Here is a 112446-nt window from a genome sequence, read left to right on the forward strand (position 1 = left end):
AACTTCATCCGCGCACCACGGCCATAGCCGAGCCGCCGCCGCGCCAGGTGGTCCGCCACCATCTCCGTGGTGATCGGCACGCCGGCGGGAAGACCCTCCAGCGTCGCGACAAGTGCGGGACCGTGGGACTCCCCCGCGGTCAGCCAACGCAGCCTGCTCAACGGTGCTCCTCAGTGCTCGCGCCCGGTACTGCCCGGCGTGCGCGTCGTGGCGCACGGCGACGGCGTCACCGGGTGCGCGACCCCGGCACGCCACCTCCGATCCTCCCACGTCCCGGGGCGCCGGACAGCCTCCGGTCCAGCACGCGGACGCCCGCGGAAGCGTCAGCGGCCGGCGAGCGCCTTCTCCCCGGCCTGCCGCATGGCGTCCAGCGGGCCCGGGACCTGCCCGGTCATCTGCTCGAACTGGAGCACGGCCTGGTGGACCAGCAGGTCGAGGCCGCCGACCACGGCGCCGCCGAACATGGACCAGCGGGCCGCCAGTTCGGTGGGCCAGGGGTCGTAGAGCACGTCGAAGAGGGTGGCCGGGCGTTCGGGTACGGCGGCGGCGAGCGCGTCGGTCGTCCCGGCGGGCGTGGTGGCGATCACCAGCGGGGCGCTCAGCGCCTCGGCGGCGTCGGCCCAGTCCGCGGTGCGCACCTCCACGCCGAGCCGCTCCCCCCACTGCCGCATCTCGGCGGCGCGGGCCTCGCTGCGGACGTAGGCGACGACCTCCCCGGTGCAGATCCGGGCCAGCGCGGCGAGCGCGGAGGAGGCGGTGGCACCGGCGCCCAGGACGGCGGCGGAGCCGACCTCCTCGATGCCGTGCTCGCGCAGGGCGGCCACCATGCCCGGGATGTCGGTGTTGTCGCCGCGCCGGCGTCCGTCCTCGGTGAGGATCAGCGTGTTGACCGCGTCGACCGCGGCCGCGGTGTCGCTGACCTCGTCCAGCAGCGGGATGACGGCCCGCTTCAGCGGCATGGTCAGCGACAGCCCGGCCCACTCGGGCCCGAGCCGGTCCAGGAAGCCGGGCAGCGCGGCCTCGTCGACGTCGAAGCTGTCGTACGACCAGCCGGTGAGCCCGGCCGCCTCGTACGCCGCCCGGTGCAGCACCGGGGAGAGGGAGTGGGCGATCGGAGAGCCGAGCACGGCGGCACGACGGCCGTCAGTTGCCCGTGTTGGCATTGAACTTGTCCTTGAGCTCGAGGAATTCCGCGTACGTCTTGGCGAACTCGGTGTTGCTCATACCGTCGGTCGCCACGAAGTAGACCCAGCCGTCGTGCGTCGGGTTCAGCATCGCCTTCAGCGCGTCCTCGCCGGGGTTGCCGATCGGGCCGGGCGGAAGCCCCGGGTGCTTGTACGTGTTGTACGGGCTCGGGTTGCTGTTGATCTCCTCCTCGGAGATGTGGATGTTGCTCTTGCCGAGGAGGTAGTTGTAGGTCGAGTCGAACTGGAGCTTGCGGTTGGTCTCGGTGTTGTCGGGCTTGAGGCGGTTGTAGACCACCTCGGCCATCTTGCGGAAGTCGTCGTGGGTCTTGCCCTCGGCCTGGACCAGGCTCGCGACCGTGACGAGCTGGTAGGCGCTGTCGAGGTCGAATTCCCTGGCCTTCTCGTTCAGGCCGTAGGCGGCGTACTTCTGCTTGGCCTGGCTGACCATCTGCTGGAGGATGACCTCCGGCTTCATGCCCTTGGCGGCCGGATAGGTGCCCGGGAAGAGGAAGCCCTCCAGCGGGTCCTTGAGATCGGCGTGGTTCTGCGCCCACGCCGGCAGTCCGAAGTCCTTGTACTTCTGCTCGGCGGCCTTCTTCGTCGTGCCCGAGGACAGTTCCAGCTTCTTGTCGATGGCCGCGTAGACGCCCGAGTTGCGCTCGCCGGGGGTGACGATGACGTTGTTCTGGCTGCGCGGGTCCAGCATCAGCTTGACGGCGCTGCCGGCGGACATCTCCTTCTTCAGGAGGTAGGCGCCGGCCTGGATGCCGTCGGCGCCCGGGGTGTTGGTCTGGGCGTGGACGAACGCCTCGGCGCTCTTGACCACCCCGGCCTCCTTCAGGCGGCGGCCGATCTCCCAGCCGCCCGCGCCCTTGGGGATCTCGACGGTGACCGTCTCGCCGGTGCCGTCGCCCGCGTAGTCCGGGGCCGTGCCGAAACGATTTTGGTAGAACTGGTACCCGAAATACCCGACTCCGCCGAGGCCGCCGCCGAACACGAGGACGACGACCATGCAGGCGCAGCCGGTACGCCGCTTCTTGCTCTTGACCGGCTTGCGGCCCTTGCCGCGCCGCTCCCGCCGGGTCGCGAGTTCATGCCCCCCGTCGTCGCCCGCGCCGCCGCCGGCCACCGCCGGGGCCTGCTCCTCGTCCTCGGCCGGCTCCGCCTCCGGGCCGGGCTCGGGCCGCCTGCGGCCGGGCGGCTCCGGCGGCGGGTAGGCGTCCTCGGTGCCGTAGAGGTCGGGCTGCTCCCCGCCGTACGCGACGGGCTGCTGGCCGTAGGGATCACCGGGGTCGGCGGCGTAGGGCGCCTGGCCGAGGGTGCCGGTCGCGTCCCAGCCGCCCTGGTGGAACTGGTGCTGGGTGTGCCCGGCGAGCTGCTGGTCGTACGGCCGGCCGTCGTGGTGCGGGTGCTGCTGCCCCTCGTATCCGGGCTGCTGTCCCTGGCTCCAGTCGCCGTACCCCGACGCCTGCGGATAGTGCTGCGGCCGGCCGCCGTACGGGGACTGCGAGCCCTGCTGGGCCTGCTGTCCGCCCCATCCGCCGTCCCCGGACAACGGGTCCTCCGGATTCCACGGTTCGGAGCCTTGGCCCCGGCCATACTCAGTCATCGATCCCCTAGAGCCGCGAGGCCTACGGTCCCGCGGCCCGTCGGCCGGATCCCGTTCCGCCTCTTGCTGTGCCCCGGCTGTTCGAACACCGGCGCATCGCGCGGAACGTTACCGTATCGCGATCAGATGACCACTTCGACGCCCTCACCGGGTGGTTTGCCTGACACCCGTTCGGATTCCAGGGCCTGCTGCAGGATGATCACGGCCGCCGCCTGGTCGATGACCGAACGGCCCTTCTTGGACTTCACGCCGGAGGCGCGCAGTCCCTGACTGGCCGTCACGGTCGTCATCCGCTCGTCCACCAGGCGCACCGGCACCGGCCGGACCCCCCTGGCCAGTTCCTGCGCGAAGGCGCGGACCTTGACGGCGGCCGGGCCCTCGCCCCCCTTGAGGGAGCGAGGGAGGCCGACGACGACCTCGATCGGGTCGTACTCCTCCACCAGTTGACACAGGCGGCGGTGGGCGGCGGGGATGTCCCGGCCGGGGACGGTCTCCACCGGGGTGGCGAGGATCCCGTCGGGGTCGCACGAGGCGACCCCGATCCGGGCGTCCCCGACGTCGATCGCGAGCCGACGTCCTCTGCGCATCTGTTCGAGCCGTCCCTACTTGGCGGTCTCGGCGACGAGCCGCTCGACGGCCTCGACGGCCTCGCCGACGGCGGCCGGGTTCTGGCCGCCGCCCTGGGCCACGTCCGGCTTGCCGCCACCGCCGCCGCCGAGGGTCTTGGCGGCGGTACGGACCAGGTCACCGGCCTTGAGGCCGCGGTCGCGGGCGGCGTCGTTGGTGGCGATGACCGTCAGCGGCTTGCCGTTGTTGACGGTGAACAGTGCCACCACGGCGGCCCGGCCGCCCTGGATCCGGCCGCGCACGTCCAGGACCAGCTTGCGCAGGTCGTCGGGCGTCGTGCCGTCCGGCACCTGACCGGTGACCACGGCGACACCGCGGACGTCCTTGGCGGACTCGGCGAGGCCGGCGGCGGCCTGGAGGACCTTCTCGGCGCGGAACCGCTCGATCTCCTTCTCGGCGTCCTTCAGCTTGCCGAGCATGGCGGAGACCTTCTCGGGCAGCTCCTCCGGGCGGCCCTTGAGCAGCTCGGTCAGCTGGTTGACCACCGTGTGCTCACGGGCGAGGAAGTTGTAGGCGTCCACGCCGACCAGGGCCTCGATACGACGCACACCGGAGCCGATGGAGGACTCGCCGAGCAGCTTCACCAGACCCAGCTGGGCGGTGTTGTGCACGTGCGTGCCGCCGCACAGCTCCTTGGAGAAGTCGCCGATCGTCACGACGCGCACCCGCTCGCCGTACTTCTCGCCGAACTCGGCGATGGCGCCCTGCTTCTTGGCCTCGTCGATGCCCATGACCTCGGCGTGCACGTCCAGGTCGCGGGCGAGCACCTCGTTGATCTTCTGCTCGACGTCGGTCATCACGGCCGTCGGAACGGCGGACGGGGAGCCGAAGTCGAAGCGGAACCGGCCGGGCTGGTTCTCCGAACCGGCCTGGGCGGCCGTCGGGCCGAGGGCGTCGCGCAGGGCCTGGTGGGTGAGGTGGGTGGCCGAGTGGGCGCGGGCGATGGCCGTGCGGCGACGGGCGTCGATCGAGGCGTGGGCCTTGGCGCCGACGGTCACCTCGCCGACCTGGACGACGCCCTTGTGGACGTACACGCCCGGGACCGGCTTCTGGCAGTCGCGGACCTCGATGACGGCACCGGTGTCCACCTTGATGCGGCCGGTGTCGCCGATCTGGCCGCCGCCCTCGGCGTAGAACGGGGTGCGGTCCAGGACGATCTCGACCTCGTCGCCCTCGGTGGCGGCCGGGGAGGAGGCGCCGTCGACCAGGATGCCGACGATGGTGGACTCGCCCTCGGTGTCGGTGTAGCCGATGAAGTCGGTCTCGCCGGCGCTGTCGGCGATCTCGCGGTAGGCGCCCAGGTCGGCGTGGCCGGTCTTCTTGGCCTGGGCGTCGGCCTTGGCGCGCTCCCGCTGCTCCTTCATCAGGCGGCGGAAGCCCTCCTCGTCCACGGACAGGCCCTGCTCGGCGGCCATCTCGAGGGTGAGGTCGATCGGGAAGCCCCAGGTGTCGTGGAGCAGGAACGCCTTGTCGCCGGAGAGGACGGTGCCGCCGGAGGCCTTGGTCTCGGAGACGGCGGTGTCCAGGATGTTGGTGCCGGCCTTCAGCGTCTTGAGGAAGGCGTTCTCCTCGGCGAGGGCGACCTTCTCGATGCGCTCGCGGTCGGTGATCAGCTCGGGGTACTGCTGCCCCATCATGCCGATCACGGTGTCGATCAGTTCCTTGACGACCGGACCGGTGGCGCCGAGCAGCCGCATGTTGCGGATGGCGCGGCGCATGATGCGGCGCAGGACGTAGCCGCGGCCCTCGTTGCCGGGGGTGACGCCGTCGCCGATGAGCATGGTGGCGGTGCGCATGTGGTCGGTGACCACGCGCAGGGACACGTCCGAGTCGTGGGCGTCGCCGTAGCGCACGCCGGTCAGCTCGGTGGCCTTGTCGATGACGGCCATGGAGGTGTCGATCTCGTACATGTTCCGCACGCCCTGCAGAATCATGGCGAGCCGCTCCAGGCCGAGGCCCGTGTCGATGTTCTTGCTCGGCAGGTCCCCGAGGATCTCGAAGTTGTCCTTGCCGATGCCCTCGCCCCGCTCGTACTGCATGAAGACGAGGTTCCAGATCTCGACGTACCGCTCGTCGTTGACGGCGGGGCCGCCCTCGGCGCCGAACTCGGGGCCGCGGTCGTAGTTGATCTCGGAGCAGGGGCCGCACGGGCCGGGCACGCCCATGGACCAGTAGTTGTCCTTCATGCCCAGGCGCTGGATGCGCTCCTTCGGCACGCCGACGACCTCGTGCCAGATCCGCTCCGCCTCGTCGTCGTCCTTGTAGACGGTGATCCACAGGCGCTCGGGGTCGAGGCCGTAACCGCCCTTGTCCTGGGGCGAGGTGAGCAGCTCCCAGGCGAGCTTGATGGCGCCTTCCTTGAAGTAGTCGCCGAAGGAGAAGTTGCCGCACATCTGGAAGAACGTGCCGTGCCGCGTGGTCTTGCCGACCTCTTCGATGTCGGGCGTGCGCACGCACTTCTGCACGCTGGTGGCGCGCGGGAACGGCGGCTTGACCTCACCCAGGAAGTAGGGCTTGAAGGGCACCATGCCGGCGGGGACGAGGAGCAGAGTCGGGTCGTCCGCGATGAGCGACGCCGAAGGGACGACGGTGTGCCCGCGCTCCTCGAAGAAGCTCAGCCAGCGGCGGCGAATCTCGGCCGACTCCATCAGTGGTCCTCATTCCGGTTGTACGAGTACATCGGGGCTTCGATGTACTTCGGTGTGCTGCGGTTGTCGCTGTGGTGGTTCTCGATGGCGGTGTACCGCCGGGGCGCGGGGAGCTCGGGGTCCTCGTGGATGCCGAGGGCCTCCTCCAGCTCGGCCTCCCGCCGGGCCATGTTGTCGCGGACGTCGAACGCGAAGCCGACCGCGCGGTCCTTCAGGCGCTGACCGGTCTCCAGGGCCTTGTTCGCCGCGGTGGCGGCCAGGCTCTCCGGGGTCAGCTGCCTGATCTTGCGGTTGACCTTGGTGGTGGCCCACACACCGGCGGCGACACCGGTGGAGAACCAGAACGTACGGCGGAACATCGCTCGGTCTCGTCCTTACTTCCGCTTGCGTCGTGCGGCGGGGACCGTCCGGCCCACGATCACGGTACGCCGGGCCGACTTGGCGGGCACGTCCTCCCCCTTGCGGCCGCCGAGCGCCCGGCGGACGCCGTAGCCGAAGGCCGCGACCTTGACCAGCGGGCCGCCGAAGGTGGAGGCGACGGTGGTCGACAGCGCGGAGGCGTTGGAGGCGACCTCCTGGACGTCGGAGGCGATCGCGTCGACCCGGTCGATCTGGGTCTGCGCGGAGCGCACCGCCTGGGAGGCGTCGGCGAGCAGCGGGACGGCCTGGTCGGTCACGTCCGCGACGAGCTTGGTGGTCGCCTTGAGCGTCTGGGCCAGCCTCGCCAGCGCGACCGCGAGGAAGGAGACCAGGATCGCCCAGAAGACGGCCACCAGGATCCCGGCCACCTCTGTACCGGACACTGTGCGCACCCGCTCCCTGAAACGTGCCTGAGCATCGGAAAAGTCGTGTCCCGAGCCTATCGCGCCGGGGCCCCGGGTCCGTACCGGATTCCCCGCCGCCGCGGGCGCGCTCGCGCCGGGTGATTGTACGCAGTGAACACGGTTCAGTACGCTCCGTGTCCCATGCGAGATCCTCACGCTCCCGGCCCCTGGACGGGCGGCGCCCCGCCCCTGGAACTGACCGCTTTCGTCGGGCGCTCGGCGGAGCTGGCCGAGCTGACGGCGGCCCTCGGCCGGGCCCGGCTGGTGACCGTCACCGGGGCGGGCGGGGTGGGCAAGTCCCGGCTGGCGGTGCGGGCGGCGGCGCGGTGGGCGGCCGGTGAGCCGGGCGGTGCGGGCTGGGGCCGGGTGGAACTGGCCGAGGTGCGCGATCCGCAGTTCGTGGAGTACGCGGTCGTGGAGGCGCTGGGGCTGACCGACCACACCACCCGGCTGCCCCGCGAGACGCTGCTGGCGCAGTTGGCGGACCGGCGGATGCTGCTGGTGCTGGACGGGTTCGAGCATCTGGCGGAGGCGTGTGCCCGGCTGGTGGCCCGGCTGCTGCGCGGGCTGCCCGGGCTGCGGGTGCTGGCCGTGGGCCGGCGCCCGCTGGGCCTGGCGGGCGAGCGGCTGTTCCCGCTGGCGCCGCTCGGCCCCGAGGAGGCGGTGGAGCTGTTCACCGACCGGGCCCGGGCGCACGGGGTGCCGGTGGCCGACGGCCCCGAGGTCCGGGAGCTGTGCCGGCGGCTGGAGGGGATCCCGCTGGCGCTGGAGCTGGCGGCCGGACGGCTGCGCGCGCTGTCCCCGGCGCAGCTGCTGCACCGCCTCGGCGACCGGTTCCGGCTGCTGACCGGCGGCGCCCGGGACGCGCTGCCCCGGCACCGGACGCTGCGCACCGCGATCGGCTGGAGCCACGAGCTGTGCACCCCGGCCGAACGGCTGCTGTGGGCGCGGCTGTCGGTGTTCGCGGGCTCCTTCGACCTGGAGGCGGCCGAGTACGTGTGCGGCGGGGCGGGGCTGCCCGCAGAGGACGTGCTGGACGTGCTGTCGGAGCTGCTGGCCCAGTCGGTCGTCGCCCGTGAGGAGACCCCGGCGGGCCCGCGCTACCGGATGCTGGACACGGTCCGGGAGTACGGCGCCGAGTGGCTGGCGGCGGCCGGGGACGCGGACCGGCTGCGCAGACGGCACCGGGACTGGTACCTGGGCCTGGCGGCCTGGTGCGAGCTGGAGTGGTTCACGCCCCGGCAGCGGGAGGTGGCCGCGCGCGTGGACGTGGAGCTGCCGAATCTGCGGGCCGCGCTGGAGTGCTGCCTGGCCGAGCCGGACGAGGCGCACCTCGGCCAGCACCTGGCGGGCTCCCTGTGGTTCTGCTGGGTGGGCTGCGGGCGGCTGTCGGAGGGACGGCGCTGGCTGGAGCGCACCCTGGAGCCGGAGTCGGGGCACGAGCGGGCCCGGCTGAAGGCGCTGTGGGTGCTGGGCTACGTGGCGGTCCTCCAGGGCGACACCGGGCCGGCGCTGCGCGCGCTGCGGACCTGCCGCGAGCGGGCGGAGCGGGCGGGCGACGCGGCGGCGGTGGCGTACGCCGAGCACCGCACCGGCTGTCTGGCCCTGGTCACGGACGACATGGCCGGTGCGGAAACGCTGCTGCGCTCGGCGCTGGAGCGCTACCGGGCGATCGGCGAGCTGAACAGCAACGTCCTGATGGGCCGGGTGGAGCTGGCGATGGCCCGGGCGTTCCAGGGCGACCTGCCGGGCGCGGTGCGCATGTGCGAGGAGGTGCGCCGGGTCTGCGAGGACCGCGGGGAGCGCTGGGCGCGTTCGTACGCGCTGTACGTGCTGGCGTACGCGGCCTGGTGCGACGGGGACCCGGCCGGCGCGCGGGAGCTGCTCGCGCACGCGCTGGCCGACGCGCACGCGTTCCGGGATCTGCTGGGCTCGGTGCTCGTCCTCGAGCTGCTGGCGCTGGTGACGGTGGCGCAGGGCGATCCGGTGGAGGCGGCGGTGCTCCAGGGCGCCGCCGGGCGGCTGTGGCCCTCGGTGGGGCTGCCGCTGTTCGGTTCGGCGTACTACAACGCGCCGCACGAGCGGTGCGAGGCCGCCGCGCGGCGGGCGCTCGGCGACGCGCGGTACGCCGAGTGCGTGCGGGCGGGGGCCGGGCTGGACCGGGAGGCGGCGGTGGCCCGGGCGCTGCGGCAGCGGAGGCCGGGGGCGTTGGGCGCCCTGCCGGCGCCGCGCGGCCCGGTCACGGACACCGGCCCCGGACAGCGCGAACCCGCCGCCTCGCCCACCCGGAAGGGCGGGGAGACGGCGGGCTGAGGCGTACGCCGTGACCTGGGTCAGCGGGCGTAGTACTCGACGACGAGCTGCTCGTCGCAGATCACCGGGATCTCCTTGCGGTTCGGCTCGCGGTCCAGGCGGAACGCCAGGGCCTTGAGGTTCACCTGGAGGTAGCGCGGGGTCTCGCCGTCGGGGGCGAAGCCACCCTCACGGGCGATCTGGAACAGCGTCTTGTCCTTGGAGCGGTCGCGGACCTGCACGACGTCGTCCGGGCGGACACGGAAGGACGGCTTGTCGACCTTCTGGCCGTTGACCTGGATGTGGCCGTGGACGACCATCTGGCGGGCCTGGTAGATCGTGCGGGCGATGCCCGAACGCAGGACCAGCGCGTCGAGGCGGCGCTCCAGCTCCACGATCAGGGCCTCACCGGTCTTGCCCTGGACCTTGGAGGCACGCTCGTAGGCGCGCACCAGCTGGCGCTCGGAGATGTCGTACTGAGCGCGCAGGCGCTGCTTCTCCAGCAGACGGACCTTGTAGTCCGAGTTCTGCTTGCGGCCGCGGCCGTGCTCGCCCGGCGGGTAGGGGCGGGCCTCGAAGTACTTGACGGCCTTCGGGGTCAGCGCGATGCCGAGGGCACGCGACTTCTTGACCTTGGGGCGGGACTGGTTCGCCACAGTTATCTCATTTCCTAGATTCCGGCTCGTCAGGGTTTAGGGAGGTCGCATCCGCAGCCGGGAAAACCCGTCGGGTCCGCGCGGGACCTGCCGGGCAGCCGCTTCCCTGGTCTGGGCACATACGTGCAGCACGCGAGTGGCCCACCGACCGTCCCGGGATCTCACGGGGGGTGGTGGGCTGCCCGCGACACCGTTCGACGGTGCGCGACGCTCCTGGAGCCGGTCCGCGGGGAACCGGGTCTCCGGCCGGTTGTCCCGCTCTGACAGCACGGAACTCGGCACTTCGCAGCAGTCTACAGGCTGCTCAGGACCGCTTGCGACCGAGGTGTCTGCGGGTCCACTCGACGGCGTCCGCGTACCTGGCCTCGGCGCCGTGCCGACCGGGGGTGTAGTACTCGCGGTCCTTCAGGGCGTCCGGGGCGTACTGCTGTTCGGCGATGCCCTCCGGCAGGTCGTGCGGGTACACGTACCCCTGGGCGTGGCCGAGCTTGGCGGCGCCCTTGTAGTGCCCGTCGCGCAGATGCGGGGGGACCGGGCCGGCCAGGCCCTTGCGCACGTCGTCCAGGGCGGCGGCGATCGCGGTGGTCGCGGAGTTGGACTTGGGTGCGAGGGCAAGGGCGATGGTGGCGTGGCTGAGGGTGAGGGCGGCCTCCGGGAAGCCGATCATGGCGACGGCCTGGGCGGCGGCGACCGCGATCGGCAGCGCGGTGGGGTCGGCGAGGCCGATGTCCTCGCTGGCGGAGATCATCAGCCGGCGGGCGATGAACCGGGGGTCCTCGCCGGCCTCGATCATGCGGGCCAGGTAGTGCAGGGCCGCGTCGACGTCGGAGCCGCGGATGGACTTGATGAGGGCGCTGGCGACGTCGTAGTGCTGGTCGCCGTCGCGGTCGTACTTCACGGCGGCGCGGTCGACGGTCTGCTCCAGCGTCCGCAGGCCGATCTCGCTCTCGCCCTGGTCGAGGGCGGCTCCGGCGGCGGCCTCCAGGGCGGTCAGGGCACGCCGGGCGTCGCCGCCGGCGATCCGCAGCAGGTGCTCCTCGGTCTCCTCGGGGAGCGTGACGGCGTTCTTCAGGCCGCGTTCGTCGGCGAGGGCGCGCCGCAGCAGGCCGCGGATGTCGTCGTCGGTGAGGGGTTCGAGGGTGAGCAGCAGGGAGCGGGAGAGCAGCGGGGAGATCACCGAGAAGTAGGGGTTCTCCGTGGTGGCCGCGATCAGGGTCACCCAGCGGTTCTCCACGGCCGGCAGCAGGGAGTCCTGCTGGGCCTTGCTGAAGCGGTGGATCTCGTCCAGGAAGAGGACGGTCTCCTTGCCGTAGCCGCCGGTGGCGCGGCGGGCGCCGTCGATGACCGCGCGGACCTCCTTGACGCCCGCGGTGATCGCGGACAGCTCCACGAACCGCTTGTCGGTCGCCTTGGACACCACGTACGCCAGGGTGGTCTTGCCGGTGCCGGGCGGGCCCCAGAGGATCACCGAGGACGGACCGGCGGGCCCGCCGGAGCCCTCGCCGACCAGGCGGCGCAGGGGGGAGCCGGGCGCCAGCAGGTGCTGCTGGCCCACGACCTCGTCGAGCGAGCGCGGGCGCATGCGCACCGCCAGGGGGCTGCCCGCCGGGTCCTTCTCCTGGCGTTCTTCTGCTGCGGCGGTGAACAGGTCGGGTTCCACGCTGAAACCCTAGAGCACCGCACTGACAATCCGGTCGGGGCCGTCAGCTGGTCCAGAACTCCCACCAGCGGGTCAGCACCAGCATGCCGATGATGCCGATGTGCGCGACCGGCACGACCCAGGTGAACTCGCCGAAGAAGGACCGCAGCCAGCGCGGGGCCGGGAGGAAGGCGTTGCGGACGTTGAACGAGGTGACGTACCAGAACATGGTGATCGTGGCGACCCAGGCCAGCGAGCACCACAGGCACAGGGCGTTGATCCGGTACAGGGACTGGAACTGCAGCCAGGTGCAGAAGCCCACGCCGAACAGGGTGCCGAAGTTGAACGTGAGCCAGTACCAGCGCGGGAACCGGGCGCGGGCCAGCAGGCTCATGCCGACGCAGATGACGATGCCGTAGGCGACCAGCCCGAGCATCGGGTTGGGGAAGCCGAAGGCGGCGGCCTGCTTGCTCTCCATGACGCTGCCGCAGGAGACCACCGGGTTGAGGCTGCACCCGGGGGTGAAGGTCTTGCCCGCGACCTTGGCCTCGAGGAGCTTGAACTTGTCGATCGTGATGACCCACGCGGCCAGCAGTCCGGCCGCGCCGGTGATCACCAGCAGGATGGCGAGGGCACGGCTGCCGCCGGCCGCGCGCGGGGTGTCGGCGGCGCGCTCCGGACCGGGCTCCGCGGAGACGTCGTTCACTGTCGTCTTGCTCATCACGCCGATTCCGTCACTCGAGGGTCGGACCATCTTCGGGCACGGGTCATTGTGCCGCACGCGCCTGTGTGCGCACCGTTCGTTGCGCATAAGGATCTACGTACGACCGCTGCCCCCGCCGGGTTCCGGACAGCGGCCGGCCCACCCACGACAAGGGCGCCGGACGCCCCCTCGGGGGTGTCCGGCGCCCACGCGCGCGTGCGGCTAGCCGAGCCGGGACTCCAGTTCCGCCACGATCTCGTTGACGCCGATCGCGGTCTGCTCGCCGGACTCCATGTCCTTGAGCTGGACGACGCCCTCGGCCAGGTCGCGCTCGCCGGCGACGATCGCGTAGCGGGCGCCGGAGCGGTTGGCGTTCTTCATCGCGCCCTTCAGCCCCTTGCCGCCGTAGGCGAAGTCGGCCGCGATGCCCACCTTGCGCAACTCGGTGACCTTGGCGAACAGCACCCGGCGGGCCTCCTCGCCGAGCGGGACGGCGTACACGGACGTCGAGGCCGGCAGGTCCAGCCGCACGCCCTCGGCCTGGAGCGCGAGGACCGTGCGGTCGACGCCCAGGGCCCAGCCGACGGACGGCAGCGCGGGGCCGCCGATCATCTCGGACAGGCCGTCGTACCGGCCGCCGCCGCCCACCGCGGACTGCGCGCCCAGACCGTCGTGCACGAACTCGAAGGTGGTGCGGGTGTAGTAGTCCAGGCCGCGCACCAGCCTGGGGTCGTCCTCGAAGGAGACGCCCGCGGCGGTGATCAGCTCGCGGACCTCCTCGTGGTACGCCTTGCACGCGTCGCACAGGTAGTCGCGCAGCAGCGGGGCGCCGGCGAGCTGCTTCTGGACCGACTCGCGCTTGTCGTCCAGGACCCGCAGCGGGTTGATGTCGATGCGCCGGCGGGTTTCCTCGTCGAGGTCCAGGCCGCGCAGGAAGTCCTGCAGCGCGGCCCGGTACACCGGACGGCACTCCTTGTCGCCCAGGCTGTTCAGCAGGATGCGGAAGTTCCTCAGGCCCAGCGAGCGGTACGCCTGGTCGGCCAGGATGATCAGCTCGGCGTCCAGCGCCGGGTCCTCCGCGCCGATCGCCTCCGCGCCCACCTGGGAGAAGTGGCGGTAGCGGCCCTTCTGGGGGCGCTCGTAGCGGTAGTAGGAGCCGGAGTACCAGAGCTTGACCGGGAGGTTGCCCGTCTTGTGCAGGTTGGCCTCCAGGGCCGCCCGCAGCACGGACGCGGTGCCCTCGGGGCGCAGGGCGAGCTTGTCGCCGCCCTTGGTCTCGAAGGCGTACATCTCCTTGGTCACGATGTCGGTGGACTCGCCGACACCGCGCGCGAACAGTTCGACGTTCTCGAAGCCGGGGGTCTCGATGTAGCCGTAGCCGGAGTCGCGCAGCGGGGCGGCGATGGCCTCGCGGACCGCCAGGTAGGCGGCCGAGTCCGGCGGGATCAGGTCGTAGGTTCCCTTGGGGGCCTGAAAAGTGCTCAACGTAGGTCTCTCGTCACATTCCTCGTCGGGGAGCGTCCGCGCTTCCCGGGCCGGCGGCCACCTGCCGCAGATAGGGGTTGGTGGCGCGCTCCTGGCCGATGGTCGTCTGGGGGCCGTGGCCGGACAGCACCACGGTGGAGTCGTCGAGCGGCAGGCACACGCGGGCCAGCGACTCGAGCATGTCCTCCATGGATCCGCCCGGCAGATCGGTGCGTCCGATGGAGCCGGCGAACAGCAGATCCCCGGAGAAGAACACCGACGGGACGTCGGCGCTCTCGGGCATCCGGAAGGTCACCGACCCCTTGGTATGGCCCGGCGCGTGCGCGACGGAGAACGTGAGTCCGGCCAGTTCCAGGGCCGTGCCGTCCGTCAGCTCCCGGACGTCGTCCGGCTCCCCCACGGTCAGCTCGCCCATGAGCGGCATGCCGATGGAACGGCCCAGCGCCTTCTCCGGGTCGCTCATCATGTACCGGTCCTCGGGGTGGATCCAGGCCGGTACCTCGTGCGCGCCGCAGACGGGGACGACCGAGGCGACGTGGTCGATGTGGCCGTGGGTGAGGACGACGGCGACGGGCTTGAGCCGATGCTTCCTCAGCGTTTCCTCGACGCCTTCGGCGGCCTGGTGGCCGGGGTCGATGATCACGCACTCCTCACCGGCGGCGGGGGCGACGAGATAACAGTTCGTCCCCCAGGCCCCGGCGGGGAACCCGGCAATGAGCACGATCGTCCTTCGTTTGTGTCGGTTGCAGGCGGCTTCAGCTGCTCCCAGAGCCTACCGGCGCTGCCGTTTCCTCAGCGAACCCATATACGGTACGGGGCTACACGCAGCGGTCGGAGCACGAGGACGCACGCGTGCCGCCCGACACACGACACGCATGAGGAGAGAACCCGGTGGTCAGCCAGGAGCAGCGGCGGCGTCAGCTCGCCCGGGAGAAGTTCTTGCGGCAGCAGCAGCGGCGCACCGAGGCGCGGCGCAAGGCCCGCCTGCGCAACTCCGTGATCGCGTCGGTCCTGGGCGTGGTCGTGATCGGCAGTGTCGCCCTGTACACGACGGGCGTCCTCAAGGACGACGACAAGAAGACGACGAGCGCGAGCGGCGATGCCACGCCGAGCGCCGCGCCGACCAGCAAGGCACCGGACCCCTGCGAGAAGCCGGCGGCCGGCTCGGTCAAGAAGCTGAGCTGGAAGAAGGAGCCGGCGATGACGATCGACACGTCGGCGAAGTACACGCTGAAGCTCGCGACGACGTGCGGGGACATCGGCGTCGCGCTGAAGACGTCGGCGGCGCCGCACACGGTGAACTCGTTCGACTTCCTCGCCGGCAAGGGCTACTTCGACCACACCAAGTGCCACCGGCTCACCACCCAGGGCATCTACGTCCTGCAGTGCGGTGACCCGCAGGGCACCGGCGCGGGCGGTCCCGGCTACACGCTCCCGGACGAGAACCTCAAGGACAAGAGCCTGAAGAACAGCACCTACCCGGCGGGCACGGTGGCGATGGCGAACACCGGGCAGGCGCACACCGGCGGCAGCCAGTTCTTCCTCGTCTACAAGGACAGCCAGCTGCCGCCCAGCTACACGCCGTTCGGCACGGTCGACGCGGCGGGCATGAAGGTGCTGGAGAAGATCGCGGCGGCCGGTGAGAACACGGGCGCCGGCGACGGCGCGCCGAACGCGACGGTCGTGATCGACAAGGCGACGGTCGCCAAGTCCTGACCCCCGTGCCCGGACCCCGCCGGCCCCGGCCGGCACCCGGAACCGAAGGTCAACGGGGCGGGCGGCGGAATTTCGGTCGCGCTGGATGCGGACAGGCCGCCCGCCGGTCGCCTATGTTGGCCGTGACGAAACTGTGGACGATGCCCGGGGGTGCTGCGGCCCCCCGCAGGCATCATGTGGAGGAGGCGCTGTGAGCAGCGACCCGTGGGGCCGCGTCGACGAGACGGGGACCGTGTACGTGCGTACGGCCGACGGCGAGAAGGTCGTCGGTTCCTGGCAGGCTGGCTCCCCCGAGGAGGCGCTGGCCTACTTCGAGCGCAAGTACGAGGGCCTGGTTGTCGAGATCGGCCTCCTCGAGAAGCGCGTGCGGACCACCGACCTGTCGGCGAAGGACGCCCAGGCCGCCATCGGCCATCTGCGCGAGCAGGTGGACGCGCACCACGCGGTCGGTGATCTGGACGCGCTGCGCGAGCGGCTGGACAAGCTGGTCGCGACCGTCGAGGCGCGCCGCGAGGAGCGCAAGGCGCAGCGGGCCAAACAGTCCGACGAGGCCCGCAAGGCCAAGGAGGACCTGGTCGCCGAGGCGGAGCGGCTGGCGCAGTCCGACCAGTGGCGGGCCGCCGGTGAGCGGCTGCGGGCGCTGGTGGACACCTGGAAGGGGCTGCCGCGGCTGGACCGCAAGTCCGACGACGAGCTGTGGCACCGCTTCTCGCACGCCCGGTCGGCGTTCTCCAAGCGGCGCAAGGCGCACTTCGCGCAGCTGGACGCACAGCGCGAGGAGGCCCGGCGGGTCAAGGAGCGGCTGGTCGCCGAGGCCGAGGCGCTGTCCGGGTCGACGGACTGGGGTCCGACGGCCGCCCGGTACCGCGAGCTGATGGCGGAGTGGAAGGCCGCGGGCCGCGCCCAGCGCGAGCACGAGGACGACCTGTGGAACCGCTTCCGCGGCGCCCAGGACGTGTTCTTCGCCGCCCGCAGCTCGGTGTTCGCCGAGCGGGACGCCGAGCAGTCGGAGAACCTGAAGCTGAAGGAGGAGCTGGCCGAGGAGGCCGAGAAGCTCCTGCCGGTCACCGACCTGAAGGCCGCGCGGGCCGCCTTCCGCTCGATCAACGAGCGCTGGGAGGCCATCGGTCACGTCCCGCGGGACGCCCGGCCGAAGGTCGAGGGCCGGATGCACGCGGTGGAGCGGGCGATCCAGGAGGCCGAGGAGGCCGAGTGGCGCCGGACCAACCCGGAGGCACGCGCGCGTGCCGAGGGTCTGACCGGTCAGCTCCAGGCCGCCGTGGACAAGCTGCGGGCGCAGATCGACCAGGCGCGGGCCCAGGGCAACAACGCCAAGGCCGACAAGCTGCAGAAGGAGCTGGAGGGACGTCAGGCGCTCCTGGACCAGGCCCTGAAGGGCCTGCAGGAGTTCGGCGGCTGAACCCCTCACCGCAGGACTGAAAGGGCCCCGTACGCGCGTACGGGGCCCTTTCGCGTCCCGGAGGGTCCGCCCGGGGCCCTGGGGCACTACGAGCGGCTGCGTCCCGACGTCACGCGGTACACGTCGTACACGCCCTCCACGCCCCGGACCGCCTTCAGCACGTGGCCGAGGTGCTTGGGGTCGCCCATCTCGAAGGTGAACCGGGAGGTGGCCACCCGGTCCCGGGAGGTCTGTACGGCCGCCGACAGGATGTTGACGTGCTGGTCGGACAGCACCCGGGTGACGTCCGACAGCAGCCGGGACCGGTCCAGCGCCTCCACCTGGATGGCGACCAGGAAGACCGAGGACTGGGTCGGCGCCCACTCGACGTCGAGGATGCGCTCCGGCTCCCGGGACAGCGAGTCGACGTTGACGCAGTCGCTGCGGTGAACCGATACGCCGCTGCCGCGCGTGACGAAGCCGATGATCGGGTCTCCAGGGACCGGCGTACAGCAGCGGGCCAGCTTCACCCACACGTCCTCGACGCCCTTGACGACCACGCCCGGGTCGGCGGTGGAGCGCCGCTTGCGCCCGCGGCCGCGGGACGGCGGGACCGTCTCGTCGATCTCCTCGGTGGCCGCCTCCTCGCCGCCGAGCGCCTGGACGAGCTTCTGCACGATGTTCTGCGCGGAGACATGGCCCTCGCCGATCGCCGCGTACAGCGCGGAGATGTCCGAGTAGCGCATCTCGTGCGCGAGGGTGACCAGCGAGTCACCGGTGAGGATCCGCTGGATCGGCAGGTTCTGCTTGCGCATGGCCCGCACGATGGCGTCCTTGCCCTGCTCGATCGCCTCGTCCCGGCGCTCCTTGGAGAACCAGGCGCGGATCTTGTTGCGCGCCCGCGGCGACTTGACGAAGCCGAGCCAGTCCCGGGACGGGCCGGCGCCGGGCGCCTTGGAGGTGAACACCTCGACCAGGTCGCCGTTGTCCAGGGTGGATTCCAGCGGGACCAGCCGCCCGTTGACCCGCGCCCCTATGGTGCGGTGGCCGACCTCGGTGTGCACGGCGTACGCGAAGTCCACCGGGGTGGCGCCGGCCGGCAGGGCGATGACGTCGCCCTTGGGCGTGAAGACGAAGACCTCGTTGCGGGACAGGTCGAAGCGCAGGGACTCCAGGAACTCGCCCGGGTCCTCGGTCTCCTTCTGCCAGTCCAGCAGCTGCCGCAGCCACGCCATGTCGTTGATGGCGTCCTTGTCCTTCGCCGACGTCTTCGGCGCGTCGGTGCGGACCTTGGAGGCGCCGGCGACGGCCTCCTGCTTGTACTTCCAGTGCGCGGCGATGCCGTACTCGGCGCGGCGGTGCATGTCGAACGTGCGGATCTGGAGTTCGACCGGCTTGCCGTTGGGGCCGATGACCGTCGTGTGCAGCGACTGGTACATGTTGAACTTGGGCATCGCGATGTAGTCCTTGAACCGGCCGGGGACCGGGTTCCATCGCGCGTGCACCGTGCCGAGGGCGGCGTAGCAGTCGCGGACCGTGTCGACGAGGACGCGGATGCCCACCAGGTCGTAGATCTCGGCGAAGTCGCGGCCCCGCACGATCATCTTCTGGTAGACGCTGTAGTAGTGCTTGGGGCGGCCGGTGACGGTGGCCTTGATCCGGGCGGCGCGCAGGTCGGACTGGACCTCGTCGGTCACTATGGCCAGGTACTCGTCACGCTTGGGCGCCCGCTCGGCCACCAGCCGTACGATCTCGTCGTACATCTTGGGGTAGAGGATCGCGAACGCGAGGTCCTCCAGCTCCCACTTGATGGTGTTCATGCCGAGGCGGTGGGCGAGCGGAGCGTAGATCTCCAGCGTCTCGCGGGCCTTCTTCTCCTGCTTCTCGCGCTTGAGGTAGCGCATGGTGCGCATGTTGTGCAGCCGGTCGGCGAGCTTGATGACCAGGACCCGCGGGTCCTTCGCCATGGCCACGACCATCTTGCGCACGGTCTCGGCCTGCGCGGCCTCGCCGAACTTGACCTTGTCCAGCTTGGTCACGCCGTCGACCAGCAGGGCGACGACGTCGCCGAAGTCGCGGCGCAGGTCCTCCAGGCCGTACTCGGTGTCCTCGACGGTGTCGTGCAGCAGCCCCGCCATCAGGGTGGCCGGGTCCATGCCCAGCTCGGCGAGGATGGTGGTGACGGCGAGCGGGTGCGTGATGTACGGGTCGCCGCTCTTGCGCTTCTGGCCGCGGTGCCAGCGTTCGGCGACCTGGTAGGCGCGCTCGATCTGGCGCAGCGTGGAGTTCTCGATCTTGGGGTCGTTGCTGCGCACTATGCGCAGCAGCGGCTCCAGGACCGGGTTGTAGGGGTTCGCGCGCTGGACGCCGAGGCGGGCGAGGCGGGCCCGGACCCGGTTGGAGGAGGCGGTCCGGGTGGGCTGCGTGGCCGGCTGGCGGACCACCGGGGGCTGCGTCGGGCGCTCGGCCGGGGCCTGCTTGGGGCGCGCGGACTCCGCGCTCTTCTCCACGGGCGCGGAGTGGGCGTGCTCGACCGCCCCGCGGGTGTCGTTCTTCACCTGGGAAGTGCTCGGCGCGGGCTTCGCCGCGGCGGCCGAGGCGGGCTCGGGCTTGGCGGCGGTCAGTGGCTGGGCCTCGTCTGGCAAGAGGACTCCTCGTGCGCGATCCGGGTCCCCCGGTCAGGCTCCGGAGACCCCATGGTAGCGATCCTGCGCCCGGTCATCGCCTTCAGGCGGCTGTGAGGACCGTCTACCCCTGCAACGCGAAAGGCTGCCACGGGATTCCGGACGGCCGGTCGCGAAGCACCCGCACCGACCTCCGCGACGGGCGGTCGACCCCGCCCGGACCTGCGAAAACGCCGATTCGGACGCACAGAACACCGGCTACGGACCCGGCGGCACGCAAACGGCCGCCCCGGCACACACATGCCGGGGCGGCCGTCGCGCGGCTACGGGGTCAGACCTGGAGCAGCGCCTGGAGCGGGGCGCCGTCCAGCGCGGCCTCCAGCCGGGTGCGGCCGCCCAGGAAGCCCAGCTCCATCAGCACCGCGAGACCGGACACCTCGGCGCCGGCGCGCTGGATCAGATGGATCGCCGCCTCGGCCGTACCGCCCGTGGCCAGGACGTCGTCCACGATCAGCACGCGGTCGCCGGCGGTCAGGTCCTCGGCGTGCACCTCGATCTCCGCCGAGCCGTACTCCAGGTCGTAGGCCTGGCGCAGGGTGGCCCCGGGCAGCTTGCCCGCCTTGCGGACCGGGATGAAGCCCAGGCCGGCGCGGACGGCGACCGGGGCGCCGAGGATGAAGCCCCGGGCCTCCAGGCCGACGACCTTGGTCGCGCCGGTGTCGGCGGCGATCTGCGCCAGCGCGTCGGTGAGCGCGGTGAAGGCCGCCGGGTCGGCCAGGAGCGGGGTGATGTCCTTGAACATCACGCCCGGCTCCGGGTAGTCGGCCACATCGCGGATGCGGCTCAGCAGGAGTTCCTGGATGTCGGTCATCGGCGCTTTCCGGAGGTACGGCCGCGGCCTCGGCCGCGTGCGGGCTGGTTGCGCGGGCCCACGACGGCGGGGGCGCCGTCGTCGCCGTCGTCACCGGCGGTGGCGCGGACCTCGGCGAGGTCCTCCCCCGCGGCGGCGGCCTGGGCGCGCTTGGCCAGGACCCGCTTGGTGAGGCTCTTCATCGCCGGCTCGCGCTCCTTGAGGTCGGCGACGAGCGGGGTGGCGATGAAGATCGAGGAGTAGGCACCGGCCGCGAGGCCCACGAACAGCGACAGCGAGATGTCGTTGAGCGTGCCCGCGCCGAGGAAGCCGCCGCCGATGAAGAGCAGACCGGCGACCGGCAGCAGCGCGACGACCGTGGTGTTGATGGAGCGGACCAGGGTGCCGTTGATCGAGCGGTTGGCGATCTCGCTGTAGGTGAACCGGGTCTGCTTGGTCAGGTCCTTCGTCTGCTCCTTGAGGCTGTCGAAGACGACGACCGTGTCGTAGAGCGAGTAACCGAGGATGGTCAGCAGACCGATGACCGTGCCGGGCGTCACCTCGAAGCCGACCAGGGCGTAGATACCGGTCGTGATGGTGATGTCGTGGATCAGGGCGACCAGCGCCGCGATGGCCATGCGCCACTCGAAGGCGATCGCCAGGTAGATCACCACGAGGACCATGAAGATCGCCAGGCCCTGCCAGGCCTTGTTGGCGATCTGCTCGCCCCAGCTCGGGCCGACCAGGTCGGCGGCCAGCTTCTCGGGGTCGAGCTTCAGGTCCTTGGCCAGCTCCTGCTTGATCCGGTCGGACTGGCCGGTGTCGATGCCGGCGATCTGGATGCGCAGGCTGCCGTTGCCCAGCTTCTGCACGATGGCCTGGTGGCCGGAGGCCTTGTTGGCGTACTCCTCCGCCTGGGCCACCGAGGCGCTCATCTTCGTGGGCGTCGTGAAGACGGCGCCGCCCTCGAACTCGATGCCCATGTTCAGGCCGCGCACCGCCAGGCCGACGATGGCCGTGATGGTGATCAGGATCGAGATGCCGTACCAGATCTTCCGCTTGCCGACGAAGTCGTACGCGATCTCGCCGCGGTGCAGCCGGGCGCCGATGGTGCCGAGTTTCGACATGGCTCACGCCTCCTTCGGGTCGACGGGGCCGGCTGCGGGACCGGCGGGACGGCGGGTGCGGCGCAGCGGGGGCTTGGCGCCCAGGCCCTTGGGGTCGAGACCGGACCACTTGTGGCCGTCCGCGAAGAACTTGCGGCGGGCGAGGAGCGTCATCAGCGGCTTGGTGAAGAAGAAGACCACGACCACGTCGAGCAGGGTGGTCAGGCCCAGCGTGAAGGCGAAGCCCTGCACCTTGCCGACGGTGACGACGAACAGCACGGCGGCGGCGAGGAACGACACGAAGTCGGAGACCAGGATGGTGCGCCGGGCACGCGGCCAGGCCCGCTCCACCGCGGGGCGCAGCGTGCGGCCCTCACGGATCTCGTCCCTTATGCGCTCGAAGTACACGATGAACGAGTCCGCGGTGATGCCGATGGCGACGATGGCACCGCACACGGCCGGCAGGTTCAGCGCGAAGTTGATGGCCGGGCCGAGCAGCGACATGATCACGTAGGTGAGGATCGCGGAGACCAGCAGCGAGGCCATGGCCACGAGCGACAGGCCGCGGTAGTAGACCACCAGGTAGATCACGACCAGCGCCAGGCCGATCGCGCCCGCGAGCAGACCGGCGTGCAGCTGCTCGCCGCCGAGCGCGGCGGTGACGGTGGTGACGGACTGCTCCTGGAAGGACAGCGGCAGGGCGCCGTACGACAGCATGTTGGCGAGACCCTGCGCCTCGTCCTGCTGGAAGCTGCCGGAGATCTCCGCCTGGCCGCCGGTGATGGACTGCCGCACGTACGGGCTGGAGACGACCTCGCCGTCCAGGACGATGCCGAACTCGTTCTGCGGCTGCGGCTTGCTGGCCAGCTCGCCAGTGATGTCGGCGAACTTCTTGGCGCCCTTGGAGGTGAAGTTCATCTGGACCTGCCAGCCGGCGGCGCCCTGGGTGTCGAAGACGGCCTGCGCCTTCTTCACCTCGGTGCCGTCCACGGCGGCCGGTCCGAGCAGGTACTTGTACCAGGCGTCGTCGATCTTGCCGCACGCCACGATGGGCTGGCCCGGCTTGGCGTTCTTGCCGGCGTTCGCCCGGTCGGTGGGCTTGGTGCAGTCCAGGGCCGCGTACTGCGCCTGGAGCTTGGCGTCCGCGCCGGAGCCGTCGCCGGCCGGGGCCGAGGGCGTGGCCGAGGGCTTGGCGCTGCCGGAGGCGGAGCCGCTCGGCGAGGGGGTGGCGTCGGCCTTCAGGGCGTCGGTGACCGCGCGGCCCTGGGACGTGGCCGAGGCCGAGGGAGACGCGGAACCGGACGCCGTCTCCTTGCCGGAACCGGTCGCCTTCTCCGTGGCCGAGGCGGACGCCGACGGGCTGCTGCCCGGCTTCGGCGACGATCCGCCCTTGGAGGACGCGCTCGGCGACGGGCTCTTCGTGGCGGGGCCGCTGGGCTCGCTCGCCAGGACCGGCCGGAAGTACAGCTTGGCGGTGGTGCCTACCTGCTCCTGGGCCTCCTTGGAGTTGGTGCCCTTGGGGATGTTGACGATGATGTTGTCGTTCCCCTGGGTCTGCACCTCCGCCTCGGAGACACCCAGGCCGTTGACACGGCGGTTCATGATGTCGACCGCGGTGTCCATGTTGGCCTTGTTGATCGCGGACCCCTGATCGGCCTTCGCCTTGAGCGTGATGCTCGTACCACCGGCGAGGTCGATGCCGAGACGCGGAGTGGTGTGCCCGGAGGCGAACATCCCTCCGGCGAGCGCCACGATGGCGATCAGGATGAGGGCCAGCGAGCGCCCTGGCTTGCTCGGGGCGCTCGCGCTTCGGCCCCTCTTAGGTGCTGCCACCTTCTCGTACTCCCTCTCGGGCCGCCCCGCGCCCGGTCGGCGCGGTCGGCCATGACATGGTGTCGGGCTCCCGTGCGGGAAACAGACGCGCCCGGGACACGCGGGGCGCCCGTCATGCGGCCGCCGCGTGATCCCGGGGAGTGACTACTTCGCGTCGGAGTCGCCGTCGGTCTTCTTCGGCTGGTCGTCCGCGCCGGCCTCGGCGGCGTCCTTCTTACCGAGGTCGATCTTGTCGTCCGAGGCGGCGGCAGCGTCGGCGGATCCGTCGGTCTCGTCGGTCTCGGTGAGGGAGGAGGCGTCGTCCGGGACGATGCCGGTGTCGGACTTCAGGTCGTGCTCGATGCCGTGGACGATGCGGTTGTACTCGTCGTCGGTGAGGACGGCGCCGATCGAGTTCTTGGCGAAGAGGAGGTCGACGCCCGGCCCGGCGTCGAGGAGGACCGTGTCCTCGTTGACCTCCTTGACCGTCGCGTACATCCCCCCGATCGTGCGGACTCCGGATCCGGGCTGCATCTGGTTCCGCATGTCGGCGGCCTGCTGCTGCTTCTTCTTGGCCGAACGCGTCATCAGGAACATGGCCGCGATGAGCACGATGAACGGGAGAAGGGTATAGGCATTCACGGGACGGAATTTCCTTCGCGCGACCGCGCGGGTGAGCGGCCTGTTGGATGGGGGTGTGGTCGGCGCCGCCCGCAAGGGCGGCATCGGCGGAGTCTAAGCGAGTCCGCTCTCATGGAACAACGCTCAGCATGGCACCTGGGTTCCGGCCGGGCCATCGCCCTCGCCGCTCGGCCGCCCTCACGCCCCGAACAAGTCCTGTTGTCCGTTTCCCGCCGCCGGCGCCTGCGGTGGGGTCAGGCCCAGGTGCGCCCAGGCGGCGGGGGTGGCGACCCGGCCGCGCGGGGTGCGCGCGAGCAGTCCCTCGCGGACCAGGAACGGCTCGGCGACCTCCTCCACGGTCTCCCGCTCCTCCCCCACCGCGACGGCGAGGGTGGACAGGCCCACCGGCCCACCGCCGAACAGCTTCAGCAGGGCCTGAAGAACGGCGCGGTCCAGCCGGTCCAGGCCGCGCGCGTCGACCTCGTAGACGGCGAGCGCGGCGGCGGCGATCTCCCGGGTGATCACCCCGTCGGCCTTGACCTGCGCGTAGTCGCGGACGCGGCGCAGCAGGCGGTTGGCGATACGGGGCGTGCCCCGGGACCGGCCGGCGATCTCGGCGGCGCCGTCCGGCTCGATCACGACGTCCAGCAGGCTCGCCGAGCGGTGCACCACGCGCTCCAGCTCGTGCGGGGAGTAGAACTCCATGTGCGCGGTGAAGCCGAAGCGGTCGCGCAGCGGCGGCGGCAGCAGGCCCGCCCGCGTGGTCGCGCCGACCAGGGTGAACGGCGGCAGCTCCAGCGGGATCGCGGTGGCGCCGGGGCCCTTGCCCACGATGACGTCGACGCGGAAGTCCTCCATCGCCATGTACAGCATCTCCTCGGCGGGCCGGGACATGCGGTGGATCTCGTCCAGGAAGAGCACCTCGCCCTCCTGGAGCGAGGACAGGATCGAGGCGAGGTCGCCGGCGTGCTGGATGGCGGGGCCGGAGGTGATGCGGATGGGGGCGCCCATCTCGGCCGCGATGATCATCGACAGGGTGGTCTTGCCGAGGCCGGGCGCCCCGGAGAGCAGCACGTGGTCGGCGGTGGCGCCCCGCGCGCGTGCGGCGCGCAGCACCAGGTCGAGCTGTTCGCGGACCTTCTCCTGGCCGATGAACTCGCCGAGGTCCTTGGGGCGCAGGGCGGCCTCGACGGCCTGGTCCTCCCGGTCGGCGGACGCACCGACGAGCCGCTCCTCGGCGGGGGTGGGGGTGGTGTCGTCCCGGTTCACGAAGTTCTCCTAGCGGGGTGACGCGGGTCAGCGGGCGCGGTTCAGGGTCTGCAAGGCGGCCTTCAGCAGCGGGCCCACCTGCGGGGTGCCGGCCGTCGCCTCGGCCTGGGGCGCCACGGCGGCCACCGCCTCGTCGGCCTCGCGGGTGGCATAGCCGAGACCGATCAGGGCCGCGTGCAGCTGGTCGCGCCAGCCCTGGGTGACGGGCGCGCCGACGGCCGGGGCGCCGACGGGCGCGCCGAGCCGGTCCTTCAGCTCCAGCAGCAGCTTCTGCGCGCCCTTCTTGCCGATGCCGGGCACGGCGGTGAGGGCCTTCTCGTCACCGGTGGCGACCGCGCGGCGCAGGGCGTCCGGGGTGTGCACGGCCAGCATGGCCTGGGCCAGGCGCGGGCCGACGCCGCTCGCGGTCTGCAGCAGTTCGAAGACCTGGCGTTCGTCGTCGTCCGCGAAGCCGTACAGGGTGAGCGAGTCCTCGCGGACGACGAGGGAGGTGTGCAGCCGGGCGGGCTTGCCGACGCGCAGGGCCGACAGGGTGTTCGGCGTGCACTGGACGGCCATGCCGACGCCCCCGACCTCGACGACGGCGGCGTCCGGGGCGAGCGCGGCGACCGTGCCGCTGACGAAGGCGATCATGCCGTGGGGCCTTTCGTTGCGTGGGCTGTGTGCCGGGCCACTGCCTGCTGGAGCCGGTTCTGGGCGGGGGCCCGCCAGATGTGGCAGATGGCGAGCGCGAGGGCGTCGGCGGCGTCGGCGGGCTTGGGGGGCGCGGCCAGCCGCAGCAGGCGGGTGACCATGGCGCCCACCTGGGCCTTCTCGGCGCGTCCGGAGCCGGTGACGGCGGCCTTGACCTCGCTGGGGGTGTGCAGGGCGACCGGGATGCCGCGCCGGGCGGCGCACAGCATGGCCACGGCGCTGGCCTGGGCGGTGCCCATGACCGTGCGCACGTTGTGCTGGCTGAAGACGCGCTCCACGGCGACGAACTCGGGCCGGTGCTCGTCCAGCCACTCCTCGATGCCCCGCTCGACGGCGAGCAGCCGGTGGCTGAGGTCGGCGTCGGCCGGGGTGCGGACGACACCGACGCCGAGCATGGTCAGCGGGCGGCCCGCGACGCCCTCGACCACGCCGATCCCGCACCGGGTCAGGCCGGGGTCCACCCCCAGAACACGCACGCGCACCGCTCCCTTCGGTCACCCGATCGCATATTTGTGCAGGCTATCGGGTGCCACTGACAACGCCGTACAACGCGACGGGCCGACGGGGGGTGTCCCGTCGGCCCGGTCGTCAGCCGTACGCGTTACGCGTCGACCTTCTCCATGACCTCGTCGCTCACGTCGAAGTTCGCGAAGACGTTCTGCACGTCGTCGCTGTCCTCCAGCGCGTCGATGAGCTTGAAGATCTTCCTGGCGCCGTCCTCGTCCAGCTCGACCTGCATGGTCGGGACGAAGTTGGCCTCGGCCGACTCGTAGTCGATGCCGGCCTCCTGCAGGGCGGTGCGGACCGCGACGAGGTCGGTCGGCTCGCTGATGACCTCGAAGTTCTCGCCGAGGTCGTTGACCTCCTCGGCGCCCGCGTCCAGCACCGCGCCGAGCACGTCGTCCTCGGTCAGCTCGCCCTTGGGGACGATGACGACGCCCTTGCGGTTGAACAGGTACGACACCGAGCCCGGGTCGGCCATGGAGCCGCCGTTGCGGGTCATGGCGACGCGGACCTCGGAGGCGGCGCGGTTGCGGTTGTCGGTGAGGCACTCGATGAGCACCGCGACGCCGTTCGGGCCGTAGCCCTCGTACATGATCGTCTCGTAGTCGGCGCCACCGGCTTCGAGACCGCCGCCCCGCTTGATCGCGGAGTCGATGTTCTTGTTCGGGACCGACGACTTCTTCGCCTTCTGGACGGCGTCGTACAGCGTCGGGTTGCCGTCGAGGTCGACACCGCCCATGCGCGCCGCGACCTCGATGTTCTTGATCAGCTTCGCGAAGAGCTTGCCGCGCTTGGCATCGATCACGGCCTTCTTGTGCTTCGTCGTGGCCCATTTAGAGTGGCCGGACATCTGCCTGTCTCCTTCGCGTAACCCATCCTGTACGAACGCCCCTCGGTCGAAAGGCCGGGGGGACCCCCGGAGATCCTACAAGGACTCCGCCGCCCGGTTGGCGCGCACCATGTCGACGAACAGCGCGTGCACGCGGTGGTCGCCGGTCAGCTCCGGGTGGAAGGAGGTGGCGAGCGCGTTGCCCTGGCGGACGGCGACGATGTGGCCGTCGTGCTCGGCGAGCACCTCGGCCCCGGCGCCGACGGACTCCACCCAGGGGGCGCGGATGAAGACGCCCTCCACGGGGTCGCCCGTGACGCCCTTGACGTCGACCGACGCCTCGAAGGACTCGTTCTGCCGGCCGAAGGCGTTGCGGCGCACGATCATGTCGATGCCGCCGACGGTCTCCTGGCCCGAGCGCGGGTCGAGGATCTTGTCGGCGAGCATGATCAGGCCCGCGCAGGTGCCGTAGACGGGCATGCCCGCGCGCACGCGCGCGCGGAGGGGCTCCATCACGCCGAAGAGGACGGCCAGCTTGGAGATGGTGGTCGACTCGCCGCCGGGCAGGACGAGACCGTCCACCTCGGCGAGTTCCTCGGGGCGCCGCACCGGCCTGGCCACGGCGTCGGCCGCGGCCAGGGCGATGAGGTGCTCCCGTACGTCGCCCTGGAGGGCCAGGACGCCTATGACAGGAGTGTTCATGGGGGTGCCGTTACCTGTGTGGTCTACCAGCCGCGGTTGGCGTAGCGCTCGGTCTCGGGGAGGGTGTCGCAGTTGATGCCGACCATGGCCTCGCCGAGGTTGCGGGACGCGTCCGCGATGATCTTCGGGTCGTCGTAGAAGGTGGTGGCCTTCACGATGGCGGCGGCGCGCTTGGCCGGGTCGCCGGACTTGAAGATGCCGGAGCCGACGAACACGCCCTCGGCACCGAGCTGGCGCATCAGGGCCGCGTCGGCCGGGGTGGCCACACCGCCGGCGGAGAACAGCACCACCGGGAGCTTGCCCAGCTCGGCGACCTCCTTGACCAGCTCGTACGGGGCGCGCAGCTCCTTGGCGGCGGCGTACAGCTCGTGGTTGTCCAGGCCGCGCAGGCGGGCGATGTCGCCCTTGATCTGGCGCAGGTGACGGACGGCCTCGACCACGTTGCCGGTGCCGGCCTCGCCCTTGGAGCGGATCATCGCGGCGCCCTCGGCGATGCGGCGCAGGGCCTCGCCCAGGTTGGTGGCACCGCACACGAACGGGGTGGTGAAGGACCACTTGTCGGAGTGGTTGACCTCGTCGGCCGGGGTGAGCACCTCGGACTCGTCGATGTAGTCCACGCCGAGGGACTGCAGCACCTGGGCCTCGACGAAGTGGCCGATGCGGGACTTGGCCATCACCGGGATGGAGACCGCGTCGATGATGCCCTCGATCATGTCCGGGTCGGACATCCGGGCCACGCCGCCGTCCTTGCGGATGTCGGCCGGGACTCGCTCCAGGGCCATGACGGCGACGGCGCCCGCGTCCTCGGCGATCTTCGCCTGCTCCGGCGTGACGACGTCCATGATCACGCCGCCCTTGAGCTGCTCGGCCATGCCGCGCTTCACACGGGCGGTGCCGGTCTCGGGAGCCTGGTTCTCGGTGGTGGACACGGATGACCTCACTGATGGGAAAAGAGGGTTGGTGCACCCATGAGGAAACGCGAACCGACCAGGCCACAGCAAGGGCCAATGACAAGCCGGTGGATCCTTTTGTTCACCCGGACTTCATGAGACGCGTTCGACCAGGGCCGCGGGCGGCTCGTCGTCCATCTCGAAGGCCAGCGGGAAGGGGGCGTGGCCGGCCAGCCGGAACCAGCGGACCTTGCGGTGTCCGCGGAGTCTGCGGGCGGCCCCCACGGCGTCGTTGTGGAACCGGCGGGCCATCGGCACCCGGCGGACGGCCTCGGCCAGCTCATGGGCCGCCGCGTCGCCGCCGGGGGCCTCGCGCACCGCCTCCACCTGGGCCGCGTCCTCGAAGACGGCCCGCAGCGCCTGGCTCAGCTCGCTCTCGGCGACCTCCCGCTGCTCCTCCTCGGCCTGCCGGGCCGCGTGCGCGGCCTCGTAGAGCACGATCGAGGCGGCCGGGTCCAGCACGCCGGAGGTCGCCAGCTCCTGGGCCACCGAGGCGCGCCGCAGCAGCTGGGCGTCGAGCGCGGCCCGGGCGGCGTCCATCCGCACGTGCAGCCGGTCCAGCCGCCCGGCCGTCCAGCTGAGGTACACGCCGACGGCGACGAGCGCGACGAGGATCCAGATGAGGGTTGCGGTCACGCCCGAAGGCTATCGGCCGCCGGGAAGCCCCCTCCAAGCCACCGGGTCCGGTGCCGCCAGGCCGTCCGGTTCCGGCCGGGGCCGGCCGGCACGGGACCGGCTCGAGATCCGTGGGGTTCGTACCGGTCCGCTTGTCGCGTGGGCCGGGCGTCCGGCTTCCGGCGCCGAGGTTCCGGCCGTGCGGGGCGGCTCGTCCCGCTCCCCGGGTACCCGGCGGCACACGGGCCGGGGCGGCACCTTCCCTCCCACGCCGCCTACCCCACGCGCGGGCCTCGCCGCGACTACGGACGGCCGGAACCCAGTCCGCCTCGAGACCAGCGGGGTTCATACCGGCCTACTCGTCGCCTCGACCGAACATCCAGCCCCCGGCACCGAGGCGCCGACCGTCCAGGGCCGCTCGACCCACACCCCGGACACCCGGCGGCCCACGGACCCGCCGCCTGCCCCACGCGCGGGCTTCGCCGCGACTGCGGACGGCCGGATCCCGGTCGCGCGTCGCCGGGCTCGCGTATCCCTGCCCGTCCGGGGGCCGCGGACCGGCGTACGGCACACCCGCCGGGACCGACACGCCAGTGACATCAAACGACCCGCCGGGGTCCATAGGGCCGCCGCGGAATCGGCACGGTGGCGGACTCGGCGGGCGTCGGCCGTCCCGGTCCCGTACGGCCGCAAGGCGGGCCCGGCGCGCGCCACTCCGGACGGGCTCCGGTCAGTCACCCCGGCTCATACGTCTCCGGGGCCGGGCCGCGTCCGCCGCCGGACGCCCCGCGACCGGCGCGGGGCCCGCCCGGTGCCGGGCCCGCCCGGGTCAGTCCCGGGCCAGTCCGAAGCGGGCCCGCAGGCCCGTCGTGCGTTCGTCCGTGGCGACCGCCGCCGCGCCCGCCGTCACCGTCTCGTAGACGGACAGGATGTCCGCGCCGACCGTCGACCAGTCGAAGCGCCGTACGTGGGCGCTGCCCCGCGCGCGCAGCTCGGCCAGGCGGGCCGGGTCGCCGAGCAGGCGTACGGCGGCCTCGGCCAGCGCGTCGGCGTCCTCGTTGGCGAACACCTCGCCGGCCTCGCCCTGGTCGAGGACCTGCACGAACGCGTCAAGGTCGGAGGCGAGCACGGGCGCGCCCGCCGACATCGCCTCGACCAGGATGATGCCGAAGCTCTCCCCGCCGGTGTTGGGCGCCACGTACAGGTCGACGCTGCGCAGCAGACGCGCCTTGTCCTGGTCGCTGATCATGCCGAGGAACTCCACGCGCGGGCGCAGTTCCTCGGGCAGGTCGGCGACGGCCGCCTCCTCGTCGCCCCGGCCGGCCACCAGCAGCCGGGTCTCCGGGCGGGCCGCCAGGATCCTCGGCAGCGCCCGCATCAGGACGGGCAGCCCCTTGCGCGGCTCGTCGATCCGGCCGATGAACCCGATGGTGCCGCCCTGCCACTCGGGCCGGGGCTCGGCCTCGGCGAAGAAGTCCACGTCGACGCCGTTGGGGATGACCACCGCGTCCCCGCCGAGGTGCTCGACCAGCGTGCGCCGGGCGTACTCGCTCACCGCGATCCGCGCGCTGATCTTCTCCAGCGCGGCCTGGAGGATCGCGTAGGCGGCGATCATCGCGCGCGAGCGCGGGTTGGAGGTGTGGAAGGTGGCCACGATCGGGCCGGACGCCGCCCAGCAGGTCAGCAGGCCCAGCGAGGGCGAGGTCGGCTCGTGGATGTGCACCACGTCGAAGGCTCCCTCGTGCAGCCAGCGCCGTACCCGCGCGGCCGACAGGAAGCCGAAGTTCAGCCGGGCCACCGAGCCGTTGTACGGCACCGGGACCGCGCGGCCGGCGGAGACGACGTACGGCGGCAGCGGGGTGTCGTCGTCGGCCGGCGCGAGCACGGAGACATGGTGGCCGAGGCGGAGGAAGTACTCGGCGAGGTCACGGATGTGGAACTGGACGCCACCGGGCACGTCCCAGGAGTACGGGCAGACGATCCCGATTCTCACGAGGGTCCCTTCGCGGGGTCGAGGTCGGCGAGCCACAGGCGCTGGAGCATGTGCCAGTCCTCCGGGTGCTCGGCGATCCCGGTGGCGAAGGCGTCGGCCAGTGCCTGTGTCATGACAGACGTCTTCTCCGCGCGCGTACCTGACGCCGGCACCTCGATCGGGGGGTGGACCTGGCCCCGCATGACGGGCGAGTCGTCGTACCAGAGGGTCACGGGCAGCAGCAGCGCGCCCGTGTGCTGGGCCAGCAGGGCCGGACCGGCCGGCATGCGGGCCCGTTCGCCGAAGAAGTCGACCTCGACGCCGGAGGCGGACAGGTCGCGGTCGGCGACCAGGCAGACCAGGCCGCCGTCGCGCAGCCGCCGGGCCAGGGTGCCGAAGGCCGCGCCGCCGCTGTGCGGCAGCACCTCCATGCCCAGGCCCTCGCGGTAGGCCACGAAACGGTCGTAGAGCGACTCCGGCTTCAGCCGCTCGGCGACCGTCGTGAACGGCGTCTCCAGCGCGGTGGTGACCCACGCCCCGGCCAGGTCCCAGTTGGCCAGGTGCGGCAGGGCGAGGACCACGCCCCGGCCGGAGGCCAGCCCCTCGGTCAGATGGTGCAGGTCCTTGGGGACGAAGCCCGTCCTCACCCGCTCGGCGCTCCAGGCCGGCAGCCGGAAGGACTCCATCCAGTACCGCAGGTACGAGCGCATGCCCGCGCGGGACAGCTCCGCGAGGCGCTCCGGGGACGCCCCGGGCACCACGCGCGCGTAGTTCGCCTCCAGGCGCCGTACGCCCTTGCCGCGCCGCTTCCAGGCGGCGTCGGCGATGGTCCGGCCGAGGCGCACCGCGACCGGCTCGGGGAGCTTCTTGACGGTGCTCCAGCCGAGGCCGTACAGCGCGTCGGCGAACCGGTCGGCGGCGCTCACCGCGCGGCCCCGCCGGCCTGTTGAGCGGCCGCCGCCTCGGCCTCCGCGGACTCGCGGCGGACGGTGACCACCCGCTGCACCAGCGTGACCAGGCTGCCCGCCGCGACGATCCACAGCGCGATCGGCAGCAGCCACTGGATGCCCGGCACACCGAACTTGTGCAGGCCCGCGAAACCGGCCGCGACCAGCGAGATCACCAGTCGCTCGGCGCGTTCGACGAGGCCGTTGACGGCGACCGGCAGCCCGATCGACTCGCCGCGCGCCTTGGTGTACGACACCACCTGGCCGCTGGCCAGGCAGAAGATCGACACCGCGCACAGCACGTTGTCGTCGCCGCGGCCCGCGTACCACAGCGCGAACCCGCCGAAGATCGCCCCGTCGGCGACCCGGTCCAGGGTGGAGTCCAGGAACGCGCCCCAGCGGCTGGAGCGGCCCAGCTGGCGGGCCATGTTGCCGTCGACCAGGTCCGAGAAGACGAACAGGGTGATCACGACCGTGCCCCAGAAGAACTCCCCCCTGGGGTAGAAGACCAGCGCCCCCGCGACCACACCGGCCGTGCCGATGAGCGTCACCGTGTCAGGGCTCACCCCCCGCCGGATGAGAAACGCGGCGAACGGTGTGAGGACACGCGTGAAGAATGCACGCGCGTACTTGTTCAGCATGGCCTTCCCGACGGTCGGTGACGCCGCGGCCCCTGCTGGCCGCCGGCTGGCCCATCGTAGCCACGCGCGCGCGTGGCCGACGGGCGGGCACCCGCGGCCGGGTGCCCACGCGCGCCGCGCACGGCGCCCCACGAGGCGCGCGTGACGGAAACGGACATCTGCGCGCACTCTTCGTAGTCCTTCGTATGGACGCAACGTGACGGGAGTGGAAAGCTCGAATAACCGCGGGCGTCGCCGGAGCCGCCAGAGCACGCGGATCCCGCGTGTCCGCGCCCACAGTGACCTCACCGTGCACGGGAGGCAGGATCATGGGCGACAAGGGACAGACACACCACCCCGGAGCCGCCGGCAGGGCTCTCACGGCCGACCGGCCCACCTCCGTACGGAACGTGGTGCTGGTCGGCCACACCGGCTCGGGAAAGACAACCCTGGTGGAGGCCCTCGCGCTGACCGCGGGGGCGGTGAACCGGGCGGGCCGCGTGGAGGACGGCGGCACCGTCTCCGACTACGACGACATCGAGCACCGCCAGCAGCGCTCGGTCCAGCTCTCCCTGGTACCGGTCGAATGGGACGGCATCAAGGTCAACCTGCTCGACACCCCCGGGTACGCCGACTTCGTCGGGGAACTGCGGGCCGGGTTGCGCGCCGCGGACGCCGCCCTCTTCGTCGTCTCGGCCTCGGACGGGGTCGACGGCTCCACCCGGATGGTGTGGGAGGAGTGCGCGGCCGTCGGCATGCCCCGCGCGATCGTGATCACCCACCTGGAGGCCGCCCGCGCGGACTTCGAGGAGATGACGCGGATCTGCGCGGAGGCCTTCGGCGGCGACGACCCCGACGCCGTGCTGCCGCTGTATCTGCCGCTGCGCGGCCCCGAGGGACCCGACGGGCACGCGCCGGTCACCGGGCTGGTCGGCCTGCTGTCGCGAAAACTGTTCGACTACTCGACCGGGGAGCGCAAGGAGTCCGAGCCCGGCGCGGACGAGCTGCCCGGCATCGAGGAGGCCCGCGACCGGCTCATCGAGGGCATCATCGCCGAGAGCGAGGACGAGACCCTCATGGACCGCTACCTGGGCGGCGAGCAGGTCGACGTCAAGACCCTGGTCCAGGACCTGGAGCGGGCCGTGGCCCGCGGGTCCTTCCACCCCGTGCTGGCCGCCGCGCCCGCCGCCGAGGGTGCCCGGCAGGGACTCGGCACCGTGGAGCTGCTGGAACTGATCACCGGCGGCTTCCCCACCCCCTTCGAACACCCCATGCCCGAGGTCACCACGATCGACGGCAGGCCGCGCGAGCTGAAACCCTGCGACACCGACGGCCCGCTGGTCGCCGAGGTCGTCAAGACCTCCTCCGACCCCTACGTGGGCCGCCTCTCCCTCGTCCGCGTCTTCTCCGGCACCCTCCGCCCGGACCAGCCGGTGCACGTCTCCGGGCACGGCCTCGCCGACCGCGGCCACGAGGACCACGACGTGGACGAGAAGGTCGGCGCCCTGTCCATGCCCTTCGGCAAGCAGCAGCGCCCGGTCACCCACGCCGTCGCCGGCGACCTGGTGTGCGTGGCCAAGCTGGGCCGCGCCGAGACCGGCGACACCCTCTCCGCCAAGGACGACCCGCTCCTGATGGAGCCCTGGCAGATGCCCGACCCGCTGCTGCCGGTCGCCATCCACGCGCACAGCAAGGCCGACGAGGACAAACTCTCCCAGGGCCTGGCCCGGCTGGTCGCCGAGGACCCGACGATGCGCCTGGAACAGAACCAGGACACCCACCAGGTCGTCCTGTGGTGCCTGGGCGAGGCGCACGCCGACGTCGCCCTGGAACGGCTGCGCGGCCGCTACGGCGTCCAGGTCGACGTCGTCCCGCACAAGGTCTCCCTGCGGGAGACGTTCGCCGGCAAGGCCACCGGGCGGGGCCGGCACGTCAAGCAGTCCGGCGGGCACGGCCAGTACGCCATCTGCGAGATCGAGGTGGAGCCGCTGCCGGGCGGCTCGGGCATCGAGTTCGTGGACAAGGTGGTCGGCGGCGCGGTGCCCCGGCAGTTCATCCCGTCCGTCGAGAAGGGCGTCCGCGCCCAGGCCGCCAAGGGCGTCGCCGCCGGATACCCCCTGGTCGACGTCCGGGTCACGCTGCTGGACGGCAAGGCCCACTCGGTGGACTCCTCCGACGCCGCCTTCCAGACGGCGGGCGCGCTCGCCCTGCGCGAGGCCGCCGCGGACACGCGGATCCATCTGCTGGAACCGGTCGCCGAGGTGACCGTGCTCGTCGGCGACGCCTACGTGGGCGCCGTGATGAGCGACCTCTCCAGCCGCCGCGGCCGGCTGCTCGGCACCGAGCAGACCGGCTCCGGACGCACGTTGATCCGCGCCGAGGTGCCCGAGTTCGAGATCGGCCGGTACGCCGTCGACCTGCGCTCGCTCTCGCACGGCACCGCCCGCTTCGACCGCGCCTATGCCCGGCACGAGCCGATGCCGCCGCAGATCGCCGAGCGCATTCGCGAACAGGCCGGGGACGAGGGGTAGCACGGAAGCACCGGACCGGCGCACGGGCGGGCGGCTTCGGCCGTCCGCCCACGGCCGTCGGTGCCGGCCTATACGCTGATCACCTGATGACGTCGTGCCGCCGCCGTCCCGGCAGCGGCCCGGCGACCGGTCCAACAGGTGTGCGGAGCAAGGAAGTCGGGAAGGCCGCAGGCACGGCACCGGCGGCGATAGGGGCGGGAATGTCGATAGGAACGGAGTGGGACGGGCCCCAGGTACCCGTCTCGGTCGGCGAGGGGCAGGCGGCGACCGCCGCGCTGGCCTCCGCGGCATACCGGGACAGCCCGATCGAGGAGATCAAGAAGGCCGACAACGAGTGGCACGAGTCGACCGTCAAGGCCGGCCGGATCAAGATGTTCCGGCCCAATCTGGGCGAGGCGTTCTCCCGGGCCCTCGTGGACCGGATGCTGGCCCCCGGCCGCAAACCGCTCATCCAGTCCTTCGGCACCGAACCGCAGTTCGTGGTCGAGCACGCCCTGGCCGCCAACAACATCCGCCGGGAGCGGGACAACCGCCTGACGGTCATCACCGTCGTCTGCGGCCTGCTCTTCCTGCCCGGCATGATCGGCTGGCTGCTCGTCTTCCTGCTGCGCTCCTTCGTCGCCCGCCGCGAGGACAAGCGGGCCGGGACGCTGGCCACCACGCTCCTGCTGGGCTTCGGCCTGCTCGCCGTGCTGTTCCTGGTCAAGATGCCGTTCTCCGGCTTCTGGGCGTGGTACGCCCGCGCGGCCGTCGTCGCCCCCGTGGTCGGCTGGTACCTGGCCAAGCAGCTGTGCGAACGCACCGCCAAGGACCTGCGCGCCCGCTGGGACGGCCTGCTCTCCGGGACCAGCGTCGGCGCCAAGATCCCCGAGGCCGTGCCCCGCGGCCCCGACCAGACCGCCGCCGAGAAGCTGCGCCAGTCCCTGGCCCGGCTGACGGCCGAGCAGCAGTCCAACTCGGTCTTCTACGCCGGCCCCAAGGGCATACTCGGCATGGGCACCCGCTGGGGTGCCTGGCAGCTCGCCGAGGACCTGGTGCCCGCCGACCCCGGCCGGGAGATCCACCCCTTCCGCAGCTGGGACGTGATACGCGCGATCCACGACAAGCTGTCCCTGCTGGAACGCGGCCCGCTGCACACCGGCGGCTTCCCCAAGCCCTCCGTACGGCACTGGATCGTCACACCGATCGGTGAGAAGGCCACGGCGGTGTCCCGCCCCGAGGGCGCCGATGTCGAGGCGTTCCAGGTCAAGCCGCACGCCATACAGGAGATCTGCAACAAGCAGCAGTTCGGCAGCGGCGACCGGCACTACCTGGGCGTGCAGTGGACCCTGTGGGACGGACAGCTGGTGATCACCATGCTGATCACCGTCACCGTGCTGCACCAGACCCTGCGCATCGAGGTCACCGGGCACGCGCTGGGACCGGTGAATTCGCTGTTCACCAGCAAGCCGGAGGCACCGACCAAGGAAGTCGCCAAATCCCTCAAGCCCTGGGAGAACCGCACGATCAAGCTGCCGCTGGTCACCACCGACGAGGTCGTACGGCTCGCCGTCCGCGCCCCGCTCACCTGGTACCCGCCGCTGCTGAACTGGCTCGGCGGCTCCCTCGGCCTGCCCGAACCGTTCGGTCTGCGGCACGCCTGGGCCGACCAGCCGTGGCGCCATCGTTTCATGGCCGACGACGCGCTGCGCGCGGCCACGCCGGTGCTGCGCGTGGTGCACTCGGCGGCGATCAAGGTGCTGGAGGAGAACGGAGTGGACACCGAGAAGTTCGGCGCCCGCTCGTCGTTCCTCAGCGGCAACGTCCAGGACCCGACGCCGAGGAAGGCCGATCTCTACGACGCGTGACCGGGTGCCCTCCACGGAGGGCACCCCGCCATCCGGCTAGGCGGCCGGCCAGGCCTCCGCGAGCATCTTCCGGGTGTCGGCCAGCAGCTGCGGCAGGATCTTCGTGTGCCCCACCACCGGCATGAAGTTCGTGTCCCCGCCCCAGCGCGGCACGATGTGCTGGTGCAGATGCGCGGCGATGCCGGCGCCCGCGACCGAGCCCTGGTTCATGCCGATGTTGAACCCGTGCGCGCCGGACGCGGTGCGCAGGGCCGTCATCGCCTGCTTGGTCAGCTCCGCCAGCTCGGCGGTCTCCGGCCCGGTCAGCTCGGTGTAGTCGGCCACGTGCCGGTAGGGCACGGTCATCAGGTGGCCGCCGTTGTACGGGTACAGGTTGAGCACGGCGTAGACCTGCTCACCGCGCCGCACGATCAGCCCGTCCTCGTCCGACTTGGCCGGGATCGAGCAGAAGGGGCAGCCGTCGCCGGCCCCCGGACCGGTCGGCTTGTTCTCGCCCTGGATGTAGGCCATCCGGTGGGGCGTCCACAGGCGCTGGAACGCGTCCTGCGTCCCCACTCCGATCTGCTGCTCCGGCTCACTCGTCATGCTAGGCAGCATATGGCGTCACCCCGGCCCGCCGTGCGGCCGGGGCGGACTCGGGGCGCTGCCACGCGGGAGCGGCCCCCGGGACGGTGGTCCCGGGGGCCGCGGAGCCGGTACGGATCAGATCTGGGTCCGCTCCGCCACGATCTGCTCGATCTTCGCGATGGCCTCGTCGAACGGGATGCCGTTCTCCTGCGAGCCGTCGCGGTAGCGGAAGGACACCGAGCCGTTGGACATGTCCTCGTCGCCGGCGATGACCATGAACGGCACCTTCTGCTTCTGCGCGTTCCTGATCTTCTTCTGCATGCGGTCCGAGGAGGAGTCCACCTCGACCCGCAGACCCTTCTTCCTGGCCGCGGTCGCGAACTTCTGGAGGTACTCCACGTGCGCGTCGCCGATCGGGATGCCGATCGCCTGGACCGGGGCCAGCCACGCCGGGAAGGCGCCCGCGTAGTGCTCCAGCAGGACGGCGAAGAACCGCTCGATGGAGCCGAACAGCGCGCGGTGGATCATGACGGGGCGCTGCTTGGAGCCGTCCGGGCCGGTGTACTCCAGGTTGAACCGCTCGGGCAGGTTGAAGTCGAGCTGGATGGTCGACATCTGCCAGGTCCGGCCGATGGCGTCCTTCGCCTGGACGGAGATCTTCGGACCGTAGAAGGCGGCGCCGCCCGGGTCGGGCACGAGGGGCAGGCCCTGCTTCTCGGCGACCTCGCGCAGGGTCTCGGTCGCCTCCTCCCAGACCTCGTCGGAGCCGACGAACTTCTCCGGGTCCTTGGTCGACAGCTCCAGGTAGAAGTCGGTCAGGCCGTAGTCCCGCAGCAGGCCGAGGACGAAGGTGAGCGTCTTGTCCAGCTCCTCGGACATCTGCTCACGGGTGCAGTAGATGTGCGCGTCGTCCTGCGTGAAGCCCCGCGCACGGGTCAGGCCGTGCACGACGCCCGACTTCTCGTACCGGTACACGGTCCCGAACTCGAACAGACGCAGCGGCAGCTCGCGGTACGACCGGCCGCGCGCGTCGAAGATCAGGTTGTGCATCGGGCAGTTCATGGGCTTGAGGTAGTAGTCCACGCCCTCGTCGAGCTGCATGGGCGGGTACATGCCCTCGGCGTACCAGTCCAGGTGCCCGGACGTCTCGAAGAGCTTCCCCTTCGTGGCGTGCGGGGTGTAGACGAACTCGTAGCCCTCTTCCTCGTGGCGGCGGCGCGAGTAGTCCTCCATCACGCGGCGGACGATGCCGCCCTTGGGGTGGAAGACGGCCAGGCCGGAGCCGATCTGCTCGGGGATCGAGAAGAGGTCCAGCTCGGTGCCGAGCTTGCGGTGGTCGCGCTTCTCGGCCTCGGCGAGGAAGTCGAGGTACGCCTTCAGCTCGTCCTTGGACGGCCAGGCGGTGCCGTAGATGCGCTGGAGCATCGGGTTCTTCTCGCTGCCGCGCCAGTAGGCGGCGGCGTTGCGCATCAGCTTGAACGCCGGGATGAGCCGGGTCGAGGGCAGGTGCGGACCGCGGCACAGGTCCTTCCAGCACAGCTCGCCGGTCTTGGCGTCCAGGTTGTCGTAGATCGTCAGCTCGCCGGCGCCGACCTCGACGTCCGCGCCGTCGTCGTGCGAGGCCGAGCCCTTGAGGCCGATCAGCTCCAGCTTGTACGGCTCGTCCGCCAGCTCCTCGCGGGCCGCCTCGTCGGTGACGACACGACGGGCGAACCTCTGCCCGCGCTTCTGGATCTCCTGCATCTTCTTCTCGATGGCCTTGAGATCCTCGGGCGTGAACGGCTTGTCCACGTCGAAGTCGTAGTAGAAGCCGTCCTTGACGGGCGGGCCGATGCCCAGCTTGGCCTCGGGGAACAGCTCCTGCACGGCCTGCGCCATGACGTGCGCGGTGGAGTGGCGCAGGATGTTCAGGCCGTCCTCGGACGAGATCTCGACACCCTCGACCTCGTCGCCGTCGGACAGTGCATACGTGAGGTCCTTCAGCTCGCCGCCCACGCGTGCGGCGATGATCGAGCGCTCGCCCGCGAAGAGGTCGGCGGCCGTAGTGCCCGTCGTCACCACGCGTTCTTCCCGCTCGGAATCGCGTTGGATGATCACACGGACGTCTGACACCGGTCTCTCCTGACTGAAGGTGGGTGCGGCGCCATACCAGGAGCGCGCGCACAGGCGATCGTACCGACCCGACGGCACCGACCGCGAAACGGTCACCCTCCGTCCACGCCCGGCTACGCGCCCCCGCCGGTCTCCTCCGGGGGGCCGGGGGTCCTCCTGGAGGGGCCTCGGCAGCCGGTCGACGGCCTCGCGGGGGGCGAGCGCGGCGGGGCCAGGGGCGCGGCACCGGCATGACGACCGGGGTCTTGGCGGCCGTGGGCCGCTGAACTGCGCGGACCCGTACTCCTGTTCCCTCCTGGCGGCGTACGGCGCAAACGGCCCGGGTATCACCAAACGGCAGAAGACGGGACGTCAGCTGCCGTGGGTGAGCGAGGTGTTGGGATGACGACCTGGTACGAGGGGCCGCTGGCCGCCTTCGACACGGAGACGACGGGCGTCGACGTCGAGACCGACCGGATCGTGTCGGCCGCCGTCGTCGTCCAGGACGCGCCGGGGACCCGGCCCCGGGTGTCGCGCTGGCTGGTGAATCCGGGGGTGCCGGTGCCGGCGGAGGCGACGGCGGTGCACGGGCTGACGGAGGAGCACCTCCAGCACAACGGGCGCTGGCCGGCGCCGGTGATGTACGAGATAGCCGAGCAGCTGGCGGAGCACGCGACGCTGGGCCGCCCGCTGGTGGTGATGAACGCGCCGTTCGATCTGACGCTGCTGGACCGGGAGTTGCGCCGGCACCGGGCGTCGTCGCTGGCGCGCTGGTTCGACTCGGTGCCGCTGAAGGTGCTGGATCCGCGGGTGCTCGACCGGCAGCTGGACCGGTACCGCAAGGGCCGCCGCACGCTGAGCGATCTGTGCGCGCACTACGGCGTGACATCGCAGGGCGCGCATGACGCGGCGGCGGACGCGCTGGCCGCGCTGGATGTCGTACGGGCGCTGGGGCGGCGTTTCGCGACCCGGCTGGAGCGGCTGTCCCCGGCCGAGTTGCACGCGCTCCAGGTGGAGTGGCACGCGGCGCAGGCGCGCGGGTTGCAGGCGTGGTTCGCGCGCAGTGGTTCGGAGGAGACGGTGTGCACTCAGTGGCCGCTGCGGCCGGAGCTGCCGGCGGCGGCGTGACCTGGGTGCCGGCGTGGAAGCGGACATGAAGACGGCATGAAGAAGGCCGGTCCGCTGTGGCGGACCGGCCTTTTCCCGGTGGGCGATACTGGGATCGAACCAGTGACCTCTTCGGTGTGAACGAAGCGCTCTCCCGCTGAGCTAATCGCCCGGGAACGCACTGAACAATACAGGTCCGGGCGCCCTTCGTTCAAACCGCCTCCAGACGGCGCAGCAGTCCGCGCCGTCCGGCCCGCATCATCAGGCGGTGATTGAGGCGGAACAGGGGCCGTCCGGGCAGGGCGAGCCGCCTGAGCAGGGGCCGGCCCACGAAGACGTCCTGTTCGTAGCGGGCGAGGGTGCCGGGGCCGCCGGCGGTGATCGTCCAGCGGGCCCAGCCGTGGAGGTCTCCGGAGAGGGCGGCCTCCAGGACGCCGGCGGCCGGGTCGCGGCGGGTCTGCCGCAGGGTGGCGGTGAGGGCGAGGGGCAGCGCGGAGCGGATGACGATCAGGCCGGTGTGTTCGTCCAGGCGGGTCGCCGACCGCACCTGGGGCCACCACCGGGGGTAGTCGTCGGCCCGCTCCAGCACCGCGTAGACGGCGGCGGGCGGGGCGGGCAGGGGCCATGTGCTGTGGAAGCGGTAGTGGTGGGGGTCCATGGGGCGAGTGTGACGGGGTGGGCGGATAAATCTGAGTACGCGTACTCAGGTGCCCTGCCGTGGGCCGGGTCACACTGGGAGGGTGAGCGCCGCCGCCCGTGCTGCGGCGCTCCCCCAGCCGCCTCATGGCTGGACCGGCATCCTGTCGCCGAGCAGGGCGAGGTTCTCGATGGCGGCGAGGCCGTAGAGGGCGGTGTCGTTGGTGGACACCCAGGCCGCCTCGCGGCCCTCCACCAGGCCGGCCGGTCCGGTCAGCTTCTCGGTCTTCCAGGGCGCGGACTCGGTGTAGCCGTCGGAGTTGTAGAACTTGGCCCAGGCGCGCTTGGCGAGGGCCGGGTCGCCGGTCTGTACGGCGGCGTAGGCGTCGAGGCGCGAGTGGCCCTGGAACAGCAGCAGGGTGCCGAAGTTGGTGCCGTAGCGGGCGGCCTGTTCGGCCTTGGTGGCGTTGAAGTAGCGGCAGTAGTCCAGGTACGCCTCCTTGAACTTCGGCATGTCGACGAGGTGGATGAGTTCGGCGCACAGTTCGTTGAGTCCGAAGACGGCCGAGAGGTGGGAGACGGAGACGGCCGGCTTGCCGGCGACGGCGAACTCGCCGGTGTCGAGGTCGTAGAGCCCGCTGCCCTGGACGAAGCCGTTGGGCTGGGCGGCGATGCCCGCCATCGTGGACAGCACGCGTGCCTTGGCCTTCTCCCACTTGGGGCCCTTGCGTTCCCACTCGGTGAGCCAGGCCGACACCAGGCCGCTCCAGTCGGTGCCGAAGCCGATGGACAGGGCGTGCCGGTCGGGGGTGTAGGGGTCGGTGCGGACCTTGCGCTGGGGGTCGAGGACGAGGAAGGTCTCGTCGGAGTCGACGTTGGCGTGCATGAGGTCGCCGACGCGTTCGTCGGCGGTGAGGAAGTAGTAGAAGCGCCGGTAGGTGGTGTTGGCGATGCGCTGCTGTTTGGCGCTGTCGGCGAAGTGCTGGACGCCGTGCCGGGTGCCGAGGCCGGCCCAGGTGCCGAGGTGGTAGACGTCGACCTCGCCGGTGTGCCGGGTCATGGCCTCGGCGAAGCGGAAGATGTCGGACCGGCCGCTTCTGAGGTACGCGTACCAGAGCCACAGGTCGGGTGAGAGTTCGGAGTTGTCCCAGGCGTAGCCGCCGATGTCGTAGCGCCATACGTGCCGGGCGGAGTCGTAGGTGTGCATGATGTCGCCGTAGTCCCAGAAGCCGTACCAGCGGCGCGTCTCCACCTGGTCCTTGTAGTAGGTGAAGAGGAAGTCGAGGTGGTCCTCGATCCTGGCCTTGGCGGGGGTGGAGCGGTCGGGCTCGGAGTACAGGCCGGGGCCGAAGACCTTGGCCTTGATGAGCTGCTTGGGCGGGGCGGCGAGCTGCGGCAGGACGCGTACGGCTTCGGCCTGCCGGGCGAGGGTGTCGGCGGTGGGGGTGGAGTCGTTGGCCCAGAAGAGGAGTTCGGAGGTACGGGCGATGCCGTAGGGGGTGCCGAAGCCGGGCTCGTAGTCCTCGTAGGTGATGTTGAGGCCCTCGAGCTGTTCGGCGTAGGTGTCCTGGCCCATGCCGTCGTGGTAGAAGCGCAGGTCCATGGGCTGGGCCTCGGGTGACCAGAGCCAGAGGGTGACGGTGGCCTGGTCGGTGTGGGCGTCGCGGATGTCGAGCTGGGCGGGGAACTTCTCCCAGAAGTCGCGCAGGCCGAAGGAGAGGCCGCCGCTCGCGCCGCCGACGTAGCCGAAGCCGGAGGCGCGCCGGCCGCCGCCGGCGGTGATCCAGCCGTGGCCCTTCTTGGTGCGCTTGCGGACGGTGAAGCCGTCGGCGGAGAGCTGGGCGAGGGTGTAGTCGCCCCAGTGCGGGATGTACCCCAGCCGGGTGGTGACCCGCTGGTCCCAGGTAGCGGGGTCGGGCAGCTTCCTCCCCTCGTACTGGGCGGCCTGGACGGCGGCGCCGGGGTCGCGGCGCAGTCCGGTGATGCCCTGGACGGCCTCGCGCAGCAGTCCGGTGCCCTCGCCGCCGATGCGGATGTGCCGGTCGTAGGCCGCGTCGCGCATCGGCACGGTGAAGCGGACTCCGAGGCCGCGGATGAAGTCGCCGCTCGCCTTGCCGGGCTCCTGCTTCCCGTCGTAGGTGATGGTGTGCACCATGCGGAAGGAGTCGGAGCCGGCGTAGAAGTACAGGCGGAGGGAGAACGGCAGCCACTCCCGGTCGCCCTTGCGGTGCTTGCCGTCGACGCGGACGACGGCCCGGACCGGTCCGTCCTGTTCGACGGTGACGGCGGAGACGGCGCCGTCGAAGCGTTCGGTCCTGACCGCGCCCTGGTCCTCGTCCTCGATCTCGGGCTGGCGGAGCAGGACGAGCCGGCCGTTGCGGGCGATCTCGGTGGAGCCGCGGGTGACGGACTTGATGAGCGTGGAGCCGTTCTTGCCGATCTTCGCGGTGATGACGCCGGTGGAGACGTCGATGGTGCCGCCGCCGCTGTCGACGGTGACCTTCCGCGCGGGCTCGGCGGGGGTGCCCGTGGTGAGCGTGAGCTTGCCGGTGCCGGTGGCGACGGCGTGGGCGGTCCATTTGAGGGAGCCGTCGGGCCAGTAGGCGAGCGGCCAGGTCTGCACGGGGACGTGCCCGCCGTCGGCGTCGGTGACCGCGAAGGACTGGTCCGCCTGGTGGGCGCCCATCGGCCAGGGCACGCCGACGGTGGCGCCGGGCGCGGCGCCGAGGCCGCCGTCCTCCAGCCAGTCCAGGGTCACCGGGTCGGCGCCGTCGGCGGCGGCAGCGGGCGCGGCCTCGGCGTCCCGGGCGCCCAGGGCCCAGCTGAGCTGGGCGGCCGCTCCGGCGACGGCGGCGGCCTTGAGAAGGGACCTGCGGGGGATGGGGGACATGACCTTTCCTTCCATGGGCGGGGTGGTGGGTGCGGTCAGGGGCATGACAGGGGTGGCTACGGCGCTCAGGGCGCGGGGTCCGAGAAAAGGGGTGTGGATGTGGCGGTTGCCCGGCTCCCCTGGGCCGGGTCGTTCAGTGCCGCCCGGGTCCGGAAGCAGCCCGTTCAGCGGCGCGCGGGTCCGGGAACCGCCCGTTCGGCGAAGCCGGAGTCCGGGCCGCGGGCTTTCCCGGGCGTCTGACTTCGGTAGCCGCGGGCTCCAGCGCGTCGGTTTCCGGCGGCCGCTGGTTCCGGCGGCCCCGGAGTGCGGGGCGTTGCCGGCCTTTCCCGTGCCGCGCGCTCCGCGGGCCACCGCTGAGACCGGCGGGGCCGGGGGTCACCGGCGGCGGTAACGCTCCTCGACGGCGACGGCCGCCCCTGCCACGACTCCCAGCACGGGGACCGCCAGCGGGGCGATGAGCAGGGCCGGACAACAGGTGAGGACGGCTCCGCCGACCAGCAGGAAGGAGCCCGCGGGGTCCCGTACGGTGCGCCGCCCGGCGTCGGCGAGCAGGACCCGCCAGCGCTCGCCGGGCGCCCACACCGCCGCCGCCCGCAGCCCGGCCACCGCGAGCCCGAGCAGCGCGAGCAGTCCCACGGCCCCGACCAGGGGCCCGCCGGGCAGTCCGGCGCGTACGGCCCGGACGTCCAGCCAGGCGACCGCCGCGGCGGCCCAGCCGACGGCGCCGACGGCCCATCCCCCGCGCAGCGCGGAGCGGAGGTCGGCGGTGAACTCCCGCCATCCGCCGCCCTGGTGGGCGGTGCGCCGGCGCAGGTGCCGGGCGCCGGCGGCGAACGCGGCCGGGTAGGTGACCACGCCGAGGCAGGCCACCGCGATCCACACCCCGGTCAGCAGGGACTCGGCGAAGACGCCGTACCGCTCCGCGAACCCGGACTCCCGGCGCGGCCGCACCCGTGCTTGGGACATGGTTCAGCCCTTCAGTCCGGAGGTCGCCATGCCGTCGATCAGATAGCGCTGGAAGGCGAGGAAGAACAGCAGCACCGGCAGCAGCGCGACCAGTGACATGGCGATCATGCCTCCGTAGTTGGCGGCCACGCCGTCGGAGTCGCGGAACATCATCAGGCCCAGGGAGACGGTGTACTTGCCGGGCTCGTTCAGGTAGATCAGCGGGCCCATGAAGTCGTTCCAGGCGTTGATGAAGGTGAAGATCGCGCTGGTGATGAGCGCGGGCCGGCACAGCGGCAGCACGATCGACCAGTAGGTGCGCAGGTGCCCGCAGCCGTCGAGCCGGGCGGCCTCGTCCAGTTCCCGGGGCAGGTTCCGCATGAACTGCACCATGAGGAAGACGAAGAATGCCTCGGTGGCGAGGTACTTGCCGATCAGCAGCGGGACGTAGGTGTTGACCAGTTCCAGCTTCTGGAACATCACGTACTGCGGGATCAGCAGGACGTGGTACGGCAGCAGGAGCGTGCCGATCATGAGGGAGAACAGCAGGTTGCGGCCGGCGAACTTGATGCGCGCGAAGGCGTAGGCGGTCAGCGAGCAGGAGACCAGGACACCGACGACCGCGCCGCCCGCGTAGAGCAGGGAGTTCTGGAAGAACGTCCAGATCCTGATGTCCGCTATGCCGTCGGCGAGGCCCTTGAAGTTGGACAGTATGGGGTGGGACGGGAACAGCGTGAGGCTGTTGATGATGTCCTTGCTGGGTTTGAACGAGGCGCCGATCACCCAGACGACCGGGTAGAGGATGACGGCCAGGATCAGCAGGGCGCCGAGGTGCCAGGCGAGGGAGCCGGCCCGCCGGCGGCCGGGGCCCGGGGTCCGGGGGCCGGCCGCGCGCACCGGGGCGTTGGTGGTGGTGGCGCTCATCGGGCGTCCTCCTCGTAGTGCACCCACTTCTTCTGGGACCAGAAGAGGACGGCCGTCACCAGGGCCACGGCGAGCAGCAGCATCCAGGCCATGGCGGAGGCGAAGCCCATCTGGGCGTTCTTGAAGCCCTGCTGGTAGAGGTAGCAGGTGTAGACGAGGGTGGCGTCGGCCGGTCCGCAGGCGGTGTTGGAGACGACGTAGGCCGAGCCGAAGATCTGGAACGAGTGGATGGTCTCCAGCAGCACGTTGAAGAACAGCACCGGGGAGATCATCGGCAGGGTGATGTTCCAGAACCTGCGGAAGGGTCCGGCGCCGTCCATCTCGGCCGCTTCGTAGAGTTCCCTGGGCACCTGCTTGAGCCCGGCCAGGAAGATGACCATGGGCGCCCCGAACTGCCAGACGGTGAGCGCGACCAGGGAGTACATCACCCAGTCGGCGTTGCCGACCCAGCCGCCGACGTGGAAGCCGAGGAAGGTCTGCGTACGGTCCACGACGGCGCCGTCGGAGAACAGCGAGCGCCAGACGAAGCCGACCGAGACGCTCGCGCCGATGAGCGAGGGGGCGTAGAAGGCGGCCCGGTAGAAGGCCTGGCCGCGGCGGCTCTGCGCGAGGAGCAGGGCGACGCCGAGGGCGAGCAGCAGTTTGAGGGGGGTGCCGATGACGACGTACTTGGCCGTCACCTCCACCGACTTCTGCCAGCGCGGGTCGTCGAACATCTTGGTGAAGTTGTCGAGACCCACCCACTTGGGGCTGGTGAAGAGGTTGTAGTCGGTGAACGCGAAGTAGAGGGAGGCGATCATCGGGCCCGCGGTCAGCAGCAGGAACCCGGCGATCCACGGGGACATGAACAGATAGCCGGCGAGGTTCTCCCGCCGCCGGCCCGGCCGCCCCGTCCTCGCGGTGGCGGCCCGGCGCGCGCCGCGGGTCGCGGGCACGGAGTCCTTGACGAGCGTCACGGCGTTTCCCATCAGGCCTGGAAGGCGGCTTCGGCCTCGGTGAAGAACTGCTTCACCGCGTCGGAGACCTTGGACCTGCCCTGTCCGAGGTCGCCGCCGAGGCGCAGGAAGGCGGCCTCGATGGTGTCGGCACCGGAAGGGTGCGGGGTGATCGCGCCGAGGACGCCGGTCTTGGCGGTGTCCTCCTCGTACCGCGCGATCTCCTTGTTGACCGCGTCGGCCGGCTTGTAGGCCGCGAACTGCTCGGTGCTGGTGAGGATGCCGCGGTCGTAGCCCATGATCTTGCCGACCCGGGGGTCGTGGACCATGAATTCGATGAACCGCGCGACCTCCTCGGGGTGCGAGGTGCGGGCGGAGGCGCTGAGCATCAGGGAGGCGAGGTACTGGCCGGTGTGCTTGCCGTCCGTGGTGGGGATGGGCGCGAGGCCGTACTCGCTGTCGCCCTCGGCCGAGTAGCGGACGGTGAAGTTGTCCCAGGTGAACTCCGAGGCGCCGTGGCCGGCGGAGAGGGAGGACTTGGGCTTGTCCTGCTGGACGACCTTGGGGTCGGTGACGACTCCGGCCCTGACCCGGCCCAGGCCGTCCGTCCACCACTCCGTCAGATCGGCCTTGTCGAAGCCGAGTCCGTCGTCGGTGAAGAACGCCTTGCCGTTCTGGCGCAGGTAGAGGTCGTACAGGTACATGATGGTGAAGTAGCCGGTGTCCCCGGGGACCCGCGTCTTGTCGTGGATGGTCTTCAGGGCCTTGAAGTACTCGTCCCAGGTCCAGCCCGGCCGGGGTTCGACGCCCGCCTTCCGGAAGAGCTTCTTGTCGATGACGAGTGACATGGTGTTGGAGCCGACCGGAATCCCGAGCTGCTTGCCGTCGACCTCGCCGACCTTCGTGACGCCCGCGCGGAAGTGATCCAGGCTCAGATTTCCGGCCTCCACCTGAGGCTTGAGATCGAGGAGAATTCCGCGCTTGTCGTACTTCCTGAGGAAAGTGACGGCGTTTTGGAAAACGTCCGGGGGGTTTCCGCCGGCGGCCTGGGTCTGGAACTTCTCCCAGAACGAGTCGTACGTCTGGAAATCGGTTTTGACCTTGATCTTGGGGTATTTCTGCTCGAAGAGGGCGATGGACTGATTGATCTTCTTGGCCCGCTCCTCGGCACCCCACCAGGAGTAACGGATCGTCACCGTGCCGTTTCCGGAGCCGCTTCCGCCACCGCAGCCGGTGGTCGCGGCGAGCCCGAGCGTGGCCGCCGACGCCCCGGCCGCCTTCAGGATCGTACGCCTGTCAAGATTCCTGGTTCCCACAGTCGGGCCCTCCCCGCAGCATCTCCGCCACGCGCATGAATCGTTTCAAGTAAGCGCTTGCTGGCACAAGGTACGAAGGGGCCAGGGGTGCGTCAATGACCCGGACAGGATTTTCTTGCGGGCGCCCGGACCGGCCGACCGGCCCGCTGCCCGCCCCCACCGCCGGAAACGGTCCGGCCCGCCGGCCGTTCCCACTGGTGGGGGAAGCGTGACCGACGGGCCGAACGAACCGGACGGGGAATCAGGCGGGCAGGGAGGCCAGCCAGTCGAGCAGGATCCGGTTCGTCTCCTCCGGGCGCTCCTGCTGGACGAAGTGGCCGCAACCGTCCAGGATGTGCGAACCGAGAAGGCCGGGCAGCGTCTCGGGGAAGGCCTTGACGGCATCGGCCAGCCAGGCGAGGGAGGCGTCCCGCTCGCCCCCGATGAACAGCGAGGGCCGCGTGATCGGTCGCCCCGCCCAATCGGCCAGGTCGGCCCAGTCCCGGTCCATGTTCCGGTACCGGTTCAGAGCCCCGGCCATCCCCGTCCGCTCGAACTCGCCGGCGTAGACGTCCAGGTCCCGCTCCCCCAGCCAGGACGGCAGCACGCCGACGGGGAAACGCTCGCGCAGCGTCCCGCCGGCCCCGGTGAAGTGCGGGTCGGGAGCGCCGGGGGCGGGCATGGTGTCGGCGGACAGCGCCGCGTAGAAGCCCGCGAGCCAGCCGCGCACATCGGGCTCCATCTCGGCTTCGGCCCGGCCGGGCTGCTGGAAGTAGGAGATGTAGAACTCCTCGGGGCGGGGGTGGGCGCCAGGCGATCCGGCACCGGGCTCGTCGCCCGAGCCCGCTCCGCCCATGCGGGCGAAGACCTCGCTGGGGCGGGGGCCGCCGGGCGGGGTGTACGGCACGCCGAGCAGCCCCACGGCCCGGAACACGTCCGGCCTGGTCAGAGTGGACGTGGCGGCGATCGTCGCGCCCCAGTCGTGCCCGACGACCACGGCGGAACGCTCGCCCAGCGCCTCCACCACGGCGACGTTGTCCGCGACCAGGTCGAGCATCCGGTACGCCTCCACGGCCTCCGGCTTGGACGAACGGCCGTACCCCCGCACATCGATCGCCACCGCGCGGTAACCGGCCGAGGCGAGTGCCGCCAGCTGGTGCCGCCAGGCGTACCAGGACTCCGGGAAGCCGTGCAGAAGCAGCACCAAGGGCCCGCTGCCCTGCTCGACCAGGTGGATACGGCCGGCCGGGGAGGGGACGAGACGGTGGGTGGGGGTGGCGGTGGGTGGCACGGGATCTCCTGAGGTAGTGGGAGCTGGGACGGGTGGGCGGTTGGGTCGGGGTGCGGTCCTGAGGGGTGGGGGGTTCCGGGGGGCTGGGGTGCGTACGAGGTGTGGGGTCTGCCGGTCCCGGGAAGGTCCTGGCGTCGCGGGTGCCCTCCGTCGGCCCTGGGGCAGGCGGCGGGCAGGAGTGCCGGGCAGGGCGGGGCGGGGTGGTTGGACGCGCCGGGAGCGGGCCGAGCGGGTCGGCGCGCCGAGGGCCGGCCGGTGTCGGGCGCGGCCCGCGAAGGGGCCGGTCGGAACGGGTCCGGGGTGCTGGAGGCGTGGGTACGGACGGGTGGGTGTCGGAGACGGTGGGTGACTCTTGCCCGGGGCCCTGAACACGATGATCAGGTGGGTGACGGGGCCGGGACGAGGGTTGTTGCCGGTTCGGCAAAACGCGCCCTCGCGGGGTGAGGTGGAGGCCGAGGGCCCGCCGGCCACGTCCGCGCGTCGAACCAGTCACCGACCGTGAGTCCGACGCCCCGCCACATGCCCGGCGCCCACCGCGGGCCCGGGACCCGAAACCCCGCAAGCGCCGCCGTACGTACACCAGGGCGCCGCAAGGGCTCGCGAGGACCGCCGGCCGCGCCTGCCCGCCGCCGTACGCCCGCACCGGCGCGGATACGCCGACGGCCCATCTGCCTGTCGCAGATGGGCCGTCGGTCCGGGTGGGCGATACTGGGTTCGAACCAGTGACCTCTTCGGTGTGAACGAAGCGCTCTCCCACTGAGCTAATCGCCCGGGCGCAGGAAGAACATTACCCCATGTCAGGGGGTGCCTCCGACCAGGGGGCCGGGCCGCGGACGCCGCCCGCCCCCAGCCCGCGTCACTGGTCCTTGATCTTCCAGGGCATGACGAAACCGAACTTCCACAGGTAGATCCCGGCGAGCACGCCGATGATCACCAGTCCGATCACGGTGAGGGTGATGTTGCGTCGGCGCACCTTGGGGTCGAGGGCCCGCTGGGCCGCCTCGGTGACCTTGCGTTTGGTCCAGCGGAGCACGAGCTGGGCCCAGACGAACTCGGTCGCCCAGATCGCCATGCCGCCGAAGATCACGACCCAGCCGGGACCGGGCAGCGGCAGCATGATGATGCCGGCGACGACCACCGCGAGGCCGACCACGAAGACGCCGACCTGCCAGCTCAGATGGAGAAGCCGGCGGGACTTGATGAATTCCGGCGCCCGCGAGCCCAGCCCGCTCCCGGCTCCTTCGGCGGTCTCCTGCCGGTCTGTCTTGGCCTTGTCCGATGCCACGGCGACCTCGCCCGGTTCGTCACTCCCCGTATTCATATAGACAAACCCTACCCGAGTGAAACCAGTCACCGGAATGGTGGTAGATCCGGTACGAGTTCTCGGCCGGAAGAGTTACGTAAACACACCCAAAACCCTCAGAGGGGTTTACAACGGCACCGTAGGTGGCATGTCGATTTCGCCGACGTGCGAATCCCCGAGCGCACACTGAGCGAAAGGCCCTGGCGCTTATGAACACCACGGTCAGCTGCGAGCTGCACCTGCGCCTCGTTGTGTCGAGCGAGTCCTCCCTGCCTGTCCCCGCAGGCCTGCGGTACGACACGGCCGACCCCTACGCCGTGCACGCCACCTTCCACACCGGAGCCGAGGAGACCGTCGAGTGGGTGTTCGCCCGCGACCTCCTCGCCGAGGGCCTGCACCGGCCCACCGGCACCGGCGACGTCCGCGTCTGGCCATCCCGCAGCCATGGTCAGGGCGTCGTGTGCATCGCCCTCAGCTCCCCGGAGGGAGAGGCGCTGCTCGAGGCCCCCGCGCGGGCCCTGGAGTCCTTCCTGAAGCGAACCGACGCCGCCGTGCCGCCCGGCACGGAGCACCGGCACTTCGACCTGGATCAGGAGCTCTCGCACATCCTGGCGGAGAACTAGGCCCCGGCCCTTCCGAGCAGCCCGGCGCCGTCCACTCGGGGAGACGGCTCGGGCCAAGACAACCGCATACGGCAACGGACCGACGCCGCCCTCGTGAGCGCTCACGGGCGGCGTCGGTCTGCCGTCGCCGGCTGCGGTCCGCGAGCGGGCGACCGCCGTGCGTAGGCGATGCCCGGGCCGGAGGACGGCGGGCGTGCGTAGGCCGTCGCCCGTCGGTCGTTCGGCCGGGCCGGGCCGTGGGTCTCGCGGGCGGACCGGTGCGGCGGGAACCCCGTGCGGCGCGGGGGCGTTCTCACGGCAATCGGGGTCGGGGAAGGACGGGTGCGGCCGGCGCGGGAGTCGCTACCATCGGCCAGCATCGGCGGGCGCCCGCCCGACCCCCAGGCCAGGGAGCGAAACGTGCTGATCACCCACGACACCCGGTGCGCCCTTGACACCGTGGTGGATCTGGTGAACTCCGCGCCCGAGGACGATGCGGCGGCGGACGGTCTGCCCGATGTCCAGGCGCTCACCGATTTCGTACGAAGTCACAAGATCAGCGACGTCGGCGCGCTGTCGGAGCTGGATCTCTCCGCGGTGCGCAGGCTCCGGGGGCGCTTCGCTGCGATCTTCGCGGCCTCGGACGCCCGGTCCGCGGCCCTGATGATCAACGAGCTGGTCGCCGCCGCCGGGACCACCCCCCGGCTGACCGACCACGACGGCTACGACTGGCACATGCACTACTTCGCGCCGGGCGCCTCCGTGGCCGACCATCTCGCCGCCGACTGCGGGATGGCACTGGCCTTCTTCGTGGTGGCCGGAGAGCAGGAGCGGCTGCGGCGCTGCGAGGCACCGGACTGCCGGCGTGCCTTCGTGGATCTCTCCCGCAACCGCTCGCGCCGCTACTGCGACAGCCGTACCTGCGGGAACCGGCTGCATGTCGCCGCCTACCGGGCCCGGCGGAAGGAAGCGGCGGGCTGAGCGGGGGCGGACGGGGCCTGCCTGCCACGGGCGGCCCGGACGGTGCCCGATGCGACGTCGGTCCCGGCGGGTGGCGCCGGGACGGACGTGTACGGCTCACAGCAACAGCAGATCGTGCAGCGCAGCCATGAGCAGCAGACACCCGATCACCGCCAGGAAGATCATCAGCGGTGGCTGGGAAAGGGCGAAGAGGCACCCGCGAGGCTCGTCCTTGGGCGGCGCGGCCTCGCTCTGTGTAGTGTCCAGCATCTCGCCGCCGATCATGGCGTAACCGGTGCCCGGTCGCGATCAGCGCTGGAGATCTTGCGGGAGTTCGCCGAATACCGTGAGGTCTCGTCCGGCTGGTGAACGATTCCGGCCGCCCGGGGACTCAGTGTGTCCCTTCGGCCAGTTATGTGACTGTCATATGCCGTGCTTCTTGAGGATGGCCTCGATGTCGCTGAAGTCCTCCGACGCGCCGGCGGACCGGGGGGTGGTCCGAGGTGCGGCAGGGCGTGCCGAGGGGCCGGCCGGCGTCCCGCCGAGGGGCGGCGCCGTGGCCGCGGGGGCCACCGCCTCCCGCTCCGCCCGTCTCGCCGCCCTGCGCTCGGCGCCGGTCGTCCCGCGCCGGCGCTCCACGGCCCGGGTGCCGGTGAACAGGAGCCAGGCCGCACCGAGCACTCCGAAGCCCGCCCAGGCGGTGGGACTCAGCGCGGTGTCGGCGAGCCAGCCGACGACCCCGGTCATCACCAGGCCGACCGGGACGAGCGAGCAGGCCGCGAGGCGGGCCGCCGCCAGGAAGCGTCTGCGGTAGGCCGTGACCACCGCGATACCCAGGCCCGCCGCGGAAACGGCGGAGCAGACTGTCTCGGCGATCATCCGGTCCTCCTGGCGGGCTCGCTCCGTCGCTTCCATCGTGCACCGCCGGATCCCCGCGAGGCCATGCTCCAGCCGGACATCAGGGACATCTCCGGGTTCTCTCCTACTGGGGTCCCGGTACCCGGCCCGCTCGCGCACCGAGGTCCGGTTGGGCCGCCCGGGCCCGGCCTGGAAGACTGGTGGCCATGAGCGACCCCTCCCCCGCCCGCACCGATGCCCTCGTCCTCGACGTCTGGTGCGAGTTGCAGTGCCCCGACTGCCGTACGGCCCTGGACGACGTACGCGCCCTGCGTGCCCGCTACGGCGACCGGCTCGAGCTGCGGCTGCGGCACTTCCCGCTGGAGAAGCACAAGCACTCCTTCGCCGCCGCGCAGGCCGCCGAGGAGGCACTGGAGCAGGGCAAGGGCTGGCCGTACGTGGAGGCCGTGCTGGAGCGGGTGGCGGAGCTGGACCGTCAGGGGGAACCCTTCCTGGTCGAGGTGGCCCGGGAACTCGGGCTGGACGCGGAGGAGTTCGACACCGCGTTGATCGACGGCCGGCACATCCTGGTCGTGGACGCCGACCAGGCCGAGGGCAAGGCCATCGGCGTGACCGGCACGCCGACGTACGTCATCGGGGGCGAGCGTCTCGACGGCGGCAAGAGCCAGGAGGGCCTGCGCGAACGCATCGAGCGGATCGCGGACCGCCTGCTGGCCGACCACGCCCCCGGACAGGGCTGAGCAACCGCCGGGCCACCGGCCGGGCTGAACACCGGCCGGTGCGTCCGGCGAGCCTGAACACCGGCCGAGCCGCCGGGCGGGCCTGAGGACCGCGCCGGGAACGGAGGTGTCCGCCCGGTGGCGCGCCGTCTACAGCAAGGGCTTGCTCAAGGAGTACGTCACCGTTTCATAGCCGAGCGACGCGTACAGGGCCTCGGCGGGGGTGTTGCCCGCGAAGACGTTGAGGCCCAGGACCGGGCGGCCGGAGCCGGTCGCCTGGTGTTCCGCCAGGAGCATCAGCGTACGGCCGTGTCCCCGGCCCCGGTGGGCCGGATACGTCCGCACGTCGAACACGAACGCCTTGCGCTCCTGGAGTGCCACCCACAGGGTGCCCACCGGGCTGCCCTCGTGCTCGAGCACGCTGAAGAACGTGCCGTCCGTCGCCAGGCCGTGCGGCAGCAGCCGTGCGTGGTCGTCCCGGGACTTGGCGTAGGCGGCGGCCTCCGGGACGCCGCGCTCGATCCACATACGCGCGAACTGCTCGCGCTCCGCCTCCAGCCAGGCGTCGAACTCCTCCCCCGTCATGGGTCGCGCACGGCTGCCCGGGGGCAGGGCGGGCGGGGTGCCGTCCAGGCGCTTCTCCATGCCGCGGTTGCGCACGGTGAAACCGAGGGTGCGGAACAGGCTCAGGGCGGTGTCCGCCGCGGCGGGCACCATGGCCTCCAGCTGCACGCAGCCCCAGCCGCGGGCCACCTCCTCCGCGGCCAGCGCCGCCACGGTGCCCCGCCCGCGCCGCCGGTCGGGCTCGGCGATCCGCAGGTCGATGATGCGGGCCACGGAGTCGCCGAGGGACGGCGAGGTACCGAGGTGGATCTCGCCGACGGGACGGCTGTTCACGCACACCGCGTAGCGCCGTGAGCGGGTCCCGTCGGGGTTCTGCCGGAGCGGCTCGGCCGGCCGCAGGGTTGTCGTCATCACAGAGGTTCTACCCGTGCCGGCCGGCCGAGTCAGCCGGTTTTCGGCCCCGGCCCCGACGCCTGCCCCAGACCCCTGGTCCGGTGGGCCTCGGCTCGCCGTCGCCGGTCCGGTCGCCGGCTCAGGGGTCCAGGTCCCTGCCGGACCGCTCGTCGAAGACGCGCATCGCCTCGGCGGTCACCGGGCCCCGGGCGCCGGGCAGTTCACGGCCGTCGACGCGGTGCAGGGCCTGTACGTCCCGCAGGGACGAGGTGAGGAAGACCTCGTCGGCACGCTGGAGGACGTCCAGCGGCAGATCGGTCTCCCGGGCGCCCGTCCACTCGATGACCAGGGCACGGGTGATGCCGGGCAGACAGCCGGAGGTGACCGGCGGGGTGTGGATCTCGCCGTCCAGGACGACGAAGACGTTCGTCGCGGCGCCCTCGCAGAGCAGTCCGGCCGTGTTGCCGAACAGCGCCTCGGAGGCGCCGAGTCGGCGGGCCCGGTCGAGGGCGACGAGGTTCTCGGCGTACGACGTGCTCTTCACGCCGGCGAGGGCGCCGCGCTCGTTGCGGGTCCACGGGACGGTGACCGCCGCGGTGGAATCGGGGCGGCGGGCGGTCCCGGCGACGGCGACCACCAGGGTCGGGCCGTGCCCGCCGCGGCCGGTGCCGAGCGGGCCTTGGCCGCCGGTGCAGGTGATCCGCAGCCGGCCCAGCGGCATCGGGTTGGCCTCCAGTACGGCCGTACAGGCGCGGCGGATCTCGTCGTGGTCGGGGTCGGGCAGGCCGAGGACGCGGGCGGAGCGGGTCAGCCGGTCGAGGTGCCGGGTGAGCGCGAAGGGGCGGCCGTTGACCGTCTTCACGGTCTCGAAGACGCCGTCGCCGACGGTCAGGCCGCGGTCGAGGACGCAGACCCGGGCGGTTTCCGCCTCGCGCAGCCCGCCGTCCAGCCAGATCCTCATCCGAGGGCCTCCTCGGTCTCCTCGTACGCGCCCGACGCCACCGCGAGCAGCCGGGCCGCCTTCAGCTCGGTCTCCCGCCACTCCCCTTCCGGGTCCGACCCCCAGGTGATGCCGGCGCCCGCGCCGAAGCGCAGGGAGCCGTCGGCGCGGTCGATCCAGAAGGTGCGTATGCCCACGGCCAGCTCGCCGGTGCCCCGGTCGGCGTCCACCCAGCCGATGCCGCCGCAGTAGGGGCCGCGCGGCGCCGGCTCCAGTTCCTCGATGATCCTCATGGCGCTCGACTTCGGGGCGCCGGTGACCGAGCCGGGCGGGAAGGCCGCGGCCAGCAGCTCGGGCCAGCCGGCGTCGGGGCGCAGTTCGCCGCGCACGGTGGAGACGAGGTGGACGAGCCCGGGGTGCTTCTCCACCGCGCACAGGTCGGGGACGGTCACGCTGCCGGTCTCGCAGACCCGCCCGATGTCGTTGCGGACCAGGTCCACGATCATCACGTTCTCGGCGTAGTCCTTGTCCAGGAGGTCCGCCTCGGTCCGCCCGGTGCCCTTGATCGGGCCCGAATCCACGGTCCGGCCGTCCCGGCGCAGGAACAGCTCGGGAGAGGCGGTGGCGATCTCCACGCCGTGCTCCGGCAGGCGGATCGTTCCGGCGTACGGCGCCGGGTTGCCGCGGGCCAGTACGGCGGTCAGGGCGTCCACGTCGGCGCCGGGGGCGACGGGCGCGCTGAGTACGCGGCAGAGGTTGGCCTGGTAGACCTCGCCGGCCGCGATGTGCTCGCGGATGCGCCGGACGGCCGCCGTGTACGCGGCGCGGTCCAGGGAGGACGTCCACTGCCCGGGCTCCGGGCCCCGCCACCGGCCGGGCCGCGGCGCGGGCACCGGCTCCTCTCGTACGTCCGCGAAGCGGGCGCAGGTCAGCCGGCCTTCGTAGTCGGCGCAGACGGCCCAGAAGCCGGTGGAGTCCAGAGCGGCCGGGTCGCTGGTGACGTCGAGCAGGCCCGTGGCGACACGGTCGCCGAAACGGGCCAGAGGAGGGAGTCGGCAGGGGTCGTGGAGCACGTGGTCGAGTCTAGGTCGGGTGTCCGCCGGGTGGCCCCGGGATGTCCTGTGGGGGGCGCTGACCACGGGGTATGCGGGGCGCACCGCAGCACGCTGCGCAAACGCGTTTTTGTACTGGCCGGGGAATCCGCTAGAGTTCAACACGTCGCCGGGACGCGGAAGCGGACCGAAACGACAAGCGGACGTAGCTCAGTTGGTAGAGCGCAACCTTGCCAAGGTTGAGGTCGCGAGTTCGAGCCTCGTCGTCCGCTCGAAGGAAGAAGGGGTCATCCCGATCCCCTACACTCCTGGTGGAGTGGCCGAGAGGCGAGGCAACGGCCTGCAAAGCCGTCTACACGGGTTCAAATCCCGTCTCCACCTCCAAGGACGATTAGCTCAGCGGGAGAGCGCTTCCCTGACACGGAAGAGGTCACTGGTTCAATCCCAGTATCGTCCACTGGATCTTCGGATCCCGGATCTTCTCGAAGGTCCCCCGCGCGATTAGCTCAGCGGGAGAGCGCTTCCCTGACACGGAAGAGGTCACTGGTTCAATCCCAGTATCGCGCACTGTCTGTGACTTGCGGGTCACAGTTCCCGGACGATTAGCTCAGCGGGAGAGCGCTTCCCTGACACGGAAGAGGTCACTGGTTCAATCCCAGTATCGTCCACACAGCAAGGAGCCCCCGGCCGTCTCGTACGGCCGGGGGCTCCTTCGTGTGCTCAGCTGGAGAACAGCATGTGGCCGAAGCTCTTGTGGCGGTGGTGGCCGTAGTGACCGTGGTCGCCGTGGTGACCGCCGTGCGGGGCGCCCCAGGCGGGCGCGGGCGGGGCCGCCTGGGGGTAGGCCTGCGGGGCGGGCGGCGGGGGCGGGGCCGGCTGGGACCACTGGGCCTCCAGGCGGGTCAGCGCCTCCAACTCGCCGTAGTCGAGGAAGATGCCGCGACAGCCGCTGCACTGCTCGATCTGGACGCCGTTGCGGTTGTAGGTGTGCATCGGCGCATGGCACTTCGGACACTGCATGCTCGGCTCAACTCCTCGCCGGTCGGTACTGCTTCGTGCTTCCCCAGGACAGACTCCGTCCGGCCCCGGGCGGTTGCAGCCTAGTCCGGGATTCCGGGTGCCCGGCGGCCAGGGGGCGCGGGGGCGGACGGCATGCGCGCGCAGGCGTCGGCCAGGGCCTGCTCCACCTCGTCCAGCGGGCGGCCGGCGGCGAGTGCCTTCGTGATCGCCAGGGCGGCGGTCTGCACAGTGAGCGCGCGGGCCGGTACGTCCAGGGCGGGCCAGGGATCGCCGTCCGCGGGCACGGCCGGGCCGTCGGCGCTCCGGTAGGCGGTCAGGAAGCGGGTCCACTCGTCGGGCGGGAGGAGTCCGCAGGCGTACCAGGCGGCGGGGCGGGCGAGGTCCCAGGCGGGGACGCCCGCGCCGAGGTCGTCCACGTCGATGAGCCGCCACGGGCCGTCCGGCGCGGGGTGCCGGACGAGCTGGCCGAGGTGCAGGTCGCCGTGGCAGAGGGCGGCCGGGCCGGGCATCGGGGCCCTGGCCGTGGCCCAGGCGGGCAGGGCGGCCCAGGCGGCCAGCACCGGGCGGGCGGCGGGGCGGGCGGGCCCGTGGGGCGTGGCGCGCAGGGCCGCGTGGAGCCGGTCGAGGGCGCGGGCGGCCTTGGCGGGGCCGCGCATCGGGGGGAGGCCGGCGGGGACGGGCGTGCGGTGCAGCCGGGCCAGGAGGGTGGCCACGGCTTCCCAGGGGGCCGCGTCGGGGTCGTCCCGGTCCACGGGAGCGCCGTACGGCCAGAGGGTGACCAGAAGGCCGTGCGGGTCCCGCAGGGGGGCCGGGGCGGGGGTGAGGGGTGGCAGCAGCACGTCGGGGAGACGGGTGGCCGTGGCGACGCGGAGGGCCAGGGCGGCGGGGTCGGTGTCCGGGGCGTGGGCCTTGGCCACGGCGCCGGCATGGCGGACGACGGTGGCGTCGGGGCGTACGGCGAGGGGCGTGCTGACGCACGGGCAGGTGGCCGGGGTGCCGTGGACCGCCGTCCTGGCCTGGGCGGTCAGGGCCGATATGAGGGGGTCCGCGGGGGCGTCTGCGCTGGTGGCTGTGTCTGCGGTCACCGTTGCCTCGGGGAAGGGGTGGCTGTCCGGCCGAGGGTACTGGGACCGGTCGCGGGGAGGGACGCTCGCCGCGGCCACCAAGGGCCCGCGGGGAAAGCGCGCCCCCTACGGGGAACTGTGGGGAAACGGCTGATGCCGGCGCAGCTCCCCAGCTGCGCCGGCATTCTGCCGTCCGCCGTACCCCCGTCCCCACGGGGTTTCATGGATCGATGTCCCCGCCCGGACCGCTCTTCCGGGCCTGGGGTCGCCGCTCAGCGCCCCAGCATCGCACCCACGGACGACGCTTGTGTGGCCACCGTCTCCCAGCCGTCGAAGACGAGCAGGAGCAGGGCCGCGAGGGGAAGGGCCATGAGTGTCGCCACCAGCGGGTGGCGGCGGCCCGTGCGGCGGGAGGCGAACGCCGGGCGTCGCGGTGCCGTATGGGCCATGGTCCCTCTCCTGACTGTTCGGTTGTCGGCTTGCAGCGGCGGGTGTCCGACCTCGGGGGACGAGTACCGCACCCGCCGCTTGCCCTCAAATCTAGGCGGGCCGCCCGGGGCCGACGTCATGCCCTCGTACCGATTGCCGGGCCTCCGGGAGGATGAGCCCCCGGCCGCGAAGTACTCCCCTGGGTGGAGACGCGGGCCCGGGCATCGGGGACTTCCCGGAGGGGTCGTCCGCTCTGTCCGGTCATTCCGGAAGCGTCCCGCTCACCGGGTGGAGTGACTTCGATCACTCGGACCGGTACCGGAAGGGGTACCGGAGGTGGATCCCGGTCCGGGGTCCGGCCCCGCCCCCGCACGTTCGGCGGCCGGCGCCCGGCGGGGGTGCCACCCGGGGTGCCTCGGCTCCGCGCGAGCTCAACCTCCCGGAGCGGCAGGCGGGTTGGCGGCCCGGCCGGCGCGAAGTCGCGCTAACGCCTGGCCTGCTGACCGGGTTTCACCTCCCCCGGACGGCCCGCACAATCCGTCCCGCCGAGAGGGCGCGGCCTCTGCGCGCGGGCGGCCGTGGAAACGTAAGCTGTGCCACGTCACAGGGACCGGGCAGCGGGGATGAACATGGCGATGATGCGCCTGAGGCGCGAGGACCCGCGCGTCGTCGGCTCGTTCAGGCTTCACCGACGGCTCGGCGCGGGCGGAATGGGCGTGGTGTATCTCGGCTCCGACAAGAAGGGGCAGCGGGTCGCGCTGAAGGTGATCCGGCCGGACCTGGCGGAGGACCAGGAGTTCCGGTCGCGGTTCGCGCGCGAGGTGTCCGCGGCCCGGCGGATCCGCGGCGGCTGCACGGCCCGGCTGGTCGCCGCCGATCTGGAGGCCGAGCGGCCCTGGTTCGCCACGCAGTACGTGCCCGGCCCCTCCCTGCACGACAAGGTCGCCGAGGAGGGGGCGCTCTGCGCGGCGGACACGGCGGCGATCGGCGCGGCCCTGTCCGAGGGTCTGGTCGCCGTGCACGAGGCCGGTGTCGTCCACCGGGACCTGAAGCCCTCCAACATCCTGCTGTCCCCCAAGGGGCCGCGGATCATCGACTTCGGCATCGCCTGGGCCACCGGCGCCTCCACGCTCACCCACGTGGGCACCGCGGTCGGCTCCCCCGGCTTCCTCGCCCCCGAGCAGGTGCGCGGCGCGGCGGTCACCCCGGCCACCGACGTCTTCTCGCTCGGCGCCACGCTGGCGTACGCCTCGACCGGTGACTCGCCCTTCGGGCACGGCAGTTCCGAGGTGATGCTGTACCGGGTGGTGCACGAGGAGCCGCAGCTGGCCGGCGTACCGGACGCGCTGGCTCCGCTGATCCGGGCCTGTCTGGCGAAGGACCCCGAGGAGCGGCCCAGCACGCTCCAGCTGTCGCTGCGGCTGAAGGAGATCGCGGCCCGGGAGGCGCAGGGGCTGAACGACGTACGACCGCCGCACCCGCGGGCCGCCGAGGCCGACCGGCCCACCGGGCGGCTCGCCGACACCTATCCCGAGCCGCAGCGCACCCAGCGGCGGGGCTCCCCCGGCACACCGCCGCGCCCGGGCGTCCCGGCCCGGGGCGGGATGCAGTCCCGGGGAGGCGTCTCCGCGCGCGGCGACGCGCCGTCCCGTGAGGGCGCGCCCTCGCGTGGCGCCGGCGGTGGACGCGGCGGGGCCGCGTCCGCCCGGCCGGGTACGGTGCGCCCCACCCCGGCGCCCCGCGGCGGCGGCCCGCGCTCCGGCGGCGGCCGTCCGGCTCCGCGCGGCACCTCCGGACGGCGCCCGACGGGGACCGGTCTGCGGCCCGCCAATCCGCGGCTGCTGCGGCAGCGGCTGTTCGTGTTCGTGGTGGTGACGCTGCTGGTGGCGCTCGGCATCGCGGTGGCCCAGGGCTGCCAGGGCCCGGCACGCGGGCTGGGCGGCGACGACGGGGTCCGGCGCGAGCGGCACGCCCAGCCGGGCGCTCCGGCGGACCAGAGCCTTGCGGTGCGGCTCGGCGAGCCGCTGTCGGGTGACGGCAGGTTCACGTGGGACCGGCCGGCTTAGTCGCCGGTTCACGGCACCGGGAGCCTACGGCTCCGGGAACGCGCGGGCGCCGAGCACCGGTACGCCCCCCGGCGGACGCCCCCCGGGGGGCGTACCGGCGGCCGGCTTCACGCGTCGGGCGCCGAGGAGGGGCGTGGCGTGCCGCCCTCCCTCGAGGTCAGGGCTGCGGCCGGCCCGTCGCCACCGCGTAGAACGCCACCGCCGCCGCCGCGCCCACGTTGAGGGAGTCGACGCCGTGGGCCATCGGGATGCGGACCCATTCGTCGGCGGCGACCAGGGCCTGCGTGGACAGGCCGTCGCCCTCCGCGCCGAGCATGAGCGCCACCCGGTCCATGCGGTGCGGCGCGGCCTCGTCGAGGCTGCCGGCCTTCTCGTCCGGGGTGAGCGCGAGCAGCGTGAAACCGGCCTCGCGGACCGACTCCAGGCCCTTCGGCCAGGTCTCCAGGCGGGCGTACGGCACGGAGAACACCGCGCCCATGGAGACCTTGACGCTCCGCCGGTACAGCGGGTCGGCGCAGTCGGGCGACAGCAGCACCGCGTCCATGCCGAGGGCCGCCGCCGAGCGGAAGATCGCGCCGATGTTGGTGTGGTCGTTCACCGACTCCATGATCACCACACGGCGGGCGGTGCGGAGCAGTTCGCCGGCCGTCGGCAACGGCTTGCGCTGCATGGACGCGAGGGCGCCGCGGTGCACGTGGTAGCCGGTGACCCGTTCGGCGAGTTCCGGGCTCACGGCGTACACCGGGGCCGGGAGCTCGTCGATGACGTCGCGCATGACGTCGATCCACTTGGCCGAGAGCAGCATGGACCGCATCTCGTAGCCCGCTTCCTTGGCCCTGCGGATGACCTTCTCGCCCTCGGCGATGAACAGGCCCTCCGCGGGCTCGCGCCGGCGGCGCAGCTCCACGTCGGTCAGGCCCGTGTAGTCGGTCAGGCGCGGGTCGTCGGGGTCCTCGACGGTGATGAGATCGGCCACAGGGTGATACTGCCTTGTCCTGGGTGTGCTGCCAACGGCTGGGTAAGGGTTGTGTTACCCCGGGTTACCGGGGTGACTCGGGGTCGCCCGAGGGTGTCCCGGTAGGTGCCCCGTGGGTGTGTTCAGGCGACGGGCTCGGGGCCGACCCGTACGACCTCGCCCACGACGATGACCGCCGGGGGCTTCACGTCTTCAGACCGTACCGTCTCGGCGACCGTGGCCAGCGTGGCGTCCACCCGGCGCTGGGCGGCCGTCGTGCCCTCCTGGACCAGGGCCACCGGCGTCGTCGGCGGCTTGCCGTGGGCGACGAGCGTCTCGGCGATCTTCCCGATCTTGTCGACGCCCATCAGGATGACCAGGGTGCCGGTGAGCTTGGCCAGCGAGGGCCAGTCGACCAGGGAACGCTCGTCGTCGGGCGCCACATGGCCGCTGACCACGGTGAACTCATGGGCGACCCCCCGGTGCGTGACCGGGATGCCGGCCGCGCCCGGGACCGAGATGGAGCTGGAGATGCCGGGGACCACCGTGCACGGGATGCCGGCCTCGGCGAGCGCCTGGACCTCCTCCATGCCCCGGCCGAAGACGAACGGGTCGCCGCCCTTCAGCCGGACCACCGCCTTGCCCTGCTTGGCGTGCTCGATCAGCGCGTTGTTGATGGCCTCCTGGGCCATGTAGCGGCCGTAGGGGATCTTGGCCGCGTCGATCACCTCGACGTGCGGCGGCAGCTCGGCGAGCAGATCGCGCGGGCCCAGCCGGTCGGCGATGACGACGTCCGCCTCGGCGAGCAGGCGCCGGCCGCGGACGGTGATCAGATCGGGGTCGCCGGGCCCGCCTCCGACCAGGGCCACGCCCGCGGTGCGGGTGCGGTGGTGCGGGGCGACGAGGGTGCCGTCGCGCAGGCCCGCCACGACCGCGTCCCGGATGGCGGCGGTGTGGCGGGGGTCGCGGCCCCGCGCGTGGGTGGTGAGCACGGCCACGGTGACGCCCTCGCTGTGGCCGGTCGCCGGGGTCCAGGCCGTGGCCTGGTCGGCGTCGTCGGAGCGGACGCACCAGACGCGGTGCCGCTCCGCCTCGGCGGAGGCGCGGGTGTTGGCGTCGGGGTCGCTGGTGGCGATGAGGGCGTACCAGGCCTCGGCGAGGTCGCCCTCGGCGTAGGCGCGCCGCTCCCAGGTGATCTCCCCCGCCTCGGCCATGGCCTCGACGGAGGGGGTGGCCTCCGGGGATACGACGGTGATGTCCGCGCCGGCCGCGATCAGGGCGGGGAGGCGGCGCTGGGCCACGGTGCCGCCGCCGAGGACGACCACGCGGCGGCCGGAGAGGCGGAGGCCTACGGGGTAGGCGGGGTGTTCGGCCATGAGGGCGTCCTCCGGTGGCTTTGCGGTGGCGCTGACGTGCGGATTTTACGGTGGTGGCGGTGCGGGTGGGGCAGGTGTCCGGTGACTGGGCAACGACGCCGGGCACCGGCCGTGGTGGAGGCCGGAGGGTGCGGATCCGTGGACGGCGCGGGAGGGCGTCCGCGGGTGCTCGGCACCGGCCCCCGTGGACACCGGGAGGCATCGACAGGCGCCGGCGACCGGCCCGAGGACGCAAGAGGGCCTCGGCAGGCGGTCGGCGACCGGCCCGAGGACGCCAGAAGCGTCGACCAGGCGACCGGCCCGGGGACGGCGGAAGGCATCAGCAGACACCCGACACCGGCCCGTGGACGGTGGAAGGCGCCCGGCGTCACGCGTGCCGGGCGCCTGTCCCCTACTTCTCGGTGACGCCCGCCGCATCGAACGTGGCCACCTCGTGCATGGCCCTGGCCGTGCTCTGGACCAGCGGGAGCGCCAGCAGGGCGCCCGTGCCCTCGCCGAGGCGGAGGTCGAGGTCGACCAGCGGGCGCAGGCCCAGCTTGTTCAGCGCCGCGACGTGGCCCGGCTCGGCGCTGCGGTGGCCGGCGATGCAGGCCGCGAGGACCTCGGGGGCGATCGCGCGGGCGACGAGGGCCGCCGCGCCGGCGCTGACGCCGTCCAGGATCACCGGGGTCCGCAGGGACGCGCCGCCGAGCAGCAGGCCGACCATGGCCGCGTGCTCGAAGCCGCCGACGGCCGCGAGGACGCCGATCGGGTCGGCCGGGTCCGGCTGGTGGAGTTCCAGCGCGCGGCGGACGACCTCGGTCTTGCGGACCAGCGTCTCGTCGTTGATGCCCGTGCCGCGCCCGGTCACCTCGGCCGGGTCGGCACCGGTGAAGACGGAGATCAGCGCGGCGGACGCGGTGGTGTTGGCGATGCCCATCTCACCGGTGAGCAGCGCCTTGTTGCCGGCCGCCACCAGGTCGCGGGCGGTCTCGATGCCCACCTCGATGGCCGCCTTGGCCTCCTCGCGGGTCATCGCCGGACCGGCGGTCATGTCGGACGTACCCCCGCGGATCTTGCGCGGCAGCAGGCCCGGCGTGGCGGGCAGGTCGGCGGCGACACCCACGTCCACGACGCACACCTCGGCGCCGACCTGGGCGGCGAAGGCGTTGCAGACGGCTCCCCCGCCGAGGAAGTTGGCCACCATCTGGGCGGTCACCTCCTGCGGCCAGGGGGTGACGCCCTGGGCGTGCACGCCGTGGTCGCCGGCGAAGATCGCGACGGCGGCGGGCTCCGGGATCGGCGGCGGGCACTGCCGGGACAGCCCGCACAGCTGTGCGGAGATGATCTCCAGCATGCCGAGCGCGCCGGCCGGCTTGGTCATGCGCTTCTGGCGCTCCCACGCCTCGCCGAGCGCCTTGGCGTCGAGCGGGCGGATCTGTGCGACGGTCTCGGCGAGCAGGTCGTGGGGTTCCTCTCCGGGCAGGGCGCGGCGGCCGTATGTCTCCTCGTGCACCACCCAGGACAGGGGGCGTCGCTTGGACCAGCCGGCCTGCATCAGCTCGGGCTCGTCCGGGAACTCGTCGACGTACCCGACACACAGGTAGGCGACGACCTCCAGGTGCTCGGGCAGGCCGAGCGCGCGGACCATCTCCCGCTCGTCGAAGAAGCTGACCCAGCCGACGCCGAGGCCTTCGGCGCGGGCGGCGAGCCAGAGGTTCTCCACCGCGAGCGCCGAGGAGTAGGGCGCCATCTGCGGCTGGGTGTGACGGCCGAGGGTGTGCCGGCCGCCGCGGGTGGGGTCGGCGGTGACGACGATGTTGACCGGGGTGTCGAGGATGGCCTCGATCTTCAGTTCCTTGAACTGCTTGGCCCGGCCCTTCGGCAGCGACTTGGCGTACGCCTCGCGCTGTCGCATCGCCAGTTCGTGCATCGTCTGCCGGGTCTCGGCGGATCTGATGACGACGAAGTCCCAGGGCTGCGAGTGGCCCACGGAGGGCGCGGTGTGCGCGGCCTCCAGGACCCGGAGCAGCACCTCGTGCGGGATGGGGTCGCTGCGGAAGCCGTTGCGGATGTCGCGGCGTTCGCGCATCACCTTCAGGACGGCCTCGCGCTCGGCGTCGGCGTAGGCGGGCGCGGCCGGGCCGGTGGACTGTCGTGCTTCCGCCACCGCGGCCGTGCTCTCTTCCTGGTCGGCGGCCCTGGTGTCCAGGTCCTCCGGCTGTTCGGTGTGCTGTACGGCATCGGGGGCGGGCTGCGCGTCCGCCCCGGCCGGCACCTGGGCCGGCTCGCCCTCGCGGGGCGCGGGCACCGAGACCACCGGCTCCGGCTGCGGCTCCGGCTGCTCCTGCGGGTCCTGGGGAACCTGCGGGCCGGCCGCGGTCGGCACCACGGGCTGCGGCGGGGTGGGCGCCAGGTGCGGAGTGGTGGGCACCTGCCCCTGCACCGGCACGAACTGCCCGAGCGGCTGCCCGGGGTCCGGCGCGGCGGCGTCCGGTACGGCGGCATCCGGCACGGCGGCGTCCGGCACGGGCGCCGGTACCTGGGGCTGCGGGGCCTCGGGGGCCTCCGGGGCCTCCGGGGACTGGGCTACGGCGGGCTGGGCGGCCGGTACGACGTCCGGGACACCCTGGTCCGGCTGGGCCGGAGCGGGGGTGGGCTCGGCGGGGGCCTGCGGGGTGGTCGGGGCGGCCGGCTCGGCTACCGGGGCAGCGGGGTCGGTGCCCGCAGCGGTGGGCTCGGCCGTCGGGGCGGCGGGGTCCGCTACCGGAGCGGTGCCTTCGGCCGGGGCTTCGAAAGCGGCCGGCTCGGGGGCCTGGGCCGTCTCCTGGGCGGCGGCCGGGACTTCGGCGGGTGCCTGGCCGGTGGCCTGGGCCGGGTCCTGACCGACGGCCGGCCCGGCGGCCGGCGCCACCTCCTGGACGGTGGCCGGGACCTCGGCGGAAACCTGGCCGGTGGCCTGGGCCGGGTCCTGAGTCACGTCCTGATCGGCGACCGGGGCGGCGGGCGCGACCGGCTCCGGGGCGTCGACGGCGGGCTGGGGCTGCGCGGGGTCGGCGACCTGCGGCGCGGCGGGGGCCTGCGGTGCGTCGGCGACCGGCACGGCCACGTCCGGCCGCTCGGCTTGGGCGGGCTGCTCGGCCTGGGTGGACTGCGGGTCCTCGGCAGGGTGCGCGGCCTCGACCGGCTCCGCGTCCGTGCCCGGCTGGACCGCCTCGGTCAGGGCGGGGTCGGCTACGGCAGGTTCGGCCACGGCGGCCTCGGCCACGACGGACTCAGGGGCACCGGGATCCGTCACGGTCGGCTCGGCGGCCGTGGTCTCGCCGGCCTCGGCCTCGGAAGCACCGCCGACCTCGGCAGTCGTGGCCGCTTCAGGGGTCACGGCAGCGGTCTCGGCGGCGGCTGCGTCCTCGGCGTCCGTGGCGGCGGCCTCGGCGGCTTGCGCGAGCCGCGCGGCCTCCTCCGCCGATGCCGCCGGGTCCGTGACGGTCTGCTGCGGTGCCACCTGGGCCGGAACACCCGGCTCCGCCGTGTCCACGGCAGCCGCGACGCCCTCGGCCGGCGCCTCGGCGTCGGCGGCCGGCGCCTCCGCCGGTGCGGTGTACGCCCCGTCATGCCCGGGCGCCGGCTGGTCCGCGTCATGACCGTGCACGACAGGGAAGTGACCGGTGTCGCCGGACGCGCCTTGGGCCGCCGCCTGGGTCGCGAGGCGGGCCATCGTGGCCTGGGCGGCGTCGGCCGACTCGGCGGGGGCAGGAGCGGCGGGGGCGGCGGGCTCGACGGCCTCGGCCGGAACAACCGTTTCCGCAGCCGGTGCCTGCTCGCCGACCGGAGCCTGAGCGGTGGCCTCGGCCGGAGCCTGGGCCTGAACCACGGCCTGCCCCTCGACCGGCGCCTGAGCCTCAACAGCGGCCTGCCCCTCGGCCGAAGCCGGGGCCTGGGCCTGGGCCTGGGCCTGGGCCTGGGTCTGGGCGTCAACCGGAGCCTGCGCCTGTACGGGAGCCGGAGCCTGCCCCTCGGCCGAAGCCGGAGCCGAAGCCGGAGCCTGGGCCTCGGCCGGAACCGCGACCTGCCCGTCGGCCGGAAGCTGAGCCTGCCCCTCGGCGGGAACCTGGGCCTGGCCCTCGACCGGAACCTGAGCCTCAGCCTCGGGCTGAACCCCAGGCTGGGCCTGAACCCGCGTCTCGACCTGTCTCTCGGCCGGTGCCTGGACCTGCGCCCCGGCCTGCGCCGGGAGCTCGCTCTCAGGCGCCGCCCCCCACGGTGCCGCGTTCTGGGGGACCGGCTGGGGCTGGGCGTCGAGGTACTCGGGGCCGGCGGCCGGCGGGCCGGGCTGTCGTGCCGGTGCTCCGGCGGGGCCGCGGTCGGCGAGGGAGCGGACCGGGCTCGCGGAGGTGTCGGGGATCGGCGGGCCGAGGTGCAGCGGACGGCGCGGCGGCTGCGGCGCGGACGCCGGGTCGTGCGGCGCCGAGAGGATGGGCGACGGCGGCACCGACGCGGGACCGGGGTGGGGCAGGCGGACGCCGCCGAGGTCGACCGAGCCGGTGTCACGGCCGGCCGTCTCGTGCGGGCCCGGCTCGTGGACGGCCTCCACCACCGGTTCCGGAGCGGGTGGCGGCACCTCGTTGCCCCACGCGCCCTGGGCACCCGGCAGCAGCAGGTCTTCGTCCTCGGCGGGTGCCTCGGAGAGGTAGGTGTACGCGCCGTGCGCGGGGACGCCCGGCTGTTCCACCATGCCTGCGCTCTCCGGCTGCCCCTCGCCCGGGACCTGGCCGGTGTCGGTCATGCGTACCCCTCGCCCATCGGTTAGTGCTCCCTACGACCAGCTCACCCGGAACGGCGCACCGACCGCCCCGCAGTGAAGAACGAGCGTCCGTGCCCAGCGGCACGAACGACCCGCCGGAAAAGGCGACAAAGCCATTCAGTGGCATTGTCCCGGCCGTTCCGCCGTCGCGACAGCATGATCCGCGACAGGCCGCTGTGGACTGCGCCACGTTGCGCGTCCTCCGGTTCCGCAGTACCGCACCCGCCCAAGACGGGCGTGCGATCCGGACATTGGCGAACGAAGTCCGGGTCACCGGTGCGGTACAACGATCGGCCAGCCTACCGCGCGCGGTACGACAACCGGATCACGGGGCGCGGTCGGGCAGAACCCCGCTGAGCAGGAACGCGACGTTCCGCTCGGTCTCGGTCCAGGCCCTGGTGTCGAGTTCGACGGACTGGATCAGGGCGCACTGGACGCGGTAGCCGTGCTCGGTCAGGTCGCGGCCGACGCGTTCGGCGGCGTCCCGGGTGGCGGCGTGGGTGACGATGCGCCGCGGGCGCCGGTCGGCGACCGCGGAGACGACGGCCGGTCCCCCGCCGCCGACCCGTACGACGTCCGGTTCGGGCAGGTTCTCCAGGACGTGCGGGGCGCTGCCGTAGACCACTTGGAGCTGGACCCCGAAGCGGCGGGCGGCCCCCTCGGTGCGGGTGCAGGCGGCCAGGTCGTGGTCGACGGCGATGACGGCCGCGCCGGCCCGGGCGGCCTCGGTGGCGAACGCGCCGCTGCCGCAGCCGATGTCCCACACGAGGTCACCGGTCCGGGGTCCGAGGCGGGCGAGTTGGGCGGCGCGCAGCAGCTCCGTCTCCCCTTCGCCGAGCCCGTGGCCGTACGTCTCGTCGGGCTGTACCCAGCCCCGCGGGCCCGTGCCCGGGTCGCGGCCGGCGATCCAGCCGCCGCCCTCCCCGGCGCCGGCGGGGCCGCCGATGACGATGACGACGTTGGGGTCGCGCCAGGTGTGGTCGGCGGCCTTGTCGGAGGTGACGACGCTGACCTGTTCGCGTTCGGTGCCCAGTTCCTCGCAGATGACGAAGGTGCGGTGCACGCCTTCCAGCAGGAGCCCGAGTTCGGCGGGGCCGGCGCCCGGCGCGGTGAGGACGGCGACCTTGGCGTGGGCGCGGCAGACGTTCACGGCGCGGCGCAGGGTGCGCGGGTGGGCGACGACCACCTGGGCGTCGTCCCAGGGCATGCCGGCCCGGGCGAAGGCGGTGGCGACGGAGGAGACGGCGGGGACGACCTCGACCTCCAGGCCGTACTCGGGCGCCCGCAGGGTGCGTACGACGCCGAAGAAGCCGGGGTCGCCGTCGGCGAGGACGACGGCGGTGCCGCGGTGGGCGGCGATGCGGCGGGCGGCCAGCGGGAGGCTGCCGAGGCGGATGCGTTCGGCGGTGGGCGGCACCTCGGGCAGCGCCAGGTGGTGGGCGGCTCCGGCCACGAGGGTGGCGGCGCCGAGGGCACCCCGTGCCGCGGCGGTCAGCGGCGAGCCGTCCCAGCCGATCACCGTGACCCGGTCGGCCATCGTCGTCAGTCTCCAGTGGTTCTGCTCGGGTCTTCGGGGAGGGAGCCCGGTGCGCGGGCTCCGTGAGCGTACCTGGTGAAGTGCGGAAGGACTCAGTTCCAGTCCGAGTACGAGGTGAAACCACTCGCGTCGGCCAGCTGCTCACCGACCCCGGCGAGGTCCTCGGGCAGCAGGCTCCAGACGATGACGTCGGTGCGTACCCGGGCCCAGGTGCCGTCCTCGGTCCGGGCGCGGGCTATCCAGGCGTTGCGCAGCACGCCCTCGCTGATACAGCCGATCTTCTGGGCCACCTGCTGGGAGGCGGTGTTGCCGGCGGCGGTGCGCAGTTCCAGCCGCTCGAACTCCTGGTCGTGGAAGAGCCACTGGGCGATGGCTAGGGCGGATTCGGAGGCGTAGCCCTCGCCGCGTGCCCAGGGCGCGATGACGTAGGCCAGTTCGCTGGAGCGCACCCGCCAGTCCGTGTTCTTCAGGTGGACGAGGCCGACGAGCCGCTGGGTGAGGAACTCGGTGACGGCGAGGACGATGCCGCGGCCCTCGGTGCGCTCGCCGGGGGCGAGCCGGGTGATCCAGTGGCGGGCGTCGGCCTCGGTGTAGGGGTGGGGGACGCTGGTCCAGGCGACGACCTGTTCGTCGTTCATCATCTCGGCCAGGGCGGGCACGTCGTCCTCGTCGAGGGGACGCAGCACCAACCGCTCCGTGCTGATGGAGATGTTGGGGAAGGTGCTCGTCATGCGCCGCTCCGTAACCTTCGGAAGTTCCTCGGAAGACCGTCAGGGCCGTCAGGTCCGCTGAACTGCCCAGCATGCAGCATGAAACCACCGAAGCGCACGACGGGGTCCGCTCCTCGCGAAGGAGGGGACCCCGTGCGTCGCCGTATCCGGTGTGCGTGCCGTCAGCCGCCGGTCGCGGGCAGGACGGACCCGTGGTACTTGTCCTTGATGAACGCGCGGACCTCGGGTGAGACGAGCAGGCCGGCGAGCTTCTTCACCCGCGGGTCGTCCTCGTGGCCGCGTTTGACGGCGAGGAGGTTGGCGTAGGGGTTGTTCTTCGCCGACTCCAGCAGGATCGCGTCCTTGGTGGGGCTCAGGCCCGCGTCCTGGGCGTAGTTGTTGTTGACGACCGCGGCGTCCACGTCGTCCAGCGAGCGGGGCAGCTGGGCGGCCTCCAGCTCCCTGAACTTCAGGTGCCGGGGGTTGTCGGTGACGTCCCGTGGGGAGGCGTCGGTGCCGGCGCCCGCCTTGAGCTTGATGACACCGCCGGCGGCGAGCAGCTTCAGCGCGCGGCCCTCGTTGGTGATGTCGTTGGGTACGGCGACGGTGGCGCCGTCGGCGAGCCCGGTGATGTCCTTCACCCGGTGCGAGTAGACGCCCATGGGCGGCAGGTAGGGCTTGACGACCGGGACCAGGTCGGTGCCCTTGGACTTGTTGAAGTCGTCCAGGTAGGGCTGGTTCTGGTAGAGGTTGGCGTCCAGCTCGCCCTCCTGGAGGGCGGTGTTGGGCAGGACGTAGTCGGTGAACTCCTTGATCTCCAGCTTCAGGCCGGCCTTGGCGGCGAGGTGGTCCCTGATGTAGGTGAGCACCTCGCCGGCCGGGACGGCGGTGGCGCCGACGACGAGGGTGTCGTCCTTGCCACCGCCCTTGCCGGAGTCCGTGCCGGAGCCGCAGGCGGTGAGGCCGAGGCCGAGGGCCAGGGTCACCACGGCGGCGACGGACGTGCGCATGGCGTCAGTCCCCCTCGGCGGCTCAGAACGACGGGATGACGGAGCCCTGGTACTTGTCCTCGATGAACTTCTTGACCTCGGGCGAGGTGAGGAGCTTGGCGAGCTTGGTCACCCGCGGGTCCTTCTCGTTGCCCTTCTTCACGGCGAGGAAGTTGCCGTAGGGGTTGTCCTTCGGGGACTCCAGGACGAGGGCGTCCTTGGCGGGCTTCAGGCCGGCGGAGATGGCGTAGTTGCCGTTGACCACGGCCGCGTCGACGTCGTCCAGGGAGCGCGGGGTCTGGGCCGCCTCGACCTCCTTGAACTTGAGGTCCTTGGGGTTCTTGGTGATGTCCCGCGGGGTGGCCTCGTTGCCGACGCCGTCCTTGAGGGTGATCAGCCCGTTGGCGGCGAGCAGCTTCAGGGCGCGGGCCTCGTTGACGGCGTCGTTCGGGACGGCGACGGTCGCACCGCTCTTGAGGGCGTCGGCCTTCTTGACCTTGTGGGAGTACAGGCCGAGCGGTTCCAGGTGCACCGTGACGACGGGCACGATGTGGGTGCCGCGCTTGTTGTTGAAGTCGTCGAGGTACGGCTGGTTCTGGAAGTAGTTGGCGCCCACCGAGCCGTCCTCGGTCGCCGTGTTCGGCGTGATGTAGTCGGTGAACTCCTTGACCTCGAGGTCGAGGCCCGCCTTCTTCGCCAGCTTGTCCTTGACGAAGTTGAGGATCTCGGCGTGCGGGGTGGGGCTCGCGGCGACGACCAGCGGGCCGCTGGAGTCGAGGGAGCCGGAGTCCTTGTCGGAGCCGCAGGCGGTCAGCCCGAGGGTGAGGGCCGAGGCGGCGAGGACGGCGGTGGTGAGCTTGGCGGTGTTACGCACGAAAAGTGCCTTTCCTTAAGGGTGGTGCGACCCCGGGTACGAGCGACCGGGGAGCCTGGGGTGCCTTGCGCGACCTCGCTGGTCCAGCGCGTCACGCGACCGTGCTGGTCCGAGCGTCAGGCGACCTTGCTGATCTCGGCCGCCGCGGGCTCCTCGGCCTTCAGCAGGCGGAGCTTGGGGGCCGGACCGGAGCGGGCGCCGCGGCGGTGCAGGGAGCGGGCGGCGAAGTCGCCGGCGAACTGGATGAGGGAGATGACGACGGCGAGGATCGCCACCGTGATCCACATCAGTTCGGTCTCGAAGCGCTGGTAGCCGTAGCGGACGGCGAGGTCGCCGAGGCCGCCGCCGCCGACCGTGCCGGCCATGGCGGAGTAGCCGATGAGGGCGATGATCGTGGTGGTCGTGGAGGCGATCAGCGACGGCAGGGCCTCGGGGACGAGGACCTTGCGGACGATCGTCCAGGTGTTGCCGCCCATGGACTGCACGGCCTCGACGAGTCCCTGGTCGACTTCGCGCACGGCCGTCTCGACCAGGCGGGCGAAGAAGGGGATGCCGCCGATGGCGAGCGGCACGATGGCCGCGGTGGTGCCGATGGTGGTGCCGGTGACCCAGCGGGTGAAGGTCATCAGCGCGACCATCAGGATGATGAACGGCATGGAGCGGCCGATGTTCACGATCTGGCCGATCACCTTGTTGGCGAGGACGTTCTGCAGCAGGCCGCCCCGGTCGGTGAGGACCAGGAGGATGCCGAGCGGCAGGCCGGCGACGACGGCGATCACGGTGGACCAGAGCACCATGGTGAAGGTCTGGCTACACGCGTCCGACAGCAGCGGCTGCATCTCCGACCAGGTCACTTGGCACCTTCCTTCACCAGCGGGGCGTCCTGGCCCACGACGTCGATCTGCAGGCCCTGTTCGCGCAGGAACCCGATCGGGACCACGTTGTCCTCGTAGCGGCCGGGCAGTTCGATGCGCATCCGGCCGACCTGGAGGCCGGCGACGGTGTCGATGGCGGCGCCGAGGATCGAGATGTCGATGTTGTAGGTGCGGGCGAGCTGGGAGACGACCGGCTGGGTGGCGCTCTCGCCGTGGAAGGTGACGTCGAGGACGGTCCGGTCGGCGCCGGTGGCCTCGCCGCCCACCGGGAACAGCGCGGCGGCCAGCGTGGAGCCCGGGGTGGCGAGCAGTTCGCTGACGGTGCCGGACTCCACGATCCGGCCCCGCTCCATGAGGGCGGCGGAGTCGCAGATCGACTTCACGACGTCCATCTCGTGGGTGATGAGCAGGACGGTCAGGCCCAGCTGCCGGTTCAGGTCGCGCAGCAGCTGGAGGATGGAGCGGGTGGTCTCCGGGTCCAGGGCGCTGGTGGCCTCGTCGGAGAGCAGCACCTTGGGGTCGCCCGCCAGGGCGCGGGCGATGCCGACGCGCTGCTTCTGGCCGCCGGAGAGCTGGGCGGGGTATGCCTTGGCCTTGTCGGCGAGGCCGACGAGGTCCAGCAGTTCCAGGGCCTTGCGGGAGCGCTCCTTGCCGGACTTGCCGAGGATCTCCAGCGGCAGCTCGACGTTGTCCTGGACGGTCCGCGAGGACAGCAGGTTGAAGTGCTGGAAGACCATGCCTATCCGGCTGCGGGCGCGGCGCAGTTCCCGGCCGGCCCGGGGGCCGCGCCCGGCGAGGGCGGTGAGGTCCTGCCCGGCGACGGTCACGGTGCCGGAGGTGGGGCGCTCCAGCAGGTTGACGCAGCGGATGAGGGAGGACTTGCCGGCGCCGGACTGGCCGATGACGCCGTAGACCTCGCCTTCGCGGACGTGCAGATCGACGCCGTCGAGGGCGGTGACCTCACGGCCGCGGGTGCGGTAGACCTTGGTCAGGCCCGAGGTGGTGATCACGTGGGTTTCCGTCACTGTCGAGTGCGCGGGCGTGGGTGTGCCCGGGCACGGGTGCATGCGGTTGCGGCATGGAGCGGGGGGTGCGTCTCGTACGGCCTACGGCGCACGGACATGCCACGGGTCTCGCTTCGGGGCGCGAGGCTCAGCTGATGCGGGGGCCCTCTAGAAGGCGCACATTCGACACATCAGGCGACACATACAACGAGCACCGGGCGTCATGGTCGCCTCGGTCGCAAGGGTGCGGCAGCTCGTCGTGGTCATGCGCTCAGTAAACCAGACGGGCGGTCCCGGACGGTCGTCGCTGTCCGGATGGTGGACAGCGGCGGACAGGGTGGGACGGGACCTCAGCCGTGGCGGGATATCGCCACACCCCGGTCGGTGACCAGTGCGGACAAGGCCGACAGGTCGTCGACCACCAGGTCGGCGTCCAGTTCGGCGGCCCGGTGGGTTGTGGCCAACGCCACGGTGGTCATACCGGCCGCGCGGCCGGCCCGCAGTCCGGCGGGGGCGTCCTCGAAGACGACGCAGTGGGCGGGGTCCACGCCGAGCTGCCGGGCGGCCAGCAGATAGGGCTCGGGGTCGGGCTTGCCGCGGGTGACCTCGTCGGCCGAGACCAGGGCCTTCGGGGTGATACCGACGGCGCCCAGGCGGGCCTCGGCGAGACGGCGGGTGGCGGAGGTGACCACGGCCCAGCGGTCCGACGGCAGGGCGGCCAGGAAGTCCCGGGTGCCGGGCAGCAGGCGCACACCCCCGTTCGGCACGTCCTCGACCTCCAGCTGCTCGACCCGGGCGACCGCCTCCGGGACCAGGTGCGCGGGCAGCAGGTCGGCGACGATCTCGGCGGCCGGGCGTCCGTGCAGTTCCACGCGGCCGAACTCCTCGGCGGTGATCCCGTACTCCCGGGCCCAGAGGGACCAGCAGCGCTCGACGGAGTCGAGGGAGGAGACGAGGGTGCCGTCGTTGTCGAACAGGAGGGCGTGGGCGTGGATCGTCATGGCCTTGACCCTACGGCGTTCGGCGGGGGCGGCGGCCCGGGCACGTTTCGGCCGTAATAAGGTCACGGCATGCTCAACGCCCTGATGCTGGTGACCGGGGTCGCCGCGCTCCTGCTCGCCGCCTGGTGCGGCTGGGCCGCCTACCGCGACCAGCCGACGAAGGACTGGCACTTCATCGGCATGGCCGTGGTGTCGGTGCTGGCCCTCGTGCAGCTGGGGGCCGGGATCACGCAGCTGGCGCGGGGCGGGAAGCCGGAACAGGGCACGACGATCTTCGTGGCGTATCTGCTGGGCTCGTTCGCGTGCGTGCCGGCCGCCGGGTTCATGTCGCTGGCCGAGCGGACCCGCTGGGGCTCGGTGACGGTCGCCGCGGCCGGGGTGGTGCTGGCCGTCCTGGAAGTACGGCTCTACGACATCTGGGGAGGCTGAGGTGACGGCGGTTCAGGACAAGCCGGCCCGGCTGATCAGCGGGCCGGGCATGCTGCTGGTCTGGTTCTACGGCGTGATGGTGGTCGGCGCGCTGTCGCGTTCCGTGTACCAGATCTCCACGGAGTTCGACCGGGCGCCGCTGGCGTACACGCTGTCGGCCGTGGCGGGTGTGGTGTACGCGTTCATCACGTACACGCTGGTGCGGGGCGGGGACAGGGCGCGCAGGGCGGCGCTGGTGTGCTGCGCCGCCGAGCTGGCGGGGGTGCTGATCGTCGGCACCTGGACGCTGGTGGAGCCGTCGGCGTTCCCGGACGCGACCGTGTGGTCCGAGTACGGGATGGGGTACGTGTTCATCCCCGTGCTGCTGCCCCTGTCCGCGATGTACTGGCTGCGGAGGGCGCGGGAGCGGAGGGGCGCCTGAGCCGGCCGCGCGGGTGCGGGTCGTCCGTGGCTTGTCGCGCAGTTCCCCGCGCCCCTTCGGGGGCGCTTTTCGTCACGCCGTGGCGACGAAGGCGCCCGCTTCCTTTTCCAGGATGATCATTTCCACGCCGTCGTCGCCCTTGGCCCGGCCCACCGTCTGGTAGCCCACCTTGCGGTACAGGCGGAGGTTGCCCTCGCTGCGGTGGCCGGTGTGGAGGCGGAAGCGGGTGGCGCCGTGCCGCTCGGCCAGTGCGTCCTCGGCCGCACGCAGCAGCCGGGCGCCGATGCCGTGGCCCTGGAGGCGGGGGTGGACGCAGAGCTTGGCGATGGCCGCCGCGCCGTCCTCGGTCACCTTGCCGCGCACCGAGCCGACGACCTCCTCGCCGAGCCGGGCGACGAAGACGCAGTCGCCGGCGACCTCCTGGCGGACGGAGTCCAGGGTCTGCACGAGCGGGTCGATGCGGTAGTTGCCGTACAGCGCGGCCTCGCTCTGGAAGCAGAGGTACTGGAGCCTGAAGATCTGCTCCGCGTCCTGCTCGGTCGCCGCCGAGATGGTCACGCTCATGCCCATGTGCGCACGCCTCCCGCTCACCTGATCACCTGTCGTCCCCCACTCCTATCCCCGCGCTTCGCACGCCGCAACCTCCGGTGTGAGCAATCTCCGCAGACAACCAAGACATCTGGAACGTTCCGGTCCCAGACTGCCCTGTGAGATACCCAACTCGCCCGCGATTTCCCGGTAGGTGAGGTCCTTCGGCGAGAGCAGCGCCTCCATCAGGCGCGGGCAGCGTCCGGGCAGCCGGCGGACCGCCTGGCGCAGGGCGCGGTGGCGGGCGGCGGCCAGGGCGTGCTGTTCGGGCCCGGGGCAGAGGACGTCGGGGGGTTCGCCGTCGTACGGCCCCTCCCGCCAGGTGGCGTGCCGGGAGCGGCGGGCCTCGGCGCGGACGGCCTCGCGCAGCCAGCCGGGCGGGTCCGGCGGCGGCCCGTCGGTGCGCAGCCGCTCCAGCAGCCGGAGCCAGACGGCCTGCTCCAGATCGCCCGGCTCGCTTCCGGAGGCATATGCCTCGGCGGATGCCTCGGCGGTCAGCAGCGGGCGCAGGGCGGCTACCAGGTCGTGGGTCATATGCGGAACGACGAGCCGCCCCGGCGGCGGGTTGCCGGGGCGGCGCACACTCACCCCGAACGGGGGGACGGCCGGTGCGGTGGTTGACGGCGTCAGCCGGCCAGGAAGTCGGCGCGGGCGAGCAGTCCGGTGTCGGGGTTGTCGGTGAAGACGCCGTCGATGCCGGTCGCGAAGTACTTCTCGAAGGCGCCGAGGACATCGCCGTAGCCGTCGGGGGCGCCGCCCTTGCGGTACTCGGCGGGCAGGAAGGGGTTCTCGTTGCGCAGGGTGTAGGGGTGCACGACCAGGCCCACCCGGTGCGCGTCGGAGACCAGCGTGGTGGGCTCGGCCAGGGTGCCGTCCGCCTTCTTCGGGATGACCAGGTCCACGGTGGGTCCGATGCCCTGCGCGTAGCCGGCGATCTCCCGCAGGCCCTTGGGGGTGACGAGGTCGGCGACCGTGCGCGGGTCGTCGGCCGCCACGAAGTCGTAGGGCCGGCTGTTCGCCGAGGAGAGCAGGACGACCAGGGGGTTGTCGACCAGGCGGTTCAGCCGCTGGATGCTGGTCGGTTCGAAGGACTGGAGGATGACCGGGGAGTGTCGGCCGTCCTTGCCGTACTTGCGCAGCAGCTTGGCCACCCGCTCCTCCAGGCCGAGGCCGAGCTCGCGGAAGTAGGTGGGGTGCTTGGTCTCCGGGTAGATCCAGACCTGCCGGCCGCGCCTGCGGGTCTGTTCGTCCTGCCACTTCAGGACCTCTTCGAAGGTGGGGATCTCCCAGCGGCCGTCGTAGAGGGTGTTGTGCGGCCGGTTGGCCGGGACGCGCTCGACGGCGCGCAGCGTCTTCAGTTCGGCGAGGGTGAAGTCCTCGGTGAACCAGCCGGTCGTGGGGACGCCGTCGAGCACCTTGGTGGTCCTGCGGCCGGCGAACTCGGGGTGGGCGGCGACGTCCGTGGTGCCGCCGATCTCCGGCTCGTGCCGGCAGACCAGGTGGCCGTCCTTGGTCGGCACCAGGTCGCCGGCCTCGACCACGTCGGCGCCCAGGTCCAGCGCCAGGTCGTAGGAGCCGAAGGTGTGCTCGGGCCGGTAGCCGCTGGCTCCCCGGTGGCCGATGACCGTGGGCACCGGCAGGCTCTTCAGCCCGCGCCCCGCGCGCCCGGCCGGGCGGGTGCCGTCGGCCCGGGCGGCGCCGGGCAGTCCGAGGACCGCTCCGCCCGCGCCGAGCACCGCGGCGCCGAGCAGCGCCCGCCGTCCCGTCGCCTGCGTGTGCCCGTTGTCCTGGTCGCCGCCCATGAGCGCCCTCCTGCCGTTCGGTTCTGCCGGTGCGCGCCGATCGTAGGGGCGTACACATGACCGAAGGGAGGCCCTTGTTCGAACACCGGGGTGCCGTCGGGTGTCCGGCGGGCGGCGGAGGGTGACGGGGTGTCGGCGGGGGCGGGACCCCGGCCGGCGCGATGTCCGTCACATGCGCACAAGGCTGTTACCCGTCGTCCTGGGCGCGCCACCCCAGGTGAACGCATGTCAATAGTTCGTAAGACCTCGGCGAAGCGGACGCCTCCGATGTGCGCGCGGGCGTGCCCCGCGAGTAATGTCCTCACCTGCACAGACTCATATCGCCCCCTTGACATCGGAGGACCCGTTGTCCCGCTTCGCGCTCATCAAGGCAGTGCTCGGACCGATCATGCGCCTGATGTTCCGCCCCCAGGTGGAGGGCGCGGAGCACATTCCGGGGGACGGCCCGGTGATTCTGGCCGGTAATCACCTCACCTTCATCGACTCGATCGTGCTGCCGCTGGTCACCAAGCGGCAGGTGCACTTCATCGGCAAGGACGAGTACGTCACCGGAAAGGGCGTCAAGGGACGGCTGATGGCCTGGTTCTTCACCGGCGTCGGCATGATCCCGGTGGACCGGGACGGGGCGAACGGCGGTGTGGCGGCGCTGATGACCGGCCGCCGCGTCCTGGAGGAGGGCCGGATCTTCGGGATCTACCCGGAGGGCACCCGCTCGCCCGACGGCCGGCTGTACCGCGGCCGCACCGGTATCGCCCGGCTGACCCTGATGACCGGCGCGCCCGTGGTGCCGTTCGCCATGATCGGCACCGACAAGCTCCAGCCGGGCGGCAAGGGCTTCCCGCGGCCGGGCCGGGTCACCGTGCGGTTCGGCGAGGCCATGGAGTTCTCGCGCTACGACGGCATGGACCGGGACCGCTACGTCCTGCGGGCGGTGACGGACTCGGTGATGACCGAGGTGATGCGGCTGTCCGGGCAGGAGTACGTGGACATGTACGCCACCAAGGCGAAGGCCGCCTGAGACCCCGGGGCGAGCGCGTGCCGCCGCTCGCCCTCCGCCTGCCGGTGGAATCTGCCCCCGACACATAGGGCATTCGGCCGCATTACCGGGCCACCTGACCACCCAACATGTCTTATTTAGACATGTTCACACCTTCTCGGCGTATCCTGCTCCGCACCCCCCTCGCCGCCGCCGGCGCTGGATTCCTGGCAGCCTGCACCGGTTCCGGCCCGGAGTCCGGCTCCGGGCCGGAACACCCCGGCGGCGGGGAGAGGTTCGTCCCGGCCGGGCCCCGAGGCTTCGTCAATCCCTCGGATCCCGAGGTGCTGGCCGCCGAACGCAGACGCGGGGCCGGCCGCGAGCGCGTCTTCCGGTTCACCGCCGCGCAGGCCGAGCTGGACCTGGGCGGGCACTCCGTGCGGACGTGGGCGTACAACGAGGAGGTGCCGGGCCCGCTGCTGCGGGTCACCGCCGGTGACGTGCTCGACCTGACCCTGGCCAACCGGCTGCCCGAGACCACCACCCTGCACTCCCACGGGGTGCGGCTGCGCTGCGACATGGACGGTGTCCCGGACCTGACCCAGCGCGCCATCCACCCGGACACCGACTTCCGCTACCGCTTCACCGTCGCGCACCCGGGAACGTATCTGCTGCACTCCCACGTCGGGATGCAGCCCGACCGGGCCCTGTACGCGCCGCTCGTCGTGGAGGATCCCAAGGAACCCCTCTCCTACGACAAGGAGTGGGTCGTGGTCCTGGACGACTGGCTCGACGGCGTGGAGGGCTCCACCCCCGAGAACGTCCTGGAACAGCTCAAGCCCGGCGGCGCCATGGACATGGGGGGCATGGCCATGGGCCCCGGCCACCCGACGAAGGAGCACCACCCGGCGCCGTCCAAGAAGTCCACCGGCCCCAACCGGGTGCTGCACAAGTCCCACAGCCGCATGCTCAACGGGGAGGGCGGCAGCGTCGCCTACCCGCACTACCTCATCAACGGCCGGCTGCCCGACGCGCCGTCGGTGTTCCGCTGCCGCCCCGGGGAACGGGTGCGGCTGCGCATCATCAACGCCGGTTCCGAGACCGCCTTCCGGGTGGCGCTGGGCGACCACAGGATGACCGTCACCCACACCGACGGCTACCCGGTGCGGCACAAGGAGACCGACGCGCTCCTCGTCGGCATGGCGGAGCGGTACGACGTGCTGATCACCGCCCGGGACGGCATGTTCCCGCTGGTCGCGCTGCCCGAGGGCAAGAAGGGCAGGGCCCTCGCCGTCCTGCACACCGGCAAGACGCGCAAGTCCCCGCCCTCCGGCGACGTCCGCCCGCGCGAACTCGACGGCAACACCGTCCCCGCCCGCCGTCTGCTGCCCCACGAGTCCGTGGCCCTGGACGACCGGGAGCCCGACCGCGAGGTGCGCATCCGCATCACCGGGACGATGGCGAAGTTCGACTGGGGGTTCGACCACAAGACCTACACCCCGCAGCAGCGCCACGCGGTCCGCGCCGGTGAGCGGGTGCGGCTCACCCTCATCAACGCCACCGACATGTGGCACCCGATGCATCTGCACGGGCACACCTTCGCGGTGACCGGGCTGGACTCCGCGGGCGCCCGCAAGGACACCGCGCTGGTGCTGCCGCACCGCAAGCTGGTGCTCGACTTCGACGCCGACAACCCGGGGCTGTGGATGCTGCACTGCCACAACCAGTACCACTCGGAGAGCGGGATGATGACGGTCCTCGGCTACAAGAAGTGAGGGCGGCGCGGCCGGCTCCCCCGGCCCGGTCGGCTCACGCCGCGCCGTCCAGCTTCTGGCCCCGCAGCAGGAACCACGCCACCGCCGAGGCCGTCAGCAGGACCGCCGCACCCGCCGCCGAGGCCAGGTGGAGGCCGTGCACGAAGGCCTCACGGGCCGCGTCGAGCAGCGCCTCGGCCTGGTGCGGGGGCAGGTGCGCGGCGTCCTGCACCGCCGCGCCCAGCGACTCGTGGGCTCCGGCCGGGGTGCCGGTCGGTCCCGTGAAGTCGCGGTAGACGCCGGTCACGATGGAGCCCAGCAGGGCGATGCCGAGGGCGGCGCCCAGTTCGTACGCCGTCTCGGAGACCGCCGAGGCCGCGCCCGCCTGGTCCTTCGGGACGCTGGAGAGGATGACGTCGGCGGTCACCGTGAAGGAGAGGCCCGCGCCGACGCCGACCACCAGCAGGGCGGCGCCGAGGACGGGATAGCCGGCGCTCTGGCCGAGCGTGGTCAGCGCCGCCAGGGCGACCCCGACCGCGGCCAGGCCGCCCGCGACCACCGCGCGGACCGAGAAGCGCCGGGCCGCGCGGCCCGCGACCAGACCGGCCGCCACCGCGCCCACCGCGGCGGGCAGTTCGGCCAGGCCCGCCTCGAACGGGGGGCGGTCCTGGACGAGTTGCAGGAACTGGGAGAGGAAGAACACCAGGCCGGACATGCCGAGGACGGTCAGCAGGTCGGCGAGGACCGCGCCGCTGAAGCCGCGCCGCCGGAACAGCCGCATGTCCAGCAGCGGCACCGGCATGGTCAGCTGGCGGCGGACGAAGCCGTACAGCGCCGCCGCGCCCAGCAGGCCGGCGCCGAGGGCCGGCATGGAGAAGCCGTGCGCCGCTGCCTCCTTGACCGCGTAGACGAGGCCGATCATGCCGGCCAGCGACAGCAGCACGCTGATCAGGTCCCACGGGCCCGGGTGCGGGTTGCGGGACTCGGGCAGGGTGCGGACGCCGACCAGCACCAGGACGGCCATCACCGGCAGGTTGATCAGGAAGACCGAGCCCCACCAGAAGTGCTCGAGGAGGAATCCGCCGGCGATCGGGCCGACGGCCATGCCGGCGGAGGCGGTGGCGCCCCAGATGCCGACGGCCAGGCTGCGTTCGCGCGGGTCGTGGAAGATGTTGCGGATCAGGGCCAGGGTGGCGGGCATCAGGGTCGCGCCCGCGACGCCGAGCAGCGCCCGGGCCAGGATCAGCAGCTCGGGCGTGGTGGCGTAGGCGTTGAGCACGGACAGCGCGCCGAACGCGGTGGCGCCGACGAGCAGGATCCGCTTGCGGCCGATACGGTCGCCGAGGCTGCCCATGGAGACGAGCAGACCGGCGATGACGAAGGAGTAGACGTCGCCGATCCACAGCAGCTGGGTGCCGGAGGGGTGGAGGTCTTCGCTGATGTAGGGGGTCGCCAGGCCGAGGACGGTGGCGTCGACGGCCACCAGCAGCACGGCCAGGACGAGGACGGACAGCGCCAGCCAGCGGCCCGGGCGCTTCACCGCCTCGGTCGTCCGGTCCGGCCGCAGGGTGCTGGTCATGGTTCCTCTCTTCGCAGAGCGCCGCCGAGCAGCAGCTCGGCGATCATGGTCGGGAAGTCCCGGGAGGCCACCCGGCCGTCCAGGGTGGCCCAGGCGCACGAGGCGATGAGCCCGTACAGCGCCTCGGTGAGCCAGACCGGGCTGAGATCGATACGGAACTCGCCGGCGCGCTGACCGCGCTGGAACAGGGCGCCGATCCGGGCGTCCAGGCGCTGCCAGCCCTCGTTGAGCCCGTCGCCCTCCCACAGCTGGTTCTCGCCGTAGAGGAACGACAGCAGTCCGGCGGCCGGCTGGATCTCGCGGACCAGCCGGCGCACGGCCTCGGCCGCGGGACCTTCTTCCGGCCGGGCGCGGTCCAGCGCGCCCTCGCACTCGGCGATGCCGAGCTGTTCCAGCGCCCTGACGAGCGCGTCGCGGCCGGCGAAGTGGCGGTGCAGCGTGGCCCGGCTGATCCCGGCGGCCTTGGCGACCTCGTCCATGGTCGCGGTGGATCTACGGGTCAGCAGGGCGGCTGCGCTGCGCAGCACGTGGTCACGGTCGATGGCCATGAGACAAGAGTAGCCCAGATGAGACATTGACGTCTCATTCTGGGCGCGCGTGACTCATTTCCCCGGCTCGCGTGGGCTCTGCGTCAGTGCCAGGGCAGCTGCCGGCGCCGCTCCCAGTAGGCGCCCGGCTCCTCCCGCAGCGAGGCGAGCCGGGCCAGCCGGTCCGGGTCCAGGTCGACGGCCGGGGCGTGCAGATTGGACAGCAGCTGGGGGACGGTCGCGGCGCCGGAGAGGACCACGCCCGCCCACGGCCGGCGCAGGATCCAGCCGAGGGCGACCGCGTCACAGCCGAGCCCGGTGGCGGCGGCCACGGCCTTGAGGGCGTCCGGGGCGTGCGGTCCGGCCAGCCGGCCGTTCGCCATGCCCTCCTTGACGATCACGGTGAGCCCGGCCTCGTGCGCCTCGGCGAGGGCGGGACCGGCCGAGGTCTCCAGGAGGTTGTACGTCGACTGGACGGTACGGAAGAGGGGCTGCCCGCCGACCGTGACGGCGAGGGCCGCGCGGATGGTGTCGGCCTGGGCGGGGCCGCTGGTGGAGAAGCCGACGGTGAGGCCCTGGGCGGCGGCCTCCGCGAGCCTGGCGTGCAGGTTCCTGTCGGTCAGGGCCGGGCTGTCCGGGGTCACCGAGTGGATCTGGTAGAGGTCGAGCCGGTCGCCGAGCAGGGCGTCGGTCTCGGCGCGCTGCCGGTCGTAGGCGGCGGTGCTGTGGTCCTTGACCTCGTGCGTCTCGGCGTCCGCCGACCAGCCGGCGGTGTAGGTGTAGCCCCATTTGCTGCCGATGACCACGTCGTCGATGCCGGGGTGGGCGTCCAGCCAGTCCGCGAGGAACTCCTCGGAGCGGCCGTAGGAGCGGGCGGCGTCGAAGTAGCGGACGCCCTGGGCGTAGGCGGCGTCGAGGAGGGCGTGGGTGCGGGTGCGCAGCGCCTCCACGCCGCGGTCCTCGCCGAGGTCCCTGTCCCGGCCCAGGTTGATGTAGCCGGGGCGGCCCACCGCGGCGAGGCCGAGGCCGATGTGGCAGGTGGGGGTGGTCGCTGTCGCCAGGCGGGCGAAGGGCATCGCGGGGTCCGTTCGGTCGGGTCCGGTACGACTTCGACCAACGTAACCCTGGATGACCTTCGCCCTTGGAGGGGCGCCGCCCTCAGCCCTTCTTCTTCGCGTCCGCCCACTCGTGCTGACGTGCCACGTCCGCCTTGACCTCCGCCAGCTGGACCGCCACCGCGCTCGGGGCCGTACCGCCGCGGGCGCTGCGGGAGGCGAGGGCGCCGGGGACGTTGAGGACCGTGCGGACCTCGGGGGTGAGGTGGGGGGAGATCTTCGCGAACTGCTCGTCCGTGAGGTCGTCCAGTTCCTTACCCTCGGCCTCGGCGGCCTTGACGCACTCCCCCGCGACCTCGTGCGCCACCCGGAACGGCACGCCCTGCCGGACCAGCCACTCGGCGATGTCGGTGGCCAGCGAGAAGCCGGCCGGGGCCAGCTCCTCCATGCGCTCGCGGTGGACGGTGAGCGTGGCGATCATGCCGGTGAAGGCGGGGAGCAGCACCTCCAGCTGGTCGCAGGAGTCGAAGACCGGCTCCTTGTCCTCCTGGAGGTCGCGGTTGTAGGCGAGGGGCAGGGCCTTGAGGGTCGCCAGCAGGCCGGTCAGGTTGCCGATCAGGCGGCCGGACTTGCCGCGGGCCAGCTCGGCGATGTCCGGGTTCTTCTTCTGCGGCATGATCGACGAGCCCGTGGAGAAGGCGTCGTGCAGGGTCACGAAGGAGAACTCCTTCGTGTTCCAGATGATGATCTCCTCGGCGATCCGGGAGAGGTTCACGCCGATCATCGCGGTGATGAAGGCGAACTCCGCGACGAAGTCCCGGGAGGCGGTGCCGTCGATGGAGTTGCCGGCGCTGCCGTGCTCGAAGCCGAGGTCCCGGGCGACCGCCTCCGGGTCCAGGCCCAGGGAGGAGCCGGCGAGGGCGCCGGAGCCGTAGGGCGAGACGGCCGTCCGCTCGTCCCACTGGCGCAGCCGCTCGGCGTCCCGGGACAGGGACTGGACGTGGGCGAGGACGTGGTGGGCGAAGAGCACCGGCTGGGCGTGCTGGAGGTGGGTGCGGCCGGGCATCGCCACGTCCGGGTGGGCCTCGGCGAGGGAGATCAGGGCGTCCTGGAGGTCGGCGATCAGGCCGCCGATGATCCGGGCGTGGTCGCGCAGGTACATCCGGAAGAGGGTGGCGACCTGGTCGTTGCGGGACCGGCCGGCGCGCAGCTTGCCGCCGAGGTCCGGGCCGAGCCGCTCCAGCAGGCCGCGCTCGAGGGCGGTGTGCACGTCCTCGTCGGCGATGGTGCCGACGAAGGCGCCCGACGCGACGTCCGCTTCGAGCCGGTCGAGGCCGGCCAGCATCCGGGTCAGCTCGTCCTCGGTGAGCAGCCCCGCCTGGTGCAGCACGCGCGCGTGGGCGCGCGAGCCGGCGATGTCGTAGGGCGCGAGCCGCCAGTCGAAGTGGACGGACGCGGACAGCTTCGCCAGGGCCTCGGCGGGTCCGTCGGCGAAACGGCCGCCCCAGAGCCGTACGTCACCGCTGTTGCTGCTCACTTGGGTTGCTCCTCGAAGCTCGTGATGTGCCACCGCCTCCCCACGATCCGGGCGGGGAGGCGGCTGTCGGGCTGATGCGGGGGAGGTGACCCTCGCGGGTTGCGTCAGGCTCCGCCTGCCAGATCACGCCGCGCGGCGATCTTCGACGACAGGCTGTAGATGTCGATGAAGCCCTTGGCCGCGGACTGGTCGAAGGTGTCGCCCGTGTCGTAGGTGGCGAGGTCGAAGTCGTACAGCGACTCCTGGGAGCGCCGGCCGGTGACGACCGCGCGACCGCCGTGCAGGGTCATCCGGATGTCGCCGGAGACGTGCTGGTTGGCCTCGTTGACGAAGCCGTCCAGGGCGCGCTTGAGCGGGGAGAACCACTGGCCGTCGTAGACCAGTTCGCCCCAGCGCTGGTCGACCTGGCGCTTGAAGCGGGCGAGTTCGCGCTCGACGGTGACGTTCTCCAGCTCCTGGTGGGCGGTGATCAGGGCGATCGCGCCGGGGGCCTCGTACACCTCGCGGGACTTGATGCCGACCAGGCGGTCCTCGACCATGTCGATCCGGCCGATGCCCTGGGCGCCGGCGCGCTCGTTGAGCTGCTGGATGGCCTGGAGGACGGTGACGGGCTTGCCGTCGATCGCGACCGGGACGCCCTCCTTGAAGGTGATGACCACCTCGTCGGCCTCGCGGGGGGAGGCCGGGTTGGAGGTGTACTCGTAGATGTCCTCGATCGGGGCGTTCCAGATGTCCTCCAGGAAGCCCGTCTCGACGGCGCGTCCGAAGACGTTCTGGTCGATGGAGTACGGGGACTTCTTGGTGGTGGCGATCGGGAGCTGCTTGGCCTCGCAGAAGGCGATCGCCTTGTCCCGGGTCATGGCGTAGTCGCGGACCGGGGCGATGCACTTCAGGTCGGGGGCGAGGGCGACGATGCCGGCCTCGAAGCGGACCTGGTCGTTGCCCTTGCCGGTGCAGCCGTGGGCGACCGTGGTGGCGCCGTGCTTCTTGGCGGCGGCGACCAGGTGCTTGACGATGGTCGGCCGGGACAGGGCGGAGACCAGCGGGTAGCGGTCCATGTACAGGGCGTTGGCCTTGATCGCCGGGAGGCAGTACTCGTCGGCGAACTCGTCCTTGGCGTCCGCGACCTCGGCCTCGACGGCACCGCACGCGAGGGCGCGCTTGCGGATGACGTCCAGGTCCTCGCCGCCCTGGCCGACGTCGACCGCAACGGCGATGACCTCGGCGCCCGTCTCCTCGGCGATCCAGCCGATGGCGACGGAGGTGTCCAGTCCGCCTGAGTAGGCGAGTACGACGCGCTCGGTCACGGGTTTCTCCTCACAGTGCATTCGCTGATATGCATGAGTATGCAGGGCTCTGCATGATTCGTCAATCAGCCTTGAGTGTGAGGAATACTTAGACAGTCGAAGGAATCTCGGCGATACTCGGCGGACATGGGAAAGACCTACGAGCGCATAGACGGCAGACTGCGCGCCTTCATCGAGGAACAGCCGCTCTTCTTCACCGCGACCGCCCCGCTCTCCGGCGACGGCACGGTCAACCTCTCCCCCAAGGGGCTCAAGGGCTCCTTCGTGGTGCTGGACGAACGCACCGTGGCCTACCTGGACTTCGCCGGATCCACCGCCGAGACCATCGCCCATCTGCGGGAGAACGGGCGGATCACGCTGATGTGGTGCGCCTTCCAGGGCCCGCCCAACATCGTGCGCGTGCACGGCCGGGGCGAACCCGTCTTCCGGGACGACCCGCGCTTCCCGGACTTCATCGCCCGCTTCCCCGACATCGACCACACCGCGCACGGGCTGCGCGCCGTCATCGTGGTGCACGCCGACGTGGTCCGCGACTCCTGCGGCTACGCCGTCCCCTTCATGGCGTACGAGGAGGACCGCGATCTGCACGGGCGGCGCTTCGCCCGCGAGGACGACGCCTCGCTGAGCGCGTACTTCACCAAGAAGGAGCACATCGCGACCAGCCTGGACGGACTGCCCGGGCTGCCGTTGCCGCTGCCGCCCTCTAGCGTCTGAGGCATGCGCCCCGGTGTGGTCCTCGCCCTCGTGTCCGTCTCCTGTCTCGCCCTGCTCGGCGCCGCCCCCGGCCGGGACCCGGCACCGCTGCCGGCCCGGATGGCGGACACCGGCGGCGGCTCCCAGCTGATCGTCGCCCAGGCCCCGGACACCGGCGCCACCGAGGGCACGGTCGGCTGGTGGGACCTCGAGGACGGCCGGTGGGTCCAGGCCGGATCCGCGCCGGCCCGCTTCGGGGCGGGCGGGCTGGTCGAGGGCACCACCCGCAAGCAGGGCACCGAGACGACCCCGACCGGCCTGTACGACCTCCCGTTCGGCTTCGGGACCGAACCGGCGCCGGCCGGGACGAACGTGGAGTACCGGGCCGTGAGGGACAGTTCCTGGTGGTGCCAGGACAACGACTCGCGCTCCTACAACCGCTGGACCGACCCGCTGCCCGCCGACTGCCGCGCCGCCGAGTCCGAGCACCTGGCCGACTTCGGGGAGCAGTACGCCCGCGCCCTGGTCATCGGCTTCAACTACGACCGGCCCGTGCGCGGACGCGGCGCCGGGATCTTCCTGCACGTCAACGGGCGCGGGGCGACGTCCGGTTGTGTGTCGGTGCCCAAGGACGCGATGGAGCGGATCCTGCGCTGGGCGGTGCCGGACCGCGGGCCGCACATCGCGGTGGGGACCGAGGACGGGGCCACCGCCGTCACCCGCTACTGACGCGCCCCGAACGCGCCGCTGAACACCCGGCGCGCCCGGCACGTATCCGTGGGCCCAGGGCCGAGTCCCGCGGAGGAACCGTGACCACCACGCTCGCGGGCGGACGTGCCGCCCGCCGCCAGACCACGCGCCGCGTCCGCCCACGCCGCTCCCCGGCCGCCCTGCTGCTGCTCGCCGCCGGGGCGGGCGCGGCGGCCGTGCTGTGGCTGTGGTGGCACACCACGCCCGCCGTCGCCGACGACACCGGCCGGATCCTGGGCGCGGGCCGGATCACCGGCCTGCTGGCCGGCTATCTGATGGCGCTCGTCGTCCTCCAGACGGCGCGCGTGCCGGCGCTGGAGCGGCGGGTCGGCTCCGACCGGGTGGCCCGCTGGCACGCCATGACCGGCCGGTACACGCTGAGCCTGGTCGTGGCGCACGTCTTCCTCACCATGTGGGGGTACGCGCGTCAGGCCGGCCGGTCGCCCGTCGGCGTCCTGGCGCAGACCGCCGAGTCCGTCGACCGGCTCCCGGACCTCGGGAAGGCGGCCGTCGGCACGGGCCTGTTCGTGGTCATCGGGCTGACGTCGGTCGGCCCGGTCCGCCGCCGGCTGCCGTACGACGTCTGGTACCACCTCCACCTGCTGACGTACGCGGCGGTGTTCCTGACGTTCTGGCACCAGATCACCGCCGGCAACGACTTCGCGGTGGAGCCCACCGCCAGGACCTTCTGGTACGGCCTGTACGGCACGGTCACCGCGCTGGTCGTCCGGTACCGCGTCCTCGCCCCGATCCGGCTGAACCTCCGGCACCGGCCGCGCGTGACGGCGGTCGTCGAGGAGGCGCCCGGCATCGTGTCGGTGCTGATCGGCGGGCGCCGGCTGCACCGGATGGGCGCGGAGGCGGGCCAGTTCTTCCGCTGGCGCTTCCTCGCCCCGGGGCTGCGCTTCAGCTCGCACCCGTACTCGCTGTCGGCCCCGCCGCGCCCGGACACGCTGCGGATCACGGTGAAGGCGAACGGCGACCACAGTGCCCGGCTGCGGGAGCTGGCGCCCGGCACCCGGGTGTGGGCGGAGGGCCCGTACGGCGCCCTGACCGCGGGGCGCCGCAGCCGGGGCAAGGTGCTGCTGGTCGCGGGCGGGGTGGGCATCACGCCGATGCGCGCCCTGTTCGAGACGCTGCCGGGGGCCGCCGGGGACCTCACCCTGCTGTACCGGGCCGGCACCACCCGGGACCTGGCGCTGTGGGACGAACTGGCGGCGATCGCGAAGCAGCGGGGCGCCCGGCTGATGTACGCCGTGAACAGCCCCGACGGCGAGCGCCCCGACATCTCCGCGCAGACCCTGCGGCGGAGGATCCCGGACCTGGACCGGCACGACGTGTTCCTGTGCGGTCCGCCCGGGTTCGCCCGGTCGGTGTACGAGGCACTGCGCGGGGCGGGGGTTCCCGCCCGCCGTATCCACCACGAGTCGTTCGAGATGTGAGCGGAGCCGCGAGAGCGATGAGGAAGAGCCACCCCGTACGGCGGACCGTGCTGGCCGCCGCCGCGACCGTGTCCGGTGTCGTCCTGCTGCTGTCACTGAAACCGGCGTCGGATCCGGCCACCGCCCCGGCGGCGGGCGCGGCCCCGGGACGGCCGGCGGCGGGGGCGTCCGCCCCGGCCGGGGCGCGCACGGTCACCGGAGAGGCGGTGCGCACGCCGTACGGGCCGGTGCGGGTGCGGATCACGGTCGCCGCCGGGAGGATCGTCCGGGCGGAGGCGGTCCAGGCGCCCTCGGGCGGCCTGAGCGGCCGCAAGACGGAGCTGGCCGTGCCCCGGCTCGGCCGGGAGGCGGTGGCGGCGGGGACCGCGGACATCGACACCGTCTCCGGTGCCACCTACACCAGCACCGGCTACCGGCGGTCCTTGCAGTCGGCCCTGGACCGGGCCGGTGGCTGATCCGGTGTCCGGCCCGGTGCGGCACACGGAGGAGGTCATGGGGACGGTCTTCTCCTTCGACGTGCGCGGCGGGGACCCGCCGGCGGTCCGCGCGGCGCTGGCGGAGGCCGTGGGCGCACTGCACGGGGCCGACGCCGTGTTCAGCACCTACCGCGAGGACAGCGAGGTGTCGCGGCTGGGCCGGGGCGAGCTGGAACTCTCCGGGTGTGCCCCCGAGGTGGCGGAGGTGCTGCGGCTGGCGGCTCGGGCGGAGCGGGTGAGCGGGGGCTGGTTCAGCGCCCGGTACCGGGGCACGCCGGACCCCACCGGCATCGTCAAGGGCTGGGCGGCCGAGCGGGCGGCACGGCGACTGGCGGCGGTGGACGGGGTGCGCGGGGTCGGCGTCAACGGGGGCGGGGACGTCCAGCTGCTGGGCGCGCCGGAACCGGGGCGGGCCTGGCGGGTGGGGGTGGCCGATCCGCTGCGGGCCGGGGGGCTGGCGGCGGTGGTCTCGGCGGGCCGGGCCCGGGAGTGGGCGGTGGCCACGTCCGGTACGGCGGAGCGGGGCGCGCACATCGTGGATCCGCGGACCGGCCGTCCGGCGGTGACGGATCTGGTCTCGGTGACGGTGGTCGGGCCCGGCCTCACGTTCGCCGACTGCTGGGCCACGGCCGCGTTCGCGATGGGCGCGCGGAAGGGCCTGGCCTGGCTGGAGACCCTGCCGGACACGGAGGGCCTCCTGATCACGACGGACGGGGAGGTACGGTGCACGGCGGGCCTGGGGGCGTGGCTGGGCTGAACGGCGGCTCGGCAGCGCCCCCGAGGAGCGCGGGGAACCGCGCGATCAGCCGCCACGGGCCCGCACCCGGCGACCCCCCGCCGCCATCGCCCTCAGTGGCCGTTCTGGGCCAGCCGCAGCAAGTGGTCCGCCAGGGCCTGCCCCCCGGTGGGATTCCGGCTGATCAGCAGCAACGTGTCGTCACCGGCGATGGTGCCCAGGATGTCGTGGAGTTCGGCCTGGTCGATGGCGGAGGCGAGGAACTGCGCGGCGCCGGGGGGCGTGCGCAGGACCACGAGGTTCGCCGAGGCCTCCGCGGAGATCAGCAGCTCCTGGGAGAGCCGCCGCATCCGCTCCTCCTTCGCCGACTCCCCCAGCGGCGCGCGCGGGGTACGGAAACCGCCCTCGCTCGGCACCGCGTAGATCAGGTCGCCGTCGGTGTTGCGGATCTTGACCGCGTTCAGCTCGTCGAGATCCCGGCTGAGCGTCGCCTGCGTCACGCTCAGCCCGTCGTCGGCGAGCAGCTTCGCGAGCTGGCTCTGCGACCGCACCGGCTGCCGGTTGAGAATGTCCACGATCCGGCGGTGCCGTGCGGTGCGGGTCTGCGGCACGGCGGGCCCGGCCCCCGCGCCCTGCTCGTGGTCCTGCGCCTCGCTCATCGTCGTCTCATTCTCCGGATCGTCCGTCCCCATCCACAGGGCCCGCTGCGTCGAGGATGCCGGGCAGCGCCCCGAGCAGCGCGTCCACCTCGTCGTCGCGCAGATTCAGCGGCGGCATGAGCCGTACGACGTCCGGGGCGGGCGCGTTCACCAGGAACCCGGCCTCCTGGGCCGCCGCCTGCGCCTGCGGCGCGCGCGGCCCGGTGAGCACGATACCCAGGAGCAGGCCCGCACCCCGGACACCCTGGACCAGCGGGTGGTTCAGCGCCTCGATTCCCTCCCGCAGCCGCTCGCTCTGCCGCTTGACGTTGTCCAGCAGGCCCTCGTCCTCGATGGTGTCGAGCACGGCGAGTCCGGCGGCGCAGGCGACCGGGTTGCCGCCGAACGTGGTCCCGTGGTGACCCGGCCGGAGCAGTTCGGCGGCCCGGCCGAAGGCCACGGTCGCGCCGAGCGGCAGCCCGCCGCCGAGCTGCTTGGCGAGGGTGACGACATCGGGCAGCACGCCCTCGTGGGCCTGGTACTCGAACCAGGTGCCGGTCCGGCCGATGCCGGTCTGCACCTCGTCCAGGACCAGCAGCGCGCCGGTGGCCGCGGTGATCGCGCGGGCGGCCTTGAGATAGCCGGCCGGGGGCACGACCACACCGTTCTCGCCCTGGATCGGCTCGATGACCACCAGGGCGGTGTCCTCCGTGACGGCGGCGGCCAGCGCCTGGGCGTCGCCGTAGGGGACGTGGGTGACCTCGCCGGGCAGCGGCCGGAACGGGTCCTGCTTGGCGGGCTGGCCGGTGAGCGCGAGGGCGCCCATGGTCCGGCCGTGGAAGCCGCCGTCGGTGGCGACCACATGCGTGCGCCCGGTCAGCCGGCCGATCTTGAAGGCGGCCTCGTTGGCCTCGGCGCCGGAGTTGCAGAAGAAGACCCGGCCGTCCCGGCCGAAGAGGCGCAGGAGCCGTTCGGCGAGGGCGACGGTGGGCTCGGCCATGAAGAAGTTGGAGATGTGGCCGAGGGAGGCGATCTGCCCGCTGACGGCGGCGACGACGGCGGGGTGGGCGTGGCCGAGCGCGTTGGTGGCGATACCGCCGACGAAGTCCAGGTACTCCCGGCCCTCGGCGTCCCACACCCGGGTGCCCGCACCGCGGACGAGGGGCAGGCGCGGGGTGCCGTAGTTGTTCATGAGCGCGCCCTGCCACCGCGCGGTCAGTTCCTGGTTGCTCATGACTCCCCCTGTTCGTCGGGCACGACCATGGTGCCGATGCCTTCGTCGGTGAAGATCTCCAGCAGGATCGAGTGCTGTACCCGGCCGTCGATGACGCGGGCGGTGTGCACGCCGTTGCGCACGGCGTGCAGGCAGCCCTCCATCTTGGGCACCATGCCGGCGCTCAGGCCGGGCAGCAGCTTCTCCAGCTGGGAGGCGGTGAGGCGGCTGATCACCTCGTCGGAGTGGGGCCAGTCCACGTAGAGCCCCTCGACGTCGGTGAGGACCATCAGGGTCTCGGCGCCGAGGGCGGCGGCGAGTGCCGCGGCGGCCGTGTCGGCGTTGACGTTGTAGACGTGTCCGTCGTCCTCGGAGCGGGCGATGGAGGAGACGACCGGGATGCGGCCGTCGGCCAGCAGGGCCGCTATGGCGCCGGTGTCGATGGCGGTGATCTCCCCGACCCGCCCGATGTCGACCGGCTCCCCGTCGATCTCGGGGGTGTGCCGGGTGGCGCTGATGGTGTGCGCGTCCTCGCCGGTGAGACCGACGGCGAGCGGGCCGTGCCGGTTGAGCAGGCCGACCAGCTCGCGCTGCACCTGCCCGGCGAGCACCATCCGTACGACGTCCATGGCGTCCTCGGTGGTGACGCGCAGGCCCGCCTTGAACTCGCTGGCGATGCCGTGCTTGTCGAGGGCGGCGCTGATCTGCGGGCCGCCGCCGTGCACGACGACCGGCTTGAGCCCGGCGTGGTGCAGGAAGACGACGTCCTGGGCGAAGGCGGCCTTCAGTTCCTCGTCCACCATGGCGTTGCCGCCGAACTTGATGACGACGACCTTGCCGTGGTGCCGGGTGAGCCAGGGCAGCGCCTCGATGAGGATGCGGGCCTTGGGCAGCGCGGTGTGCTTACGGGTTGTCATGAGGAGTAGGCGCTGTTCTCGTGGACGTAGTCGGCGGTCAGGTCGTTGGTCCAGATGGTCGCGGTCTCGGTGCCCGCGGCCAGGTCGGCGACGATGTGCACCTCGCGGTAGCGCATGTCGACCAGGTCGCGGTCCTCGCCGACGGAGCCGCTCTTGCACACCCAGACGCCGTTGATGGCGACGTTGAGTCGGTCGGGTTCGAAGGCGGCCCGGGTGGTGCCGATCGCGGAGAGCACCCGGCCCCAGTTGGGGTCCTCGCCGTGGATCGCACACTTGAGGAGGTTGTTGCGGGCGATGGAGCGGCCCACCTCGACGGCGTCCTCCTCGGTCGCCGCGTTGATCACCTCGACCTTGATCTCCTTGCTGGCACCCTCGGCGTCGCCGATGAGCTGCCGGCCGAGGTCGTCGCAGACCTGGCGTACGGCCTCGGCGAACTCGTCGTGGTCGGGGGTGATCCCGGAGGAGCCGGAGGCGAGCAGCAGCACGGTGTCGTTGGTGGACATGCAGCCGTCGGAGTCGACGCGGTCGAAGGTGACCCGGGTGGCCGCGCGCAGCGCCTTGTCCAGCACCTCGCTCTCCAGGTCGGCGTCGGTGGTGAGGACGACCAGCATGGTGGCGAGGCCGGGGGCGAGCATGCCGGCGCCCTTGGCCATGCCGCCGACGGTCCAGCCGGACCGTGTCACCACGGACGTCTTGTGGACGGTGTCGGTGGTCTTGATGGCGATGGCGGCCTTCTCGCCGCCGTGCTCGCTCAAGGAGGCGGCGGCCGTCTCCACGCCCGCCAGGACCTTGTCCATGGGCAGCTGGACGCCGATCAGGCCGGTGGAGCAGACGGCGACCTCGACGGCGCCCCGGCCGAGCACCTCGGCGGTCTTCTCGGCGGTGGCGTGGGTGTCCTGGAAGCCCTTCGGTCCGGTGCAGGCGTTGGCACCGCCGGAGTTGAGGACGACGACCGAGACCTGACCGCTCTTGAGGACCTGCTCCGACCACAGCACCGGGGCCGCCTTGACGCGGTTGGAGGTGAAGACGCCCGCGGCGGCACGGCGGGGCCCGTTGTTGACCACCAGGGCCAGGTCGGGGTTGCCGTTGTCCTTGATCCCGGCGGCGATCCCCGCCGCCGTGAATCCCTTGGCTGCCGTGACGCTCACTGCATCTCCTTGTTCGCTTCTCCGCCCGTGCAGCGCAGCGGTGCGGCCATCGTCGTCGTCTGCGGCCCGGTGGCCGCACGCGCGTCGCTCACGGTGCGACTCCGATCGTGGAAAGCCCCATGGTCTCCGGGAGACCGAGGGCGAGGTTCATGCTCTGGACGGCACCTCCGGCGGTGCCCTTGGTCAGGTTGTCGATGGCGCTGATCGCGATGACCCGGTCCACGGCGGCGTCGTAGGCGACCTGCACCTGGACGGCATTGGAGCCGTGGACGGACGCCGTGGCGGGCCACTGGCCCTCGGGGAGCAGCTGGATGAACGGCTCGTCGGCGTACGCCTTCTCGTAGGCGGCGCGGACGCTGTCGGCCGTCACGCCGGCGACGGCGGACGCGCTGCACGTGGCGAGGATCCCGCGGGGCATCGGGGCCAGGGTCGGGGTGAAGGAGACCCGCACGGGTTCCCCGGCGACGGCGCTGAGGTTCTGGATCATCTCGGGGGTGTGCCGGTGGCCGCCGCCGACGCCGTACGGCGACATGGAGCCCATGACCTCGCTGCCCAGCAGATGCGGCTTGGGGGCCTTGCCCGCGCCGGAGGTGCCGGACGCGGCGACGATCACCGCCTCGGGCTCGACGAGGCCGGCCGCGTAGGCCGGGAACAGGGCGAGGGAGACGGCGGTGGGGTAGCAACCGGGCACCGCGACGCGCTTGGACCCCTCCAGCGCGGCGCGGGCGCCCGGGAGTTCGGGGAGGCCGTAGGGCCAGGTGCCGGCGTGCGGGGAGCCGTAGAACCGCTCCCAGTCGCCCGGGTCCTTCAGCCGGAAGTCGGCGCCCATGTCGATCACCAGGACATCGGGGCCGAGCTGTTCGGCGACGGCCGCGGACTGGCCGTGCGGCAGCGCGAGGAAGACCACGTCGTGCCCGGCGAGGACCTCGGGCGTGGTCTCGGCGAGCACCCGGCCGGCCAGCGGCAGCAGGTGCGGCTGGAGCGCGCCGAGCCGCTGCCCGGCGTTGGAGTTCCCGGTCAGGGCACCGATCTCGACCTCGGGGTGTGCGAGGAGCAGCCGCAGGACCTCTCCGCCCGCGTATCCGCTCGCTCCGGCCACCGCCGCACGTACTGCCATGTCCATCCTCCTCCTGATGGCATGACTATACGTATCGCTGCACGTTTATGCAATGGACTTGGGGAGCATCACCCAGCGGGAGACGACGAAGGTGACCGGGATCGCCGCGGCGGACGCGACCAGCGGGGCGAAGCGGCTCCCGGCGTGCAGGACGTCCACGATCAGGTACACCCCGGCCGTCGTGATCAGGAAGTTGGTGACGTTCGTCAGCGGGAACAGCAGGAATTTCCGCCAGGTGGGCGGGGTCCGGTAAGTGAAGCGGGCGTTCAGGAAAAAGGAGCCGACCATGGCGAGCGTGAAGGCCAGGATGTGCGCCGCGAGATACGGCAGGCCGGTCAGGAACAACAGGTAAAGACAGTAGTAGGTCGCCGTATTGACGACACCGACCGCCGCGAAGGTCAGTATCTGCCGCATCAGGGAATGAGGTCCTTCGTCCGTTCCACATTGGTAGCCTTCACCAGGAAGTGCGGACGCCTCTTCACCTCGTAGTAGATGCGGCCGGTGTACTCCCCGATGACTCCCAGCATGACCATCTGGACGCCCGCGAGGGCGGTCACGGCGGTGATGATGGTCACATAGCCGGGCGTCTGGACGCCGTGGACCAGCGCGGCGCCCACGATCCACGCGGTGTACGCCCCCGCGCACAGCAGCAGGGCCACCCCGAGCCAGAGGGCGGCACGCAGCGGGCGGTTGTTGAAGGACAGCAGGCCGTCGAGGCCGTAGTTGAGCAGTCCGCGCAGGTTCCAGGAGCTGCGGCCGGCCTCGCGGACGGCGTTCTCGTACTCGAAGGTGGTGCTCGGGAAGCCCACCCAGGCGAACAGGCCCTTGGAGAAGCGGTTGTACTCGGTCAGGTCCAGCACCGCGTCCACCACCCGGCGCGACAGCAGCCGGAAGTCCCCGACGCCGTCCACGAGTTCGACGTCGACCAGGCGGTTGACGAGCCGGTAGTACAAGCGCGCGGTGAGGGTCCGGGTCAGCCGGTCGCCGGTGCGGGTGCGCCGGGCGATGACCTGGTCGTGGCCCTGTTCGCGCAGTTCCACCATGCGCTTGATCAGCGCCGGCGGGTGCTGGAGGTCGGCGTCCATGACGATCACCGAGTCGCCCGAGGCGTGCCGCAGTCCGGCGAGCAGGGCCGCCTCCTTGCCGAAGTTGCGGCTGAAGGAGACGTAGCGCACCCGGGCGTCGCCCGCGGCCAGCTCCTTCAGGACGGCGAGCGTACGGTCCCGGCTGCCGTCGTCGACGTAGACGAACTCCATGTCGTGGCCGAGGGGCAGCAGCTCCTCGGCGACCTTCTGGACCTCCTCGTGGAAGCGGGCGAGGACGTCCTGCTCGTTGTAGCAGGGCGCGACGATGGATATCAGCATGGTGGTCTCCCCCTGGGCGCGATCAGTGAGCGGTGGTCACCCGCTCGCGCGGTGATGTGGTCGTGGGCGGCAGCGGCGCGCGTCGGCGGCGCAGGGCGGCAGCGGCGGTCAGCACGGCGAGGACGAGCAGCGAGGCGCCCCCGACCGCCGTGCCGAGCCGCAGGCCGGGCGGGTGGAAGGTGCAGGTCACGCTGGTGGACTCGGGGTCGAGGGGAACGGCGATCAGGCCGTGGTACTCCCCCGCCGGCCGCTGCGGTCGGTCCCCGGCGGCGCACCGCCAGCCGGCGATGCGGGGCACGGCGAGGACCGCGAGGCCCCGGCTCCCGGCGGGCAGCCGGGCGTGCACGGTGCCGTCGGAGACGGTGACGTCCCTCGCCCCGCCGGCCGTCAGGCGCGCGGCGGCGGTGCGCAGCCGGCCGGTGTCCAGGCAGCCGATCGCGCCGGGCGGGATGCTGCCGGGCCGGCTCGGCGTGAGCCGGACGGTCAGCCGCCCGGAGGCGGGGGCGGTGCCGAGCGGGGCCAGGGCGGCGCGGCTGCGGGTGTCCCTGGCGTTGAAGAGCGTGGCGGCGCCGTCGGCGAGCCGGGCGGTGCCGGAGTAGTGCGGGGCCCACAGGTGGACCTGGGTGCCCGCCGGGCAGCGGGCGGTGATCACCGGCCGCGTCCGGGCGGTGCCGGCGCCGGTGCGGCGGTCCGGCAGCGGCCGGCCGGAGTCGTCCCGCACGGCGAGCGGCGGGACGGTGTAGACGCGGCTGCCGAGCAGGATCTCCTGGTTGCGGTAGGGCGAGTCGCCGAAGGGCCGGTTGTCCGGGCGGGGCCGCACGGTCACCAGGGGCGGCACGTCCCGCCGGGTCAGGTGCGCCGGGTACGCGGCGGGCGGGGAGTGCCGCTGGTGCGGGTCGGGCGGGGAGTGCACCCGGGCGCCGACGGAGAAGAGCACGTCCGTGACGGCGTTGTCGAGGCTCTGCACGCTGCGTCCCCGGGAGGTCCAGCCGCCGCCGAGCGCGGTCAGGGTACGGCTGAGGACGTCGGAGGTCAGGCTGCTGTAGTACTGGGCGCCCTCGCCGCCCACCAGCAGCGGGTCGTTGCCGACCGTCTGTTCCCGGCCGGGGTCGGTGCGGTGGCGGGGCCAGTCGTCGGCCTCGGCGATCAGCGCGGACTGCCTCTCCTGCCGCCCGCCCCAGGGCGCGTAGTCGTCCAGGCGCGCGAGGTGCAGCCGGGTGGTGACGGCCGTGGTGGCGGCGCTCTCCCCCGCCTGCGCGCCGAGCAGCAGGGCGACGGCCAGTCCGGCGAGCGGCCCGCGCCGCCCGGCGCGGGCCAGCAGCACGAGGCCGCCGAGCGCGCCGGCGACGGCGAGCAGGAGCACCGGCCAGGTGAGCGGCCGTAGCACGGTGCTGGGGCCGGCGAGGGCGGTGATCAGGGCGAACAGCGCGGCGGCCGGGCCGAGGGCGCGCGGGCCGGGCGGGCCGTGGGACAGGGTGTGCCAGGCGGCGATGACGAGGAGTCCGCAGACGACGAAGGTCTGCCGGTAGGGGCTGCCCTGCGGGGTGGCGAAGGCGTGCCAGACCAGATGGGTGGGCGCCCACTGCAGGGACAGCACGGCCAGCAGCACCAGGGCGGTCCAGCCGGCCCGTTCCCGCCCGGGGACGGCCCGGTGGAAGGGCAGGGCGAGGGCGAGCAGCAGCGCGGTGGTGCCGACGTACAGGGCCGGGGAGCCCCAGCCGTACGACGTCGGCAGCAGCCGGGCGAGCACGTCCTCGGCCGGCACCGGGGAGAAGGCGCGCGCCCGGCCCGGGTAGGCGTGCCGGGTGCCGAAGTAGACGGTCAGCACCAGCGGGGCGGCGAGGCCCGTCCCGAGGACGGTGGTCAGGACGGCGCGGCCGGCCGTGGCGAGGGCCTGCCGGCGCGGCGGCCGGGTGAGCACCAGCCGGAGCAGCAGCACCAGGGCGGCGCCGAGGGTGGCCATGTAGGCGGTGTAGAAGTTGGCGGTCCAGGCGAGCGCGACGACGAGCACGCCGGGCAGGAACCGGCGTCCGGTGCGCGCCCATTCGCCGACCAGGCACAGCAGGGGCAGGGCGATCAGCCCGTCCAGCCACATCGGGTTGTAGTCGGCGTCGGCGAGGGTCCAGCCGCACAGCGCGTACGAGGCGCCGAGCAGGCCCGCCGCCCACCAGCGGCCGGGGCGGAGGGCGAGCAGCAGCCCGGTCATGGCCGCGGCGGCGCAGGCGATCTTCAGGACGGTGATCACATACACCGCGAGGTCGATCTCGTCGCGCGGGAAGAGGGCGACCAGCAGGGCGAACGGGCTGCCGAGGTAGGTGCCGAGGTCGGGCAGGAAGGAGGCGCCGTAGCCGGACTGCCAGTTGACGAGGAGGCCGCCCTCGGCCCTGCCGTGCAGCAGGTCCCACAGGTGGGCGTGGAAGGGCACGAACTGGTTACCCAGGTCGTTGACGCTCCGGGTGCGCGGGCCGAAGGGGTAGCTGCGCGCGAGCGCGTCACCGGCGCAGAACGCGGTGACCGCGAGGGCGGCGGCGAGCAGGCAGGCGGCCCGCCCCGGCCGGGACATCGCTTTCACACGCGGTTCCCGTCCGGGTGCGGCCACGGCTTCCGCCCGGCATTGCCGGGCGCGTCCGGTGGAGTGCTGCGCTGCATTTTCGGTGTCCTCACAGAATGCGTACCCCGTCTGTTCGCGGTCTTAGACGGAGCGCGTTTCCGATTGGTTGTGCGCTCACCGAAAAATGGAGCGACTTTCTCCGGACCGGGGAAACACCGAGTGAATTTGATGACCGGCCGGGTAATTTTGAATTTACGACAGGTGTTTTTCAGGTGAACCGGACTTGCGGGCCGCGTAGGCCCGGGCCGCGCGGACCCGGTTGCCGCACTTGGTGGTGCACCAGCGGCGGGCGCCGTGGGAGCGCAGGAACCAGCGGGCGCAGCCCCGGGCGGCGCACTCGGTGAGCTGGGCGGCGTCGGCGCCGGTGAGCAGGTCGGTGGCGTCCTCGGCGAGCAGGGAGAGCGCGGCGGCGGCCGGGTTGCCGGCGTCGGGGAGGTCGGCGCGGCGGGGCCCGTCGGCACCCCAGGCCAGGCGGGGGGTGGCGGGGGCGGCGGCGAGGGCGGCGTTCAGGGTGTCCAGGGCGTCGCCGGGCGGCCGCATCCCGGCGGCCCGGGCGGCGAAGAGGGCCCGCAGCGCCTCGCGCAGGGCCCGCAGCCGGCCGGACTGGCGGCCGTTCAGCTCCACCGGGTCGGGCAGCAGGGCGTGCCGGACCAGCCACAGGTGCGCGGCGCCGGTGTCGTCGAGCAGGTCGACCGGGCCGTGGCTGACGGTGAACCGGGTGTTGACCAGCGCCAGCGAGGCGTACCGGTCCTCGCCCGGGACCGGGAGCTGGTGCAGATAGACGGGGGTCTCGTGCTCCACGGTCACATCCTAGCCATCTCTCACGGCAATTCTTGCAGTTCTACGTGAGGAAGGCTTAACGTGCCTCACGGGGAACCATTCAAAAAACCGTGAGAGGTGACCGTCGTGGCCTTCGATGTGGACGCGCTGCGCAAGGACTTCCCGATCCTGGGACGCACGGTGGCGAGCGGCGCGCCGCTGGTCTACCTGGACTCCGGGGCCACCACCCAGAAACCGCTCCAGGTGCTGGACGCGGAGCGGGACTTCTACCTCACCCGCAACGCCGCCGTGCACCGCGGGGCGCACCAGCTGGCCGGCGAGGCCACGGAGGCCTACGAGCAGGCGCGGCACACGGTCGCCCGGTTCATCGGCGCCGCAGACGACGAGGTGGTCTTCACCAAGAACACCACCGAGGCGGTCAACCTCGTCGCGTACGCGCTCGGCAACGCCGGCCGGATCGGGCCCGGCGACCGGATCGTGGTGACGGAGATGGAGCACCACGCGAACCTGGTGCCCTGGCAGCAGCTGGCCGCCCGGACGGGCGCCACGCTGGACTGGTTCGGCCTGACCGACGACGGCCGGCTGGACCTGACCCGGGCGGACGAGCTGCTGGACGAGCGGACCAAGGTGCTCGCCCTCACCCACCAGTCCAATGTGCTCGGCACCCTGAACCCGGTGCGGGAGCTGGCCGACCGGGCGCACGCGGCCGGGGCGCTGGTGGTGGTGGACGGCGCCCAGTCGGTGCCGCACCGCCCGGTGGACGTGACGGAGCTGGGCGCGGACTTCCTGGCCTTCTCCGGGCACAAGATGCTCGGCCCGAACGGCATCGGTGTGCTGTGGGGCCGCGCGGAGCTGCTGGCCGGGCTGCCGCCGTTCCTGACCGGCGGCTCGATGATCGAGATCGTGGAGATGGACCGCACCACGTTCCTGCCGCCGCCGCAGCGCTTCGAGGCGGGCGTGCCGATGACCGCGCAGGCGGTGGGGCTCGCGGCGGCGGTGGACTACCTGGAGCGGCTGGGCATGGCGGAGGTCGCGGCCCACGAGGACACGCTCACCGCCCGCGCCCTGGCCCTGCTCGCCGAGGTGCCGGGGGTGCGGATCGTCGGCCCGGGCGACCTCACCGACCGGGGCTCGGCCGTCTCCTTCACCGTGGACGGCGTCCACCCGCACGACGTCGGGCAGGTGCTGGACGAGCGGGGCGTCGCCGTCCGCGTCGGCCACCACTGCGCCCGGCCGCTCGCCCGGCGGTTCGGCGTCCCGGCGACCACCCGGGCGAGCTTCTACGTCTACAACACCCCTCAGGAGGTCGACGCGCTGGTGGCGGGGGTGCGGGCGGCCCAGCGGTACTTCGGGGTCTGAGCCGCCCACCCGCTCCTACCGCTGCTTGATCCTGAGGAAGGTGACGGAGTTCGCCGGGAAGGTGTACGTGAACTTCCCCGCGACCCCGGTGACGGTGGACGTGCGCGGGGCGACCGCCGTGGACGTCTCGGAGTTCACCGCGTCCGGCGCGGCGGCGAGCGTGGTCGCCCTGGCCCGGGACGCGACCTCGGCGCCGCCGAGGTCGATGGCGGTACGGGCGGCGGCGGACTGGGCGTTGACGACCTTGACGATCAGCTCGCCGGTCTTCGCGTCGCGCGTGACGACCTGGCGGAACGGCTCGGCCGGCTTGTCGTCGGTGAAGCCGCCCCACTCCTTACCGTCGAGGTAGAGGGTGACCTGGCGGCCGCGCACCTTGACGTCGATGTCGTAGGCGCGGCCGGTTTCGACCGAGCCCGCCTTGGTCATCAGCGTGGACTTGCCGCCGTCCACGGCCTGCTCGACGGCCGACTGGGTGTTGTTCCAGCCGCCGAGGTTCCACCAGAAATAGTTGCCGGTGTCCTTGACGCCGAAGGCGACGAGGAAGCCCTCCTTGCCGGACTTCTTGGTGGCCTTCACGTGCAGGTCGTAGTCGTGCCAGGACGGGTCGCCGGCCTGGACCATGGTGTTCTCGGCGGTGTCGTCGGTCTGGACGTACCGGCCGTCCTGGACGGTCCAGCTGCCGGCCCCGGTGTGGGTCCACTTCGAGGCGTCACCGGAGAAGTCGTCGGCGAGCAGCGGGGAGCCGTCGGCGCCGGTGACCCGTACGTCGTCGAAGGCGGCGCCGGTGTTCCAGGTGGACAGCCCGACCGCGCCGGTGATGGGCCCGCTGACGCCCGGGGTGCCGGTGGCCGTGCTCGGCACCACCCGGTCGCCCACGTTGGTCATGAACAGCTTCTGCACCTCGTAGTTGGCCGAGCCCCAGGAGGCGTGGTTGTTGAACCACACCAGGTCCGGGCGCCACTGGACGTAGTCCTCGTTGGCGAACAGCGGGGCGTAGGAGGCGAGCTGGACCACGTCCGCGTTGCGTTCCAGGCCGGTCATGAAGGCCGCCTCGGCGAGGCCGTTCTTGAAGGCGTTGCCCTGGGAGGCGTACTCGCCGAGGAAGACCTTGGGGCCCTGGCGGTCGTAGGAGTCGTAGCGGTCGTTGTTCCGCAGGAACCACTGCGGGCTGTTGTAGTAGTGCTCGTCGACCATGTCGACCCCGGCGTCCCGGTTGAGTTTCCAGGCGGTGTCGAAGGTCGTGCCGGAGTCGTCCGGGCCGGAGTTGGAGAGGACCTTCATGTACGGGTATTTCGCCTGGACGGCCGCGCGGAACCGCTGGAAGCGGGCGAAGAACTCGGCGGGCAGGTTCTCCTCGTTGCCGACCTCGATGTGGGTGAGGTGGAAGGGCTTGGGGTGGCCCATCCGCGCCCGCACCTTGCCCCAGGTGGAGGTGGCCGGGCCGTTGGCGAACTCGATGAGGTCCAGGGTGTCCTGGATGTGCCGCTCGAGCAGGGCGTCGTCGGCGACGGCCTGGTTCTGGCCGCAGCCGGTCACCAGGGCGGGTACGACGGGCAGCGGCATGGCGCCGATGTCCTCGGCGAACCGGAAGTACTCGTAGTAGCCGAGGCCGTAACTCTGGTTGTAACCCCAGAAGTTGGCGTTGGTGGCGCGCTGTTCGACCGGGCCGACGGTGTCCTTCCACTGGTAGGAGCGCTTGCGCTGCCAGCCGGACGCCTCGCTGTAGTCCCGCATGGAGCCGGTGTTGACCAGGCAGCCGCCGGGGAAGCGGACGAAGCCCGGGCGCAGGGCGGCGACCTTCTCGGCGAGGTCCTTGCGCAGGCCGTTGGGCTCGTGCTTGTAGGTGTCGCGCGGGAAGAGGGACACCATGTCCAGGGCGGCGGCGCCGTCGGCGGCCACGGTGAGCCGGCCCGTGGCGCTGGTCCGGGTGGCGGTGAAGGTGGCCTTGTACTTGGCCCAGCCGTTCTTCTTCACGGCGATCCGCCGGGCGGTGGCGAGCGGGCCGCCGGAGTCCTGGAGGGAGACGGTGAGCGTGGCACCGGCCTCGGCGCGGGCCCACACCGAGAAGTCGTACGTCTCGCCGTCCCGTACGGCGATGCCGGTGTTGTAGCCGGCGTTGGTGACGGACGAACCGGCGGCGAGCGCCAGGTAGGTGCGGTTGCGTTCGTTGAGCCGGCCGGAGTCGTCCACCGCCCGGGCGGTGCCGGAGACCGTCCAGGAGGTCAGCGGGGTGTAGGAGGCGTTGTCGGCCGTCGTGTACTCGAAGGACCGGTTCTGGACGAGTTCGGCGTACAGGCCGCCGTCTGCGGCGCGGTTGATGTCCTCGAAGAAGACCCCGTACATGGTGCGGGGGATCGCCGGACCGGTGGCGGAGGGGTCGACGCTGATCGCGTAGTCGGTGACCTCCTCGGCGTGGGCCGGGGCGGGGAGGGCGGCCGTGGCGAGCAGGACGGCGCCCGCGCCCAGGCCGAGTCTGTAGCGGGTGGTGCGTGACATGGATACTCCGCGGCTCGTTGTTCGAAATATCAGACATTGGTCAGCACTTCGAACGGCAAGATAGGGAAGGGGTATGAGCACGTCAATGGGGCGGACCGAGACCGCACGGAACGAGGGGCAGGCCGTAAATGGGTGAGGACGAGTTCTGGCCGGTGGCCGACCCGCTGGCCTACCTGTCCGGTCGCTGGCGCGTCGAGCGCGCGGTGCGGGATCTGGCGAGCGGGGACGAGGGCCGCTTCACCGGGACCACCGTCTTCGGCCCGCTGGACGGCGGCGGACTGCTGCACGAGGAGTCCGGCGTCTTCACCTGGCGCGGGGTGGCCCGGCCGGCCACCCGGACCCTGCGGTTCCTGCCGGGGCCCGTGCCGGGCCGGGTGGACGTGCGCTTCGCGGACGGGCGGCCCTTCCACGACCTGGACCTGACCCGGGGCCGGTACATCGCCGACCACCCCTGCGCGGCCGACCTCTACCGGGGCGAGTTCACCGTCCTGGACGCCGGCCGCTGGCGCACGGTGTGGCGGGTCGGCGGCCCGGCGAAGGACCTGGAGCTCACCACGGACTACACCCGCGAGGAGCCCGCCGGGGACCGCCCCCGCGAGGACTGAGCCGGGCGCTCACTCGAAGGAGTGCGCCATGTACATCTCCGGGCGGTCCAGCGGCCGGAAGCCCAGCCTGGCGTACACCTCGTGCGCGTCCTCGGTGGCGAGCAGCAGCCGGCGCAGCCCGAGGGGCGCCAGGTGGTCGCGGATCCGGCCGACGAACGCCGTGCCCACGCCCTTGCCGCGCACCGAGGGGTCCACGTACACATCGGCGAGCCAGGCGAACAGCGCCCGGTCGGTGACCACGCGCGCGTACGCCACCTGCTCCCCCGACGCCGTGGCGTAGACCCCGAAGTTCAGCGAGGACGCCATCGCCCGCTCATGCTGCTCGCGGGGCCGGCCGTGCGCCCAGTACGTGTCGGACGACAGCCAGCCGTGCACGCGGTCGACGTCGACGCGGGCGGGGTCGGCGGAGAACTCGTAGCCCTCGGGGAGGTCGGGACTCTCGGGGAGGTCGGGGCCGCCGGGGTGGTCGGGACCCTCGGGGAGGTCCGGTGCATCGCTCATACGACGATCCTCACAGCCCACGCTCCGCACGGACCAGCGGTTTTCACCGCACCTCCTCGTACGCCGCCCGCAGTCGCCGCGTCCCCTCCGTGATCTCGCCGGTGCCGGCCACCGCCGCGAAGCTCAGCCGGAGGTGGCCGGCGGGCGGTTCGGCGCTGAAGTAGGGGCGGCCGGGGGTGAGGGCGACGCCCGCGCGGAGCGCCGCCGCGGTCAGCGCGGCCTCGTCCAGCCCGTCGGGCAGCCGCAGCCACAGGTGGTAGCCGCCGGTCGGGATGTGCGGCAGGGCCAGCTCGGGCAGCTCCCGGGCGAGCGCGCCCGTCATGACGTCGCGGCGGGTCTTCAGCTCGGCCGACAGCGCCCGCAGATGGCGCGGCCAGGCCGGCGAGCCGACGAGTTCGAGGGCGGCCTCCTGAAGCGGGCGGGGCACGAAGAAGCTGTCCACCACCTGGATCGCGCGCAGGCGTTCCAGCACCGGCCCGCGCGCGGCCAGCGCGCTCACCCGGAAGCTGGGTGAGGTCGCCTTGGTGAGCGAGCCGACGTGCACCACCACCCCGTCCGGGTCGTCGGCGGCCAGCGGGCGGGGCAGCGGCCCGGCGTCGGCGTGCACGAGGCGGCGCACGAAGTCGTCCTCGACGACGAACGCCCCGGCCTCGCGGGCGATGCGCAGCACCTCGGCGCGCCGGGCGGGGGCCAGCACGGCACCGGTCGGGTTCTGGAACAGCGGCTGGCAGACGAAGACCCGGGCGCCGGTGGCCTGGAAGGCGTCCGCGAGCAGGTCGGGGCGGACCCCGTCGGGGTCCACGGGCACCGGGACCGGCCGCAGCCCGGCCGCGCGGGCGAGGGCCAGCATGCCCGGGTAGGTGGGCGACTCCACCAGCACCGGGGCACCGGGCGGGGCGAGCGCGCGCAGGGCGGTGGCCAGGGCTGCCTGACCGCCCGCGGCGATCAGCACCTCGGCGGCGGTGACGGCGCCGCCGATCCCGCGCGCGAACCACTCCCGCAGCTCCGGCAGCCCCTCCAGCGGCGGCCGCTCCCAGGCGCCGGGCCGCCGGCCGGCCCGGGCCAGGGCCGCCGCCATGGCCCGCTCCGGTTGCAGGGAGGGGTGCGGATAGCCGCCGCTGAACTCCAGCACCCCGGGAGGCGGGACGGACAGCGAGACGGTGACGCCCGAGGCGTCCACCGTGCGCGGGACGAGGTCGGCCGCACCGTCGGCGCTGAGGGCGACCTCCTGCCAGGAGGTGTCCCCGGCAGGGCCCTCCGGCCGGTGCGGCCGGGCGCGGAAGGCACCGGCGCCGGGGCGGGTGACCACCAGCCCCTCGGCGGCGAGCTGGGCGAGGGCCCGGGAGACGGTCACCGGGCTGACCCGGAACCGCTCGACCAGGGCCCTGCTCGACGGGAGCTTTCCACCAGGAGAGTAGCGGTCCAGCTCCCTCCGGAGCTGTTCTGCCAGTTCTCCCACGCTGCTACGCTGTTGCATGAGAACACAGAGTAGCGCTACTACCGCGAGCCCGATAGCAGTCACCGCCCCCGGTGACCTGCGGGGCCTGGGCACCGTCCAGGCCGGCCTCGGCGTGATCGCCTTCTCGCTGACCTTTCCCTCCACCGCCTGGGGCCTGGAGAGCTTCGGCCCGTGGTCGCTGGTGGCGGTGCGCGGGGTCCTCGCCGCGATCGTGGCCGGGGGCTGCCTGCTGGCGCTGCGGGTACGGCTCCCGGCGCGCCGCCATCTGGCCGGGCTGGCCGTGGTCGCCGCCGGTGTGGTGCTGGGCTTCCCGATGCTGACCACGCTCGCGCTGGAGACGTCCACCACCTCCCACGCGGCCGTCGTGGTGGGGCTGCTGCCGCTGACCACCGCCGTGTTCTCGGCCCTGCGCACCGGAGCCCGGCCCTCCCGCCGGTTCTGGCTGGCGGCCGTGGCGGGCGCGGCGGCCGTCATCACCTTCACCCTCACCCAGAGCGGCGGCGCGCTCACCACGGCCGACGGGTATCTCTTCGGGGCGCTGCTGGTGTGCGCGGCCGGCTACACCGAGGGCGGCCGGCTGGCCCGGGTCATGCCCGGCTGGCAGGTCATCGGCTGGGCGCTGGTGCTGTGTCTGCCGCTGAGCGTGCCGGCCGCCGCGGTGGCGCTGGCGTACGAACCCGTGCACCTGACCGGGCACGGCGTCGCCGGGCTGCTGTGGGTGGCCCTGGGCTCGCAGTTCCTCGGTCTGGTCGTCTGGTACCGGGGCATGGCGGCCATCGGCATCCCGAAGGCCAGTCAGTTGCAGTTGGCCCAGCCCCTGCTCACACTGGTGTGGTCGGCGCTGCTGCTGGGCGAACACTTCACGGTGGCCGCACCGCTGACCGCCGTGGCCGTGCTCGTGTGCATCGCCGTCACGCAGCGGTCGTGAGCGCAAGGAGGGCCCAGATGCACGCGTCCAAGGGCGACAAGCTGGTCCAGCACGGCAGGGTGGTGGGTCAGCACGACCATGTCGTGGAAGTGGTCGAGGTACTCGGTCCCGAGGGCAACCCGCCCTATCGTGTCCGCGCCGAGAACGGTCACGAGACGATCATGTCCCCCGGGCCCGACTGCCAGGTCAGGCACCAGAAAGAGCAGCAACAGCGGTAGTCAGCGCGGTGGTCTCGCCGGCCCCCGGTAGTGGTCGGCGACCACGCGCGCCATCGCCCCGGCCGGGTCGGCCGCCAGGTCCCGGGCGGCGAAGAACACGTGCCCGCGCACCCGCGGGTACCGGGCGGCGAGGGTGAGATGCCGGGACAGCTCGACCGGGTCCTGCCAGGCCGACGGCTGCCCGGCGTCGCCCGCCTTGTACAGGGCCTCCCCGAGGTACAGCAGCGTCGCCGTGCCCTCGGCGGCCTTCGACCACCAGGCGACGAGGGCCGCGTAGTCGGCGTCGGCGTGGCCGATGTGCCAGTACAGCTGCGGGACGACGTAGTCGATCCAGTGCTCGCGGACCCAGGTGCGGGTGTCCGCGTACAGGTCGTCGTACGTCTGGACGCCCGCCCGGGTCTCCGAGCCGCGCGGGTCGGTGGCGGCGTTGCGCCAGACGCCGAAGGGGCTGATCCCGAACCGGGTGCCGGGCCGGACGCGCCGGATGTCGGCGGCCGTCTCCCGCACCAGCGTGTCGATGTTGTGCCGGCGCCAGGCGGCCCTGCTGGGAAAGGCCCCGCCGTGGCGGTCGTAGGACTCGTCGTCGTCGAAGGTCTGCCCGGCGACCGGATAGGGGTAGAAGTAGTCGTCGAAGTGGACGGCGTCGACCGGGTAGCGGGCGACCGCGTCCAGCATCGCCCGCCGCACGAAGGCGCGGACCTCGGGCCGTCCCGGGTCGTAGTACAGCCGGCCGCCGTACGGCACCACCCAGCCGGGGTGCGTGCGGGCCGGGTGGGAGGCGGCCAGCCGGCTGGGGTCGTCGTGGTTCGCGACCCGGTACGGGTTGAACCAGGCGTGCAGTTCCAGGCCCCGGGCGTGCGCCTCCTCGACGGCCGTGCCCAGCGGGTCCCAGCCCGGATGGCGGCCCTGGGTGCCGGTGAGCCACTCCGACCAGGGCTCGTACGGCGACGGCCACAGCGCGTCGGCGGCCGGCCGCACCTGGAGGATCACCGTGTTGAGCCGGTGGCGGACCGCGCGGTCGAGGTGGGCGATCAGCTCGGCCCGCTGCCGGTCCGCCGGCAGGCCGGGCCGCGAGGGCCAGTCCCGGTTGGCGACGGACGCGATCCAGACGCCCCGCATCTCCGCGGCCGCCCGCGGCGGACCGTGCTGCCCCGGTGCCGCGGCGGCGCTCCGGACGGCGGGTCCGGTGCCCGCGCCCGCCGCCGGGGCGGGGCCGGCGGGCCCTGGCATGCCCGGGACAGGGGCCGGTGTGGCCAGTGCGGACAGCGCGGCCCGCGCGAGGGCCCGTCGCGAGATGCGCGCCACCGGCCGCCTCCGTACGCTCCGGATCCGCTGGGTCACGGATCGTTCCGCGCTCCAGGATGCCCCCACCCGGGCGATCGATCATCGATACTTGGCGGTAACGTGCACGATCGGAGCAGGCGCCGAAACCCGGAGTCCTGCCAGCCAGCCGAAGACCAGCGAAGGGGACGATGTGACCGACATCGAGCGCGTCGGAGTCGTGGGCTGCGGCCAGATGGGCGCGGGCATCGCCGAGGTGTGCGCCCGTGCGGGACTGGACGTGAAGGTCGCCGAGACCACCGGCGAGGCCCTGGAGATCGGCCGTACCCGGCTGTACAACTCCCTGGCCAAGGCCGCCGAGCGCGGCAAGATCACCGAGGCGGAGCGGGACGCCACCCAGGCACGGCTGAGCTTCACCACCGACCTCGGCGAGTTCTCCGACCGCGACCTGGTGATCGAGGCCGTCGTCGAGAACGAGCAGGTCAAGACCGAGATCTTCCAGGTGCTCGACCAGGTGGTGACCCGGCCGGACGCCATCCTGGCCTCCAACACCTCCTCGATCCCGCTGGTGAAGCTGGCCGTCGCCACCTCCCGCCCGGACCACGTCGTCGGCATCCACTTCTTCAACCCGGCCCCGGTGCAGCAGCTGGTCGAGCTGATCCCGGCGCTCACCACCTCCGAGGGCACCCTCAGCCGCGCCCAGGTCTTCGCCGAGAAGGCGCTCGGCAAGCACGCCATCCGCGCCCAGGACCGCTCCGGCTTCGTGGTGAACGCGCTGCTGGTGCCCTACCTGCTGTCGGCGATCCGGATGTTCGAGTCCGGCATCGCGAGCCGCGAGGACATCGACAACGGCATGGAGATGGGCTGCGCCCACCCGATGGGCCCGCTGAAGCTGTCCGACCTGATCGGTCTGGACACCATCGTCTCCATCGCCAACTCGATGTACGCCGAGTACAAGGAGCCGCTGTACGCCGCTCCCCCGCTGCTCCAGCGCATGGTGGAGGCGGGCCGGCTCGGCCGGAAGACCGGGTCGGGCTTCTACACCTACGGCTGAACCCACGCCTGATTACGAAGAGCGACGCCCGTCGGGCCCGGCACCGGAGTACGGTGCCGGGCCCGACTGTTTCACACACCGTGTGCGCGCCGGGCACGCATATGCCCGCCACACACGCTCCCCACGCGCCCACCAGGCGAGTTGACTCATCATGCGCATGCAGGGGATGCGGAACCATTCATTTCGACTACCGAGAGGAACGAACCCGTGACCACCGAACCGGAGCATCCCGTGGTCCATGGAGAACTCGCAGAGTTACGGCGCCGCCTCGACGTGGCCTACGCCAGAGTCGAGGGAGGACTGGCGCTGCTGCGCCACCGCACCGAGGAGACCGCCAAGGAACTGGACGATCTGAACTCCCGGATGGCCTCGCTGGAACACGCACGCTGGCCGCTGCCCTCGCTCGCCGCGCTGACCGCGCTCGGCGCGCTCGTGGTGACACTCTGGCAGGCGCTGTCGGCCCACTAGCCCTCGGCGAGCCTGAGGTGGTGCAACAGGAGTAACGCGGCCGCCATGTTGGCGGCCGGGACCTCCCCACGGGCGATCAGGTCGGGGACGAGTTTGAGGGGGACCCATTCCCGCCGGTCCGACTCGAAGTCGTCCACGGGATGTCCGGCGTACTCGCCCCGGTCGGACCAGTAGATGTGGTGCCG

At 72.4% G+C, this 112446-nt stretch carries 101 protein-coding genes, 7 tRNA genes and 1 pseudogene (1 of these 109 only partly in view); 30 read left to right on the top strand and 79 right to left on the bottom strand.

The features are described 5' to 3' along the window. From IE251_RS22670 to IE251_RS22700, 7 genes are all read right to left on the bottom strand, one after another. Positions 1-161, bottom strand: a 161-nt coding sequence (locus tag IE251_RS22670; protein WP_157855558.1) for a chorismate synthase, incomplete at its 3' end; no start/stop codon positions are given. 162 nt (positions 162-323) lie between these two features. Then, positions 324-1163, bottom strand: a complete 840-nt coding sequence (locus IE251_RS22675) for a shikimate dehydrogenase (protein WP_189754854.1) — start codon at positions 1161-1163, stop codon at positions 324-326. After that, on the bottom strand, positions 1144-2796 hold the full coding sequence (gene mltG / locus IE251_RS22680; protein WP_189754855.1) for an endolytic transglycosylase MltG: 1653 nt from the start codon (positions 2794-2796) through the stop codon (positions 1144-1146). The genes IE251_RS22675 and mltG overlap by 20 nt, the downstream gene beginning before the upstream one ends. Before the next feature lie 122 nt (positions 2797-2918). Further along, positions 2919-3383: a Holliday junction resolvase RuvX gene (gene ruvX, locus IE251_RS22685; protein WP_189754856.1), complete on the bottom strand. Its 465-nt coding sequence runs from the start codon at positions 3381-3383 to the stop codon at positions 2919-2921. Positions 3384-3398: 15 nt separating this feature from the next. Then, positions 3399-6071, bottom strand: a complete 2673-nt coding sequence (gene alaS / locus IE251_RS22690; protein ID WP_189754857.1) for an alanine--tRNA ligase — start codon at positions 6069-6071, stop codon at positions 3399-3401. Continuing rightward, positions 6071-6430 carry a hypothetical protein gene (locus IE251_RS22695; protein WP_030780949.1) on the bottom strand — a complete coding sequence of 120 codons (360 nt, stop codon included), beginning with the start codon at positions 6428-6430 and terminating at the stop codon, positions 6071-6073. Before IE251_RS22695 ends, alaS begins: the two co-directional genes overlap by 1 nt. Before the next feature lie 15 nt (positions 6431-6445). Continuing rightward, positions 6446-6883, bottom strand: a complete 438-nt coding sequence (locus IE251_RS22700) for a DUF948 domain-containing protein (protein WP_189754858.1) — start codon at positions 6881-6883, stop codon at positions 6446-6448. Between the two features lie 153 nt (positions 6884-7036). Here IE251_RS22700 and IE251_RS22705 point away from each other — a divergent pair, with 153 nt between their 5' ends. Further along, positions 7037-9208 (top strand): ATP-binding protein, encoded by a 2172-nt coding sequence (locus tag IE251_RS22705; RefSeq protein WP_189754859.1) that lies wholly within the window; start codon positions 7037-7039, stop codon positions 9206-9208. Between the two features lie 20 nt (positions 9209-9228). On the opposite strand, the gene rpsD is transcribed toward IE251_RS22705, so the two are convergent. The 5 genes from rpsD to IE251_RS22730 form a co-directional block, all read right to left on the bottom strand. Next, positions 9229-9843 carry a 30S ribosomal protein S4 gene (rpsD, locus tag IE251_RS22710; RefSeq protein WP_020938857.1) on the bottom strand — a complete coding sequence of 205 codons (615 nt, stop codon included), beginning with the start codon at positions 9841-9843 and terminating at the stop codon, positions 9229-9231. A gap of 304 nt (positions 9844-10147) precedes the next feature. Further along, a complete protein-coding gene (locus IE251_RS22715) occupies positions 10148-11503 on the bottom strand; it encodes a replication-associated recombination protein A (protein ID WP_030613857.1) in 1356 nt (451 codons plus the stop codon). 43 nt (positions 11504-11546) lie between these two features. Continuing rightward, a complete protein-coding gene (locus IE251_RS22720) occupies positions 11547-12203 on the bottom strand; it encodes a vitamin K epoxide reductase family protein (RefSeq protein WP_189754860.1) in 657 nt (218 codons plus the stop codon). Between the two features lie 204 nt (positions 12204-12407). Continuing rightward, positions 12408-13670, bottom strand: a complete 1263-nt coding sequence (gene hisS / locus IE251_RS22725; RefSeq protein ID WP_189754861.1) for a histidine--tRNA ligase — start codon at positions 13668-13670, stop codon at positions 12408-12410. A 13-nt stretch (positions 13671-13683) separates the two neighbouring features. Next, complete coding sequence (locus IE251_RS22730; RefSeq protein ID WP_189754862.1) at positions 13684-14391, bottom strand: MBL fold metallo-hydrolase; 708 nt, start codon at positions 14389-14391, stop codon at positions 13684-13686. Between the two features lie 170 nt (positions 14392-14561). Between IE251_RS22730 and IE251_RS22735 the strand changes: the two genes are divergently transcribed. After that, positions 14562-15386 carry a peptidylprolyl isomerase gene (locus IE251_RS22735; protein WP_189754863.1) on the top strand — a complete coding sequence of 275 codons (825 nt, stop codon included), beginning with the start codon at positions 14562-14564 and terminating at the stop codon, positions 15384-15386. 190 nt (positions 15387-15576) lie between these two features. After that, a complete protein-coding gene (locus IE251_RS22740; RefSeq protein ID WP_189754864.1) occupies positions 15577-16806 on the top strand; it encodes a DUF349 domain-containing protein in 1230 nt (409 codons plus the stop codon). Between the two features lie 86 nt (positions 16807-16892). Here the strand turns inward: IE251_RS22740 and relA are convergent, their stop codons facing one another. The 15 genes from relA to pgsA form a co-directional block, all read right to left on the bottom strand. Continuing rightward, positions 16893-19430 (bottom strand): GTP pyrophosphokinase, encoded by a 2538-nt coding sequence (gene relA / locus IE251_RS22745; RefSeq protein ID WP_189754865.1) that lies wholly within the window; start codon positions 19428-19430, stop codon positions 16893-16895. Positions 19431-19740: 310 nt separating this feature from the next. Further along, positions 19741-20280 carry an adenine phosphoribosyltransferase gene (locus tag IE251_RS22750; RefSeq protein WP_189754866.1) on the bottom strand — a complete coding sequence of 180 codons (540 nt, stop codon included), beginning with the start codon at positions 20278-20280 and terminating at the stop codon, positions 19741-19743. Further along, a complete protein-coding gene (gene secF, locus IE251_RS22755; protein WP_189754867.1) occupies positions 20277-21386 on the bottom strand; it encodes a protein translocase subunit SecF in 1110 nt (369 codons plus the stop codon). Before secF ends, IE251_RS22750 begins: the two co-directional genes overlap by 4 nt. Positions 21387-21389: 3 nt before the next feature. Then, on the bottom strand, positions 21390-23198 hold the full coding sequence (secD, locus tag IE251_RS22760) for a protein translocase subunit SecD (RefSeq protein ID WP_189754868.1): 1809 nt from the start codon (positions 23196-23198) through the stop codon (positions 21390-21392). 144 nt (positions 23199-23342) lie between these two features. After that, positions 23343-23819, bottom strand: coding sequence for a preprotein translocase subunit YajC (yajC, locus tag IE251_RS22765; protein WP_189754869.1), 477 nt, complete (start codon positions 23817-23819; stop codon positions 23343-23345). Positions 23820-23996: 177 nt separating this feature from the next. Then, positions 23997-25067 carry a Holliday junction branch migration DNA helicase RuvB gene (ruvB, locus tag IE251_RS22770; protein WP_189754870.1) on the bottom strand — a complete coding sequence of 357 codons (1071 nt, stop codon included), beginning with the start codon at positions 25065-25067 and terminating at the stop codon, positions 23997-23999. A 27-nt stretch (positions 25068-25094) separates the two neighbouring features. Then, on the bottom strand, positions 25095-25700 hold the full coding sequence (gene ruvA / locus IE251_RS22775) for a Holliday junction branch migration protein RuvA (RefSeq protein ID WP_189754871.1): 606 nt from the start codon (positions 25698-25700) through the stop codon (positions 25095-25097). Next, entirely contained in the window at positions 25697-26236 is a 540-nt protein-coding gene (gene ruvC, locus IE251_RS22780) for a crossover junction endodeoxyribonuclease RuvC (RefSeq protein ID WP_189754872.1), read from the bottom strand. Before ruvC ends, ruvA begins: the two co-directional genes overlap by 4 nt. A gap of 125 nt (positions 26237-26361) precedes the next feature. Continuing rightward, a complete protein-coding gene (locus IE251_RS22785) occupies positions 26362-27114 on the bottom strand; it encodes a YebC/PmpR family DNA-binding transcriptional regulator (protein ID WP_189754873.1) in 753 nt (250 codons plus the stop codon). 75 nt (positions 27115-27189) lie between these two features. Continuing rightward, complete coding sequence (gene pdxT, locus IE251_RS22790; protein WP_189754874.1) at positions 27190-27795, bottom strand: pyridoxal 5'-phosphate synthase glutaminase subunit PdxT; 606 nt, start codon at positions 27793-27795, stop codon at positions 27190-27192. Positions 27796-27818: 23 nt separating this feature from the next. After that, complete coding sequence (gene pdxS, locus IE251_RS22795; RefSeq protein WP_030781005.1) at positions 27819-28724, bottom strand: pyridoxal 5'-phosphate synthase lyase subunit PdxS; 906 nt, start codon at positions 28722-28724, stop codon at positions 27819-27821. A gap of 114 nt (positions 28725-28838) precedes the next feature. Continuing rightward, positions 28839-29381, bottom strand: a complete 543-nt coding sequence (locus tag IE251_RS22800) for a LemA family protein (protein ID WP_189754875.1) — start codon at positions 29379-29381, stop codon at positions 28839-28841. 808 nt (positions 29382-30189) lie between these two features. Continuing rightward, positions 30190-31353: a glycosyltransferase family 4 protein gene (locus tag IE251_RS22805; protein ID WP_189754876.1), complete on the bottom strand. Its 1164-nt coding sequence runs from the start codon at positions 31351-31353 to the stop codon at positions 30190-30192. Beyond that, positions 31350-32258, bottom strand: a complete 909-nt coding sequence (locus tag IE251_RS22810) for a phosphatidylinositol mannoside acyltransferase (RefSeq protein ID WP_189754877.1) — start codon at positions 32256-32258, stop codon at positions 31350-31352. Before IE251_RS22810 ends, IE251_RS22805 begins: the two co-directional genes overlap by 4 nt. Continuing rightward, on the bottom strand, positions 32255-32920 hold the full coding sequence (gene pgsA / locus IE251_RS22815) for a phosphatidylinositol phosphate synthase (protein WP_030781016.1): 666 nt from the start codon (positions 32918-32920) through the stop codon (positions 32255-32257). Before pgsA ends, IE251_RS22810 begins: the two co-directional genes overlap by 4 nt. 308 nt (positions 32921-33228) lie before the next feature. On the opposite strand from pgsA, the gene IE251_RS22820 reads away from it, so the two are divergent. After that, on the top strand, positions 33229-35430 hold the full coding sequence (locus IE251_RS22820; RefSeq protein ID WP_189754878.1) for an elongation factor G-like protein EF-G2: 2202 nt from the start codon (positions 33229-33231) through the stop codon (positions 35428-35430). 200 nt (positions 35431-35630) lie between these two features. Beyond that, positions 35631-37277, top strand: coding sequence for an AbeC-like domain-containing protein (locus IE251_RS22825; protein ID WP_189754879.1), 1647 nt, complete (start codon positions 35631-35633; stop codon positions 37275-37277). Between the two features lie 36 nt (positions 37278-37313). On the opposite strand, the gene IE251_RS22830 is transcribed toward IE251_RS22825, so the two are convergent. Both IE251_RS22830 and thrS read right to left on the bottom strand, forming a co-directional pair. Then, positions 37314-37874, bottom strand: coding sequence for an HIT family protein (locus tag IE251_RS22830; protein WP_189754880.1), 561 nt, complete (start codon positions 37872-37874; stop codon positions 37314-37316). Positions 37875-37979: 105 nt separating this feature from the next. Further along, positions 37980-39956: a threonine--tRNA ligase gene (gene thrS, locus IE251_RS22835; protein WP_189754881.1), complete on the bottom strand. Its 1977-nt coding sequence runs from the start codon at positions 39954-39956 to the stop codon at positions 37980-37982. Positions 39957-40337: 381 nt separating this feature from the next. Here thrS and IE251_RS22840 point away from each other — a divergent pair, with 381 nt between their 5' ends. After that, positions 40338-41063, top strand: a complete 726-nt coding sequence (locus tag IE251_RS22840) for a 3'-5' exonuclease (RefSeq protein WP_189754882.1) — start codon at positions 40338-40340, stop codon at positions 41061-41063. A gap of 79 nt (positions 41064-41142) precedes the next feature. Here the strand turns inward: IE251_RS22840 and IE251_RS22845 are convergent. From IE251_RS22845 to IE251_RS22890, 10 genes are all read right to left on the bottom strand, one after another. Continuing rightward, a tRNA-Val gene (locus tag IE251_RS22845) sits at positions 41143-41214 on the bottom strand. Between the two features lie 39 nt (positions 41215-41253). After that, positions 41254-41700, bottom strand: a complete 447-nt coding sequence (locus IE251_RS22850) for an SRPBCC family protein (RefSeq protein WP_189754883.1) — start codon at positions 41698-41700, stop codon at positions 41254-41256. Positions 41701-41823: 123 nt separating this feature from the next. Then, entirely contained in the window at positions 41824-44568 is a 2745-nt protein-coding gene (locus IE251_RS22855) for an exo-rhamnogalacturonan lyase family protein (protein ID WP_189754884.1), read from the bottom strand. Positions 44569-44943: 375 nt separating this feature from the next. After that, positions 44944-45534, bottom strand: coding sequence for a hypothetical protein (locus tag IE251_RS22860; RefSeq protein WP_189754885.1), 591 nt, complete (start codon positions 45532-45534; stop codon positions 44944-44946). 3 nt (positions 45535-45537) lie between these two features. Further along, the gene (locus tag IE251_RS22865) at positions 45538-46437 is read right to left on the bottom strand and encodes a carbohydrate ABC transporter permease (RefSeq protein ID WP_189754886.1); all 900 of its coding nucleotides are present in this window, start codon (positions 46435-46437) and stop codon (positions 45538-45540) included. Then, on the bottom strand, positions 46434-47405 hold the full coding sequence (locus IE251_RS22870) for a carbohydrate ABC transporter permease (RefSeq protein WP_030613779.1): 972 nt from the start codon (positions 47403-47405) through the stop codon (positions 46434-46436). Before IE251_RS22870 ends, IE251_RS22865 begins: the two co-directional genes overlap by 4 nt. Beyond that, positions 47405-48688: an ABC transporter substrate-binding protein gene (locus IE251_RS22875; RefSeq protein WP_189754887.1), complete on the bottom strand. Its 1284-nt coding sequence runs from the start codon at positions 48686-48688 to the stop codon at positions 47405-47407. Before IE251_RS22875 ends, IE251_RS22870 begins: the two co-directional genes overlap by 1 nt. A gap of 241 nt (positions 48689-48929) precedes the next feature. Further along, positions 48930-49958 carry an alpha/beta fold hydrolase gene (locus IE251_RS22880; RefSeq protein ID WP_189754888.1) on the bottom strand — a complete coding sequence of 343 codons (1029 nt, stop codon included), beginning with the start codon at positions 49956-49958 and terminating at the stop codon, positions 48930-48932. A gap of 699 nt (positions 49959-50657) precedes the next feature. Beyond that, positions 50658-50729, bottom strand: a tRNA-Val gene (locus IE251_RS22885). 85 nt (positions 50730-50814) lie between these two features. Then, complete coding sequence (locus tag IE251_RS22890) at positions 50815-51279, bottom strand: TIGR02611 family protein (protein ID WP_189754889.1); 465 nt, start codon at positions 51277-51279, stop codon at positions 50815-50817. Positions 51280-51470: 191 nt separating this feature from the next. On the opposite strand from IE251_RS22890, the gene IE251_RS22895 reads away from it, so the two are divergent. Both IE251_RS22895 and IE251_RS22900 read left to right on the top strand, forming a co-directional pair. After that, complete coding sequence (locus IE251_RS22895) at positions 51471-51884, top strand: SsgA family sporulation/cell division regulator (RefSeq protein ID WP_010351314.1); 414 nt, start codon at positions 51471-51473, stop codon at positions 51882-51884. 399 nt (positions 51885-52283) lie between these two features. After that, a complete protein-coding gene (locus tag IE251_RS22900; protein ID WP_189754890.1) occupies positions 52284-52844 on the top strand; it encodes a CGNR zinc finger domain-containing protein in 561 nt (186 codons plus the stop codon). 96 nt (positions 52845-52940) lie between these two features. Here the strand turns inward: IE251_RS22900 and IE251_RS22905 are convergent, their stop codons facing one another. Then, on the bottom strand, positions 52941-53093 hold the full coding sequence (locus IE251_RS22905; RefSeq protein ID WP_167345734.1) for a hypothetical protein: 153 nt from the start codon (positions 53091-53093) through the stop codon (positions 52941-52943). Between the two features lie 153 nt (positions 53094-53246). Further along, entirely contained in the window at positions 53247-53702 is a 456-nt protein-coding gene (locus IE251_RS22910; RefSeq protein WP_189754891.1) for a hypothetical protein, read from the bottom strand. Positions 53703-53887: 185 nt separating this feature from the next. On the opposite strand from IE251_RS22910, the gene IE251_RS22915 reads away from it, so the two are divergent. Then, complete coding sequence (locus IE251_RS22915; protein ID WP_189754892.1) at positions 53888-54421, top strand: DsbA family protein; 534 nt, start codon at positions 53888-53890, stop codon at positions 54419-54421. A gap of 129 nt (positions 54422-54550) precedes the next feature. Here the strand turns inward: IE251_RS22915 and IE251_RS22920 are convergent, their stop codons facing one another. From IE251_RS22920 to IE251_RS22930, 3 genes are all read right to left on the bottom strand, one after another. Beyond that, entirely contained in the window at positions 54551-55375 is an 825-nt protein-coding gene (locus IE251_RS22920) for a GNAT family N-acetyltransferase (RefSeq protein WP_189754893.1), read from the bottom strand. Between the two features lie 121 nt (positions 55376-55496). Continuing rightward, positions 55497-56318, bottom strand: coding sequence for an aminotransferase class IV (locus IE251_RS22925; RefSeq protein ID WP_189754894.1), 822 nt, complete (start codon positions 56316-56318; stop codon positions 55497-55499). Beyond that, on the bottom strand, positions 56315-57370 hold the full coding sequence (locus IE251_RS22930) for a chorismate-binding protein (protein WP_189754895.1): 1056 nt from the start codon (positions 57368-57370) through the stop codon (positions 56315-56317). The genes IE251_RS22925 and IE251_RS22930 overlap by 4 nt, the downstream gene beginning before the upstream one ends. Positions 57371-57548: 178 nt before the next feature. On the opposite strand from IE251_RS22930, the gene IE251_RS22935 reads away from it, so the two are divergent. The 5 genes from IE251_RS22935 to IE251_RS22955 all read left to right on the top strand — a co-directional run bounded on the left by IE251_RS22935 (position 57549) and on the right by IE251_RS22955 (position 58017). Then, a tRNA-Gly gene (locus IE251_RS22935) sits at positions 57549-57621 on the top strand. A gap of 38 nt (positions 57622-57659) precedes the next feature. After that, a tRNA-Cys gene (locus IE251_RS22940) sits at positions 57660-57733 on the top strand. 1 nt (position 57734) lies between these two features. Beyond that, a tRNA-Val gene (locus tag IE251_RS22945) sits at positions 57735-57806 on the top strand. A 38-nt stretch (positions 57807-57844) separates the two neighbouring features. After that, a tRNA-Val gene (locus IE251_RS22950) sits at positions 57845-57916 on the top strand. A gap of 29 nt (positions 57917-57945) precedes the next feature. Continuing rightward, a tRNA-Val gene (locus IE251_RS22955) sits at positions 57946-58017 on the top strand. Positions 58018-58069: 52 nt separating this feature from the next. On the opposite strand, the gene IE251_RS22960 is transcribed toward IE251_RS22955, so the two are convergent. From IE251_RS22960 to IE251_RS22970, 3 genes are all read right to left on the bottom strand, one after another. After that, entirely contained in the window at positions 58070-58369 is a 300-nt protein-coding gene (locus tag IE251_RS22960; protein ID WP_189754896.1) for a TFIIB-type zinc ribbon-containing protein, read from the bottom strand. Between the two features lie 80 nt (positions 58370-58449). Beyond that, positions 58450-59454 carry a phosphotransferase family protein gene (locus tag IE251_RS22965; RefSeq protein ID WP_189754897.1) on the bottom strand — a complete coding sequence of 335 codons (1005 nt, stop codon included), beginning with the start codon at positions 59452-59454 and terminating at the stop codon, positions 58450-58452. A 251-nt stretch (positions 59455-59705) separates the two neighbouring features. After that, positions 59706-59882: a hypothetical protein gene (locus tag IE251_RS22970; RefSeq protein WP_030613749.1), complete on the bottom strand. Its 177-nt coding sequence runs from the start codon at positions 59880-59882 to the stop codon at positions 59706-59708. A gap of 603 nt (positions 59883-60485) precedes the next feature. Here IE251_RS22970 and IE251_RS22975 point away from each other — a divergent pair. Beyond that, complete coding sequence (locus IE251_RS22975; RefSeq protein WP_229896899.1) at positions 60486-61928, top strand: serine/threonine-protein kinase; 1443 nt, start codon at positions 60486-60488, stop codon at positions 61926-61928. Between the two features lie 157 nt (positions 61929-62085). Here IE251_RS22975 and IE251_RS22980 read toward each other — a convergent pair whose 3' ends face one another. The 10 genes from IE251_RS22980 to IE251_RS23025 all read right to left on the bottom strand — a co-directional run bounded on the left by IE251_RS22980 (position 62086) and on the right by IE251_RS23025 (position 76032). After that, positions 62086-62904: a TrmH family RNA methyltransferase gene (locus tag IE251_RS22980; protein ID WP_189754898.1), complete on the bottom strand. Its 819-nt coding sequence runs from the start codon at positions 62902-62904 to the stop codon at positions 62086-62088. A gap of 122 nt (positions 62905-63026) precedes the next feature. Next, positions 63027-64259 (bottom strand): uroporphyrinogen-III C-methyltransferase, encoded by a 1233-nt coding sequence (cobA, locus tag IE251_RS22985; RefSeq protein ID WP_189754899.1) that lies wholly within the window; start codon positions 64257-64259, stop codon positions 63027-63029. 391 nt (positions 64260-64650) lie between these two features. Continuing rightward, on the bottom strand, positions 64651-69024 hold the full coding sequence (cobT, locus tag IE251_RS22990) for a nicotinate-nucleotide--dimethylbenzimidazole phosphoribosyltransferase (protein ID WP_189754900.1): 4374 nt from the start codon (positions 69022-69024) through the stop codon (positions 64651-64653). Positions 69025-69367: 343 nt separating this feature from the next. Further along, positions 69368-70579 carry a precorrin-6y C5,15-methyltransferase (decarboxylating) subunit CbiE gene (cbiE, locus tag IE251_RS22995; protein WP_189754901.1) on the bottom strand — a complete coding sequence of 404 codons (1212 nt, stop codon included), beginning with the start codon at positions 70577-70579 and terminating at the stop codon, positions 69368-69370. A gap of 92 nt (positions 70580-70671) precedes the next feature. Further along, entirely contained in the window at positions 70672-71310 is a 639-nt protein-coding gene (locus tag IE251_RS23000; RefSeq protein ID WP_189754902.1) for a GNAT family N-acetyltransferase, read from the bottom strand. Positions 71311-71471: 161 nt separating this feature from the next. After that, the gene (locus IE251_RS23005) at positions 71472-72299 is read right to left on the bottom strand and encodes a MetQ/NlpA family ABC transporter substrate-binding protein (protein ID WP_189754903.1); all 828 of its coding nucleotides are present in this window, start codon (positions 72297-72299) and stop codon (positions 71472-71474) included. Between the two features lie 22 nt (positions 72300-72321). Next, positions 72322-73152 carry a MetQ/NlpA family ABC transporter substrate-binding protein gene (locus IE251_RS23010; protein WP_189754904.1) on the bottom strand — a complete coding sequence of 277 codons (831 nt, stop codon included), beginning with the start codon at positions 73150-73152 and terminating at the stop codon, positions 72322-72324. A 116-nt stretch (positions 73153-73268) separates the two neighbouring features. Continuing rightward, positions 73269-74006: a methionine ABC transporter permease gene (locus tag IE251_RS23015; protein ID WP_189754905.1), complete on the bottom strand. Its 738-nt coding sequence runs from the start codon at positions 74004-74006 to the stop codon at positions 73269-73271. Beyond that, complete coding sequence (locus IE251_RS23020; protein WP_234471108.1) at positions 74003-75094, bottom strand: methionine ABC transporter ATP-binding protein; 1092 nt, start codon at positions 75092-75094, stop codon at positions 74003-74005. The genes IE251_RS23015 and IE251_RS23020 overlap by 4 nt, the downstream gene beginning before the upstream one ends. A 287-nt stretch (positions 75095-75381) precedes the next feature. After that, positions 75382-76032, bottom strand: a complete 651-nt coding sequence (locus IE251_RS23025) for an HAD family hydrolase (RefSeq protein ID WP_189754907.1) — start codon at positions 76030-76032, stop codon at positions 75382-75384. A 69-nt stretch (positions 76033-76101) separates the two neighbouring features. Here IE251_RS23025 and IE251_RS23030 point away from each other — a divergent pair, with 69 nt between their 5' ends. Both IE251_RS23030 and IE251_RS23035 read left to right on the top strand, forming a co-directional pair. After that, a complete protein-coding gene (locus IE251_RS23030) occupies positions 76102-76461 on the top strand; it encodes a hypothetical protein (protein ID WP_189754908.1) in 360 nt (119 codons plus the stop codon). A 1-nt stretch (position 76462) separates the two neighbouring features. Continuing rightward, on the top strand, positions 76463-76882 hold the full coding sequence (locus IE251_RS23035; RefSeq protein ID WP_189754909.1) for a hypothetical protein: 420 nt from the start codon (positions 76463-76465) through the stop codon (positions 76880-76882). A 72-nt stretch (positions 76883-76954) separates the two neighbouring features. On the opposite strand, the gene IE251_RS23040 is transcribed toward IE251_RS23035, so the two are convergent. From IE251_RS23040 to IE251_RS23050, 3 genes are all read right to left on the bottom strand, one after another. Then, the gene (locus tag IE251_RS23040; RefSeq protein WP_189755096.1) at positions 76955-77452 is read right to left on the bottom strand and encodes a GNAT family N-acetyltransferase; all 498 of its coding nucleotides are present in this window, start codon (positions 77450-77452) and stop codon (positions 76955-76957) included. 45 nt (positions 77453-77497) lie between these two features. Beyond that, positions 77498-78004: an RNA polymerase sigma factor gene (locus IE251_RS23045; protein ID WP_189754910.1), complete on the bottom strand. Its 507-nt coding sequence runs from the start codon at positions 78002-78004 to the stop codon at positions 77498-77500. 92 nt (positions 78005-78096) lie between these two features. Beyond that, positions 78097-79272, bottom strand: a complete 1176-nt coding sequence (locus tag IE251_RS23050; RefSeq protein ID WP_189754911.1) for a glycerophosphodiester phosphodiesterase — start codon at positions 79270-79272, stop codon at positions 78097-78099. A gap of 346 nt (positions 79273-79618) precedes the next feature. Between IE251_RS23050 and IE251_RS23055 the strand changes: the two genes are divergently transcribed. Then, entirely contained in the window at positions 79619-80290 is a 672-nt protein-coding gene (locus tag IE251_RS23055) for a lysophospholipid acyltransferase family protein (RefSeq protein ID WP_030781125.1), read from the top strand. 122 nt (positions 80291-80412) lie between these two features. Continuing rightward, complete coding sequence (locus tag IE251_RS23060) at positions 80413-82023, top strand: multicopper oxidase family protein (RefSeq protein WP_189754912.1); 1611 nt, start codon at positions 80413-80415, stop codon at positions 82021-82023. Between the two features lie 34 nt (positions 82024-82057). On the opposite strand, the gene IE251_RS23065 is transcribed toward IE251_RS23060, so the two are convergent. The 5 genes from IE251_RS23065 to IE251_RS23085 form a co-directional block, all read right to left on the bottom strand. Then, positions 82058-83581 (bottom strand): MFS transporter, encoded by a 1524-nt coding sequence (locus IE251_RS23065; RefSeq protein WP_189754913.1) that lies wholly within the window; start codon positions 83579-83581, stop codon positions 82058-82060. After that, the gene (locus IE251_RS23070; RefSeq protein WP_189754914.1) at positions 83578-84129 is read right to left on the bottom strand and encodes a TetR/AcrR family transcriptional regulator; all 552 of its coding nucleotides are present in this window, start codon (positions 84127-84129) and stop codon (positions 83578-83580) included. Before IE251_RS23070 ends, IE251_RS23065 begins: the two co-directional genes overlap by 4 nt. An 83-nt stretch (positions 84130-84212) precedes the next feature. After that, the gene (locus IE251_RS23075) at positions 84213-85184 is read right to left on the bottom strand and encodes an aldo/keto reductase (RefSeq protein WP_189754915.1); all 972 of its coding nucleotides are present in this window, start codon (positions 85182-85184) and stop codon (positions 84213-84215) included. 82 nt (positions 85185-85266) lie between these two features. After that, on the bottom strand, positions 85267-86700 hold the full coding sequence (argH, locus tag IE251_RS23080) for an argininosuccinate lyase (RefSeq protein WP_189754916.1): 1434 nt from the start codon (positions 86698-86700) through the stop codon (positions 85267-85269). Positions 86701-86804: 104 nt separating this feature from the next. Beyond that, positions 86805-88007, bottom strand: coding sequence for an argininosuccinate synthase (locus IE251_RS23085; RefSeq protein WP_189754917.1), 1203 nt, complete (start codon positions 88005-88007; stop codon positions 86805-86807). 126 nt (positions 88008-88133) lie between these two features. Here IE251_RS23085 and IE251_RS23090 point away from each other — a divergent pair, with 126 nt between their 5' ends. The 5 genes and pseudogenes from IE251_RS23090 (at position 88134) to IE251_RS23110 (ending at position 92125) form a co-directional block, all read left to right on the top strand. Then, positions 88134-88721, top strand: coding sequence for a pyridoxamine 5'-phosphate oxidase family protein (locus IE251_RS23090; RefSeq protein WP_189754918.1), 588 nt, complete (start codon positions 88134-88136; stop codon positions 88719-88721). A gap of 3 nt (positions 88722-88724) precedes the next feature. After that, positions 88725-89429, top strand: coding sequence for a L,D-transpeptidase family protein (locus tag IE251_RS23095; protein WP_189754919.1), 705 nt, complete (start codon positions 88725-88727; stop codon positions 89427-89429). A gap of 80 nt (positions 89430-89509) precedes the next feature. Next, positions 89510-90892 carry a ferredoxin reductase family protein gene (locus IE251_RS23100; RefSeq protein WP_189754920.1) on the top strand — a complete coding sequence of 461 codons (1383 nt, stop codon included), beginning with the start codon at positions 89510-89512 and terminating at the stop codon, positions 90890-90892. Positions 90893-90909: 17 nt separating this feature from the next. Further along, positions 90910-91338, top strand: a pseudogene (locus IE251_RS23105) (FMN-binding protein); the annotation flags it as partial. Positions 91339-91384: 46 nt separating this feature from the next. Then, on the top strand, positions 91385-92125 hold the full coding sequence (locus IE251_RS23110; RefSeq protein WP_189755097.1) for an FAD:protein FMN transferase: 741 nt from the start codon (positions 91385-91387) through the stop codon (positions 92123-92125). Positions 92126-92217: 92 nt separating this feature from the next. Here the strand turns inward: IE251_RS23110 and IE251_RS23115 are convergent, their stop codons facing one another. The 9 genes from IE251_RS23115 to IE251_RS23155 form a co-directional block, all read right to left on the bottom strand. Continuing rightward, positions 92218-92763 carry an arginine repressor gene (locus IE251_RS23115; RefSeq protein WP_030781162.1) on the bottom strand — a complete coding sequence of 182 codons (546 nt, stop codon included), beginning with the start codon at positions 92761-92763 and terminating at the stop codon, positions 92218-92220. 7 nt (positions 92764-92770) lie between these two features. Then, positions 92771-93976, bottom strand: coding sequence for an acetylornithine transaminase (locus IE251_RS23120; RefSeq protein WP_189754921.1), 1206 nt, complete (start codon positions 93974-93976; stop codon positions 92771-92773). Then, positions 93973-94872, bottom strand: coding sequence for an acetylglutamate kinase (gene argB / locus IE251_RS23125; protein ID WP_189754922.1), 900 nt, complete (start codon positions 94870-94872; stop codon positions 93973-93975). The genes IE251_RS23120 and argB overlap by 4 nt, the downstream gene beginning before the upstream one ends. Further along, positions 94869-96020: a bifunctional glutamate N-acetyltransferase/amino-acid acetyltransferase ArgJ gene (argJ, locus tag IE251_RS23130; RefSeq protein ID WP_189754923.1), complete on the bottom strand. Its 1152-nt coding sequence runs from the start codon at positions 96018-96020 to the stop codon at positions 94869-94871. Before argJ ends, argB begins: the two co-directional genes overlap by 4 nt. An 88-nt stretch (positions 96021-96108) precedes the next feature. Beyond that, entirely contained in the window at positions 96109-97137 is a 1029-nt protein-coding gene (gene argC, locus IE251_RS23135; RefSeq protein WP_189754924.1) for an N-acetyl-gamma-glutamyl-phosphate reductase, read from the bottom strand. Positions 97138-97182: 45 nt separating this feature from the next. Continuing rightward, positions 97183-97551, bottom strand: coding sequence for a GtrA family protein (locus IE251_RS23140; RefSeq protein ID WP_189754925.1), 369 nt, complete (start codon positions 97549-97551; stop codon positions 97183-97185). Further along, the gene (locus IE251_RS23145) at positions 97551-98501 is read right to left on the bottom strand and encodes a glycosyltransferase family 2 protein (RefSeq protein ID WP_189754926.1); all 951 of its coding nucleotides are present in this window, start codon (positions 98499-98501) and stop codon (positions 97551-97553) included. Before IE251_RS23145 ends, IE251_RS23140 begins: the two co-directional genes overlap by 1 nt. A 22-nt stretch (positions 98502-98523) precedes the next feature. Further along, positions 98524-101064, bottom strand: coding sequence for a YfhO family protein (locus tag IE251_RS23150; RefSeq protein ID WP_189755098.1), 2541 nt, complete (start codon positions 101062-101064; stop codon positions 98524-98526). 240 nt (positions 101065-101304) lie between these two features. Continuing rightward, positions 101305-101913, bottom strand: a complete 609-nt coding sequence (locus IE251_RS23155) for an ABATE domain-containing protein (RefSeq protein WP_189754927.1) — start codon at positions 101911-101913, stop codon at positions 101305-101307. A 105-nt stretch (positions 101914-102018) separates the two neighbouring features. On the opposite strand from IE251_RS23155, the gene IE251_RS23160 reads away from it, so the two are divergent. After that, positions 102019-103251: a cysteine desulfurase gene (locus IE251_RS23160; RefSeq protein WP_189754928.1), complete on the top strand. Its 1233-nt coding sequence runs from the start codon at positions 102019-102021 to the stop codon at positions 103249-103251. 15 nt (positions 103252-103266) lie between these two features. Here IE251_RS23160 and IE251_RS23165 read toward each other — a convergent pair whose 3' ends face one another. Then, positions 103267-105747 carry an alpha-L-arabinofuranosidase family protein gene (locus IE251_RS23165; protein ID WP_189754929.1) on the bottom strand — a complete coding sequence of 827 codons (2481 nt, stop codon included), beginning with the start codon at positions 105745-105747 and terminating at the stop codon, positions 103267-103269. A gap of 128 nt (positions 105748-105875) precedes the next feature. Between IE251_RS23165 and IE251_RS23170 the strand changes: the two genes are divergently transcribed. Beyond that, positions 105876-106352 carry a DUF6314 family protein gene (locus tag IE251_RS23170; RefSeq protein WP_189754930.1) on the top strand — a complete coding sequence of 159 codons (477 nt, stop codon included), beginning with the start codon at positions 105876-105878 and terminating at the stop codon, positions 106350-106352. 9 nt (positions 106353-106361) lie between these two features. On the opposite strand, the gene IE251_RS23175 is transcribed toward IE251_RS23170, so the two are convergent. Next, a complete protein-coding gene (locus tag IE251_RS23175; protein ID WP_189754931.1) occupies positions 106362-106853 on the bottom strand; it encodes a GNAT family N-acetyltransferase in 492 nt (163 codons plus the stop codon). A gap of 43 nt (positions 106854-106896) precedes the next feature. Then, positions 106897-108330 (bottom strand): aminotransferase-like domain-containing protein, encoded by a 1434-nt coding sequence (locus IE251_RS23180; protein WP_189754932.1) that lies wholly within the window; start codon positions 108328-108330, stop codon positions 106897-106899. Here IE251_RS23180 and IE251_RS23185 point away from each other — a divergent pair. Both IE251_RS23185 and IE251_RS23190 read left to right on the top strand, forming a co-directional pair. Beyond that, complete coding sequence (locus IE251_RS23185) at positions 108329-109240, top strand: DMT family transporter (protein WP_189754933.1); 912 nt, start codon at positions 108329-108331, stop codon at positions 109238-109240. The genes IE251_RS23180 and IE251_RS23185 overlap by 2 nt on opposite strands. Before the next feature lie 17 nt (positions 109241-109257). Then, positions 109258-109458 carry a DUF1918 domain-containing protein gene (locus IE251_RS23190; RefSeq protein WP_189754934.1) on the top strand — a complete coding sequence of 67 codons (201 nt, stop codon included), beginning with the start codon at positions 109258-109260 and terminating at the stop codon, positions 109456-109458. Here IE251_RS23190 and IE251_RS23195 read toward each other — a convergent pair whose 3' ends face one another. Then, complete coding sequence (locus IE251_RS23195; protein ID WP_373302040.1) at positions 109459-110763, bottom strand: glycoside hydrolase family 10-like protein; 1305 nt, start codon at positions 110761-110763, stop codon at positions 109459-109461. Between the two features lie 169 nt (positions 110764-110932). Here IE251_RS23195 and IE251_RS23200 point away from each other — a divergent pair, with 169 nt between their 5' ends. Further along, positions 110933-111793, top strand: a complete 861-nt coding sequence (locus IE251_RS23200; protein ID WP_030781209.1) for a 3-hydroxybutyryl-CoA dehydrogenase — start codon at positions 110933-110935, stop codon at positions 111791-111793. 207 nt (positions 111794-112000) lie between these two features. Then, positions 112001-112261, top strand: coding sequence for a hypothetical protein (locus IE251_RS23205; RefSeq protein ID WP_030781212.1), 261 nt, complete (start codon positions 112001-112003; stop codon positions 112259-112261). On the opposite strand, the gene IE251_RS23210 is transcribed toward IE251_RS23205, so the two are convergent. After that, positions 112258-112446: the end of an NUDIX hydrolase gene (locus tag IE251_RS23210; RefSeq protein ID WP_189754935.1), read on the bottom strand. The gene runs 348 nt beyond the window's last position; only the last 189 of its 537 coding nucleotides appear in the window; its start codon lies off the right edge, out of view; its stop codon occupies positions 112258-112260. The genes IE251_RS23205 and IE251_RS23210 overlap by 4 nt on opposite strands.

Source organism: Streptomyces eurythermus (assembly GCF_014649115.1).
Classification (GTDB): domain Bacteria; phylum Actinomycetota; class Actinomycetes; order Streptomycetales; family Streptomycetaceae; genus Streptomyces; species Streptomyces eurythermus.

What these genes read in the sequence shown, in the direction of transcription:
- IE251_RS22675 (WP_189754854.1), bottom strand. Translation starts at nt 1,163, where the DNA reads ATGCCAACACGGGCAACTGACGGCCGTCGTGCCGCCGTGCTCGGCTCT.
- mltG (WP_189754855.1), bottom strand. Translation starts at nt 2,796, where the DNA reads ATGACTGAGTATGGCCGGGGCCAAGGCTCCGAACCGTGGAATCCGGAG.
- ruvX (WP_189754856.1), bottom strand. Translation starts at nt 3,383, where the DNA reads ATGCGCAGAGGACGTCGGCTCGCGATCGACGTCGGGGACGCCCGGATC.
- alaS (WP_189754857.1), bottom strand. Translation starts at nt 6,071, where the DNA reads ATGGAGTCGGCCGAGATTCGCCGCCGCTGGCTGAGCTTCTTCGAGGAG.
- IE251_RS22695 (WP_030780949.1), bottom strand. Translation starts at nt 6,430, where the DNA reads ATGTTCCGCCGTACGTTCTGGTTCTCCACCGGTGTCGCCGCCGGTGTG.
- IE251_RS22705 (WP_189754859.1), top strand. Translation starts at nt 7,037, where the DNA reads ATGCGAGATCCTCACGCTCCCGGCCCCTGGACGGGCGGCGCCCCGCCC.
- IE251_RS22720 (WP_189754860.1), bottom strand. Translation starts at nt 12,203, where the DNA reads ATGAGCAAGACGACAGTGAACGACGTCTCCGCGGAGCCCGGTCCGGAG.
- IE251_RS22750 (WP_189754866.1), bottom strand. Translation starts at nt 20,280, where the DNA reads ATGACCGACATCCAGGAACTCCTGCTGAGCCGCATCCGCGATGTGGCC.
- secF (WP_189754867.1), bottom strand. Translation starts at nt 21,386, where the DNA reads ATGTCGAAACTCGGCACCATCGGCGCCCGGCTGCACCGCGGCGAGATC.
- ruvA (WP_189754871.1), bottom strand. Translation starts at nt 25,700, where the DNA reads ATGATCGCCTTCGTCAGCGGCACGGTCGCCGCGCTCGCCCCGGACGCC.
- IE251_RS22785 (WP_189754873.1), bottom strand. Translation starts at nt 27,114, where the DNA reads ATGTCCGGCCACTCTAAATGGGCCACGACGAAGCACAAGAAGGCCGTG.
- pdxT (WP_189754874.1), bottom strand. Translation starts at nt 27,795, where the DNA reads ATGAACACTCCTGTCATAGGCGTCCTGGCCCTCCAGGGCGACGTACGG.
- pgsA (WP_030781016.1), bottom strand. Translation starts at nt 32,920, where the DNA reads ATGCTGAACAAGTACGCGCGTGCATTCTTCACGCGTGTCCTCACACCG.
- IE251_RS22820 (WP_189754878.1), top strand. Translation starts at nt 33,229, where the DNA reads ATGGGCGACAAGGGACAGACACACCACCCCGGAGCCGCCGGCAGGGCT.
- IE251_RS22825 (WP_189754879.1), top strand. Translation starts at nt 35,631, where the DNA reads ATGTCGATAGGAACGGAGTGGGACGGGCCCCAGGTACCCGTCTCGGTC.
- IE251_RS22830 (WP_189754880.1), bottom strand. Translation starts at nt 37,874, where the DNA reads ATGCTGCCTAGCATGACGAGTGAGCCGGAGCAGCAGATCGGAGTGGGG.
- IE251_RS22840 (WP_189754882.1), top strand. Translation starts at nt 40,338, where the DNA reads ATGACGACCTGGTACGAGGGGCCGCTGGCCGCCTTCGACACGGAGACG.
- IE251_RS22850 (WP_189754883.1), bottom strand. Translation starts at nt 41,700, where the DNA reads ATGGACCCCCACCACTACCGCTTCCACAGCACATGGCCCCTGCCCGCC.
- IE251_RS22855 (WP_189754884.1), bottom strand. Translation starts at nt 44,568, where the DNA reads ATGTCCCCCATCCCCCGCAGGTCCCTTCTCAAGGCCGCCGCCGTCGCC.
- IE251_RS22860 (WP_189754885.1), bottom strand. Translation starts at nt 45,534, where the DNA reads ATGTCCCAAGCACGGGTGCGGCCGCGCCGGGAGTCCGGGTTCGCGGAG.
- IE251_RS22865 (WP_189754886.1), bottom strand. Translation starts at nt 46,437, where the DNA reads ATGAGCGCCACCACCACCAACGCCCCGGTGCGCGCGGCCGGCCCCCGG.
- IE251_RS22870 (WP_030613779.1), bottom strand. Translation starts at nt 47,405, where the DNA reads ATGGGAAACGCCGTGACGCTCGTCAAGGACTCCGTGCCCGCGACCCGC.
- IE251_RS22890 (WP_189754889.1), bottom strand. Translation starts at nt 51,279, where the DNA reads ATGAATACGGGGAGTGACGAACCGGGCGAGGTCGCCGTGGCATCGGAC.
- IE251_RS22895 (WP_010351314.1), top strand. Translation starts at nt 51,471, where the DNA reads ATGAACACCACGGTCAGCTGCGAGCTGCACCTGCGCCTCGTTGTGTCG.
- IE251_RS22905 (WP_167345734.1), bottom strand. Translation starts at nt 53,093, where the DNA reads ATGCTGGACACTACACAGAGCGAGGCCGCGCCGCCCAAGGACGAGCCT.
- IE251_RS22910 (WP_189754891.1), bottom strand. Translation starts at nt 53,702, where the DNA reads ATGATCGCCGAGACAGTCTGCTCCGCCGTTTCCGCGGCGGGCCTGGGT.
- IE251_RS22915 (WP_189754892.1), top strand. Translation starts at nt 53,888, where the DNA reads ATGAGCGACCCCTCCCCCGCCCGCACCGATGCCCTCGTCCTCGACGTC.
- IE251_RS22920 (WP_189754893.1), bottom strand. Translation starts at nt 55,375, where the DNA reads ATGACGACAACCCTGCGGCCGGCCGAGCCGCTCCGGCAGAACCCCGAC.
- IE251_RS22925 (WP_189754894.1), bottom strand. Translation starts at nt 56,318, where the DNA reads ATGAGGATCTGGCTGGACGGCGGGCTGCGCGAGGCGGAAACCGCCCGG.
- IE251_RS22960 (WP_189754896.1), bottom strand. Translation starts at nt 58,369, where the DNA reads ATGCAGTGTCCGAAGTGCCATGCGCCGATGCACACCTACAACCGCAAC.
- IE251_RS22970 (WP_030613749.1), bottom strand. Translation starts at nt 59,882, where the DNA reads ATGGCCCATACGGCACCGCGACGCCCGGCGTTCGCCTCCCGCCGCACG.
- IE251_RS22975 (WP_229896899.1), top strand. Translation starts at nt 60,486, where the DNA reads ATGAACATGGCGATGATGCGCCTGAGGCGCGAGGACCCGCGCGTCGTC.
- cobA (WP_189754899.1), bottom strand. Translation starts at nt 64,259, where the DNA reads ATGGCCGAACACCCCGCCTACCCCGTAGGCCTCCGCCTCTCCGGCCGC.
- cobT (WP_189754900.1), bottom strand. Translation starts at nt 69,024, where the DNA reads ATGACCGACACCGGCCAGGTCCCGGGCGAGGGGCAGCCGGAGAGCGCA.
- cbiE (WP_189754901.1), bottom strand. Translation starts at nt 70,579, where the DNA reads ATGGCCGACCGGGTCACGGTGATCGGCTGGGACGGCTCGCCGCTGACC.
- IE251_RS23000 (WP_189754902.1), bottom strand. Translation starts at nt 71,310, where the DNA reads ATGACGAGCACCTTCCCCAACATCTCCATCAGCACGGAGCGGTTGGTG.
- IE251_RS23005 (WP_189754903.1), bottom strand. Translation starts at nt 72,299, where the DNA reads ATGCGCACGTCCGTCGCCGCCGTGGTGACCCTGGCCCTCGGCCTCGGC.
- IE251_RS23020 (WP_234471108.1), bottom strand. Translation starts at nt 75,094, where the DNA reads ATGCACCCGTGCCCGGGCACACCCACGCCCGCGCACTCGACAGTGACG.
- IE251_RS23025 (WP_189754907.1), bottom strand. Translation starts at nt 76,032, where the DNA reads ATGACGATCCACGCCCACGCCCTCCTGTTCGACAACGACGGCACCCTC.
- IE251_RS23030 (WP_189754908.1), top strand. Translation starts at nt 76,102, where the DNA reads ATGCTCAACGCCCTGATGCTGGTGACCGGGGTCGCCGCGCTCCTGCTC.
- IE251_RS23040 (WP_189755096.1), bottom strand. Translation starts at nt 77,452, where the DNA reads ATGGGCATGAGCGTGACCATCTCGGCGGCGACCGAGCAGGACGCGGAG.
- IE251_RS23045 (WP_189754910.1), bottom strand. Translation starts at nt 78,004, where the DNA reads ATGACCCACGACCTGGTAGCCGCCCTGCGCCCGCTGCTGACCGCCGAG.
- IE251_RS23050 (WP_189754911.1), bottom strand. Translation starts at nt 79,272, where the DNA reads ATGGGCGGCGACCAGGACAACGGGCACACGCAGGCGACGGGACGGCGG.
- IE251_RS23060 (WP_189754912.1), top strand. Translation starts at nt 80,413, where the DNA reads ATGTTCACACCTTCTCGGCGTATCCTGCTCCGCACCCCCCTCGCCGCC.
- IE251_RS23065 (WP_189754913.1), bottom strand. Translation starts at nt 83,581, where the DNA reads ATGACCAGCACCCTGCGGCCGGACCGGACGACCGAGGCGGTGAAGCGC.
- IE251_RS23070 (WP_189754914.1), bottom strand. Translation starts at nt 84,129, where the DNA reads ATGGCCATCGACCGTGACCACGTGCTGCGCAGCGCAGCCGCCCTGCTG.
- IE251_RS23075 (WP_189754915.1), bottom strand. Translation starts at nt 85,184, where the DNA reads ATGCCCTTCGCCCGCCTGGCGACAGCGACCACCCCCACCTGCCACATC.
- IE251_RS23090 (WP_189754918.1), top strand. Translation starts at nt 88,134, where the DNA reads ATGGGAAAGACCTACGAGCGCATAGACGGCAGACTGCGCGCCTTCATC.
- IE251_RS23095 (WP_189754919.1), top strand. Translation starts at nt 88,725, where the DNA reads ATGCGCCCCGGTGTGGTCCTCGCCCTCGTGTCCGTCTCCTGTCTCGCC.
- IE251_RS23110 (WP_189755097.1), top strand. Translation starts at nt 91,385, where the DNA reads ATGGGGACGGTCTTCTCCTTCGACGTGCGCGGCGGGGACCCGCCGGCG.
- IE251_RS23115 (WP_030781162.1), bottom strand. Translation starts at nt 92,763, where the DNA reads ATGAGCGAGGCGCAGGACCACGAGCAGGGCGCGGGGGCCGGGCCCGCC.
- IE251_RS23120 (WP_189754921.1), bottom strand. Translation starts at nt 93,976, where the DNA reads ATGAGCAACCAGGAACTGACCGCGCGGTGGCAGGGCGCGCTCATGAAC.
- argB (WP_189754922.1), bottom strand. Translation starts at nt 94,872, where the DNA reads ATGACAACCCGTAAGCACACCGCGCTGCCCAAGGCCCGCATCCTCATC.
- argC (WP_189754924.1), bottom strand. Translation starts at nt 97,137, where the DNA reads ATGGCAGTACGTGCGGCGGTGGCCGGAGCGAGCGGATACGCGGGCGGA.
- IE251_RS23140 (WP_189754925.1), bottom strand. Translation starts at nt 97,551, where the DNA reads ATGCGGCAGATACTGACCTTCGCGGCGGTCGGTGTCGTCAATACGGCG.
- IE251_RS23145 (WP_189754926.1), bottom strand. Translation starts at nt 98,501, where the DNA reads ATGCTGATATCCATCGTCGCGCCCTGCTACAACGAGCAGGACGTCCTC.
- IE251_RS23150 (WP_189755098.1), bottom strand. Translation starts at nt 101,064, where the DNA reads ATGTCCCGGCCGGGGCGGGCCGCCTGCCTGCTCGCCGCCGCCCTCGCG.
- IE251_RS23165 (WP_189754929.1), bottom strand. Translation starts at nt 105,747, where the DNA reads ATGTCACGCACCACCCGCTACAGACTCGGCCTGGGCGCGGGCGCCGTC.
- IE251_RS23170 (WP_189754930.1), top strand. Translation starts at nt 105,876, where the DNA reads ATGGGTGAGGACGAGTTCTGGCCGGTGGCCGACCCGCTGGCCTACCTG.
- IE251_RS23175 (WP_189754931.1), bottom strand. Translation starts at nt 106,853, where the DNA reads ATGAGCGATGCACCGGACCTCCCCGAGGGTCCCGACCACCCCGGCGGC.
- IE251_RS23185 (WP_189754933.1), top strand. Translation starts at nt 108,329, where the DNA reads ATGAGAACACAGAGTAGCGCTACTACCGCGAGCCCGATAGCAGTCACC.
- IE251_RS23180 (WP_189754932.1), bottom strand. Translation starts at nt 108,330, where the DNA reads ATGCAACAGCGTAGCAGCGTGGGAGAACTGGCAGAACAGCTCCGGAGG.
- IE251_RS23190 (WP_189754934.1), top strand. Translation starts at nt 109,258, where the DNA reads ATGCACGCGTCCAAGGGCGACAAGCTGGTCCAGCACGGCAGGGTGGTG.